General features: G+C 75.1%; 102 protein-coding genes, 5 tRNA genes and 3 pseudogenes (1 of these 110 running past the window's edge). 55 read left to right on the plus strand and 55 right to left on the minus strand.

The annotated features are described in order from the left end of the window. Positions 1-167: 167 nt before the first annotated feature. The 4 genes from OO57_RS09090 to OO57_RS09105 all read right to left on the minus strand — a co-directional run bounded on the left by OO57_RS09090 (position 168) and on the right by OO57_RS09105 (position 3,413). Positions 168-842, minus strand: a complete 675-nt coding sequence (locus OO57_RS09090; protein ID WP_158715064.1) for a hypothetical protein — start codon at positions 840-842, stop codon at positions 168-170. 131 nt (positions 843-973) lie between these two features. Further along, positions 974-1,384, minus strand: a complete 411-nt coding sequence (locus tag OO57_RS09095) for a RidA family protein (protein WP_033251832.1) — start codon at positions 1,382-1,384, stop codon at positions 974-976. A gap of 32 nt (positions 1,385-1,416) precedes the next feature. Beyond that, a complete protein-coding gene (locus OO57_RS09100) occupies positions 1,417-2,175 on the minus strand; it encodes an IclR family transcriptional regulator (RefSeq protein ID WP_033251833.1) in 759 nt (252 codons plus the stop codon). Between the two features lie 167 nt (positions 2,176-2,342). Continuing rightward, positions 2,343-3,413, minus strand: a complete 1,071-nt coding sequence (locus OO57_RS09105; protein ID WP_033251834.1) for a sugar kinase — start codon at positions 3,411-3,413, stop codon at positions 2,343-2,345. Positions 3,414-3,661: 248 nt separating this feature from the next. Here OO57_RS09105 and OO57_RS09110 point away from each other — a divergent pair, with 248 nt between their 5' ends. The 3 genes from OO57_RS09110 (at position 3,662) to OO57_RS09120 (ending at position 7,574) form a co-directional block, all read left to right on the plus strand. Beyond that, on the plus strand, positions 3,662-5,140 hold the full coding sequence (locus tag OO57_RS09110; protein ID WP_234337274.1) for an alanine racemase: 1,479 nt from the start codon (positions 3,662-3,664) through the stop codon (positions 5,138-5,140). Further along, positions 5,140-6,861: an N-acyl-D-amino-acid deacylase family protein gene (locus tag OO57_RS09115; RefSeq protein ID WP_033251835.1), complete on the plus strand. Its 1,722-nt coding sequence runs from the start codon at positions 5,140-5,142 to the stop codon at positions 6,859-6,861. The genes OO57_RS09110 and OO57_RS09115 overlap by 1 nt, the downstream gene beginning before the upstream one ends. 83 nt (positions 6,862-6,944) lie before the next feature. Further along, a complete protein-coding gene (locus OO57_RS09120; protein ID WP_051776988.1) occupies positions 6,945-7,574 on the plus strand; it encodes a bifunctional 4-hydroxy-2-oxoglutarate aldolase/2-dehydro-3-deoxy-phosphogluconate aldolase in 630 nt (209 codons plus the stop codon). Between the two features lie 268 nt (positions 7,575-7,842). Here OO57_RS09120 and OO57_RS09125 read toward each other — a convergent pair whose 3' ends face one another. Then, positions 7,843-8,445: a peroxiredoxin-like family protein gene (locus tag OO57_RS09125; RefSeq protein WP_033251836.1), complete on the minus strand. Its 603-nt coding sequence runs from the start codon at positions 8,443-8,445 to the stop codon at positions 7,843-7,845. Positions 8,446-8,521: 76 nt separating this feature from the next. On the opposite strand from OO57_RS09125, the gene OO57_RS09130 reads away from it, so the two are divergent. Continuing rightward, positions 8,522-9,220: a TetR/AcrR family transcriptional regulator gene (locus OO57_RS09130; RefSeq protein ID WP_033251837.1), complete on the plus strand. Its 699-nt coding sequence runs from the start codon at positions 8,522-8,524 to the stop codon at positions 9,218-9,220. 39 nt (positions 9,221-9,259) lie between these two features. Here OO57_RS09130 and OO57_RS09135 read toward each other — a convergent pair whose 3' ends face one another. Beyond that, on the minus strand, positions 9,260-9,913 hold the full coding sequence (locus OO57_RS09135) for a TetR/AcrR family transcriptional regulator (RefSeq protein WP_033251838.1): 654 nt from the start codon (positions 9,911-9,913) through the stop codon (positions 9,260-9,262). Positions 9,914-10,080: 167 nt separating this feature from the next. Here OO57_RS09135 and OO57_RS09140 point away from each other — a divergent pair, with 167 nt between their 5' ends. Further along, positions 10,081-11,247 (plus strand): FAD-dependent oxidoreductase, encoded by a 1,167-nt coding sequence (locus OO57_RS09140; protein ID WP_051776992.1) that lies wholly within the window; start codon positions 10,081-10,083, stop codon positions 11,245-11,247. Between the two features lie 321 nt (positions 11,248-11,568). On the opposite strand, the gene OO57_RS09150 is transcribed toward OO57_RS09140, so the two are convergent. The 4 genes from OO57_RS09150 to OO57_RS09165 form a co-directional block, all read right to left on the minus strand. Beyond that, positions 11,569-12,018 carry a DUF5959 family protein gene (locus OO57_RS09150; protein WP_033251840.1) on the minus strand — a complete coding sequence of 150 codons (450 nt, stop codon included), beginning with the start codon at positions 12,016-12,018 and terminating at the stop codon, positions 11,569-11,571. Between the two features lie 117 nt (positions 12,019-12,135). Then, entirely contained in the window at positions 12,136-12,876 is a 741-nt protein-coding gene (cobM, locus tag OO57_RS09155; protein WP_033251841.1) for a precorrin-4 C(11)-methyltransferase, read from the minus strand. Next, positions 12,873-14,246: a precorrin-6y C5,15-methyltransferase (decarboxylating) subunit CbiE gene (gene cbiE, locus OO57_RS09160; protein ID WP_081973556.1), complete on the minus strand. Its 1,374-nt coding sequence runs from the start codon at positions 14,244-14,246 to the stop codon at positions 12,873-12,875. Before cbiE ends, cobM begins: the two co-directional genes overlap by 4 nt. A 165-nt stretch (positions 14,247-14,411) precedes the next feature. Next, entirely contained in the window at positions 14,412-14,858 is a 447-nt protein-coding gene (locus tag OO57_RS09165) for a MarR family winged helix-turn-helix transcriptional regulator (RefSeq protein WP_234337275.1), read from the minus strand. 532 nt (positions 14,859-15,390) lie between these two features. Here OO57_RS09165 and OO57_RS38395 point away from each other — a divergent pair. From OO57_RS38395 to OO57_RS09180, 3 genes are all read left to right on the plus strand, one after another. After that, positions 15,391-16,224, plus strand: a complete 834-nt coding sequence (locus tag OO57_RS38395) for an alpha/beta hydrolase family protein (RefSeq protein WP_234337276.1) — start codon at positions 15,391-15,393, stop codon at positions 16,222-16,224. Between the two features lie 331 nt (positions 16,225-16,555). Continuing rightward, positions 16,556-16,813, plus strand: a complete 258-nt coding sequence (locus OO57_RS09175; protein ID WP_033251842.1) for a hypothetical protein — start codon at positions 16,556-16,558, stop codon at positions 16,811-16,813. A gap of 32 nt (positions 16,814-16,845) precedes the next feature. Further along, positions 16,846-17,391, plus strand: a complete 546-nt coding sequence (locus tag OO57_RS09180) for a hypothetical protein (protein WP_051776994.1) — start codon at positions 16,846-16,848, stop codon at positions 17,389-17,391. Positions 17,392-17,580: 189 nt separating this feature from the next. On the opposite strand, the gene OO57_RS45285 is transcribed toward OO57_RS09180, so the two are convergent. Together OO57_RS45285 and OO57_RS09190 are read right to left on the minus strand one after the other, a co-directional pair. Beyond that, positions 17,581-18,540: an ATP-binding protein gene (locus OO57_RS45285; protein WP_051776996.1), complete on the minus strand. Its 960-nt coding sequence runs from the start codon at positions 18,538-18,540 to the stop codon at positions 17,581-17,583. Between the two features lie 42 nt (positions 18,541-18,582). Beyond that, a complete protein-coding gene (locus tag OO57_RS09190) occupies positions 18,583-19,170 on the minus strand; it encodes a TetR/AcrR family transcriptional regulator (protein ID WP_051776998.1) in 588 nt (195 codons plus the stop codon). A 190-nt stretch (positions 19,171-19,360) separates the two neighbouring features. Here OO57_RS09190 and OO57_RS09195 point away from each other — a divergent pair, with 190 nt between their 5' ends. After that, positions 19,361-20,347 (plus strand): aldo/keto reductase, encoded by a 987-nt coding sequence (locus tag OO57_RS09195; protein WP_033251843.1) that lies wholly within the window; start codon positions 19,361-19,363, stop codon positions 20,345-20,347. Between the two features lie 128 nt (positions 20,348-20,475). Here the strand turns inward: OO57_RS09195 and OO57_RS09200 are convergent, their stop codons facing one another. Together OO57_RS09200 and OO57_RS09205 are read right to left on the minus strand one after the other, a co-directional pair. Continuing rightward, complete coding sequence (locus OO57_RS09200; protein WP_033251844.1) at positions 20,476-20,754, minus strand: hypothetical protein; 279 nt, start codon at positions 20,752-20,754, stop codon at positions 20,476-20,478. Then, positions 20,751-22,271, minus strand: coding sequence for a carboxyl transferase domain-containing protein (locus OO57_RS09205; protein WP_033251845.1), 1,521 nt, complete (start codon positions 22,269-22,271; stop codon positions 20,751-20,753). The genes OO57_RS09200 and OO57_RS09205 overlap by 4 nt, the downstream gene beginning before the upstream one ends. A gap of 306 nt (positions 22,272-22,577) precedes the next feature. Here OO57_RS09205 and OO57_RS09210 point away from each other — a divergent pair. Together OO57_RS09210 and OO57_RS09215 are read left to right on the plus strand one after the other, a co-directional pair. Then, positions 22,578-23,024 (plus strand): annotated as a pseudogene (locus tag OO57_RS09210) (RrF2 family transcriptional regulator); the annotation flags it as partial. 265 nt (positions 23,025-23,289) lie between these two features. Beyond that, positions 23,290-24,471 (plus strand): globin domain-containing protein, encoded by a 1,182-nt coding sequence (locus tag OO57_RS09215; RefSeq protein ID WP_033251846.1) that lies wholly within the window; start codon positions 23,290-23,292, stop codon positions 24,469-24,471. Positions 24,472-24,585: 114 nt separating this feature from the next. Here the strand turns inward: OO57_RS09215 and OO57_RS09220 are convergent, their stop codons facing one another. The 12 genes from OO57_RS09220 to OO57_RS09275 all read right to left on the minus strand — a co-directional run bounded on the left by OO57_RS09220 (position 24,586) and on the right by OO57_RS09275 (position 36,556). Next, the gene (locus OO57_RS09220; protein ID WP_033251847.1) at positions 24,586-25,368 is read right to left on the minus strand and encodes a DUF3050 domain-containing protein; all 783 of its coding nucleotides are present in this window, start codon (positions 25,366-25,368) and stop codon (positions 24,586-24,588) included. A gap of 103 nt (positions 25,369-25,471) precedes the next feature. Then, positions 25,472-26,434: an alpha-ketoacid dehydrogenase subunit beta gene (locus OO57_RS09225; protein ID WP_081973559.1), complete on the minus strand. Its 963-nt coding sequence runs from the start codon at positions 26,432-26,434 to the stop codon at positions 25,472-25,474. After that, positions 26,431-27,399 (minus strand): thiamine pyrophosphate-dependent dehydrogenase E1 component subunit alpha, encoded by a 969-nt coding sequence (locus OO57_RS09230; protein ID WP_199811231.1) that lies wholly within the window; start codon positions 27,397-27,399, stop codon positions 26,431-26,433. The genes OO57_RS09225 and OO57_RS09230 overlap by 4 nt, the downstream gene beginning before the upstream one ends. Further along, positions 27,396-28,397: a phytanoyl-CoA dioxygenase family protein gene (locus tag OO57_RS09235; protein WP_234337277.1), complete on the minus strand. Its 1,002-nt coding sequence runs from the start codon at positions 28,395-28,397 to the stop codon at positions 27,396-27,398. Before OO57_RS09235 ends, OO57_RS09230 begins: the two co-directional genes overlap by 4 nt. A gap of 16 nt (positions 28,398-28,413) precedes the next feature. Beyond that, positions 28,414-29,415 carry a VOC family protein gene (locus OO57_RS09240; RefSeq protein WP_033251848.1) on the minus strand — a complete coding sequence of 334 codons (1,002 nt, stop codon included), beginning with the start codon at positions 29,413-29,415 and terminating at the stop codon, positions 28,414-28,416. Then, the gene (locus OO57_RS09245; protein WP_033251849.1) at positions 29,412-30,689 is read right to left on the minus strand and encodes a beta-ketoacyl-[acyl-carrier-protein] synthase family protein; all 1,278 of its coding nucleotides are present in this window, start codon (positions 30,687-30,689) and stop codon (positions 29,412-29,414) included. Before OO57_RS09245 ends, OO57_RS09240 begins: the two co-directional genes overlap by 4 nt. After that, on the minus strand, positions 30,686-32,332 hold the full coding sequence (locus tag OO57_RS09250; RefSeq protein ID WP_033251850.1) for a class I adenylate-forming enzyme family protein: 1,647 nt from the start codon (positions 32,330-32,332) through the stop codon (positions 30,686-30,688). Before OO57_RS09250 ends, OO57_RS09245 begins: the two co-directional genes overlap by 4 nt. A gap of 114 nt (positions 32,333-32,446) precedes the next feature. Then, positions 32,447-33,079 (minus strand): hypothetical protein, encoded by a 633-nt coding sequence (locus OO57_RS09255; protein ID WP_199811232.1) that lies wholly within the window; start codon positions 33,077-33,079, stop codon positions 32,447-32,449. Between the two features lie 183 nt (positions 33,080-33,262). Beyond that, positions 33,263-34,375, minus strand: a complete 1,113-nt coding sequence (locus tag OO57_RS09260; RefSeq protein ID WP_081973560.1) for a beta-ketoacyl-[acyl-carrier-protein] synthase family protein — start codon at positions 34,373-34,375, stop codon at positions 33,263-33,265. Then, on the minus strand, positions 34,372-34,752 hold the full coding sequence (locus OO57_RS45290) for a hypothetical protein (RefSeq protein ID WP_234337278.1): 381 nt from the start codon (positions 34,750-34,752) through the stop codon (positions 34,372-34,374). Before OO57_RS45290 ends, OO57_RS09260 begins: the two co-directional genes overlap by 4 nt. Continuing rightward, positions 34,752-35,018: an acyl carrier protein gene (locus OO57_RS09270; protein WP_033251851.1), complete on the minus strand. Its 267-nt coding sequence runs from the start codon at positions 35,016-35,018 to the stop codon at positions 34,752-34,754. The genes OO57_RS45290 and OO57_RS09270 overlap by 1 nt, the downstream gene beginning before the upstream one ends. 131 nt (positions 35,019-35,149) lie before the next feature. Next, positions 35,150-36,556, minus strand: a complete 1,407-nt coding sequence (locus OO57_RS09275) for a class I adenylate-forming enzyme family protein (RefSeq protein ID WP_051777002.1) — start codon at positions 36,554-36,556, stop codon at positions 35,150-35,152. 188 nt (positions 36,557-36,744) lie between these two features. Between OO57_RS09275 and OO57_RS09280 the strand changes: the two genes are divergently transcribed. From OO57_RS09280 to OO57_RS09295, 4 genes are read left to right on the plus strand one after another with little or no spacing between them, the layout of a single operon-like run. Further along, positions 36,745-37,839, plus strand: a complete 1,095-nt coding sequence (locus OO57_RS09280) for an alpha-hydroxy acid oxidase (RefSeq protein WP_033251853.1) — start codon at positions 36,745-36,747, stop codon at positions 37,837-37,839. Positions 37,840-37,891: 52 nt separating this feature from the next. After that, positions 37,892-38,827: a methyltransferase domain-containing protein gene (locus tag OO57_RS09285; protein WP_234337279.1), complete on the plus strand. Its 936-nt coding sequence runs from the start codon at positions 37,892-37,894 to the stop codon at positions 38,825-38,827. Next, positions 38,827-39,807, plus strand: a complete 981-nt coding sequence (locus tag OO57_RS09290) for an alpha/beta hydrolase (protein ID WP_051777004.1) — start codon at positions 38,827-38,829, stop codon at positions 39,805-39,807. Before OO57_RS09285 ends, OO57_RS09290 begins: the two co-directional genes overlap by 1 nt. Then, positions 39,804-41,108, plus strand: coding sequence for a PLP-dependent aminotransferase family protein (locus OO57_RS09295; protein WP_033251854.1), 1,305 nt, complete (start codon positions 39,804-39,806; stop codon positions 41,106-41,108). The genes OO57_RS09290 and OO57_RS09295 overlap by 4 nt, the downstream gene beginning before the upstream one ends. A 72-nt stretch (positions 41,109-41,180) precedes the next feature. On the opposite strand, the gene OO57_RS09300 is transcribed toward OO57_RS09295, so the two are convergent. The 3 genes from OO57_RS09300 to OO57_RS09310 all read right to left on the minus strand — a co-directional run bounded on the left by OO57_RS09300 (position 41,181) and on the right by OO57_RS09310 (position 44,504). Then, entirely contained in the window at positions 41,181-41,945 is a 765-nt protein-coding gene (locus OO57_RS09300) for an ABC transporter permease (protein ID WP_033251855.1), read from the minus strand. A 42-nt stretch (positions 41,946-41,987) separates the two neighbouring features. Beyond that, on the minus strand, positions 41,988-42,944 hold the full coding sequence (locus OO57_RS09305) for an ATP-binding cassette domain-containing protein (RefSeq protein WP_106973941.1): 957 nt from the start codon (positions 42,942-42,944) through the stop codon (positions 41,988-41,990). 288 nt (positions 42,945-43,232) lie between these two features. Continuing rightward, a complete protein-coding gene (locus OO57_RS09310; protein WP_051777007.1) occupies positions 43,233-44,504 on the minus strand; it encodes a glycosyltransferase in 1,272 nt (423 codons plus the stop codon). Positions 44,505-44,715: 211 nt separating this feature from the next. Between OO57_RS09310 and OO57_RS09315 the strand changes: the two genes are divergently transcribed. From OO57_RS09315 to OO57_RS09345, 7 genes are all read left to right on the plus strand, one after another. Then, positions 44,716-45,648 carry a 3-oxoacyl-[acyl-carrier-protein] synthase III C-terminal domain-containing protein gene (locus OO57_RS09315; protein WP_033251857.1) on the plus strand — a complete coding sequence of 311 codons (933 nt, stop codon included), beginning with the start codon at positions 44,716-44,718 and terminating at the stop codon, positions 45,646-45,648. A 238-nt stretch (positions 45,649-45,886) separates the two neighbouring features. After that, a complete protein-coding gene (locus tag OO57_RS09320) occupies positions 45,887-46,264 on the plus strand; it encodes an acyl carrier protein (RefSeq protein WP_051777009.1) in 378 nt (125 codons plus the stop codon). Between the two features lie 5 nt (positions 46,265-46,269). Then, a complete protein-coding gene (locus OO57_RS44625) occupies positions 46,270-47,145 on the plus strand; it encodes a hypothetical protein (protein ID WP_051777011.1) in 876 nt (291 codons plus the stop codon). 86 nt (positions 47,146-47,231) lie between these two features. Continuing rightward, positions 47,232-48,110, plus strand: a complete 879-nt coding sequence (locus OO57_RS09330) for an aminoacyl-tRNA synthetase (protein ID WP_033251858.1) — start codon at positions 47,232-47,234, stop codon at positions 48,108-48,110. Between the two features lie 4 nt (positions 48,111-48,114). Further along, positions 48,115-49,779: a condensation domain-containing protein gene (locus tag OO57_RS09335; RefSeq protein WP_234337280.1), complete on the plus strand. Its 1,665-nt coding sequence runs from the start codon at positions 48,115-48,117 to the stop codon at positions 49,777-49,779. Positions 49,780-49,826: 47 nt separating this feature from the next. Further along, the gene (locus OO57_RS39250) at positions 49,827-50,600 is read left to right on the plus strand and encodes a DUF6193 family natural product biosynthesis protein (protein WP_051777013.1); all 774 of its coding nucleotides are present in this window, start codon (positions 49,827-49,829) and stop codon (positions 50,598-50,600) included. Positions 50,601-50,729: 129 nt separating this feature from the next. Further along, the gene (locus OO57_RS09345; protein ID WP_033251860.1) at positions 50,730-51,680 is read left to right on the plus strand and encodes a DUF5996 family protein; all 951 of its coding nucleotides are present in this window, start codon (positions 50,730-50,732) and stop codon (positions 51,678-51,680) included. An 83-nt stretch (positions 51,681-51,763) separates the two neighbouring features. On the opposite strand, the gene OO57_RS09350 is transcribed toward OO57_RS09345, so the two are convergent. Beyond that, entirely contained in the window at positions 51,764-52,192 is a 429-nt protein-coding gene (locus OO57_RS09350; RefSeq protein ID WP_033251861.1) for a winged helix-turn-helix transcriptional regulator, read from the minus strand. A 100-nt stretch (positions 52,193-52,292) separates the two neighbouring features. On the opposite strand from OO57_RS09350, the gene OO57_RS09355 reads away from it, so the two are divergent. Continuing rightward, positions 52,293-53,192: an alpha/beta fold hydrolase gene (locus tag OO57_RS09355; protein WP_063737524.1), complete on the plus strand. Its 900-nt coding sequence runs from the start codon at positions 52,293-52,295 to the stop codon at positions 53,190-53,192. A gap of 321 nt (positions 53,193-53,513) precedes the next feature. Here the strand turns inward: OO57_RS09355 and OO57_RS09360 are convergent, their stop codons facing one another. The 3 genes from OO57_RS09360 to OO57_RS44630 all read right to left on the minus strand — a co-directional run bounded on the left by OO57_RS09360 (position 53,514) and on the right by OO57_RS44630 (position 55,445). After that, entirely contained in the window at positions 53,514-54,491 is a 978-nt protein-coding gene (locus OO57_RS09360) for an aldo/keto reductase (protein ID WP_033251862.1), read from the minus strand. A gap of 157 nt (positions 54,492-54,648) precedes the next feature. After that, entirely contained in the window at positions 54,649-54,915 is a 267-nt protein-coding gene (locus tag OO57_RS09365) for a DUF4235 domain-containing protein (RefSeq protein ID WP_033251863.1), read from the minus strand. Continuing rightward, a complete protein-coding gene (locus OO57_RS44630; RefSeq protein ID WP_033251864.1) occupies positions 54,912-55,445 on the minus strand; it encodes a hypothetical protein in 534 nt (177 codons plus the stop codon). Before OO57_RS44630 ends, OO57_RS09365 begins: the two co-directional genes overlap by 4 nt. 261 nt (positions 55,446-55,706) lie before the next feature. On the opposite strand from OO57_RS44630, the gene OO57_RS09375 reads away from it, so the two are divergent. Both OO57_RS09375 and murQ read left to right on the plus strand, forming a co-directional pair. Further along, positions 55,707-56,456, plus strand: coding sequence for a hypothetical protein (locus OO57_RS09375; RefSeq protein ID WP_033251865.1), 750 nt, complete (start codon positions 55,707-55,709; stop codon positions 56,454-56,456). Positions 56,457-56,549: 93 nt separating this feature from the next. Beyond that, on the plus strand, positions 56,550-57,464 hold the full coding sequence (gene murQ / locus OO57_RS09380; RefSeq protein ID WP_033251922.1) for an N-acetylmuramic acid 6-phosphate etherase: 915 nt from the start codon (positions 56,550-56,552) through the stop codon (positions 57,462-57,464). Between the two features lie 76 nt (positions 57,465-57,540). On the opposite strand, the gene OO57_RS09385 is transcribed toward murQ, so the two are convergent. The 4 genes from OO57_RS09385 to OO57_RS39255 form a co-directional block, all read right to left on the minus strand. Beyond that, positions 57,541-59,643, minus strand: a complete 2,103-nt coding sequence (locus tag OO57_RS09385) for a SpoIIE family protein phosphatase (RefSeq protein ID WP_033251866.1) — start codon at positions 59,641-59,643, stop codon at positions 57,541-57,543. A gap of 117 nt (positions 59,644-59,760) precedes the next feature. Further along, on the minus strand, positions 59,761-60,444 hold the full coding sequence (locus tag OO57_RS09390) for a response regulator transcription factor (protein ID WP_033251867.1): 684 nt from the start codon (positions 60,442-60,444) through the stop codon (positions 59,761-59,763). Beyond that, positions 60,441-61,706: a sensor histidine kinase gene (locus tag OO57_RS09395; protein WP_051777017.1), complete on the minus strand. Its 1,266-nt coding sequence runs from the start codon at positions 61,704-61,706 to the stop codon at positions 60,441-60,443. The genes OO57_RS09390 and OO57_RS09395 overlap by 4 nt, the downstream gene beginning before the upstream one ends. Positions 61,707-61,713: 7 nt before the next feature. Continuing rightward, the gene (locus OO57_RS39255; RefSeq protein WP_051777019.1) at positions 61,714-62,388 is read right to left on the minus strand and encodes a DUF998 domain-containing protein; all 675 of its coding nucleotides are present in this window, start codon (positions 62,386-62,388) and stop codon (positions 61,714-61,716) included. 698 nt (positions 62,389-63,086) lie between these two features. On the opposite strand from OO57_RS39255, the gene OO57_RS09405 reads away from it, so the two are divergent. The 7 genes from OO57_RS09405 to OO57_RS09435 all read left to right on the plus strand — a co-directional run bounded on the left by OO57_RS09405 (position 63,087) and on the right by OO57_RS09435 (position 68,131). Then, positions 63,087-64,823, plus strand: a complete 1,737-nt coding sequence (locus OO57_RS09405; protein ID WP_051777020.1) for an AMP-binding protein — start codon at positions 63,087-63,089, stop codon at positions 64,821-64,823. Positions 64,824-64,917: 94 nt separating this feature from the next. Then, positions 64,918-64,992 (plus strand) — tRNA-Ala (locus OO57_RS09410). Positions 64,993-65,004: 12 nt separating this feature from the next. Continuing rightward, positions 65,005-65,078, plus strand: a tRNA-Ser gene (locus tag OO57_RS09415). A gap of 56 nt (positions 65,079-65,134) precedes the next feature. Beyond that, positions 65,135-66,574 carry an SDR family NAD(P)-dependent oxidoreductase gene (locus tag OO57_RS09420; RefSeq protein ID WP_234337281.1) on the plus strand — a complete coding sequence of 480 codons (1,440 nt, stop codon included), beginning with the start codon at positions 65,135-65,137 and terminating at the stop codon, positions 66,572-66,574. A gap of 25 nt (positions 66,575-66,599) precedes the next feature. Further along, positions 66,600-66,672: transfer RNA gene (locus tag OO57_RS09425), tRNA-Trp, on the plus strand. Positions 66,673-66,684: 12 nt separating this feature from the next. After that, a tRNA-Gly gene (locus OO57_RS09430) sits at positions 66,685-66,757 on the plus strand. 159 nt (positions 66,758-66,916) lie between these two features. Continuing rightward, positions 66,917-68,131 (plus strand): ribonuclease inhibitor, encoded by a 1,215-nt coding sequence (locus OO57_RS09435; protein WP_051777023.1) that lies wholly within the window; start codon positions 66,917-66,919, stop codon positions 68,129-68,131. A gap of 1 nt (position 68,132) precedes the next feature. Here OO57_RS09435 and OO57_RS09440 read toward each other — a convergent pair whose 3' ends face one another. Both OO57_RS09440 and OO57_RS09445 read right to left on the minus strand, forming a co-directional pair. After that, entirely contained in the window at positions 68,133-68,894 is a 762-nt protein-coding gene (locus tag OO57_RS09440) for an SDR family NAD(P)-dependent oxidoreductase (RefSeq protein ID WP_033251868.1), read from the minus strand. A gap of 34 nt (positions 68,895-68,928) precedes the next feature. Then, entirely contained in the window at positions 68,929-70,071 is a 1,143-nt protein-coding gene (locus OO57_RS09445) for an acyl-CoA dehydrogenase family protein (protein WP_033251869.1), read from the minus strand. A 259-nt stretch (positions 70,072-70,330) separates the two neighbouring features. Between OO57_RS09445 and OO57_RS09450 the strand changes: the two genes are divergently transcribed. Beyond that, positions 70,331-70,927 (plus strand): TetR/AcrR family transcriptional regulator, encoded by a 597-nt coding sequence (locus OO57_RS09450; protein ID WP_033251870.1) that lies wholly within the window; start codon positions 70,331-70,333, stop codon positions 70,925-70,927. 13 nt (positions 70,928-70,940) lie between these two features. Here OO57_RS09450 and OO57_RS43690 read toward each other — a convergent pair whose 3' ends face one another. After that, positions 70,941-71,078: a hypothetical protein gene (locus OO57_RS43690; protein ID WP_158715065.1), complete on the minus strand. Its 138-nt coding sequence runs from the start codon at positions 71,076-71,078 to the stop codon at positions 70,941-70,943. 216 nt (positions 71,079-71,294) lie between these two features. Between OO57_RS43690 and OO57_RS09455 the strand changes: the two genes are divergently transcribed. Both OO57_RS09455 and OO57_RS40845 read left to right on the plus strand, forming a co-directional pair. Next, positions 71,295-71,828: a hypothetical protein gene (locus OO57_RS09455; protein ID WP_158715066.1), complete on the plus strand. Its 534-nt coding sequence runs from the start codon at positions 71,295-71,297 to the stop codon at positions 71,826-71,828. 174 nt (positions 71,829-72,002) lie between these two features. Next, positions 72,003-73,421 (plus strand): hypothetical protein, encoded by a 1,419-nt coding sequence (locus OO57_RS40845; RefSeq protein WP_081973571.1) that lies wholly within the window; start codon positions 72,003-72,005, stop codon positions 73,419-73,421. Positions 73,422-73,700: 279 nt separating this feature from the next. On the opposite strand, the gene OO57_RS43695 is transcribed toward OO57_RS40845, so the two are convergent. Further along, on the minus strand, positions 73,701-73,871 hold the full coding sequence (locus OO57_RS43695) for a hypothetical protein (protein ID WP_158715067.1): 171 nt from the start codon (positions 73,869-73,871) through the stop codon (positions 73,701-73,703). Positions 73,872-73,910: 39 nt separating this feature from the next. Between OO57_RS43695 and OO57_RS43700 the strand changes: the two genes are divergently transcribed. From OO57_RS43700 to OO57_RS09485, 5 genes are all read left to right on the plus strand, one after another. After that, the gene (locus OO57_RS43700) at positions 73,911-74,258 is read left to right on the plus strand and encodes a hypothetical protein (protein WP_158715068.1); all 348 of its coding nucleotides are present in this window, start codon (positions 73,911-73,913) and stop codon (positions 74,256-74,258) included. Positions 74,259-74,379: 121 nt separating this feature from the next. Continuing rightward, on the plus strand, positions 74,380-75,042 hold the full coding sequence (locus OO57_RS09470) for a hypothetical protein (protein ID WP_051777025.1): 663 nt from the start codon (positions 74,380-74,382) through the stop codon (positions 75,040-75,042). Between the two features lie 156 nt (positions 75,043-75,198). Further along, positions 75,199-75,717 (plus strand): SigE family RNA polymerase sigma factor, encoded by a 519-nt coding sequence (locus OO57_RS09475; RefSeq protein ID WP_033251873.1) that lies wholly within the window; start codon positions 75,199-75,201, stop codon positions 75,715-75,717. Positions 75,718-75,827: 110 nt separating this feature from the next. Beyond that, on the plus strand, positions 75,828-76,841 hold the full coding sequence (locus OO57_RS09480) for a hypothetical protein (RefSeq protein WP_033251874.1): 1,014 nt from the start codon (positions 75,828-75,830) through the stop codon (positions 76,839-76,841). Positions 76,842-76,896: 55 nt separating this feature from the next. Next, positions 76,897-79,047, plus strand: coding sequence for a tetratricopeptide repeat protein (locus OO57_RS09485; protein ID WP_051777026.1), 2,151 nt, complete (start codon positions 76,897-76,899; stop codon positions 79,045-79,047). A gap of 78 nt (positions 79,048-79,125) precedes the next feature. On the opposite strand, the gene OO57_RS09490 is transcribed toward OO57_RS09485, so the two are convergent. After that, positions 79,126-80,799, minus strand: coding sequence for a hypothetical protein (locus tag OO57_RS09490; protein ID WP_033251875.1), 1,674 nt, complete (start codon positions 80,797-80,799; stop codon positions 79,126-79,128). A gap of 395 nt (positions 80,800-81,194) precedes the next feature. After that, a complete protein-coding gene (locus tag OO57_RS09495) occupies positions 81,195-83,066 on the minus strand; it encodes a flavin monoamine oxidase family protein (protein ID WP_158715069.1) in 1,872 nt (623 codons plus the stop codon). 316 nt (positions 83,067-83,382) lie between these two features. Here OO57_RS09495 and OO57_RS09500 point away from each other — a divergent pair, with 316 nt between their 5' ends. Together OO57_RS09500 and OO57_RS09505 are read left to right on the plus strand one after the other, a co-directional pair. After that, positions 83,383-84,777 (plus strand): MFS transporter, encoded by a 1,395-nt coding sequence (locus OO57_RS09500; RefSeq protein WP_081973561.1) that lies wholly within the window; start codon positions 83,383-83,385, stop codon positions 84,775-84,777. Next, complete coding sequence (locus tag OO57_RS09505; protein ID WP_033251877.1) at positions 84,774-85,073, plus strand: sulfurtransferase TusA family protein; 300 nt, start codon at positions 84,774-84,776, stop codon at positions 85,071-85,073. Before OO57_RS09500 ends, OO57_RS09505 begins: the two co-directional genes overlap by 4 nt. A gap of 7 nt (positions 85,074-85,080) precedes the next feature. On the opposite strand, the gene OO57_RS45295 is transcribed toward OO57_RS09505, so the two are convergent. After that, positions 85,081-86,676 (minus strand): hypothetical protein, encoded by a 1,596-nt coding sequence (locus OO57_RS45295; protein ID WP_033251878.1) that lies wholly within the window; start codon positions 86,674-86,676, stop codon positions 85,081-85,083. Between the two features lie 85 nt (positions 86,677-86,761). Further along, a complete protein-coding gene (locus OO57_RS45300) occupies positions 86,762-87,583 on the minus strand; it encodes a DUF4132 domain-containing protein (RefSeq protein WP_234337282.1) in 822 nt (273 codons plus the stop codon). 74 nt (positions 87,584-87,657) lie between these two features. Between OO57_RS45300 and OO57_RS45305 the strand changes: the two genes are divergently transcribed. After that, a complete protein-coding gene (locus tag OO57_RS45305) occupies positions 87,658-88,158 on the plus strand; it encodes a hypothetical protein (protein WP_234337283.1) in 501 nt (166 codons plus the stop codon). 1,982 nt (positions 88,159-90,140) lie between these two features. Here the strand turns inward: OO57_RS45305 and OO57_RS47180 are convergent. The 3 genes and pseudogenes from OO57_RS47180 to OO57_RS09525 form a co-directional block, all read right to left on the minus strand. Next, a pseudogene (locus OO57_RS47180) lies at positions 90,141-90,287 on the minus strand (WGR domain-containing protein); the annotation flags it as partial. Between the two features lie 360 nt (positions 90,288-90,647). After that, positions 90,648-91,121, minus strand: a complete 474-nt coding sequence (locus tag OO57_RS09520; protein ID WP_033251879.1) for a DIP1984 family protein — start codon at positions 91,119-91,121, stop codon at positions 90,648-90,650. A gap of 63 nt (positions 91,122-91,184) precedes the next feature. Continuing rightward, positions 91,185-91,272, minus strand: a tRNA-Leu gene (locus OO57_RS09525). Between the two features lie 273 nt (positions 91,273-91,545). Between OO57_RS09525 and OO57_RS09530 the strand changes: the two genes are divergently transcribed. From OO57_RS09530 to OO57_RS09540, 3 genes are all read left to right on the plus strand, one after another. Beyond that, entirely contained in the window at positions 91,546-92,862 is a 1,317-nt protein-coding gene (locus OO57_RS09530; RefSeq protein ID WP_380322485.1) for a M20/M25/M40 family metallo-hydrolase, read from the plus strand. A 251-nt stretch (positions 92,863-93,113) separates the two neighbouring features. After that, complete coding sequence (locus OO57_RS09535) at positions 93,114-93,356, plus strand: chaplin (RefSeq protein WP_033251881.1); 243 nt, start codon at positions 93,114-93,116, stop codon at positions 93,354-93,356. Between the two features lie 392 nt (positions 93,357-93,748). Beyond that, a complete protein-coding gene (locus tag OO57_RS09540; protein ID WP_324606770.1) occupies positions 93,749-94,531 on the plus strand; it encodes a chaplin in 783 nt (260 codons plus the stop codon). Positions 94,532-94,642: 111 nt separating this feature from the next. On the opposite strand, the gene OO57_RS09545 is transcribed toward OO57_RS09540, so the two are convergent. Next, entirely contained in the window at positions 94,643-94,852 is a 210-nt protein-coding gene (locus tag OO57_RS09545) for a DUF5703 family protein (RefSeq protein WP_033251932.1), read from the minus strand. 374 nt (positions 94,853-95,226) lie between these two features. Here OO57_RS09545 and OO57_RS09550 point away from each other — a divergent pair, with 374 nt between their 5' ends. Continuing rightward, the gene (locus OO57_RS09550) at positions 95,227-95,832 is read left to right on the plus strand and encodes a hypothetical protein (RefSeq protein ID WP_033251883.1); all 606 of its coding nucleotides are present in this window, start codon (positions 95,227-95,229) and stop codon (positions 95,830-95,832) included. 921 nt (positions 95,833-96,753) lie between these two features. Here OO57_RS09550 and OO57_RS09555 read toward each other — a convergent pair. Together OO57_RS09555 and OO57_RS09560 are read right to left on the minus strand one after the other, a co-directional pair. Further along, the gene (locus OO57_RS09555) at positions 96,754-98,973 is read right to left on the minus strand and encodes a helix-hairpin-helix domain-containing protein (protein ID WP_033251884.1); all 2,220 of its coding nucleotides are present in this window, start codon (positions 98,971-98,973) and stop codon (positions 96,754-96,756) included. 30 nt (positions 98,974-99,003) lie between these two features. Continuing rightward, entirely contained in the window at positions 99,004-99,981 is a 978-nt protein-coding gene (locus OO57_RS09560; protein WP_033251885.1) for an aldo/keto reductase, read from the minus strand. A 228-nt stretch (positions 99,982-100,209) separates the two neighbouring features. Here OO57_RS09560 and OO57_RS09565 point away from each other — a divergent pair, with 228 nt between their 5' ends. Further along, entirely contained in the window at positions 100,210-101,256 is a 1,047-nt protein-coding gene (locus OO57_RS09565; protein WP_033251886.1) for an LLM class F420-dependent oxidoreductase, read from the plus strand. A 204-nt stretch (positions 101,257-101,460) separates the two neighbouring features. Here the strand turns inward: OO57_RS09565 and OO57_RS42355 are convergent. Both OO57_RS42355 and OO57_RS09575 read right to left on the minus strand, forming a co-directional pair. Then, positions 101,461-101,712, minus strand: a pseudogene (locus OO57_RS42355) (transposase); the annotation flags it as partial. 111 nt (positions 101,713-101,823) lie between these two features. Continuing rightward, complete coding sequence (locus OO57_RS09575) at positions 101,824-102,258, minus strand: GNAT family N-acetyltransferase (RefSeq protein WP_033251888.1); 435 nt, start codon at positions 102,256-102,258, stop codon at positions 101,824-101,826. A gap of 259 nt (positions 102,259-102,517) precedes the next feature. Between OO57_RS09575 and OO57_RS09580 the strand changes: the two genes are divergently transcribed. Together OO57_RS09580 and OO57_RS46710 are read left to right on the plus strand one after the other, a co-directional pair. After that, entirely contained in the window at positions 102,518-102,859 is a 342-nt protein-coding gene (locus OO57_RS09580; protein ID WP_033251889.1) for a CU044_2847 family protein, read from the plus strand. Between the two features lie 4 nt (positions 102,860-102,863). Further along, complete coding sequence (locus OO57_RS46710) at positions 102,864-107,114, plus strand: hypothetical protein (RefSeq protein WP_267884955.1); 4,251 nt, start codon at positions 102,864-102,866, stop codon at positions 107,112-107,114. Between the two features lie 159 nt (positions 107,115-107,273). Here OO57_RS46710 and corA read toward each other — a convergent pair whose 3' ends face one another. After that, the gene (gene corA, locus OO57_RS09590) at positions 107,274-108,263 is read right to left on the minus strand and encodes a magnesium/cobalt transporter CorA (protein WP_033251934.1); all 990 of its coding nucleotides are present in this window, start codon (positions 108,261-108,263) and stop codon (positions 107,274-107,276) included. 62 nt (positions 108,264-108,325) lie between these two features. On the opposite strand from corA, the gene OO57_RS09595 reads away from it, so the two are divergent. The 4 genes from OO57_RS09595 to mshC all read left to right on the plus strand — a co-directional run bounded on the left by OO57_RS09595 (position 108,326) and on the right by mshC (position 111,927). After that, positions 108,326-109,027 (plus strand): histidine phosphatase family protein, encoded by a 702-nt coding sequence (locus tag OO57_RS09595; protein ID WP_033251890.1) that lies wholly within the window; start codon positions 108,326-108,328, stop codon positions 109,025-109,027. Positions 109,028-109,190: 163 nt separating this feature from the next. Then, entirely contained in the window at positions 109,191-109,754 is a 564-nt protein-coding gene (locus tag OO57_RS09600) for a DUF3090 domain-containing protein (protein WP_033251891.1), read from the plus strand. Further along, positions 109,724-110,608, plus strand: coding sequence for an SCO1664 family protein (locus OO57_RS09605; protein WP_081973564.1), 885 nt, complete (start codon positions 109,724-109,726; stop codon positions 110,606-110,608). The genes OO57_RS09600 and OO57_RS09605 overlap by 31 nt, the downstream gene beginning before the upstream one ends. A gap of 89 nt (positions 110,609-110,697) precedes the next feature. After that, positions 110,698-111,927: a cysteine--1-D-myo-inosityl 2-amino-2-deoxy-alpha-D-glucopyranoside ligase gene (gene mshC, locus OO57_RS09610; protein WP_033251892.1), complete on the plus strand. Its 1,230-nt coding sequence runs from the start codon at positions 110,698-110,700 to the stop codon at positions 111,925-111,927. Between the two features lie 143 nt (positions 111,928-112,070). Here the strand turns inward: mshC and OO57_RS09615 are convergent, their stop codons facing one another. Continuing rightward, a complete protein-coding gene (locus OO57_RS09615; RefSeq protein WP_033251893.1) occupies positions 112,071-112,982 on the minus strand; it encodes a PAC2 family protein in 912 nt (303 codons plus the stop codon). A gap of 298 nt (positions 112,983-113,280) precedes the next feature. On the opposite strand from OO57_RS09615, the gene adhP reads away from it, so the two are divergent. Continuing rightward, positions 113,281-113,939, plus strand: the 5' portion of a protein-coding gene (gene adhP / locus OO57_RS09620; protein ID WP_033251894.1) for an alcohol dehydrogenase AdhP. Its footprint extends 355 nt past the window's final position; 659 of the gene's 1,014 nt are visible here — the first part of the coding sequence; it begins with the start codon at positions 113,281-113,283; its stop codon lies off the right edge, out of view.

The raw sequence follows: 113,939 nt of genomic DNA on the forward strand, positions 1-113,939 counted from the left end.
GGCAAATGCACGGCCGAGCCAGGTTCCCTCTGCTCCGCCACCGCATCCTCCTCCAGTGACCACCACAGAGCGCTACCACCGATTACGGGACAGAGCCGAATGCTGGACACCCTCCCTGCATGCCCGGAGCAGAACCAGCAAAGCCAGCAGACTTCGGAACTACTCGTCTAGGCCCCCGGGCCTTCCTGGTACTCCAGCCTGGGCCGGTCGCCGGGCCGGGGGCCGCCGTCGGGCGGGTAGATCGTGCCCGTGGCGACGTCGATCGCCGCCGACGTGATGTTGTACCAGTCGACCGAGTCGCCGGGGTGGAGCACGACGACGTTGCTCGTGTTCCCCTGCGCGTCGATGCCCGCCAGCAGGACCGAGACGTTGCCGGTGTTGGTCGCGTGGCGCACGCTGACGGTGTTGAGGCGCATCCACCCGGTCACGGGGGGCGTGACGGCCCTGACCGGCGCGGCGGGCGCCGCGCCCGCCTCGGCGGGGGCGCCGCCCGGAGCCGGATCGACCACCCGCACGGTCCGCCGCTGCGTGATCGGGCCCGTGCTCGGGCCGCCGGGCACCACCCGTCCCGGGCCGCCGGGCACCACCCGTTCCGGGCCGGAGGACGTCCGCACCACCGTCATGGTGTCCGACGGCCCGATCACGACCCCGGCCCGGGGGTCGTAGGCGTACCCGTCGGGGATGGCCGCACCGAGGCGAGGTTCGTAGTGGTAGCCCGATTTGACCCGGACCGTTCCCCCGGTGAGGGCCCGGCAACTGTCGTGCCAGGCGAACCGCCGCTGCAGCAGCCGGCCGTTCGACTCCTCGGCCTTCTGCATGACCATCTGTCGCTGTTCGCACATGGCACCGCTCCCGCCGTTCGTCCCCCAGTCCGAGTGTGGGACGCCGGACGGGAGCCCGCCACCAAGCACGTCCGGCAGCCGCCCCCGGGCCGGTGGGCACGGGGGCGACCGCCGGACGCGGTCCGGGCCGGTCAGCCGGTGACGACGGCCTGCGCGTCGATCTCCACCAGCATCGGCTCCTGCGGCAGTTCGACGAAGATCGTGGTGCGGCAGGGCTTCACGCTGCCCGGGGCGATGTTCTCCTCGATGAACTGGGCGTACACCTCGTTCATCAGCGGGAAGTCGGCCCGCTTGGTCAGGTAGACGCGGAACATCACCACGTCCTCGATGCTCGCACCGCCCGCCTCCACGATCGCCTTGACGTTCTCCAGCGTCCGCCGGGTCTGCGCCTTCACGTCACCGTGGTACAGGTACTCGCCGGTCGCCGGGTCCTGCGGCCCCTGGCCGGACACCTGCAGGATCGGGCCCTTGCGCACCCCCTGCGAGAACATCCACGCCGGGGCGGGCGCGCCGTCGGTACGGACCTCGATCTTGTCGCTCATCTGTCTTGCTCCATAAGGTGGTTGACGGTACGTCAGTGAACGGTGCCGCGCGCCGGAAGGCCCGCGTCGGCGGAGATCGCCCTGGTGCAGGCGAGCAGTTGGGGGAGAAGTTCGAGCACCTGCTCGTACGGGAGGACCACGTCCGGCACCGATATCGACGCCGCGGCCACCACCCGGCCCGAGACGTCCCGGATCGGCGCGGCGACGCAGTTGATGAACGCCTCGTGCTCGGCGTGGTCCTGCGCCCAGCCCTGCACCGCGACCTGGTCGAGCTCGGCCAGCAGCGCCTGCGGACTGGTGATCGTGTTCGGGGTGTGCACGGTGAACTCGACGCCGTCCACCACCCGGCGTCGCTCCACCGGCGACAGGTCGGCCAGCAGCACCTTGGCCACCGCCGTGTTGTGCAGCGCCGCCCGCAACCCGATCCGCGAGTACATCCGCACCGGGTGCCGCGAGTCGTACTTGTCGATGTAGACCACCTCGCCGCCCTCGTACGCGGCCAGGTGCACGGTCTGGCCGGTCGCCGCGTTCAGCTCGGCGAGGTGCGGGGCGGCGGTGCGGCGGATGCCGCGCTGCTCCAGCGCGAGGCTGGACAGCGCGAACAGGCCCGCACCGAGGTGGTAGCGGTACTGGGCGTCGCGGTGGACGAAGCGCTCCTCCTCCAGGCTCTGCAGCAGCCGCAGCACGGTGGTCTTGTGCACGCCGATCAGCTCGGCCAACTGGTCGAGGGAGCGCTCGCCCTCGCCGAGTTCGGCGAGCAGGCGCAGGGCGCGGGTGACGGTCTGGCTCATGGGTGTCCCGAGGGTCTTCGAGGGTGCCGGGAGTTCTTCGGTGGGGTTCTTCGGTGGGTGCTGCGGTGGGTGCTTCGCTGGGGTTCTTCGGCGGGTGCCGTGGTGGGTGCTGTGGTGGGTTCTTCGGTGCGGTGGTGGTCGGTGGGTGGGGAGCCGGTGGGCGGGGCTCAGTGGACGGGGGCGGGCAGCGCGGGGGAGTCGATGCCGGACGCGGTGACCCGGGTCGCCGCCCAGCCCCGCTCGTCGGCGGCCAGCAGTGCGGCCACCGTCGCCGCGTCCGGCAGCGCGCCGTGGTCGGTCGGGGCGGTCAGCGCGCCCGCCGCCGCCAGGTGGCCCAGGCGCAGCCGGGAGCGCTGGTCGAGACCGCGCAGGGTGCCCGCCAGGTAGCCCGCCGCGAACGCGTCGCCCGCGCCGGTCGGCTCCACCACCTCGACGTGCAGCGCCCGTTCGGTGACCGAGCCGCCGTCCCGGCCGAGCGCGGTGACCAGGTGCCCGGAGTCCTTGACCACCAGCGTGGCCGGGGACGGGAAGCGCGCGCGCAGCGCCCGCGGGTCGCCGGTGCCGAACGCCTCCTCGGCCTCGTCCGCGCCCAGCAGCAGCACGTCCGCGGCGTCCAGCAGCTCCGGCAGCACCGCCGGGTCGCGCAGCCGCCACAGCGCCGGGCGCCAGTTCAGGTCGAAGGAGACCAGCCGGCCCGGGCGGCGGCGGGCCAGCAGGGCGCGCACCAGGGCCAGGCAGTCGTCCGACAGCGCGGGCGTGATGCCCGTCAGGTGCAGCAGTGGCGCGGCGTCCAGCAGGGCCGCGGCCGCCGGGTCGTCCAGCAGTGCGGGGGAGAGCGCGGAGGCGGCCGAACCGGTGCGGTAGTAGTGCAGGCGGGAGCGGCCCGGACCCAGGTCGTGCGGCAGGCCGGAACCGCCGGTCTCCTTCAGGTACACGCCGGTCGGGCGGTGCGGGTCGACCGCGACGGCCGACACGTCCACCCCCGCCGCGGCCAGGTCGCCCGTCAGGCGGCGGCCGAAGCCGTCCGCGCCGACCCGGCTGATCCACGCCGTCGGCACGCCCAGCGCGGCCAGCGCCGCCGCCACGTTCGACTCGGCGCCCCCCACCGAGGGCCGGAACGCGCCGACGGCCTCGAACGGCCCCGGCCGGTCGGGCAGCAGCACCGCCATCGACTCGCCCAGGCACACCGCCCGGCCGGCCGCCGCACCGTCCCGGCCCGCACCGCCTTGATCCGCCATCAAACCCGCTCCCTCACCCTCGGGCCCGCACCCCGCCCCCACCGCCGACGGCCCGCGCGGCCCGGCGCTCGGCGGTGAGCCCCGGTGCTGCGTGCCTGGTGGGAGGGGTGGACGGGCCGCGTCGCGGTCCGTTGACCGCCGTCCGGCGTGAATGCTAGAACCGTATCACCAACATGCGCAATACAGGTTGCGCATGTTGCAACTTCCCAGCTCGCGAGTGGGCCGGGGTTTGATACGGAGGCAGGGCGATGGGCGAGAACAGCGAGAACAGCGAGAACAGCGGGAGCAACGAGACCGGCGGGGCCAGCGGGACGGCGGAAGCGGAAGAGCGGGCAGGGACTGCGGGGCAGGCAGGGGCTTCGGGGGCTGCGGGACCGGCGGGGGGCGCGGGAGAGACGGGGAGCGCGGGAGAGGCGGGGACGGGCCCGCGGTACTTCGCCGACCCCGTCCACGGCCCCGGCATCGACACCGCCGCCGTCGCCGCGCTCGCCGACGAGACGCTCGACTTCCGCTTCAAGGCCGTCCCCGCCGACGCCTGGGGCCGCACCGTCCGCGACTGGCTCGCCACCCGCCCCACCCTCGACGGCCTCGGCACCCCCCTGCTCACCCTCGACGCCGCCGCCCTCCGCCACAACCTGCACACCATGGCCGCCTGGTGTCGCGCCGCCGGAGTCCGCCTCGCCCCGCACGGCAAGACCACCATGGCCCCCGCCCTCTGGCAGGCCCAACTCGCCGCCGGGGCCCACGCCATCACCCTCGCCAACCTCCCCCAGCTCCGCGTCGCCCGCGCCTTCGGCGTCCAACGCCTGCTCCTCGCCAACACCCTGCTCGACCCCGCCGGACTCGCCTGGGTCGCCGCCGAACTCGACCGCGACCCCGGCTTCGCCTTCGCCTCCTGGGTCGACTCCACCGACAGCGTCCACCGGATGGACGCCGCCCTGCGCGCCGCCGGTGCCCGGCGCCCCGTCGAAGTCATGGTCGAACTCGGCGGCCCCGGCGGCCGCACCGGCGCCCGCGGAGTCCCCGCCGCCCTCGACGTCGCCGCCGCCGTCCTCGCCGCCCCCACCCTGCGACTCGCCGGTGTCGGCGGCTACGAAGGCGCCCTCGCCCACGACGCCTCCGCCCCCGCCCTCGCCGCCGTCCGCGGCTACCTCGCCGACCTCGCCGACCTGCACCGCCGCCTCGCCACCGACTACCCCACCCCCACCCCCGTCGTCACCGCGGGCGGCAGCGCCTACTTCGACACCGTCGCCCAGGAGTTGACCCCCCTCACCCGGCAGGTCCCCGGCACCACCGTCATCGTCCGGGCCGGCGCCTACCTCGCCCACGACGACGGCTTCTACCGCGGCATCTCCCCGCTCTCCCGCCGCCCCGACACCACCCCGCTGCGCTCCGCCATGCACGGCTGGGCCCGCGTCGTCTCCCACCCCGAACCCCAACTCGCCCTCCTCGACGCCGGAAAGCGCGACCTCCCGTTCGACGAAGGCCTTCCCGGACCCCAACTCGTCCGCGGCCACGGCCCGTTGGAGGGGGCGACCGTCACCGCCCTCAACGACCAGCACACCTTCCTGCGCGACGCCGGGCCCGCCGCGCCCGTCGGCGCCGTCCTGCGCCTCGGCCTCTCCCACCCCTGCACCGCCTTCGACAAGTGGAGCCTCATCCCCGTCCTCGACCACGCCGACACCGCACACCCCCGCATCGTCGACCTGGTCCGGACGTACTTCTGATGGCCGACCTCCTCCTGCGCGACGCCACCGTCATCGACGGCACCGGCACCGACCGCTACCGCGCCGACGTCACCGTCACCGACGGACGCATCGACGAGATCAGCCGCCTCGACCGGACCGGCAGTGCCGGTGGCACCGGCGGCTCGGGCGGCACCGGCGGCTCGGGCGGTAACGGCGCCGCGGATGGTGACGGCGCCGCGGGTGGTAACGGCGGACGCCTGAGCGGGCGCCGGACCATCGACGCCGACGGACTCGTCCTCGCCCCCGGCTTCATCGACATGCACGCCCACTCCGACCTGCGGCTGCTCCTCGAACCCGACCACCCCTCCCGGATCACCCAGGGCGTCACCCTCGAAGTCCTCGGCCAGGACGGCCTCTCCTACGCCCCCGCCGACGACACCACCCTCGCCGCGCTGCGCCGCCAACTCGCGGGCTGGAACGGCGACCCCGCCGACGAGGAGTTCGACTGGAACTGGCGCACCGTCGCCCAGTACCTCGACCGCCTCGACACCGGCACCGCCGTCAACACCTGCTACCTCGTTCCGCACGGCTCCGTCCGGATGCTCGCCATGGGCTGGGCCAACCGGCCCCCCACCGCGCCCGAACTCGACCGGATGAAGCACCTGTTGGACCAGTCGCTGACCGACGGCGCGGTCGGCATGTCCACCGGCCTCACCTACACCCCCGGCATGTACGCCGACACCGCCGAACTCGTCGAACTGTGCACCGTCGTCGCCGCCCGCGGCGGCTTCCACGCCCCGCACCAACGCTCCTACGGCGCAGGCGCGTTGGAGGGCTACGCCGAGATGGTCGAGATCTCCCGGCGCTCCGGCTGCCCGCTCCACCTCACCCACGCCACCATGAACTTCGGCGTCAACGAAGGCCGCGCCGGACAGTTCCTCGCCCTGGTCGACGCCGCCCTCGCCGACGGCATCGACATCACCCTCGACAGCTACCCCTACCTGCCCGGATCCACCACCCTGGCCGCCCTGCTGCCCAGTTGGTCCACCGAAGGCGGCCCCGAAGCCACCCTCGCCCGGCTCGCCGACCCCGCCGCCCGCGAGCGCATCCGCGCCGACGTCGAGGAACACGGCAGCGACGGCTGCCACGGCGTCGTCACCGACTGGGACACCATCCAGGTCTCCGGCGTCCGGCACGGCTCCCTCTCCGCCGTCGTCGGCAGGAAGATCTCCGAACTCGCCGCCGAACAGGGCCGCACCGGCACCGACGTGTTCTTCGCCCTGCTGCGCGCCGACCAACTGGGAACCACCATCCTCCAGCACGTCGGCCACGAGGAGAACGTCCGCGCCATCATGCGGCACCCCGTGCACACCGTCGGCAGCGACGGCCTCCTGGTCGGCGCCCGCCCGCACCCCCGCGCCTGGGGCACCTTCCCCCGCTACCTCGCCCACTACAGCCGCGAGTTGGGCGTCCTCACGCTCGAACAGACCGTCGCCCGGATGACCGGCCGCCCCGCCCGCCGCCTCGGCCTCGACCGGCGCGGACTCGTCCGCCCCGGCCACCACGCCGACCTGGTCCTGTTCGACCCGGGGACCGTCCGCGACACCGCGACCTTCGACCAGCCCCGACAGGCCGCCGAAGGCATCCAGCACGTCCTGGTCAACGGCGTCGCCGCCCTCACCGACGGCAAACCCACCGGCGACCTGGCGGGCCGCGCGCTGCGCCGGGGCGCCGACCGCAAGGTCCGGCCACTCGACTGAGCAGACGTCAATTCCGCTGCGGGGCCCGCTGGTTCCGCAGCCATCGATTCGAACCGTTCATGCGTGAAGAGGAGTTGCCCAGGATGGGAACCGAAACGACCGACCTGCGCGCGGCACTGGCCCGGCAGCCGGTGATCGCCGTGGTGCGGGCCCCCGTGATCCCCGACGCCGTCGCGCTCTGCGAAGCGCTCGCCGAAGGCGGCATCACCTGGACCGAACTCACCTTCACCACCCCCGACGTGACCCGCCACGTCGCCCGCGCCGCCGAAGCGGGCTGCCGGATCGGCGTCGGCACCGTCCTCACCGCCGACCAGGCCCGCGAGGGCATCGCCGCCGGAGCCGGCTTCCTGGTCACCCCCGGCCTGCGCCCCGCCGTCGCCGACGTCGCCCGCGAGGCCGGAACCCCGGTCGTGATGGGCGCGTTGACGCCCAGCGAGGTCGCCGACGCCGTCGACCTCGGCGCCGCCGCGGTCAAGATCTTCCCCGCCAAGGCGTTCGGCCCCGGCTACTTCAAGGACCTCCACGGCCCCTACCCCGACATCCCCCTGGTCGCCTCCGGCGGCGTCAACGCCGGAAACGCCAAGGCCTTCCTCGACCACGGCGCCCTCGCCGTCTGCGCCGGCACCGACGTCGTCCCCCCGCAAGCCGTCGCGGACGGCGACTGGGCCGACATCACCCGCCGCGCGAAGGAGTTCATCGCCTCGCTCGCCTGAACACCACCCCGCCCCACCCCGCCGGGCGGGCAAGGACCTGCCCGGCCCGACGGTTTCCGGTTCGGGTGGGCGGGGATTTGCCCGGCTTGGCCGTTTCCTGTTCGGGTGGGCAGGGGTTTGCCCATTCCGGCGGTTTCCGGGTTCTCCGGGCTGGATCTTGCCCAGTGCGGCGACTTCCGGTTTCCCCGGGCGGGATCTTGCTCGGTCCGGCGGTTTCCCGCTCGGCTGAACTGAACCTTGCCGGGGGCTGGGCCCCCGGGGGCGGCGTTCAGTCGTGCTGGGGCACCGGTGCGGTGCGGTGTGCGGCGGCGAGGGAGAGGACCTGGTCGACGGACCAGTGGTCGGCCGCGTGGGTGCCGTAGTGGGCGGCGGCGACCCGGCCGTCGGCGGTGAGCAGGAAGTCGGCGGGCAGACCCAGGCGTCCCCCGAGGGGGCGGGACGCGGGCAGACGTTCGCGGCCGCGCAGGACCAGCGGGATGCTGCGGGCCACCCCGCGGACGATCGACGGCCAGACCCGGGGGTCGAGCAGCGCGCGGGCCCCGTGCTCGACCCCGTACGCGCGGTACAGCCGCTGCTCGGGGTCGGCGACCAGCGAGAAGGGCAACCCGTCGGCGTACGACCGCAGTTCCTCGGCGGGCGAGTGGAAGACGGCGACCTCGCGCACCCCCGCCTCCCGCAGTTCCGGGTGGCGGACGGCGAAGCTGCGCAGGTGCAGGTTGCAGATCGGGCAGCCCGCGAAGCGGCGGAACTGCAGGTGCGTCAGGCCGTCCGCGGGCACCGGAGGCAGGGGCGCGCCGGTGACGGTGACCGCCTCGGTCGTGGTGGTGGTGGAGAGGGGCGGGGCGGTGGTGCCGGTCCGGAGTCGGGACACGTGGGCTCCTCGGAAGCTCCTCGTAGGTGTATGCCGTACGCCAAAACTGTAGGCGTATGGCGTACGCTGTCAACCCGTGCCCCGCCCACGCTCACTGACGCCAGCTCAGATCGCCGCCGCCGCGCTCGCCGTGATCGACCGCGACGGCCTGCCCGCGCTGTCCATGCGCACCGTCGCCGCCGAACTCGACCGCCGCACCATGGCGTTGTACCGCTACGTCGAGGACCGCGAGGAACTCGAGTGCCTGGTCGTCGACCTCGCCCTCGGTGGCGTCCTCGACCGGGCTGTGGATTCGGCCGCGGATCCGGCCGTGGATCCGGCCGTGGATTCGGCTGTGGATCCGGTGAGGTCCGCTGTCCCGTCCGCCGGGCCGCGCGTCCGGCTGCTCGCCCTGCTGGAGCTCATGCGCGAGGCCGTCGGAGCGCACCCCGGGGTGCTGCCACTGGCCGTCCGGCACCACGGTGGCTGTCCGCCCGCACTGCGCTGGCGGGAACGGTTGCTGGAGGCCCTGGCCGATGCCGGACTCGACGCGCCGCGCCGGGCGGCCGCGCTGCACGCACTGGTGTCGTACGTGATCGGGGCGCTCGAACTCGAACATCAGGCCGCCGTTGCTGCGGCCCCCGGCGGGGCGTCCGTCCCCGAAACCTTTCCCCTGCTCGCCGCCGCCCTGGCCGCCCGCGCCACCGCCGACCCGGCGCAGGCCTTCGCCGACGGCGCGCGGACCGTCCTGGACGGCCTGGGTCTGGGCCCCGGCCCCGGCCCAGGCCTCGGCTGACCGCGGCCGTGTCCGTGGCCGCACCGTCCGGGAAGGGGGCTAGGGGGCAGGTGCGGTGAGGGAGTTCCAGCCGTGTTCGAGGAGGTCGAAGGCGCGGACCATGGCTGCGCGGACGTCGTCGTGGGCCTGGGCGGCCCGGGGCGCCTCCAGGGCGAAGTGGGCCAGTGCGGTGCAGAGGGGGTCGTCGGCGGGGCGGCCGCTCTGTTCGGCGATCACTGCGGCGAGGGCGGCGGTGTGGCGCAGCCACATGGCCTGGTGGTAGTCGCGCAGGGCGGGGGTGGAGTTCACCAGGTCGAGGAAGGCCGCGAAGCGGGGGTCGCGGTCGGTGGCGGCCCGGCGGTGGAGCAGGGCGTGGTCGCACAGGGCGGCCGGGACGGACCGGCCGCGGGGCCGTTCGCGGACGGCGGCCAGCAGTTGGGCCTCCTGGTCCGTCTCCTGGTCGAAGACCAGGGCCTCCTTGGACGGGAAGTGCTTGAACAGCGTGGTGGTCGAGACGTCCGCGGCGTCCGCGATCTCGCGGATGCCGACGTCGTCGTAGCCGCGTTCCAGGAACAGGCGCAGCGCGGCGTCGGCGATGGCCTGGCGGGTGGCGGCCTTCTTGCGTTCGCGGCGCCCGGGCGGCGGCGGAGGTGTCGGCGGGGCCGGGGGTGTCGGGGGCGGGGGCGGTGCCGGGGGCGGAGGGGTGTTGGGCATGGGGGCAGTCTACCGTCCCGGTTGATCGGGTTCAAAAGTTGAGTCGTTGCACTTTTGTAGTCGTTGTGGTCTTCTGGGAGCACGGCGCCGACGCACTCCCGCGCCGCCCCACCCCACCTTCCCGGCCGCCCGGCACCCCCGCGCGCCCGTCCGAACGGAGCACCACCATGACCACGACGACGTCCACGACCACGACCACGACCGCCCCCGCCCTCCGCATCGCCGTCATCGGCGCCGGGCCCGGCGGCCTGACCTGCGCCCGCATCCTGCAGCGCCACGGCATCGCCGTCACCGTCCACGACCGCGACCGCGGCCCTAATGCCCGCGACCAGGGCGGCACCCTCGACCTGCACGAGGACAACGGCCAGATCGCCCTGCGCGAGGCCGGACTGCTCGACGACTTCTTCCGCCTCGCCCGCCCCGAAGGACAGGAGATGCGCCAACTCGACGCCACCACCGGGGAGATCGGCTTCCACCACGTCCCCGAGGACGGCGAACGGTTCAAGCCCGAGATCGACCGCGGCCACCTGCGCGACCTCCTCCTCGGCTCGCTCGAACCGGGCACCGTGCACTGGGGCCGCACCCTGCGCTCCGTCGAAGGACCCGTCGGCGGCCCCCGCCACCTGCACTTCGCCGACGGCACCGTCACCGAGGCCGACCTCGTCATCGGCGCCGACGGCGCCCGCTCCACGGTCCGCCGCGCCCTCTCCCCGGCCACCCCCCGCTACACCGGCGTCAGCTTCCTCGAAGCCTGGTTCCACGACGCCGACCGCCGCCACCCCGACCTCGCCGCACTCGTCGGCCCCGGCAGCGCCACCGCGGCCGACGGCGAGCGCGCCGTCTTCGCCCAGCGCAGCAGCGGCGGCCACCTCCGCGCCTACGTCATCCAGCGCGTCCCCGCCGACTGGATCGCCGCGGCCGGCCACACCGTCCAGGACACCGACGCCGTCCGCGCCCTCCTGCTGGACCGCTACCGCGACTGGTCGCCGTCCCTGCGCCGACTCCTCAGCGACAACGACGGCCCCTACGTCGACCGCCCCATCCACGCCCTGCCCGTCCCGCACACCTGGCAGCACGACCCCGCCGTCACCCTCCTCGGCGACGCCGCCCACCTGATGCCCCCGCTCGGCGTCGGCGTCAACCTCGCCATGCTCGACGCCAGCGAACTCGCCCTCGCCCTCGCCCGCCACGACACCGTCGCCGCCGCCGTCCGCGCCTACGAGGCGGTCATGCTGCCCCGCTCCACCGACATGCAGCGCCTCCTGGACGGTGCCGCCGAAGGCCTGCTGTCCGCCGAGCCCCACCAGGAGCACGCCCCGTCCGGCGCCCGGTGAGCGAACTACCGCTCGAAGAAAGGCACTCGGGCCTGGCTCAGAGCACGTCCAGGCACGCGACCGGGTCCGCCCCCTCGGCCCCTCTCACCCGCCGCCTCGAATGCCGCGTCCGCCGCCCGTACCGCCACGCCGTACGCCTCGGCGTCCCGCACCGGGTGCAGCGTCCACGGGAGGCAGTGGATCTCCCCGGACCGGTCGTACCGGCCCGGCAGCAACGGGACGCTCCTGCCGGCTCGTTGCGCGACAGGCGTGGCGTGCGGAGCGGACGGTGGGCCCGGCAGTGGGTCCGGCAGTGGGTCCGGTAGTGGGCCCGGCAGTCGGTCAGTGCCGCCACTCGTAGACGCCCGGCGAGGTCTGGCGGACTTCGCTCGGCCAGGTCCGCCGGACCTGTTCGAGCAATCTGCGCTGCTCGTCGATCCACCCCGGCTCCAGGGAGAGCGGGAGGAGAACGGAGACGCACGACCTCCCCAGGTCCTCGACGAGGACGGTCGGCGTGCCGTGCTCCTCGTCGAGCGGTCGGATCCTGACCTCCGGGCTGCCGTCCTCCAGCCAGACGATCTCCCGGCCGGACGCGAGCACGTCCAAGGACCGGCCCCACCCGTCCAGGTCGGAGGGGAGCAGCCGGACGGAGAGGCTTCCGGTGACGAAGCTGCTCGTGACGACGACCTCGGCATCGAGCAGGTCGTGGAGGTGGAGCACGCCCGGCATCCGGCGCCCCAGTACCCGTACCCGGAAGCTGCTGTCCTCGTCCCGGAGGCTGATCAGGTCCATGTCCGCTCCCCGTGCCGTCCGTCGTTCGCATGCTGCCAAAGGTGGGCGGCGGGGGGCCGGGACTGCGGGCCCCGGCCCCGGCCCCCCGCCCGGGCGTGGCCCGTTGCGGCGACGCGTTCAGCGGGCCCGGGTGGTCGAGTACAGGTGGCTGTCGCGGAACTCCGTCGCGGCGAGGGTGCGGCCGACGATGATGACGGCGGTGCGCAGCACGCCCGCGGCCTTCACCTGGACGGCGATGTCGCCGAGGGTGCCGCGCAGGACCAGCTCGTCCGGGCGGCTGGCCATCGCGACCACCGCGGCCGGGCAGTCCGGCCCGTAGTGCGGGAGCAGTTCCTCGACCACGCTGTCCACGTAGCGGGCCGCCAGGTGCAGCACCAGCAGCGCACCGCTCTTGCCGAGCACGGACAGCTCCTCGCCGGGCGGCATCGGCGTCGCCTGCCGGGCCACCCGGGTCAGGATCACCGTCTGCCCGACCGTCGGCACCGTCAACTCCCGCTTCAGCGCCGCCGCGGCCGCCGCGAACGCGGGCACGCCCGGCACCACCTCGTACGGGATGTCCGCCGCGTCCAGTCGACGCATCTGCTCGGCCATCGCCGAGAACACCGACGGGTCGCCGGAGTGCAACCGGGCCACGTCCAGGCCCTCGCCGTGCGCGCGGACGATCTCGGCCAGGATCTGGTTCAGGTCCAGGTTCGCGGTGTCGACCAGCCGGGCGTCCGGCGGGCAGTCCGCCAGCAGCTCCGGCGGCACCAGGCTGCCCGCGTACAGGCACACCCCGCAGCGGGCCAGGGTGCGTTGGCCGCGCACCGTGATCAGATCGGCTGCGCCCGGACCGGCACCGATGAAATAGACCGTCACTTCGCTCCTCCAACAGCTCCGACAGTTCCGGCAGTTCCGATAGTTCCGATAACTCGGGCGGTTCCGACAACCTCGGCTGCACCGGATTCCCCGGGGTCACCGTTCTCGTTCTGGTTCTCGTTCTGGTTCTCGCGCGTGTCCTTGACGACGCTCCACTGGGTCACCGGCATCGCCTGCCGCCACCCGGTGAACCCGCCCACCGGTACCGCGTGCGCGACCGCGAGCTTCACCAACTCGCCGCCGTGGCGCCGGTACCACTGCGTCAGCAGCGCCTCCGACTCCAGCGTCACCGTGTTCGCCACCAGTCGCCCGCCCGGCCCGAGCGCCGCCCAGCACGCCTCCAGCACCCCCGGCACCGTCAGCCCGCCGCCGACGAACACCGCGTCCGGACGGCCCAGTTCGGCCGTCAGTTCGTCCAGCGCCACCGGTGCCGCACCCCGGACCACCCGCAGCCGGGGCACGCCGAGCGCGGCCGCGTTGCGGACGATCCGCTCCGCCCGCCCCGGGTCGCGCTCCACACTGACCGCCCGGCAACTGCGGTGCGACCGCAGCCACTCGATGCCGATCGACCCCGAACCGCCGCCCACGTCCCACAGCAGCTCGCCCGGCGCCGGACCGAGCGCCGCCAGCGTCGCCGCCCGAATGTGACGCTTCGTCAACTGACCGTCCGAATCGAAGAGTTCGTCCCGCAGTCCGGGAACCAGTTGCTGCCGCGGGGCATCCGGCGCAACGGCCGGATCGAGGACGCAGTCGACCGCCAGCAGGTTCAACGGATCCCCCGGCGGCAACGACCAACCCTCCGCCACACCCTCGCGCACCGCCTCCGCCGGGCCGCCCAACTGCTCCAACACCCGTACCCGGCTCGGCCCGTAGCCGCGGTTCGCCAGCAGTTCCGCCACCCGTACGGGCGTCGCCGCGTCCGCGCTGAGCACCAGCAGCCGACGGCCCGGGTACAGCGCGGCGTGCAGCGACTCGACCGGACGGCCGACCAGCGTCACCACCTCGGTCTCCTCCACCGGCCAGCCCAGCCGGGCGCACGCCAGCGACACCGAGGACGGATGCGGCAGCACCCGCAGCGACTCCACCGGGACGCCGCACTCCAGCAGCGTCCGGCCGATCCCGTGGAACATCGGGTCGCCACTGGCGAGCACCGCCAGTCGCCGCCCCGCGAACCGCTCCAGCAGCCCCGGCACCGACGGCCGCAACGGGGACGGCCACGGCACCCGATCCGCCGTCACCTCCTCCGGCAGCAACGCCAACTGCCGCGCCCCGCCGAGCACCGCGTCCGCCGCGCCCAGCGCCTCCCGCGCCGCGGCCGAGAGCCCCGGCCAGCCGTCCGCACCCACCCCGACGACGGTGATCGCAGACACGCGCAACTCCTCACGGATCGGGGACGGGGCAGCCGCAGCCTACCCGCAGCCGACCGCCGTACCCCCCACGAGCTGCGGAGATCCACCGTGCGACATTGGCCACACCGGCGCGGGTAGCCCGCCGGGGTACGGCGGGTGGCGGGCGGTGCGCGTCGGCCGAGGTCGTCAGCCGAGGTCGTCGGCGGCGTGCCGCAGGGCCCGTTCGGCACGGTTCAGGAAGGCGCGGAACTGCTCCTGCTCGGCCTCGGTGAACTCGTCGGCGAGACACTGCTCGACCTCGGTGGCCCGCTCGTCGGCCAACTCCAGGGCCGCCCGGCCGCGATCGGTCAGCCGGGTCTCCAACACGTTGCGGTGCCAGCGGTGCGGCGCCCGTTCCACCAGCCCGCGCTCGGTCAGGTGCTTCAGCAGGACGCCCATCGCCTGCGGGGTGACCTGGCAGGAACGGGCCAGCGCGGCCCCGCTGATGCCCGGGCTGTCGGCGAGCACGTACAGCGCCGCGTACTGCGGAACGGTCAGCCCCGCGGGATCCACCGCGAGGCGTTTCGCGGCCATCAACTCCAGGTCGGCGCGGTGCAGATCGATGCCGAGGCGGTCAGCGGGGGGCATTCCCATGCGGCGATGGTACAGGGCGAGGGGCATCAATCAGTTTCGTTGACAGTCATCAATGCATTGATGATGATGGGCGTTGTTGATGTCGGCAGCCGTCGGCCCTCGGCTGCCGAGCGTGAGGAATCGACCACTGCGCGTCGACATCCGATGGTCGTTTTGTCGACCTGTCGTCCCGTCAGAAACGCCACGCTCCGGAGGACCGCACCCCCATGACCGAACTCTCCTTCCTCACCGCCACCGGCACGGCGGCCGGTTTCGTCGCCGAGACCCGCCCGCGCGCCCACGGCGCCGGCATCGACCCGTACGAGTACGACCGCGTCACCGCGCCGATCGGTTCGCTGCTCGACTGGCCCGACGCCTGCCGGGCGGCCTGCTCGCCCACCGGGCCCGGGCCGAGCAGGCCGCCGGGCGGGGCCGGGCCCGGACCGCCGGGCACCACCACCGGTCGGCGGCCCGCTGGTTCCACCTCGCCGCGCTGCTGCCGGACCCGGACTGGGAGCGCGCCGCCGCCGTCGCCGCGGAGGCGGACCGGTCGATGGGGGACGCCCTCGCCCTGCTCGAACCCTCGGCCCGGCGGATCTCCGGCGAGGGCTACGCGGGCTGGCTGCGCCTGCCGCGAACGGGGGAAGGCGCAGGGGCGGAGGGCTCCCCGTTGGTGGTGCTGGTTCCCGGCATGGACTCCGCGAAGGAGGAGTTCCACCGGCCGGTCGACGCGCTGCTCGCGCGCGGGGTGGCCGTCCTGGCCGTCGACGGCCCCGGGCAGGGGGTCCTGGCCGCCGGTCCCGCGCTCGGCCCGGACCACCGGCACGCGCTCCGCCGGGCCTTGGACCACGTCCTGGGGAAGGAGCCGGGGCAGGGACGGGGGCAGGGGCAGGGGCAAGAGCCGGGGCAGGAGCAGGGATCGGACCGAGGTGGGAGCGGGGCGGGGATCGATCCGGGGCGGGTCGGGGTCATCGGGCTCAGCCTCGGCGGCTACCTCGCCGCGGACTTCGCCGCGCACGACCCGCGCGTCCGGGCGGCGGCGCTGGTCAGCGGGCCGTACCGGCTGGACCAGGACGCGCTGGTCCCGTTCGTCACCGCGACCCTCGCCCAGCGCTGCGGCGGGGACGCGGCGGCCCGCGAATTCGTCGCGCGGATCGACCTGGCCGCGCTGGCGCCCCGGCTGCGCCGCCTCCCGCTGCTGCTGGTCGAGGGCGGCCGGGACCGGATCCCGGGCGTCACCAACGCCGAGGCCCTCACCGCCGACCTCCCGCACGCCGAACTGCTCCACGTCCCGCACGGGAACCACCTGCTCGGCAACGCCCTGCCGGACTGGCTCCCCGACACCGCCGACTGGCTCGCGGACGTCCTGGCAGCTCCCGGGGCCTGAACGCCGCCGCTGCCCGGATGAGGCCGGGGGTGAACGGGTCCCTCCGCGCGGGTGACCCGGCGTCCTTCCTCCGGCGGACGCGCGGGGCCGGTGCCGGTTGCGATCTTTGGGGTGTTCCCGCGTGCGGCTCGAAAGCACGGAGGGGACGAACAACTAGACTGGGGGAGGGTTAAGTTGAGCACGCACAAGCTGATGTCGGGTGTCGCGGTCGCGATGGCCGTGTCGATGCTCGCGGTGCCGGCCGCCTCGGCCGCGCCCGTCACGTCCACGCCGCCCGTCCGACCTGACCACGGCCGAGGCCGCGACCGCGCCCGGGACGGTCACCGGGACCGTGCGCACACTGACCTACGAGGTACCGCCGGGCACGCCCGAACCGCAACGGCCGTCCGGCAGTTGGCACCCGGAGACCGCGTTCGGCTTCTCGCTCGACCGCCCCGGCGCGTCCGGTTCCGGAATCGTCCGGGAACGGGTCGGCTGGTCGGGCGTCCCGGACTTCAACGATCCTGCCGCGCCGCCGGTGGCCGCGAAGTGCGTGGCGCCCGCCGCCGACCTCTACGTGATCGCGGAGGGTTACCGATTCAGGCGGTGAGGGTGGAGGCGGCGGGCGGGGAGAATGCGGGGATGGAACCGCTGGAGCCACCGCTGCCGCCACCGCCGTTGCCGCTGCTGTACCTGGACGTCGACGGCCCGCTGATCCCGTTCGGCGGGCCGGCCGGGCGGCAGCCGGAGCACCTGACGGAGCGCCGGATCCGCGAGGTGCTGGGCGCGGAGGCCGCCGGACATCCGCTGCTGGCCAGGATCGACCCCCGGCACGGGGCCCGGATCGCGGCACTGCCCTGCCGCCCGGTGTGGGCCACCACCTGGGAGCACGAGGCCAACATCTGCGTCGCGCCGCTGCTCGGGCTGCCGCCGCTGCCGGTGCTGGAGGAGGGCGACGGCGCGGACGCGGACACCCCGTACGGGGTGCACTGGAAGACGCCGCTGCTGGTGGGGCACGCGGACGGGACGGCGTTCGCCTGGGTGGACGACGAGATCGGGACGGCCGACCGGCAGTGGGTGGCGGACCACCACCCAGGGCCCGCGCTGCTGCTCCGTGTCGACCCCCAAGCGGGCCTGAAGGAGCAGGACTTCGCGGTGCTGGAGGAGTGGTTGCGCGGACCGGGGTGAACGGGGGAACGCCTCAGTCGGTGCCGGTGCCGGTCGCGGCGAGGACGGCGAGTCGGCGCCGGTCGGCGGAGAGGGACAGGACACCGAGGTCCAACTCCCGTACCGGGCAGGGCCGTAGCTGCCCGGTCCCGGTCCCGGTCCCGGTCCTGGCCGCGGCTGTGGTCAGGTCGGACGGGCGGCGGAAGGCGTTCAGGTGGGCGGTGGCGGGGGCGGGGCGGCGTGGAAGCGTCGGGTGAAGGAGAAGCGCGCGGCGGCCCCGGCGGGCGTGACCGCTCGGCGACGTCCGGGAACGTCGTGGACGGCGGTCGCGCCCTCGGCGCGGAGCCGGTCGGCACCGGCGTCCCGGGCCATGACGGCGGCGTAGGCGCGGACGTCCGCGGCGGTGAGGTCGGTACGGTTCCGTTCGGCGTGCTGCTGGAGCAGGTCGGTGAGGCCGGGGTCGAACCGCAGCACGGTCACCGGGGCGTGGAAGCGCCCGGCGAGGGCGATGAGTCGAGCGCGTGCCTCCGAGGTGACGTTCGTCGACTCGGCGAGCGTGCTATGGCCGGTGGCGAGCCGGGCGGCGATCCTGCGGTCGCGTTCCGCGAAGACCAGTCCGTCTGCCGCATCGGATTCCGCCGCATCGGATTCCGCAGTGCCGGATTCCGCCGCGTCGGGTGGGGCGCCGAAGAGTTCCGCGCGGATCTCGTCGCTCGACACCACGGCCTCCGCGTCGATCCGCCCGCTCCCGATCAGCGCCCGGACGAAGCTGGTCTTGCCCGAGGCCGGTGGGCCGACGAGGACGACGAGGCCGGCCGGCACCCGGATGACCGGCGGCAGGGTGTCGAGGGCGGCGAGGGCGCCTGCGCAGTCGAGGGCTTCCTCCGGGGTACCGACCGGGAGTCCGTCGGGCAGGAGGGCGTTCCGGTAGCGGTCGGCGTCGTTGTCGCTGCGGTCGGGGAGGGCGAAGCCCCAGGTGTGCTGCGCGCCGGTGAAGCGCAGGCGGCACAGCGGCAGGGTCGTCCCGTCGGTCAACTCGACGGACACGTAGGCGAATCCCGCGCGGAAGCGGACCTTGACGGTGTCCACGTGCGGCCAGCGTTCCCGGGCGTGGTGGTTCAGGCGGCGGCGCAGATGGTGCTGCACCGATTCGGGCGGGTTCTTCGGCACGGGTCCATCCTGCGGGGTCCGGTGGCGGGGGCGGTGCGCTGGTCAGCGGGGGCGGAAGCCGTCGAAGAGTACGGCGAGGGCCCGGTCGCGCGGGGCGGGGTCCCACTGGTGGCGTTCGGCGGCCAGGCACATGGCGGCGAGCAGGGCGAGCGCTTCGGGGAGGTGGAGGTCGGGGCGGAGGCGGCCGTGGTGCTGGGCCCGTTCCAGCAGGGTGCCGAGCGCGGTGCGCAGGGCGGTGGCGGCTTCGGAGACCTCGGAGACCTCGGAGGTGCCGGCCTTGACGTCGATGCCCGCATCGGCGAGGGCTTCGGCGACGGCGCGCATCCGGCCCGCGTTGTCCACGACGGCGGTGAAGAACTCGAAGAAGGCGTTCCCCGCGTCCGCGGCCTCGGTCAGTTCCCTTGAACGTTCGGCGAGTTGGCGCATCCGGGCGGCCATGATGTCGGTGAACAGGGCTTCCCTGGTGGGGAAGTGGCGGTAGATGGTGCCCAGCCCGACCCCGGCGGCCTCGGCGACGGCGCGCATCGAGGCGCCGGACCCCTCGCGGGCCAGGACGGCTTCGGCGGCGGCGAGGACGCGTTCGCGGTTGCGGCGGGCGTCGGTGCGCAGCGGACGGGTCTTCTCGGACATGCCTTCCCCCGGGGTGATCTGACGGCTTGTCAAGCGGAACAACTGTTCCGTAGGCTCCGAACCGGAACGCCCGATCCGGATCGGGATCATACCGGGCCCGCCGCCTCCGTCCGAGTGCACCGTCGGTGATCACCGGCGATCACCGGCGATCACCGGAGTCGGGTACGGAGCTGGAGGGGGACGTGCGGAGATGGAACAAGTACGGCTGGGAGCATCGGGGTTGAAGGTCTCCCGGGCCTGCCTGGGCACCATGAACTTCGGCCCGGCGGGCGGAGCGGGCGTCGGCAGTTGCGAGGAGGCCGAGGCGGGGCGGATCGTGCACGCCTTCCTGGACGCCGGGCACGGCCTGATCGACACCGCCGACGCCTACACCGGCGGTGAGTCCGAACGCATCCTCGGCCGGGTGCTGCGCGGCCGCCGCGACGAGGTGGTGCTCGCCACCAAGGCCGCACTCCCGCAGGGCCCGGGCCCCAATGACCGGGGCCTGTCGCGGATGCACCTGACCCGGGCGCTGGAGAGCAGCCTGCGACGGCTCGGCACCGACCACGTCGACCTGTACCAGTGCCACCAGTGGGACCCTGACACCCCGGTCGAGGAGACGATGGCCGTGCTGGACGGCTTCGTCCGCGCGGGCAAGGTCCGCTACCTGGGCTGCTCCAACTTCAGTGCCGCCCAGGTGGTCGAAGCGCAGTGGGCCGCGGAGCGGGTCGGGGGCACCCGGTTCGTCGGTCTCCAGGTGCAGTACTCGCTGCTGGCCCGGGAACCGGAGGGCGAGTTGGGCGAGGTCGCGGCCCGGCACGGGCTCGGCGTGCTGGCCTGGTCGCCGCTCGGCGGAGGCGTGCTCACCGGCCGCTACCGGCCGGGTGCCGCGCCCGAGTCGGAGTCCCGGGCCGGACGCCTGCTCAACTCGCCGTCCGCACTGGCCCGTTCGTTCGGCGGCAGGATGCTCACGGACCGCAACCTGGAGATCGCCGGGCAGGTGGTGGAACTCGCGGCCGAACTCGGCACCACCCCGGCGGCGGTCGCGCTCGCCTGGGTCCGGGACCGGCCGGGCGTCGCCTCGGTGCTGATCGGCCCCCGTACGGTCGGCCAACTCGCCGAGAACCTGGCCGGGTTCGCCCTGGAGCTGCCGCCCGAGGCGGTTGCCAGGCTGGACGGGGTCTCCCGGCCGCGGTGAGCCCGGACTCCGGGCGGGTGCACCAGCCGACGCCGCGGGCAGCCGACGCCGCGGGCAGCTGACGCCGCGGGCGGGCAGGGCTCGTGAGTGGGAGGACTCGGGAGGGGAGGGCTCGGGCGGACGGGGCCTCAGGCGAGCGGTTCCTCGACCAGGCCGCAGTGGTACGGGAACTCGGCGAGCGCGGTGCGGCGCCCCGGGTCCGGTTCGGCGGCGGCCAGGTCGGCGAACACGGCGGTCAGGCGCTCGCGTTGGGCCTCGGGCAGGCGGTTCAACTCCCAGGCCGCGTTCTCCGTGAGCTTGACGGCGGTGTCGTCGGCGACCTCGTCGTCCCCGCACTCGTCGAGGAAGCGCAGCAGGTCGGCGAGGACGCCCGCCAGGGCGGGGACCAGCGGGTCGGTGGTGCTCATGACGGGTTGGCTCCTGAAGTGGGGCCGCCGAGGCGGCGGTTGCGGGCGGCCCGGGCGGCGAGGCGTTCGGCGTACGGGAGTTCGGCGAGTTCGGCGAGGGCGGTGGTGACGGCGGCGGCCAGGCGGTCGCGGAGGTCGGCCGGGTCGGCGCTCTCGGGGACGACCAGGTCGACCAGCCCCGCGGTGGTCAGGTCGGTGGCGGTGATGCCCTGGGCGCGGGCGAGTTGGGGCGCGTGCTCGCCGTCGCGGTGGACGATCGCGGACGCCCCCTCCGGCGGCAGCGGGGCCAGCCAGGCGTGCTGGGCGGCGATCACCCGGTCGGCGGGCAGCAGGGCGAGCGCGCCGCCGCCGCTGCCCTGGCCGAGCAGGACGGCCAGCACCGGGGTGCGCAGCCCGACCAGGGTGGTCAGGCAGTGCGCGATCTCCAGTGCCACACCGTCGAGTTCGGCCGCGACGGAGAGTTCCGCGCCGGTGGTGTCGACCACGGTGAGCAGGGGCAGCCCCAGCTCCTCGGCGATCTGCGCCTGCCGTCGGACGGCCCGCAGATCGGCTGCGGTGAACGGGAGTTGGGGCAGGCCGGGCCCCTGGCGCTGCTGGGCGACGACCATGACCGGCCGCCCGCCGATCAGGGCCAGGCCCCGGACGAGTGCGCTGTCGCCGTCCAGCGGGAGGAACGACTCGGCGGTGTGGTGCAGGAGTTCGAGCGCGGAGAGCCGGTCGGGTCGGCGGCTGAGCAGCACCGATTCCCAGGCATCCGTGACCGGGACGTCCGTGACCGGGGTGTCCGAGACCGGGACGTCCGTGACCGGGGTGTCCGAGACGCGGAGGGACGACGGGGGAGTGCCGGGGGCGGGGCGGGCGGTGAGGATCGCAAGGGCGCGGGCCAGGAAGGTGCGCAGCCGCTCCGGCGGGACGATCGCGTCCAGCCGCCCGTGGGCGGCCAGCGTCTCGGCCCGCTGGACGGTCGGCGGCAGTGGTTCGCCGCGCAGCTCCTCGTACACCCGGGGGCCGAGGAAGCCGAGCCGGGCGCCGGGTTCGGCCAGGACCAGGTGGCCGAGGGTGCCCCAGGAGGCGAACACCCCGCCCATGGTGGGGTTGCGCAGGTAGGTCAGGTAAGGCAGGCCCGCGCCGCGGTGCGCGTGGACGGCGGCGGTGACCCGGACCATGCACAGGAACGCGGCCGACCCCTCCTGCATCCGGGTGCCGCCGGAGACCGGCAGGGCGAGCAGCGGCAGCCGTTCGGCGGTGGCGCGCTCCACGGCCCGGGTGATCCGTTCCGCGGTGGCCACGCCGATCGAGCCGCCCAGGAAGCCGAACTCGCAGGCGACCAGGGCCACCGGCCGACCGTCCAGCAGGGCGCGTCCGGTCAGCACCGCCTCGTCCAGGCCGGTGCGTTCGCGGGCCCGGGCGAGGGCGTCCCGGTAGTCGGGGTCGGGGTGGTCGGCGGCGACCGGCTCGTCCCAGCTGTGGAAGGTGCCGGGGTCGACCAGCAGGTCGAGGAGTTGACGCGCCGTCACCGTGGCCTCCGTCGGGGAGCGGGAGAGTCGAGCAGGGGCACGCCCTGGCCGGGGAGGAGAGGGCGGCCGGGCGTCACCCGAGGCTAGCGGGGCGGCGCGGCCGTCGGCCGGTGCGCCGCACGGGGGTGAGCAGGATCACCGGCGCGCGGCGCAGCAGGGTGCGGCGGCGGGATGCGGCAGTGGGGTTGCGGCAGTGGGCGCGGGAGGAGGCGTGGCAGCGGTGCGGCGGAACGCGATGCGGAACGTGACGCAGCAGACACCGGTGTAATTGGTATCCAAGATGCGTAATTGGCTAGAGTCAGCGCCGTGAGGCTGACCAAGAGCACCGACATCGCACTGCGCATCGCGATGCGCCTGGCGGTGCTGGACGAGGACCAGACCCCGACCACCCGCGAGGTGGCCGAGGCGGTCGGCGTCCCCTACAACCACGCGGCGAAGGTGGTCAGTCGCCTCCAGCACCTGGGCATCGTCGAGGCCCGGCGCGGCCGCGGCGGAGGGCTCGCCCTGACCGCCGCCGGGCGCACCGGGTCGCTCGGCCGGATCGTCCGCGAGCTGGAGGGCGTCGGGGACGTGGTCGGCTGCGAGGACGAGCCGCCCTGCCCGCTGCGCCACTCCTGCCGGCTGCGCGGCGCGCTGCGGCGGGCGCAGGAGGCGTTCTACGCCTCGCTCGACCCGCTGACGGTGGACGACCTGGTCAGCGGGGAGGGGGACGGGGGCGGCGACGCCGGCCCGGTCCTGCTCGGCCTGCCGGTCGTGCCGGTCGCGTCGGCCGTGTCGGACACTTCACCCGCTTCGGCTGCTTCACCCGCGTCGGCCCTGCCGGACACCGGCGCTGTGCCGTCCGGCCCGCCGGGGCCGGGGCCGTTCGGCCCTTCCGCGTAGCCGCCCGTCGGACGAGCATCGAGTCGAGGCGAGCGGCAGACCAGTTCGGCGCCGGCCGACAGCAGCAAGTCCAGTACCAGTAGCAGGTTTTCCACACCGTTAAATGCGCATCTCAGATGCGAGTTTGGAGTTTCGGATGCTGTCCGAGAAGTCCGCGGAGACCGTACGCGCCACCCTGCCCGCGGTGGGCGCGGCCATCGGGGAGATCACCGGCTCGTTCTACGACCGGCTCTTCGCGGCCCACCCCGAACTGCTGCGCGACCTGTTCAACCGGGGCAACCAGGCGGACGGCAGCCAGCGCCAGGCCCTGGCCGGCTCGATAGCCGCCTTCGCGACCGCCCTGGTCGAGCACCCGGACCAGCGGCCGGACGCCATGCTCGCCCGCATCGCCCACAAGCACGCCTCGCTCGGCATCGCCCCCGAGCAGTACCAGGTGGTCCACACCCACCTGTTCGCCGCGATCGTCCAGGTGCTCGGCGACGCCGTCACCCCCGAGGTCGCCGCGGCCTGGGACGAGGTGTACTGGCTGATGGCGAACGCGCTGATCGCCATCGAGGCCCGCCTGTACGAGGAGAGCGGCACCCGCGGCGAGCGCCGCCCGTACACGGTGGTCGCCCGCACCGCCGAGACCGCCGACGTCGCCACCTTCCTGCTGCGCCCCGCCGACGGCGGGCCCGTTCCGGCGCACAGGCCCGGCCAGTACGTCTCGGTGCAGGTCGAACTCGCCGACGGCGCCCGGCAGATCCGCCAGTACAGCCTGTCCGGCCGGCCCGACGGCGGTCTGCAGATCACCGTCAAGAAGGTCGACGGCGACCCGGCGGGCGAGGTCTCCAACCACCTGCACCAGCACGTCGACGAGGGTGCCGTGCTGCAGGTCAGCGCCCCGTTCGGTGACGTGCAACTGGCCGACGGCGAGCGGCCGTTGGTGCTCGCCTCGGCGGGCATCGGCTGCACCCCGATCGTCGGCATGCTCGCCCACCTCGCCGAGACCGGCGCCACCCGCAGGGTGGTCGCCGTGCACGGTGACCGGCAGGAGTCCGCGCACGCCTTCCGGGACGAGTTCGCCCAGCTGGTCGACAAGCTCCCCGGCGGCGAGGCCCACGTCTGGTACGAGCGCCCCGAGGGCGAGTGGCCCGCCGAGCGCACCGGCCTGGTCGACCTGACCGGCCTGGACGTGCCCGCCGACGCCGTCGCCTACCTGTGCGGCCCGCTCCCGTTCATGCGCGCCGTCCGCACCCAGCTGCTCGCCGCGGGCGTGCCCGCCGCCGACATCCACTACGAGGTCTTCGGCCCCGACATGTGGCTCGGCCAGAGCTGACCGCAGGGCCCGACCTGCCGCCAACCGACTTGCCCAAAGCAGTGGTTGACTGGCAGCGGGTCGGCCCCGGAGGGGTGGGAACCGCTCCGGGGCCGACCCGGCCGCCTCACGGTGTCACAGCGCGGCCGTGATCGCGTCCCACAGCGCGACCCGGGCCCGCAGTGCGGTGCGGACCGTCGCCGCGCACTCCTCCCAGCGCTCGGTGTCGTCGCCGCACAGGTCGATCAGCATCTGCATCGCCATCGGGGTGTGCTGCTCGCCGTCCACCTCGATGTGCCGGGCCAGGTAGTCCTTGAAGACGGTCAACTTGCCGTCGGCGTCGTCGATCCGGACCACCTGCTCGAACATCTCCGGGATCAGGTCCTCCCGGCCGAACGCGAACGCCGCAGCCTGGCAGTGCACCGGCGCGTCCTCGATGATCGAGAACGTGACGGCCGTGAACGCGGCCGCCGCCTCCGGGATCTCCGCCACCTTCGCAGCCTCTGCGACCGGCAGACCGGACCGCACCGCCGCCAGGAACGCCTCGACCGGAGCGGTGTCCGCACCCGCCCTGGCCATGCCGTCCAGGTACAGCTCGAAGTGGCTGATGTAGCCGTCGCCGAGCTCGTCGCTCTCCTCCACCAGCACGATCTCGTTGATCAGCCGACGGCTCGCGGTCGGGCCGTCCGGCAGCCACGGCAGGTTCACGCACGTCAACTGCCGCTGCAGGCACTTGAGCAGAGACATGAAGTCCCAGACGGCGAACACGTGGGTCTGCTGGAAGGTCCGCACCTTCTCCAGGTTGTCCAGCGACAGGTACATCGGGTGGGAGACCACCTCGCGGCGGACCTCCTCGATCGACTCGCGCAGGGCGGTCAGGCCGGGGTGGCTGCGGTCCCAGTGGTAGCGGTCGCTCATGACTGCTCTCCTTGTGTGACGTGGCGGGGGATGAGGCACATGGACACTACGTGGGTGGACGCAGCGGTAGTACGGCTTGGAAAACGACTGCCCGAAGGGGCAGTCACTTCAGGACGGCCCGGATCGCGTCCCGCAGCTGCTCGGCGTCCGGCTGCAGGGCCCGGTCCAGCGCCAGGGCGAAGGGCAGGACCGCCCCGTCCGGGCGGGTGACCCGGCGGGGCGGGGCCAGCAGGCGGCACTCCTCGGCGGCGACGGCCAGCACCTCGGCGGCGAAACCGGCGAAGCGGTTGGAGTCGTCGACCACCACCAGGCGGCCGGTGCGCCCCAGCGACTCCACCAGGGCCGCCCGGTCCAGCGGGTACAGGGTGCGCGGATCGAGCACCTCCACCGAGGCCTCGCCCGCCAACTCCTCGGCCACCGCCAGCGCCTGGTGCACCAGGTGGCCGACCGCGACCACCGTCACGTCGCTGCCCGCACGGTGGACCCGGGCCGCACCGATCGGCACCGGCACCAGCGGCGCCGTCACGTCCTCGCGCACCCCCAGCGCGCCCGCCGGGGCGAACAGCACCACCGGGTCGTCGTCCCGGATCGCCGAACTCAGCAGCCCGTACGCGTCGGTGGGCGTCGCGGGCGCCAGCGTCTTGATGCCGACGTGCGCGAACAGGCCGTACGGGTGGTCCGAGTGCTGGCCCGCCCAGCCGCTGCGGGAACCCGAACCCGGCACCACCACGGTCAGCGGCACCCGCGCCTGCCCGCCCGTCATCAGCGAGAACTTGTGCGCCTGGTTGGCGAGTTGCTCGAACACCAGGAACAGCAGCGACGGGATCTGCAACTCGATCACCGGACGCATCCCGTTCAGCGCCGCCCCGATGCCCGCCGAGGTGAACGCCTGCTCCGACAGCGGCACGTCCACCACCCGCCCGGCGCCGAAGCGCTGCTGCAGGCCCGGCGTCAGCCCGGCCAGGCCCGCGCCGACGTCCTCGCCGAACACGCACACCGCCGGATCGGCCTCCAGCGCGTCCGCCAGCGCCCGGTTCATCGCCTTGGCGTACGACAACAGCGTCACAGGGCCGCTCCCGACCGGGGCCGCAGCCCGCTCGCGTACAGGTGGTCAGTGGCCGTCGCCGGATCCGGCTCCGCCGAGGCGAGCGCGAACCCGGCCGCGGCGGCGAGGAGTTCGGCCACCTCCAGGTCGATCGCCGCTGCCTCCGGCAGATCGGTCGCCAGCGGGTCGCGCTCCCGCCAGGACGCCACCTCCTCGGCGGCGCGGTACGACAGCCGGAAGCGCCGCTCCATCGTGTGGTGCGCCTCGAAGCGGTACGTCAGGCACTCCAGGAACGACGGCCCGCCGCCCGAGCGCGCGCGCTCCACCGCCCGCCCGGCCGCCGCCCGGACCGCCTCCACGTCCATCCCGTCCACCGTCTCGGCCGGGATGCCGAACGCCGCCGCCCGGCCGCACGCCGAACCGCCCACCGCCGAGGCGGCCGGCAGCGTCGTCGCGTAGCCGTTGTTCTCGCAGACGAACACCACCGGCGCCCGCCAGATGGACGCCAGGTTCAACGACTCCAGCAGCACGCCCTGGTTGAGCGCGCCGTCGCCGAAGAACGAGGCCACCACGGTCGGTTCACCGCGCCGCTGCGCCGCCCAGGCCGCGCCGACCGCGATCGGCGCGCCCGCGCCGACGATGCCGTTCGCGCCCAGGATGCCCAGCGAGAAGTCCGCGGCGTGCATCGAACCGCCGCGGCCGCCGTTCAATCCGCCGACGCGGCCCAGCAGTTCGGCCAGCAGCCGGCCGGGGTCGGCGCCCTTGGCCAGCACGTGCCCGTGCCCGCGGTGGGTGGAGGTCAGCTGGTCGGCCGGATCCAGCGCGGCGCACACCCCGACCGCCACCGCCTCCTGCCCGCTGTACGGGTGGGTGCCGCCGACGACCAGGCCCGAACGCACCCACTCCAGGGCCAGTTCCTCGAAGGAGCGGATCAGCCGCATCGTCCGGTACCGACCCGCCGGATCCGCCAGGTGCGGCAGGCTCACCGGCCCGACCGCCCCGACAGCCCCGACCCCGGCAGCCTCAGCTCCGGCAGCCCCAGCTCCGATGGCCCCGACCCCGGCAGCCCCAGCTCCGACCGCCACAGCACCGGGCAGAACTCCGGGTCCGCGTAGTCCGGTCGCCCGTCCGCGTCGCGCCGCACCACCGCGTCGTGGTTGTACACCACCGGCGAACCGTCCGGCCGCAGGAACGAGCGGTACCGGTTCGACCCGTCCTGCAGGTGCAGCGACACCGCCCGGCGCGGCTGCGCGGACCGGTTCGGGCCCGAGCCGTGGTAGGTGCGGCAGTGGTGGAAGGACACGTGCCCGCGCGGGATCTCCACCGGCACGGTACGGACCTCGGTGCCGTTGAACTCGGCGTTCTCGTGCAGCAGTTGATCCAGCTCCGAACGGTCCCGGGCCGCGAAGTGCCGGGTCGAGTCGTCGCCGCCCGGCCGCTCCTCCCAGCGGTGGCTGCCGTCCACCATGGTGATGGTGCCCATCTCCTCCGTGCAGTCGTGGAACGGCAGGAACGCCGTCAGCATCCGCTGCGAGGTGGAGGTCTGCCAGTAGTGCTTGTCGAAGTGCCACGGCACCACGTTGCTCGGCTCGCCCGGCACCGGCGGCTTGTAGATCAGCGTCGCCTGGAACAGCCGGATCTCCTCCGCCTGTGCCAGCCGGGCCGCGACCGCGCCCAGCAGCGGCTTGCGCAGGATCCGGCCGATCTCCGCGTGCTCGTAGTGCACGTAGTCGTTGTGCCGCTGCACCGGCCCGTCCGAGGGCTTCCACGATGCCAGGTGCGGCGGTACGGCCGGGAGTTCGCGGTCCCGCTCGCCCGCGTAGTAGCGCTCGGTGGCGGCCTGCAGCGCGTCCAGCTCGGCGTCCGAGAACAGCCGCCGGGACAGGTACCAGCCGCGCTCCGCGTACTGCAGCACCTCCTCGACGGTCGGCAGCAGCGCCGACTCCTCCTCGGTCAACTCGAACTGCTCGATGGCGGTCGACACGTCCGTTCTCCTCTGCTCAGCTGTCCGCGGTGGCGCGCTCGCGCTCCACCGCCTCGTACAGGGCCTTGATGTTCGCGGTGCCGAAGCTGCCCGCGCCGCGCCGCTCCACCAGCTCCAGGAAGAAGGTCCGGCGCGGATGGGTGGAGCGGGCGAAGATCTGGAACAGCTCGCCGCCGTGGTCCCGGTCCACCAGCACGTGGGTGTCGCGCAGTTCCGCCACCGGGATGGCCGTCGGGCCCAACCGCGACTCCAGCGCCTCGTAGTACGCGCCCGGCGTGCTCAGGAACGCCACCCCGCGACCCGCCAACTCCCGCACCGCGGCGGTGATCGAGCCCGTCGCGTACGCCAGGTGCTGGACGCCCGCGCCGCCGTGCGCCTCCAGGAAGCCGTCGATCTGGCCGGCGGCCCGCGAGGTGTCCGGCTCCAGCAGGGTGAAGGTGACCGTCCCGCACGGGCTCTGCACCACCCGGGAGTCCATCGCCTGGTCGCCGACCTCCACGTACTCCCGGAACACCTCCCGGAAGCCCAGCCCGCGCACCGCCCAGTCCACCGAGGCGGCCAACTGCCCGCCCGGCACCACCACCGCCACGTGGTCCAGCGACAACAGCGCGCCCTCGCCCGGCAGTTCGCCCTCCGGCAGCAGGTCCTCCGGCCCGGCGAAGCGCACCGCCAGGTCACCGAAACCGGAGACCGTGCCCGCCCCGTCCAGGCAGCCGCCGCCCGCGTTCAGCGCCCGCTCGGCCGCCGCGGCCGCCGCGACCCGGTCGGTGTGCCGCAGCGCGACCACCGCCACCCCGTCGCCGTGCCGCCGCACCCAGGCCGCGACCTGGTGCTCGGCCTCCACCACCGAGGTCACCAGCACCCGGATCGAGCCCTGGTGCGCCACCACCTGCGCGGTACCCGGCGCGGCCGCGGCCGGCTCGCTCAACGTGAAGCCCCAGTCGTCGCGCAACTGCGCGGCGTACTTGTGGGCGTCCTCCACGTACAGTTCGGTGTACGCGATGCCCGGCACGGTCATGAGTCCCCTCCGAGGTGCTTGGCCGTGATGCTCGGCGGCCCGAACAGCAGGCTCAGGTTGTGGCCGCCGAACGCGATCGAGTTGGACAGGGCGTGGCGCACGACGCTGTGCTCGGCCGCGCCGCGGACGTGCCGCAACGCGCAGGCCTCGTCCGGCTGTTCGAGGTTCAGGGTGGGCGGGAGCAGGCCCTCGGCGACGGCCAGTGCCGACACCGCGGCCTCCACCGCTCCCGAGGCGCCCAGCAGGTGGCCGGTCGCGCCCTTGGTGGAGCTGACCCACGGCTCGTGCGCGCCGAACACCTCGCGCAGCGCCGAGGCCTCCGCCCGGTCGCCCAACTTGGTTCCCGTGCCGTGGGCGTTGACGTAGTCCACGGCCGACGGCGGCAGGCCCGCCGAGCGCAGCGCGGCCCGCATCGCGGAGACCGCGCCCGCACCGTCCGGGCGCGGCATGGTCGGGTGGTGGGCGTCGGTGGCCGCGCCCCAGCCGACCAGGGCGGCGTACCCGGAGGCGCCGCGGGCGGCCGCGTGCCCGGCGCTCTCCAGCACCAGGACGGCGCTGCCCTCGCCCAGCACGAAGCCGTTGCGGCGGGCGTCGAACGGACGCGAGGCCTGCGCCGGGTCTTCCCAACCAGCAGCGAGCGCCCGGGAGTTGTCGAAGGCCGCGGCGATCGTCGGATGCAGCGGGGCCTCCGCGCCGCCGCACACCACCACGTCCGTCTCGCCGCCCCTGATCAGCCGCAGCCCCTCGGCGATCGCCTGCGCACCCGCCGCGCAGGCGGTGATCACGGCCGAACTGTAGCCGCGGATGCCGTACTTGATGGCGATCCGGGCGGCCGCCATGTTCGACAGCATGCCCGGCAGCAGGTACGGGCTGACCGCGGCCCGGCCGCGCTCGCGCCGCCCGGCGGCCTGCTGCTCGTAGCTCTCCAGCCCGCCGCCGCCCGTACCCAGCACCACCGCGACCCGCTCCGGGTCGGTGTCCTGACGGATCGTCAGTTTCGCGTCGGCGAGGGCGTCCTCGGCGGCGGCCAGCGCCAGCAGCAGGAAGCGGTCGGCGACCCGGGTCTCGGTCGGCGGCAGCACCTCGGTCGCCGGGACGTGCGGGGAGACGCCCGCGACCCGCAGCCAGCCCGCCGCCGGGTGGCCCTCCGGCGGCGCGGACAGGCCGGAGCGGCCCGCCGCCAGCGCGCGGAACGCCTCCGGGACGGCGCGGCCCAGCGGCGTCACCCAGCCGATGCCGGTGACCTGCGCGGCGACGGGGCTCGCCGGGCTCACGGTGCCCCCGCCCCGGCCGCGGCGTTCTCGGCGAGGTGGCGCCGGCGCAGCAGGACCTTGCGGACCTTGCCGGTCGGGCCGAGCGGGATCTGCCCGTCCGGGACGGCCAGCACGGTGCGCACCACGGCGGCGACGTGCGGCTCCAGGGCGGCGAGCACCTCCGCGGTGCGGTCGGCGTCCCGGCCTGCGTCCCGGTCGGCGGCCGGGTCGAGCTGCAGCAGCACGTCGGCGACGGTCCGGTCACCGTCGCGGAAGGCGACCACGGTGCAGTCGTGCACGTCCGGGCAGGCCGCCAGGACGCGCTCCTCGCTGGCGGCGGTGTGCAGGCGGCGGCCGTCACCGAGGTCGACGGTGTCCACGGCCCGGTCGACGTGGTAGTAGTAGCCGTCCTCGTCGCGGTACATCAGGTCGCCGGTGAGGAAGTAGTCGCGCACCCGGGCGCGGTGGGTGGTGACCGAGTCGTTCCAGTAGCCGGGCGACAGGGTGGGGGAGCGGGTGCCCAGCTCGCCGACCTCGCCCGGGCCGAGCTCGTTGCCGTCCGGGTCGAGGACCGCGCAGTCGACGAAGGCGTGCGGACGGCCCACGCAGCGGCCGTACCGGTCGGAGTCGACGGTGTGGGTGATGTGGAAGTGCGAGTGGCCCATCTCGGAGGAGCCCAGGCCGTCGATGAACACCGACCCGGCGGTGCGGACCCGCCCCTGCCGGGTCGCGGTCACCCGCGAACCCTGGGCGACCAGGCGGCGGATGTGCGCCTCGTGGGCGCAGTCGCCGGTGTTCCACCACAGGCCGACCGAGGACAGGTCGCGGGCCGTGAGGTCCTGCCGGGCCAGGTCGGCCCAGGTGGTGGCGAAGCCGTAGACGCCCTGCGGCTGCCAGCGCTCGATTGCCTCCAGCACGGCCGGGCCGGTCTGCTGCGAGATCAGGTGCAGCTCGGCGTCGAAGCTGAGCGCCAGGTTGACGGCGATCAGCGTCGCGGCGTGCGCGGCGGGCAGCGCGCTGAGCACCCGGTCGATGCCCTGCGGGCGCGGCAGCAGCAGGCGGTGGCGGATCGCCGCGTACAGGCTGGCGTGCGAGTGCAGCACCGCCTTCGGCAGGCCGGTGGTGCCCGAGGAGTGGGTGATCGCGACCGGGTCGGTGGACCAGTGCCGGTACGGGTCGGGCGCCGACTCCGGTTCGCCGTCGGCGAGTTCGGCGGTGTCGGCGAGCAGCGGCACGCCGTGGTCGAGGTCGGCGAGGACCTTGGCGTGCGCGGTGTCGGCGAGCAGCCCGGTCGCGTTCAACCGGCGCAGGTAGCGGGCCGAAGTGTCCGCGTCCAGCGCCGGGTTGAGCAGGGCCGGGATCGCGCCGAGCCGGCTCAGGGCGAGGAAGGACAGCACCTGGTCGGCCGCGGCGGACGCCTGCACGGCGACCGGGTCGCGGCGGCGCACCCCGCGGGCGTGCAGGGCGGCGGCCCGGGCCCGTACCGCCAAGTCGAGTTGACGGAGCGTCAGGGTGCTGTGCGCCGGGTGCCCGTCGACCGGGGTGTCGAAGGTCAGGGTCGGCGAGTCCAGGCCGAGGCCCTGCTCGACGCGGGTGGTCAGGACGTTTCCGGCGCCGACGGAGCTGTCGGCGGACAGCGTGGCGCGCAGGCTGGGGAGGCTCATCGTTCCCGTTCTTCTCGTGGTGCGGGAGAGGGGGTCCCTCGGCGGGCCGCGGGGCGCGAGGGGGCTCAGGGGGCTGGGCGGTTGAGGGCTGGGAGCTCGGGGGGTCCAGGCAGTTCAGGGGGCGAGCAGGACGGCGGTGGCGTGGTCGGGCGGTCCCTGGACGGCGGTTACCACGAGGACCTGCTCGGCGTCGCCGTCCTCGATCAACAGGGCTGCCCGCTCGTGGAGTTCGCGTTCGTCGTCGAAGCCGGGGCCGAGTGCGACGACCGGGCCGTCCAGCTGCCAGCGGGCGGCGAGGTGGCCGAGGACGGCGTTCGGGTTGGACTGGAAGAACAGCAGCGGGGCGACCCGCTGCCCGTTCGCGGTGGCCCGGGCGAGCGCGTCCGCGGTGCCGGTGTCGCCGCTCGGGCTGGCCAGCAGCAGTGCGGTGCGCGGCGCCCCGGTCGCCGGGGGCGGGCCGTGGTGGGCGCGCAGGCAGCGCTCGGCGGTCTCGGCCACCAGCGGGCTGAACGCGGACTCCACGAAGCCCGCGATGGCGGGCAGTTCGTCCGCGGGCCGCTCCGGCCACCGGGCACGGGCCAGCACCCGCAGCGGCCCGGCCGACAGCCGGGGCACCGCGACGGGCCCCACGTCGGGGACCGGGGGCGCGGAGGGCGCCGGGTCGGCGACGGGAGCGGAGGCGGGAGCGGCGACGGGAGCGGGGACGGGAGCGGGGACGGGAGCGGGGACGGAGGTCGGGGCGGTCATGCGGGAGCCACCAGGAGGACGGGCCGGGGACGGCCGGACGGGAGCGGGCAAGGGCGGGCAAGGACTGGCATGCACGGGCGGGCATGGGCAGGGGGGGCAGGGACGGGCAGGGGCGGGCAGGTGCAGGTGCAGGTGCGAGGAAGGTCCAACGCGCTTGTGGTGAAGGCGGGTTGGCGATGAGGCTCAGGCGGGGGCGACCAGCAGCGCGGTGTTGGCGCCGCCGAAAGCGGCGTTGATGCTGAGGGCCAGGCCGGGGGCGGCCGGGCGGGGGCGGTCGAGGACCAGGTCGAGCGGGCAGTTCGGGTCCGGGGTCTGCCAGCCCGCGTTGACGGGCAGCGATCCGGCGCGCAACGCGCCCACCGTGGCGGCGAGTTCGAGCAGCGCGGAGGCTTCCAGGGCGTGGCCGTGCACGGACTTGGTGGAGCTGACCGGCGGGGTGCCGGCGGGGAAGACGGTGTGCAGGGCGGCAGCCTCGGCGAGGTCGCCGAGCTTGGAGCCCGCGCCGTTGGCGTTGACGTAGCCGATCGCCTCCGGCGCGGCGCCCGCCCGGGCCAGCGCGCCGTGCACCGCCCGGGCCAGGCCGGTCCCGGCGGGGTGCGGGCGGCAGACGTGGAAGGCGTCCCCGGTCCTGGCCCACCCGGCGATCCGGGCCAGCGCCCGGCCGCCGCGCCGGTGCAGGGCGGCGGCGGACTCCAGGACCACGGCGACCGCCGCGTCGCCGAGCAGCATGCCCTGCCGTCCCAGGCTGAACGGGCGCACGGCGCCGTCCTGGGCCAGCGCCCGTCCGGCGTCGAACACCGCGAAGGTGTCCGGCTCGACCAGGTACCCGGCCGCGACCAGCACGCGTTCGCGGCGGCCGGTGGCGATCAGCGCGGCCGCGTCGGCGACCGCGGTGGACGCCGCGACGCACGCACCGGTGTACACCCGGGGGTGCAGGCCGGTGCGGTCCGCGACCTCCGCGGCGACCGGTCCGGCCCGCCGGTCGCCGTGCAGGGCGAGCATCAACTCTTCTCTTCTGTCAGGGAGTTGCTGTTCGGTCGGGTCGGAGAGTGCGCCCGCCTCGGCGAGCACCGCGACCAGCTGGTCGGCCAGCCGGGGCGAGCCCGGCCCGGTGGCGGCCCGGTCGGCGCGGTACCCGGCGGTGCCGAAGCGCTCCACGGGGGTGAACGCGGGCCGCCCGGCGAGCACGCCGTCGGTGAGCGCCGCGAGCCCCGCGCCGAACGCCGAGCGCACGCCGATGCCGCCGACCAGGACGGCGCGCCGCGGCGGACCGTTCCGGAGCGCGGTCGGTGTCATGGCGCGGCGGCCCCCGCGTCCGCGGCCCCCGCGACGACCGGGGCACCGGCCGGGGCACCGACCGAGGCACCGGCCGCAACAACCGGGGCACCGACCGGGGCACCGGCCGCAGCGACCGGCGCACCGGCCGGGCCACCGGCCGCGGCGATCTGGGCGCCGAGTGCGTCGACCGCGTCGTCCACCGTGCGGATGGCGTCCAGCCGTTCGTCGTCCAGGTCGAGCTGCACGCCGTAGGCCTGCTCGGCCGCGGCGATCAGCCAGGTCAGCTCCAGCGAGCCCAGGTGCTCGTCGACCTGCTCGGGCGAGCGGTCGCCGTAGCGGGCGAGCATGGCCAGTGCCTCGGCCCGGCCGAAACGGGTTCCGGCATCGGTGCTCATCAGGCGGTGCCCACCGAGGTCTTGGCGATCCGGGCGGCGACCTCGGCGCTGAACTCGTCGATGGTCATCAGTGCGGTGGACTCCATGTCGTCCAGCTCGAAGCGGATGCCGAACTCCTCCTCGACCTGCACCGCGAGGTCGGCCAGCGCCAGCGACTCCAGGTCGAGGCCGGCCGGGCCGAGGTCGGTCTCCGAAGTGACCTGCGAGACGTCGTAGTTCATCCCGGACAGGGTGGTGAGGACGAACGAGCGGATCTGTTCCTGCATGGACGGATCTCCAGCGCAATCGGGAGGGGAAAGGGGGGGTGTTTCCGGGCAGGGGGCACCCACGGACGGGCGGACGGTGTCTGGAGCCGTCCACCGGGCCGGGCGCACCGCGCCGGAGGGGTGGGAGGTGGTCAGCGGGCGGCGTCGGCCTGTCGGCGCAGGGCGGCGGCGTCCCGCAGCAGCTTCCCGGTGGCGGTCCGGGGCAGCTGCGGCATCAGGTGCAGTCGGCGGGGGAGCTTGTAGCCCGCCAGTTCCTTGCCGAGCAGTTCGCGCAACTGCTCGGCGGGGCCGCCCCGTTCGGACGGCGAGGAGGTGACGCCCTCGGCGGTCGCGGCGTACGCCTCGATCGCGCCGTCGGCGAACAGCACCACGGCCTCGACCACACCGGGGAGCCCGGTGAGGGCCTGTTCGACCTCGTTGAGGTCGACCTTGAGGCCGCCGATGGAGATCTGGGAGTCGCGCCGCCCGAGGACGGTGACCAGGCCGGTGGCGGCCTCGACCAGGGCGGCGTCGCGGGTGTGCAGCAGGCCGTCCGACCAGCGGGTCGGGTCGGTTCGGCCCAGGTACGGGGACTCCGGCCGGGCGATGTGCAACTCGCCGCCGTCCAACGACAGTTCCATGCCGTGGACGGGTTCGACCGCCGGGTGGTTGCGCCCGGACAGGTCGGTGGCGATCACGCCGGTCTCGGTCATCCCGTACATGGTGCCCAGCGGCACCCCGAAGCGTTCGCGGAACGCCGCGGGCAGCTGCGGGCGGACGAGTTCACCGGCCACGATCATCCGCCGCAGCTGCGGCAGCCGGGGCGGCGCCGCGGCCGCGGCCAGCAACTCGGCGTGGAAGGGCACCCCGATCACGGTGGTCGGGGCGGCGCCCTCGGCGACGGTGGCCAGGATGCCCGCGGGGGTCATCCGCTGCGGCACCACCAGCTCCACGCCCGCGTGCAGGGCGTGCAGCAGTCCGCCGACCAGGCCGAGCACGTGCACCGTCGAGGACAGCAGGACGGTGCGCTCGCCGCGGGCCGGGAACTCCGGCAGCCGTGCGTAGCAGTCGAGTTCGCGCAACAGGTCGGCGGCCGTCCGGGCGATCACCTTGGACGGGCCGGTCGACCCCGAACTGAGCTGCACCAGGGCGTGCCCGGTGGCGGCCGCGGTGCCTCCCGGCAGCGACCGGAACCGCGGCCGCCCGTCGGCGAGTTCGACCAGCACCCGGGGGTGCAGCCGTTCCACCGCGCGGTCCACCTCGACGCTGGTCAGCCGGTGGTCCAGCAGGACCGCCTGCGCGCCGGAGCGCCACGCGGCCAGCAGGACCGCGACGAACTCCGGCGACGGCGGCATCCGCAGCGCCACCGTCCCGTGCTCGCCGAGCCCGGCGGCGGCCAACTGCCGCTGCCGTTCGGCCACCAGGGCCCGCAAGGTGCCCCTGGCCACCGGAGCGCCGAAGCGCAGGCACGGTTCGCCGTCCGGTCCGGCGAGTAACTGCTCGTCCACCCAGTCCGCGGCAACCGTGCCGCCGCGCACCGGGGTTGGGGTAAGCGTCAACGCAACTCCACGCGCTCGTGTGGGAAGCAAAGGTCGGAAGTTGTGATGCTTCAGTGTGGATCCCCCGTCGGTGCCGACCTTTGCACGGGAGCGCATCAAGGGTCAAGGTCTATACCAGTGGGCGGTCGCCCCCTACGCTGTCCCTCGTTTTCGCACGAGTTGACGGATCATCAGGAGGTTCGGACGCGATGGTTCCGCTCACCCTGGCGGAGCACGGCGCGCTGGCCCAGGCCCGACTGCCCGCCGTGATCTGGGACTTCTTCGAGGGCGCGGCCGGAAGCGAGTGGACCGCCCGCGCCAATGCCGACGCCTGGCGCCGCCACCTGCTGCGCCCGCGCGTCCTGGTCGACGTCTCGGCCCCCGACTGCAGCACCGAGCTGTTCGGCGCCCGGCTGGCCGCCCCGTACGGCGTCGCCCCGATGGCCTACCACGGGCTGGCCCACCCCGACGCCGAGTGCGCCACCGCCCGGGCCGCCGCCGCGGCCGGGGCGCTGCTGGTGGTCAGCATCTTCGCGGGCCGCACCCTGGAGGAGATCGCCGCGGCCGCGCCCGGCGGGACGCGCTGGCTCCAGCTCTACTGGCTGCGCGACCGGGAGGCGCTGGCCGCCCTGGTCGCCCGCGCCGAGGCGGCCGACTACCGGGCGCTGGTGCTCACCGTCGACGCGCCCAAGGTCGGCCGCCGCCTGCGCGACCTGCGCAACGCCTTCGCGCTGCCGCCCGGCACGACCGCCGCCAACCTGGCCGCCCGGCTCACCAGCGGCGCCGCGCGCGCCGAACCGGGCCGCTCCGGCATCGAGGAGCACTCCCGGCAGCAGTTCGACCCCACGGTCACCTGGGCCGACCTGGCCTGGCTGCGCCGCCGCACCACGCTGCCGCTGCTGCTCAAGGGCGTGCTCACCGCCGAGGACGCGAAACTCGCCGTCGACCACGGCGCGGACGGCCTGGTGGTCTCCAACCACGGCGGCCGCCAGCTCGACGGCACCCCGCCCGCACCGGACGCGCTCGCCGAGGTGGTGGACGCCGTCCCGGCCGACCACCCCGTGCTGGTCGACGGCGGCCTGCGACACGGCGCCGACCTCGCCAGGGCCGTCGCCCTCGGCGCCCGCGCCGCGCTGGTCGGTCGGCCCGTGCTGTGGGGGCTGGCGCACGGCGGCGCGGACGGCGCCCGGGCCGTGCTCGACCTGCTGCGCGAGGAACTGCTCGACACCCTGGTGCTGGCCGGCCGACCCGCCCTCGCGGACCTCGACCGCGGCGCGCTCGCGTCCCGCTCTCCTTATATATAGGGGACGTGACGGAGTACCGACAAAGACAGTGGAAGAGAACGGAAGAAACCCCGTGACGCACACCGCACCCGACGCCGCCCCGGACGTGAAACTTTCGCCGGTTCTCGAGCCGGTTCCCGAGCCGCTCCCCGCCCTTGCCCAGCCGTTCGCGGAGCCGCCCGCGGAGCCGCCCGCGGAGCCGCCCGCGGAGCCGTTCGCGGACTGGGACTGGGAGGACCCCGAGGGCCTGGAAGCCCGCACCGACGCGTTCACCGACGACCTCGCCCGGTGCACCACGATCGAACTCGTCCGCCCCGAAGTACCGCGTACGCACCAGGAGTTCCAGGAACTCGGCGTCACCGGCATCGAGTTCGCCGCGTTCCGCACCCGCCACCCGCAGGGCCTCGGCACCGACCTGGTCGGCCTGCACACCGCCACCGAGGCCACCCGCCCCGGGCCGGTCTACCGGATCGACGGCAGCAGCCTCTACACCAGCCTGGACATCACCGAACCGCTCCCGTTCGCCGACCACAGCGTCGACTGGGTGTACGCCGAGCACCTGATCGAGCACGTCCCGCTCGCCACCGCCGTGCACTGGCTCGCCGAAGTGCGCCGGGTGCTGCGCCCCGGCGGGCTGCTCCGCCTCACCACCCCCGACCTGGCCGTGTACGTCACGGGCTACCTCGACGACCGCGAGCAGTTCTTCCGCCGCCACCGCCGCCGCCTGCGCACCATGCGGGTCGGCCCGCCGATGCCCGAGCGCCGGGCCTTCATGCTGAACCAGATCTTCTACCACTTCGGCCACCGGTGGATCTACGACGAGGCCGAGCTGCGGCACGTCCTGGACCGCGCCGGGTACGGTGGATTCGCCGTCACCCGACGGGAGTTCCAGACCGGCGCCCGACCGGACGTCGCCGCCCTCGACACCGCCTTCCGCAAGGACGAGTCGATCTACCTGGAGGCCGTCGCCCCCGACGCGGGGCCCACCGCCCCCGGAGGACCGCACTGATGCCACTGCACCCCCAAGCCGAGGCGATGCGCGCCCGCCGCGCCGCCGCCGGCACCCCGCCGCTGTACACCCGCACCCTCGCCGAGGCCCGCGCCGCCGACCTCGCCGACCTGCGGGCCGCCACCGGCAGCGGCGAAGAAGTCCACCACGTCGGGGAGTTCACCTTCGACGGCCCCGGTGGCCCGCTCACCCTGCGCCACTACCGGCCGAAACCCCGCCCCGCGGACGCCCCGCCCGGCCCCGCCCTGCTCTACCTGTACGGCGGCGGCTGGGCACTCGGCTCGCTGGAGACCGGCGACCCGGTCTGCCGCGCCCTGGCCAACGCCACCGGCGCCGACGTCCTCGCCGTCGGCTACCGGCACGCCCCCGAGCACCGCTTCCCCGCCGCCGTCCACGACTGCTGGGCCGCCCTCGACCGGATCGCCCGCCACGCCGCCGAGTTGGGCATCGACCCCGACCGGATCGCGGTCGGCGGCGACAGCGCCGGCGGCAACCTGGCCGCCGCCCTCACCCTCCTCGCCCGCGAACGCGGCGGCCCCGCGATCCTGCACCAGCTGCTGGTCTACCCCAACACCGACCACCGCCTCCCCCCGCCCGGGACGGACGACGACCCGGCGCTGTTCAACCGGCACTCGGTGGCCTGGTACTGGGACCACTACCTCGCCGACCCCGCCGACGCCGCGAACCCGCTCGCCTCCCCGCTGCGCGCCCCCACGCTGGCCGGACTGCCGCCCGCCACCGTCATCACCGCCGAGTACGACCCGCTGCGCGACGAGGGCGAGGAGTACGCCGAGGCCCTGCGCGCCGCGGGCGTCCCCGTCGAACTGCGCCGCTACGACGGCATGCCGCACGGCTTCTTCGCGATGCCCGGCGTCCTGGACGACGGCCGAGCCGCCCAACTCTTCGCCGCCCAACGCCTGGTGGCCGCCTACCAGACCGCCTGCCAGGCCGCCTGCCAGGCCGCGGAGGCAGCCCGGTGAGCCGCGTCCTGCACCTCGCCGACCTGCACGGCTCGCTGTCCGACCCGCTGCTGGACGCGATGACCTTCCTCAACGAGGTCACCGGCCGCTACCCCGACGCGATCTCCTTCGCCCCCGGCCGCCCGTACGAGGAGTTCTTCGACCCCGCCGACATCCCCGGCCACCTGGAGACCTACCTGCGCCACCTGCGCGAGGAACGGAACCTGACGGACAGTCAAGTCCGCCAGGAGGTGTTCCAGTACGGACGCACCAAGGGCCTGATCGCCCCGCTGATCGCCCGCGCGCTGGCCGCCGACGAAGGCATCGACGCCGACCCCGAGGCGCTGGTGGTCACCGTCGGCGCCCAGGAGGGCATGCTGCTGGTACTGCGCGCCCTGTGCGCCGGGCCGGACGACGTGCTGCTGGTCTCCGCGCCCTGCTACGTCGGCGTCACCGGCGCCGCCCGGCTGCTCGACCTGACCGTCCACCCCGTACCGGAGGCCGGGCGCGACGGCGGCCTCGACCCCGAGGCGCTCGCCGCCGCCGTCCGCGCCCTGCGCGCCGCCGGGAAGCGCCCCCGCGCCTGCTACGTCGTCCCCGACTTCGCCAACCCCAGCGGCGCCAGCATGGACGAACCGGCCCGCCGCCGCCTGCTGGAGGTCGCCGAGGAGAGCGGCGTCCTGCTGATCGAGGACAACCCGTACGGCTTCTTCGGCCGCACCCCCGACGCCCGCCCCACCCTCAGGGCCCTGGACGGGGACCGCGGCAACGTGGTCTACCTCGGCTCCTTCGCCAAGACCTGCTTCCCCGGCGCCCGGGTCGGCTACGTCCTCGCCGACCAGCGGGTGGCCGCACCCGACGGCCGGGAAGGCCTGCTCGCCGACGAACTCGCCAAGCTCAAGAGCATGACCACCGTCAACACCTCGGCGCTCAGCCAGGCCGTCATCGGCGGCATGCTGCTCGACGGCGGCCTGCGCCTGCGGGACGCCAACGAGCCCGCCCGGCGCTTCTACGCCCGCAACATGGACACCCTGCTGGCACAGCTCCGGACCGCCTTCCAGGGCGTCCCCGGCGTCTCCTGGAACCACCCCGACGGCGGCTTCTTCGCCGTCGTCACCGTGCCGTTCCGGGCCGACGCGCACGCCCTCGACACCTGCGCCCGCAAGCACGGCGTGCTGTGGACGCCGATGGACGGCTTCCACCCCGGAGGCGGCGGCGAACACCAACTCCGGCTCTCCTGCTCCTACCTGACACCCGAGCAAATCACCGAAGGCGTGAGCAGGCTGGCCGCGTTCGTCACCGAGCAGCTCCCGGCGGGCTGACCCGGACAGCACCGAGCGGGGCCCGGCACTCCAGCCGCCGGGCCCCGCTCCGCCGCGCCCGCCGTCAGCGGGTCAGCGGATCCGCTGGGCGAACAGCCGGGCCGACCAGGCCACCGCGACGGCCGCCAGCAGGGCGGTCAGCAGCAGGCCCCGCCACACCTCGGGCGCGTCCACGTGCCCGGAGAACAGGGCGCGCATGCCCTCCACCGCCCAGTAGCACGGGTTCCAGGACGCGGCGGTACGCAGCCAGACCGGGGCCAGCGCGATCGGCAGCAGGGTGCCGGAGAGCAGCGCCAGCGGCTGCGCGATGGTGTTGACCACCGGGCCCAGCGCCGCGTCGGTCGGCACCAGCAGGGCCAGGCCGTAGGAGACCGAGGACGCCATCAGGGCCATCAGCGCCAGCAGCGCCATCGCCAGCAGCAGGTCGGCCAGGCCCACGGTCAGGCCGAACGGGATCGCCAGCACGGCGATCAGCACCGACTGGATCAGCAGCGCCGTGGTCTCCCGCAGCGCCCGGCCCAACAGCAGGGCCACCCGGCTGACCGGAGTCACCCGGGAACGCTCGATCACGCCCGCGTGCAGCTCGCCGAGCAGGGTGAAACCGGTGAACAGGCCGCCCATCAGGGCCAGCGCGGACAGCAGCCCGGGCACGTAGATCCGGTAGGCGTCGGCGGTGCTGTGCGCGCCGGACGCAGCCAGCGCGGAGGTCAGCAGCGGGGCGAACAGCAGCAGGTAGCACAGGGGTTGGAGCAGCCCGACGGCGATCCACACGGGGGAGCGGGCCATCAGGAGCAGTTGGCGCTGGTAGACCAGCCAGGTGTCGCGGGCGAGCTTCACGGGGACCTCGGGGGCGTCGGTACCGGAAAAGAGGAAGGGGGGTCAGCTGCTGTGGACCAGCGCGCGGCCGGTCAGTGCCAGGAACACGTCGTCCAGGCTGGGGCGCTGCAACTGGACGTGCTCCGGCTCGATGCCGGACGCGGCCAGGGTGCGCAGCAGCTGCGGGATCGCGGTGGCCGCGGAGTCCACGTGCAGGCGCAGCCCGTCCTCGCCGGGCAGCGCCTCCAGGCGTTGGACGCACGGCAGTTCGGCGAGGGCGCGCTCGGCGCCCGTGGTGGCCCCGGCGTCGGACAGGCCGATGGTGACGGAGTCGCCGGAGATCTTCTGCTTGAGCTCCTCGGGGGTGCCCTCGGTGACGATGCCGCCGTTGTCGACGATGCCGATCCGGTCGCACAGGGCGTCGGCCTCGTCCAGGTAGTGGGTGGTCAGCAGCACCGTCATGCCCTGCTCGCGCAGGCGGCGCACCTCGCCCCACACCTGGGAGCGGCTGCGCGGGTCGAGGCCGACGGTCGGCTCGTCCAGGAACAGCACGCTGGGCCGGTGCACGACGCCGAGCGCCAGGTCGAGGCGGCGGCGCTGGCCGCCCGAGTACGTCTTGCAGACCCGGTCGCCGAACTCGGTCAGGTCGAAGGCCGCCAGGCCCTGCTCGGCGCGCTGGACGGCCTCGGCCTTGCGGACGCCGTACATCCGGGCCTGTAGGACGAGCTCCTCGCGGGCGGTGGCCTGGTCGGTGGTGCCGCCGCCCTGGGCGACGTAGCCGATCCGGCGGCGGACCTCGCCGGGCGCGGCGCGCAGGTCGGCGCCCGCCACGGTCGCGGCGCCGCCGTCGGGGGCGAGCAGGGTGGCGAGCATGCGCAGCGTGGTGGTCTTGCCTGCGCCGTTCGGGCCGAGGAGGCCGTAGATCTCGCCCTCCGCGACGTTCAGGTCGATGCCGCGCACCGCGTCGACGGCGGCGGCGCCGCGGCGGGGCTGGAAGGACTTGCGCAGCCCCTTGGTCACGATCAACCCGGACTCCTGTGGTCGGTGGGTGCGAATGGGTGCGAATGAATGCGGATCGGTGCGGATGGCTGCTCGGACGAGCAGCCGGGTGCTGGGATGAGCAGCAGGGTGCTCGGATGGGCAACTGGGTGCTCGGACGGGCAACTGGGGGTTCGGATGAGCAGCAGGGTGCTGGGACGAGCAGCGGAGTGCCGGGACGAGCAGCAAAGTGCTCGGGTGGGCAACCGGATGCTCGGACGGGCAGCGGGGGCGGGCGGGGGCGGGTGGGGACGGACGCCGGAGCAGACCCTAGGGCCCGACCCGGCCCCTCGACAATGGTCTGGACCAGGCGGCGGGGCGGGTGCGGCGCGGTGCGCGCGCGAACCGTTCCAGCCGCTCGGCGGCCGCCACCGCACCCCCACCGTCCCGCAGTTGACGCCCCACCAGTTCGGCGGAGCGGCGGTACCCGGGATCGTCGAGGACGGTCCGCAGCGCCGAGCGCAGTTGCTCCGGCGTCGCGGTGGCGAAGTCGACCCGGACGGCCGCGCCCAGCGCGGCCAGCCGGCCGGCGGTCACCGGTTGGTCGTGGCGGATCGGGGCGACCACCAGGGGCCGCCCGTGGACGAGGGATTCACCGACGGTGTTCATCCCGCCGTGGCACAGTACGGCGTCCACGGCCCCGCGCTCAAGCAGTTCCAGTACCGGAACGCGCCCGCAGCCGATCGCACCCGGTGGCAGCGCCACCTCTCCCGGGGCCGCCACCACGGCCTGCACGTCCGGGAGTTCGGCCAGCGCGGCGGCCGTCCGGCCGAGGAAACCGCCCGCCACCTCGGCGGACAGCGTGCCCATGGTGACCAGCACCCGGTGCGGCCGCCCCGCCAACCGCTCCCAGGGGAACGGTTCGGGCCGTGCGTCCAGCAGCGGGCCCACCAGCGCGTACGAGTCCGGGACGCGCCGCGGGTCCAGGCCCAGCAGTGCGGCGCAGCTCGGGGCCAGCACCAGGTCGGGGGAGAACCGCGGGTCGGCGTACTCGGCGGCGGGCAGCCCGGCCCGCTCCCACAGGCCGCGCAGCACGCCCTCCCGCCAGGCCGTCAACTCGCCGTCGCCGCCCAGCGGATCGCCGATCTCCAGCGAGGACGGCGCGAAGCTCGCCCACGGCACGCCCGCGCCGTGCGCGGCCAGCGCGCCCGCCGGGCTGTGCTGGTCGGCCAGCACCACGTCAGGCCGCCACTGCTCGACGGCCCGCCGCACCGCGCCCAGGGTGAACCGGGTGTGCGGCACGACGAAGCCCTCCCACAGCGAACGCACCGCCGCCGCCCCGCCCGCCGCCTGCTCGCGGAACAGCCGGGCGCCGGTCGGGTGCACCACCGCCTCCGGCCCGAGCAGCGGCCGCAGCGCCGCCTCCGGCCCCACCCAGGCCACCCGGTGCCCGCGCGCGGACCAGGCCCGGGCCAGCGCCCGGGCCGGCAACAGGTGTCCGGCCAGCGGCGGGACCACGATCAGCAGGCGCAGCGGGGACGGTGGGGGAGTGGCGGCGGCGGGGGCGGTCGCGAGCAGGGTCGCGGGCGGGGTCGCGGGCACGGGTGTCCTCCTCGGGAGGCGGCAGGGGAGTCGGGACGGTGGGGAAGTCGGAACGCGCGGCGTTCGGGCGGCACCGGCCGCGGACCCGTGCGTACGGCGTACGGGTCGTGGGCAAACGAGGGAGGAGTGGTACAGACGACAAGGGGATATCGCGAAGGAAGCGTCGGCGATCTCTTGTGCGGGCCGGTGAGGCGACGGAATACTAGCCCGCGTGACCGCTCTGGAGGCAGTCGCCGTCCACCTGCCACCCCTCGCCGAACCGATCGAACCGGTCGGGGAACGCCTGGGGTTGACGGACCGTCAGATCAAACTGTTCCGCCGCTTCCACGGTCTGGACCGGATCAGGACGGACCCCGACGGAGACCTGACCGATCTGCTCACCGCCGCAGCGCAGGCCCTGGCCCCGCTGCGCGGCAACGAACACCGCGTGAAGTACGTGCTGCACGCGCGCAGCCTGCCGATCGCGGCGCCCTACCCGCACAACCCGCTGCACGACGCGCTCGGCCGTCTGGGGCTGACGCGCGCCCGTGCCTTCACCGTCACCCACCACGCCTGCGCCGGCTCCCTGCTGGCCCTGGACGTGGCCGGTCGGCTGCTGGCGGCAGACCCCGACCCCGAGGCGACGGCGCTGATCCTGGCGGGCGAGAAGACCTTCACCCGGGACGCCCGCATCGTCCCGGAGACCGCCCTGTTCGGCGAGGGGGCGGCCGCCTGCCTGGTGCGGGCCGGAGGCGAACACGACCGCGTGCTGTCCTACGCGGTCGACCAGCGCGGCGAGTTCGACGGGCGACTCGCCGACGATCCGGAGCTGATGCAGCGCTACCAGCGCAGCTACCCGGAGCTGATGGTGGCCGTGATGGAAGCCGCACTGGAGGAGGCCGGCGAGAGCTGGGACTCGATCCGGCTGCTGCTCCCGCACAACGTCAACCAGATCTCCTGGCAACGGATCTGCCGCCAGATCGGGTACCCGCCCGACCGCGTGGTGCTGGACAACGTCCCGGCGGTGGGGCACAGCTTCGCCGCCGACATCCTGCTCAACCACCACACCGCCACCACCCGCGGCCTGCTCCGCCGCGGCGACCGCTACCTGGCCGCCGCGTCCGGGATCGGCGCGACCTTCGCCGCGATGGTGCTCCAGCACTGACCCGCCCGCCCCGCACCCAGGGGCGGCCGGCCGGACGCCGGGACACCGCGCCGCGTTCCCGCACGCACGCACACACGCGTACGCACGCATGCCCATGCATGCATGCGCACGCACGCACGCGTCCGTACGCGCCCGCATGCCCGCATGCCCGCATGCCCGCAAGGCGCGCCCGCGCCGTCCAGTCCACCCGCCCGCACCCGGCCCGCCGCCGGGCCGCGGGCCAGATCAGGGGATCGCCATGACCGACTCCGCCCTGCCCGAAAGCGCTGCCGACTCCGCTGTCGGCACCGACACCATCGTCACGACCGCCACCACCACCGCCACCGCCACCACCGCCGCCACCGCCGTGGTCGACCCCGAGCTGCGCGGCCGCGCCCTCGACGGGATCCTGCTGCTGCTGCCCCAGGTGCTCAAGCGCGACCTCCCCGAGATCGGCGAGAACGCCTGCCTGTTCGACGAGGTCGGCCTGACCTCCGCCGCCACCCTGGAACTCATCCTCGAACTCGAGGACCACCTCGACGTGCAGATCGACGTCGAGGGCATCGACCCGGAGGACCTGCGCTCGGTCGGCACCCTCGCGGGCTTCGTCGCCGGACACGTCGTCGCCGAGGACTGACGTCCGTGCTCGTCCGCGGGCCGCTCCCCGCCACCACCCTGCCGCGCACCGCCTCCCCGCTGCGCCTGACCGCCGCCCACGCCCACGACCTGCCCGGCCACTCCCCGCTCGCCGCCGACCCCGACCTGCGCGCCTTCACCGCCGACCTGGCCCGCCCGTACGGGGTCGAACTCGACGAGGAGGCGCTCGCCGGGGCCCGCGGGCACTCCTACGACACGCTGGCCGAACGCGCCATCCGCGCCCTGACCGACCCGGCCCGCCCCGTCGACCTGCTGGTCCTGGTGTACGCCACGCCCGACGTCCGCCCCGGACAGGCCGTCGCGCTGCGCCTCGCCGAGTCCTGCCCGGGCGAACCGCTGTCCTTCGCGATCTGCGACGAGGGCGCGGGCGCCGCGTTCAGCGCCCTGCTGATCGCCGACGCGTACGCCCGGACCGCGGGAGCCCGGCGCGCCCTGCTGATCGCCGTCGAACAGGCCGACCTGCACCACCGCCCGCACCGCCCCGCCCGCCTCCCCGACCGGCACTCCGCGGCCGCCCTGCTCTGGGAGGCCGACGGCGGCGGCCGGGCGCTGCGCGGAACCGCCAGTCGTAGCGATGTCTCCGACAGCCAAGTCGACTACGTGCTAAGGGAGTTGTGCACCGAGCTGCCCGAGGACGCGCTGCTGCTGCTCGGCCCCGGCCTGACCGGCGCCCGGCCGCCCGGCGGACGGGAGACCCGGACAGCCCGCCCCGGCAACCCGTACACCGGCAGCTGGGCCGCGCTCGCCGCCGCCCTCGCCGACCCGGGGTGCGCCGACCGGCCGCTCGCCCTCGCCGACCGCGAACCGGAGACCGGCCGGATCGACCTCGCCCACTGGGCGGCGGCGGAGCCGACACCGTGACCGCCACCTCCGCCGCCCCCACCGCCACCGCCACCGCCACCTCCACCGCCACACCCCGCCGCCCCCGACCCTGAGGCAGACCGACCATGACCCGCCACCCCGACGACGCCACCCCGCTGCCCACCGCCGCACCCGGCGTCCAACTCCAGCCCGCCGCCTACGAGAAGCTGCTCGGCGCGCTGCGCGACTCGATCGCCCGGCTGGCCGCCGACGAGCCCTTCGAGCGGCTCACCGTCCCGCCCGTGATCTCCCGCGCCACCATCGAGCGCGCCGGATTCGCCGCCTCCTTCCCGCAGTTGCTCGGCACCGTGCACAGCTACACCGGCAGCGCCGCCGACTGGCGCAAGCTCTCCCCGCTGATCGCGGAGTCCGGCCCCTGGCACGCCCGGCAGGAGATCTCCGACCTGGTGCTGCTGCCCGCCGCCTGCTACCCCGTGTACGCCACCCTGGTCGGCCGGGACCTCCAACAGCCCGTCCGCTACAGCGTGGAGGCGCAGTGCTTCCGGCAGGAGGCCACCGCCGAACCCGGGCGGCTGCGCAGCTTCAAGATGGCCGAACTCGTCACCGCGGGCACCGCCGGGCACTGCCAGGACTGGCGCGAGCACTGGCTGCAGCGGGTCGCCGACTGGCTGGACGGCCTCGGCCTGAAGCCGTCGGTCGAACTCGCCGACGACCCGTTCTTCGGCGGCGGCCGCAAGCTCTACCAAGCCGCCCAGCGCGCCCAGGAGTTGAAGTTCGAGCTGCGCGTACCGGTGGCCGACGGACTGCCGCAGGCCATCGCCTCCGCCAACATCCACAAGGACCACTTCGGCGAGGCCTTCGACTTCACCGCCGACGGCGCCACCGGCCACACCGCCTGCACCGCCTTCGGCCTCGACCGGATCGCCCTCGCCCTGCTGCACGCCCACGGCACCCGCCCCGCCGACTGGCCCGAGCACATCAGCGCCTCCCTGAAGGGAAACTGACGAAGTGTCAGACACGCGATCCACCGTGCTGCGGTACCGGTCCCAGGCACCCGGAGCCGAAGGGCCGCTCACCCTCGGCCAGGACAACGTGCTGCGCTGCCTGCGCAACGAGCAGCCCTCCCGCGAACGTAACGAACCCTCCTCGCTGAACAAGCAGGCGATCTGGACCCCCCTCGGGGACGCCGACCCGGCCCGCTGCCTCGACGCCCTGCGCACCCTCGCCGAACGGCACGCCGCCCTGCGCACCGTCTTCCCCGACGGCGGCGGCGACCAGCTCCCCACCTTCCAACGACAGCTCCAGGAAGGCGAGTTCACCGTCGAGCTGATCGCCCTCGGCCCGGACGAGGACGCCGCCGCCCGGGCCGACGCGTTCTGCTGGGACCAGCGCTGCCACCCCTTCGACCTCACCGCCGACTTCCCGCTCCGCCTCGCCCTGCTCACCCGCGACGACCGCCCCGTGCTGCTCGCCGTGGTCGTCAGCCACGCCCAACTCGACGGCATGGCAACGGGACTGCTGGCCCAGGAGTGGACGGTCCTGGTCTCCGGCGGCGAACTGCCGACGGCCACCGGGCCCACCCCGATCGCGGTCGCCGAACAGGAGCGATCCGCCAGTGGCCGCCGCCGCGGCACCGCCGCCCTCCGCCACTGGGAACGCATCCTGGCGGAGGAGCCCTCCGCCGTCTTCACCGACGACCGGGTCCGCTCCACCGACACCCTGCTGCACACCCTCAGCATCCGCACCCCGGCCGGTGCCGCCGCCCTGGAGCGGGCCGTCAAGCGCACCAGCAGCTCCAAGTCCGCCGTCCTGACCGCCTGTTACGCCGCCCTGGCGGCCCACCGCGCGGCCCGCTCCACCGTGGTGATGGCCGCCCTCTCCGCCAACCGCCACCGCGCCGTCCTCGCCGAGCACATCGGCACCCTCGCCCAGGACGCCCTGCTCGTCCTGGACACCGACTGCCCCGACCTCGACACCCTGATCGGCCGCACCCAGGCCCAGGCCCTCTCCGGCTACTGGCACGCCACCTTCGACACCGAGCAGCTCTGGAAGATCCTCGACGACTCCTCCCTGCGGCGCGGCGCCCGGTTCGTCCGCGACGTCGTGCTCAACGACGTCAGCGGCACCGTCCCCGAGGAGCTCGCCGCCCTGCGCCCCGACCCCGCCGTCGACCCCGACCTCACCTGGTACCCGACCGAGCCGCTCCCCACCCGGCTGATGATGAACGTCTGGCGCACCGGCGGCTGCCTGGAGATCAGCCTGCACGCCCACCCCGATGTCCTCGACCGCGAGGAGACCGAGCACTTCGCCCGCGCCCTGCTGCGCCTGATCGACCTCGCCGGACAGCGCAACGTCCCCCTCGGCCCAGCCGGGGAACTCGCCGCCCTCAGCCGACTGCCCGTCGGCCGCCGCGAGAAGGGCCGCTGGCAGCAGGTCGGCAGCAACTGGGTCGACCTGGACGCCCTCGCCGACCGGCTGCGCACCGTCCTGGCCGTCAAGGACGTCGAAGTAACCTGGGAGGAAGACGAGTTGACCGCCCGGGTACGCGAAGGATGCACACTGACACCGACCGAGGCGCACACCGCCGTGGTCGACTCGCTCTCCTGGCGCGACACCCTGATGGCCCCGCAGCGCTACGTCCTGCCGAACGGCACCGGCACCGGACGCGACTGACCGCAAGCCCCGCCACACCCGGGCGCGCCCGAACTACACTCCGCGCCATGCCTTCCCCCACGTACGAGACCCAGGCCGAACGGGACGCCGCCGCAGTCGAGTTCGCCGCCGAGCTGGCGCGGATCGCCGCCGCGGCGGACGTCCCGCTGCCCGCACCCGGCCGGCAGTACTGGTTCGGCACCGACTTCGAAGGACAGTCGGTCCGACCGGCCGCGCGCGGCGGCTCGGGCGGGCCGACGCCCGACCAGGCCCGCATCCGGTGGAAGCAGGACGACTCCGCACCGTTCCTGGCCCTGAGCCGCGGCGCGGTGCCGCTGGCCCTGGGCAGCACGCCGGACCTCGCCGAAGCCGTCCGGGCGGCCTCGGCCTGGCTCGCGGGGGCGGACCTGGCCGGGGTCCGGCACACCGCACCGTTCCTGGACGTCCAGGACTGGGCGCTCGCCCACGAGCGCACCCCGCTGGACCCGGTGGAACTCGAGTGGCGGATCCGCCTGCAGAACTTCGACCACGCGTGGCACCCCGAGCCCGCCCGCGTCCGGCAGTTGTGGCGGGCCGCGTTCGCCGAACCCCGGCTGCGCCCGCTGCGACCGGTCAGCAGCCACTACACGCTGTGGTTCTCCCGCACGCTCCACTTCCCGTACGAGAGCGCGGGCGTCGCCGTCGAACCGCGCACCGACGGGACCTACCAGGTCCGCGGCCACCGGAGGCACCGGGCCGTCGCCGAAGCCCTCCCCGAACCGGTCACCGTCGCCACCGCAGCCGAAGCCGCCGCCCTCGCCGCCGCCCTCGCCGCCGCCGTCCTGCCCCCCGAACTGCACTGACGCACGACCCCGCACCGCCCGGACGGAGCAGCCGCCCCCCGTCCGGGCGCGTCGCACCCCCGGGCCCGGACCGGGGGCGGTGAGGATGGGCAGCGGCCCCCGACCCCTCCCTCACGCCGGAGTTGCACCATGGAGCTGTTCCCGCCCCTGCCCCTGGAGTCCTGGCGGGACACCAAGGAGACACTGCACCGCTTCGCCCAGGTCATCGGCAAGATCCGGCTCGCGGGCAGCGCCCGCCGCAACCACTGGTGGAACGTCCCCTTCCACCTCACCGGCCGCGGCATCACCACCCGCCCCACCGGCCCCGTCCGCGGCGGCGACGCCTTCACCATCGACTTCGACTTCACCGACCACCGCCTGTACGTCCGCACCCTCGGCGGCGCTGAGGACTCCTTCCCGCTCGCCGGGCGCTCCGTCGCCGACTTCCACCGCGACACCCTGCGCGCCCTCGCCCACCTCGACATCGACGTCCGCCCCGACCGCCCCCACCCCTACGACCTGCCCGACGCCCACCGCCCCTTCGCCGACGACCACGAGCACCGCAGCTACGACCCCGCCGCCGTCACCACCTACTGGCACGTCCTGAGCCAAGTCGCCCTGCTGCTGGAGGAGTACGCCGCCGGGTACTCCGGCAAGACCAGCCCCGTCCACCACTTCTGGCACACCTTCGACCTCGCCGTCACCCGCTTCTCCGACCGCGAGACCGACCAGCCCGCCGCCGACAGCGTCACCCGCGAGGCCTACTCCCGCGAAGTCATCAGCGCGGGCTTCTGGTTCGGCGACGACAACGTCCCCGCCCCCGCGTTCTACTCCTACACCGCCCCCGAACCCACCGGACTCGACACCCGCCCGCTGCGCCCCGACACCGCCCGCTGGACGCCCAACCGCGGCAGCCACCTCGCCCTGCTCACCTACGACGAGGTCCGCGCCACCGCCGACCCCTGGCACACCGCCCTGGAGTTCCTGGAATCCGCCTACCGCGCCGGAGCCGACCTGGCCGGCTGGGGCCGCGAACGCGAGTGCCCCGGCGGCATCACCGACAGCGAACTGCGCACCCTCCCGGGAACCGCCGACCGGTGACGCCGACCGGTGCCCCCGCCCGGTGGCGCCGACCGGTGCTCCCGACCGGTGCTCCCGCCCGGTGACGCCGCCGGGGCGCGCTCTCACCGGGGCGCGCGCTCACCGGGGGCCGACCCGTCGGCGAGCCGGTTGTTGCGGTCGATCTCCGGCATGTGCGTCTCCGCCCAGTCCCGCAGGACGGAGAGCGGCCCTTCGAGGGACAGGCCGAGCCCGGTGAGCCGGTAGTGGACGGCGGGCGGCACGGTGGGCTCCACCCGGCGCGCGACCAGGCCGTCGCGGACCAGGCCCTGCAGGGTGACGGACAGCATCTTCTGCGAGATGCCCGGGACGCGGCGCCGCAGCTCCGCGAACCGGACCTCGCCCGGAGCCTCCTCGGCCAGCACCTTGACCGCCATCGACGTCCACTTGGTGCCGATCCGGTCGAGCAACCGGCGGGTCGGGCAGAGCGGGTCCAGCAGGTCACCGCGCTCACCGGGCCGTCGACCGGGCCCGCCTGCGCTCGATGTGGTCACTCGCAGCTCACCACCTGAGGGGAAAGTGCCGTCTTGGGGGAACCAGGCCGGTTCCCTAGCGTGATGTGGTCACCTTTCCTCACCGTACCTGGAGCCTCCCGTGCCCGAACTGCGCCGCGTCCCCGCCAACGGCGTCGAACTGAACGTCGCCCTCGCCGGATCGGGCCCGGCCGTCCTGCTGCTGCACGGCTTCCCGCACACCTGGGAACTGTGGACGGACGTCATCGCCGACCTGTCCGCCCACCACCGCGTCATCGCACCGGACCTGCGTGGGTTCGGCGCGAGCAGCCCGGCCGCCGACGGGTACGACGCGGGCACCCTGGCCGAGGACGCCGCGGCGCTCCTCGCCGCGCTCGACGTCCCCTCGGCCGCCGTGGTGGGCATCGACGCGGGCACCTCACCGGCCTTCCTCCTCGCCCTGCGCCGCCCCGACCTCGTCCGGCGCCTGGTCGTCATGGAGTCCCTGCTGGGCCGACTGCCCGGCGCCGAGGACTTCCTCGCCGACGGGCCGCCGTGGTGGTTCGGCTTCCACACCGCCGCGCCCGGCCTCGCCGAGACCGTGCTGGAGGGCCGCGAAGCCGCCTACGTCGACTGGTTCCTGGACGCCGGCACGCTCGGCGACGGCGCCCGCCCCGCCCTCCGGGACGCGTTCGTCCGCGCCTACACCGGCCGCCGGGCGCTCAGTTGCGCGTTCTCGTACTACCGGGCACTGCCCGAGAGCGCCGCGCAGATCGAGCGGGCGGTCGCCACCGCCCGCCTGACCGTGCCGACCATGGCCCTGGGCGCCCGCCCCGTCGGCCCCGCACTGGAACGCCAACTCCGCCCGATCACCGACGACCTCACCGGACACGTCATCGAGGACTGCGGCCACATCATCCCCCTGCACCGCCCGGACGCCCTGCTCGCGCTGCTGCGCCCGTTCCTGGCCGCCGACGCCGACGCCGACGCCGACGCAGACGGGGATGCGGACGCGCCCGGTGCCCGACGCGCGCCTCAGTAGAAGTGCCGCAGTCGGGGCCACCGTTGGGACCACGGCGCGACCGTCCCCGCGCACAGCAGCCCCGCGCCTGCCCGCAGCCCTGCCGGGCCGTCACCGAACACCGCCGTTGACAGCCGCGCCAACAGCGGTGCCAGTGGTGGCTGGCCGACGTACCCCACGCCAAGTGCCGCCCGCAGCCATGAAGTACAACTCGCCCCGGTGGAACCCGTACCGCCCCACCAGCCCCACCGGCAGCGCCGTGACCGCGGCCGCGACCCCGAGCGCCAGGGGCGGTCGGGCCGTCGGGTCGTCGAGTTGTCGGGCGGGCGGGCGGGCCAGGGTTCAGGACCAGACCGGCAGGCTGCCCTCCTGGTAGCGGGCGCCGAAGCCGCCGGCGGGGAGGATCGCCTCGACGGCGGCCAGGTCGTCGGCGTCCAGGGTGACCCAGGCGGCCCGGGCGTTCTCCGCCATCCGGGCGGCGCTGCGGGTGCCGGGGATCGGGACGACGTGCGGGCCGCGGGCGAGCAGCCAGGCCAGGGCGAGCTGCGGGACGGTGGCGCCCCGTTCGGCGGCGAGCTCGCCCAGGCGGGCCACGGCGGCGAGGTTGCGCTCGTAGTTGCCGGGCTGCCAACGCGGGTCGCCGTTGCGCATGTCGCTCGGGTCGTACTGCCCGGCGGGCCTGGTGGCGCCGGTCAGGAAGCCGCGGCCGAGCGGTGAGTACGCGACGAAGCCGATGCCCAGCTCGTCCAGGGTCGGGAAGAGCTGCTCGGCGTCCCGCTCGAACAGCGAGTACTCGGTCTGCAGCACCGACACCGGCTGCACGGCGTGCGCGCGCCGGACCGTCTCCGGGCCCGCCTCGCTCAGGCCGAAGTACGCGACCTTGCCCGCGTCGATCAGCTCCTTGACCGCCCCCGCCACCTCCTCGATCGGGACGGCCGGGTCCACCCGGTGCTGGTAGAGCACGTCCAGCCGGTCGGTGCCCAGCGCGCGCAGGCTGTTCTCGGCGACCTTGCGGATGTTCTCCGGACGGCTGTCGAAGCCGAACCCCTGCTCGGTGCGGGCGAAGCCGAACTTGGTGGCCAGCACCACCTGGTCGCGGAAGCTGCTCACTGCTCGGCCGAGCAACTCCTCGTTCGAGCCGGTGCCCCAGTTGTACAGCTCCGCGGTGTCGAAGAAGGTCACACCCAGCTCGTACGCCCGCCGCACCGCCGCGACGCCCGCCCGCTCGTCACCCGGCCCGTACGCCATGGTCAGGCCCATCGCGCCGTAGCCGATCGCGGAGACGGTCAGACCCTGGGAGCCGAGTGTCCGTTGCTGCATGGGGGAGCCTCCTGTGCGCAGAGTTCAGAACCAAACGGTTCGGTTTGAAGCCTACGTCGGATGCCCGCCCCGACCAAACCGAACGGTTCGGCCTGCGCGCGGGCCTGTGCGCGGACCTGCACACGGGCCTGCGCGCAGGCCTGCGCGGCGGCCCGGATCAGTCGGGCCAGGTGCCCGTGAGGCGCCGCGTGGCGGTGGCCCCGCCGCGGCCGATGGCGGCCCTGACGAGGCCGAAGATCGCGCCCTGGAGGGTGGCGGCGAGCAGCACTTCCCGCCAGGTGCGGTCCTCGTCCGTGGCGTCCGGGGCGTCGTCCTCGTGCCCGATCGCCTTCCACGCCTGCCGGAAAACGACGCCCGCGAGCATGCCGCCGACCAGGCCGAGCGCCAGTCCGACGGGCTTGTAGACGACCGCGACCGCCTTCACTTGTGCCCCCGGCCGCGCAGCAGGAACAGGGTGACCACCAGCACTGCGGCCCCCGCCAGCAGCGGGGCACGGTTGGCCCGGGCCGCCGAGGCGGCGGTCGTGGCGGCGGCCGCGGCCTGCTCGCGGAGCCGCTCCGGGGTCTTCTCTGCCGCCAGCTGCCCCGCCTGGGCCGCGGTGTCGCGGACCTGGGCGGCGGCCCGGCCCGCCTTGTCGAGCACCGGGTCCGGGGTCCGGTCCCGGGCCAGCTCGGCGGCCCGTCCGGCCTTCTCCCGGAGCCGGTCGGCCAAGTGCGCGGCCGTCCCGACGGCCTGCTCCTTCCACGCGGCCGCCTTCTCCCCGACCTTCTCCCCGACCTTCTCCTCGCTCTGCTCCCCGGCCTGCTCCCCGACCTTCTCTCCGGCCTGCTCCTCGGCGTCGGTCCCGGCCGTCTGTTCCCCGGCCGGGCGGCCGAGGTCATCGTGGGTGGGTTCGACCTGCTCGGGGAGCCGGTCGGTCCGTGCGGATTCGTCGTCCTGGAACGGCTGGCTCATCGGTGTGCCCTCTCCTCGGTCTCGGTCGGCTGGGCCCTCACGCCGTCGACGTTCTGCGCGGGCGCGGGCCCCTGCTCGCACGCGCCTACCCCTGATCCCGCCGGTCACCCGTACGCGGCGGGCGGGCGGGCGGGCGAGCTGGCTGGCCGCTCCGCGGAGAAGCCGTCGTCCGGAACGGCCTGCGGCCTTCCGCCCCCGGCGCCCGCCGGGTACGGTGCGTCCGCTGGCACAGTCCGCACGTCGCGTCGAAAAAAGAAGAACGTGCACATCCTGGAAGATCCCTCGGGACTGTCCCCGCGGGCCCTCGCCTTCCTCGGCCGCGCCGGACGCAGGCAGGAGCGGACGGAGCCGCGCGTCCCCACCGAACTGCTGCGGGTCCGTGACCGGAAGGGCCGACTCGTCCCCGCCCCGCTGGAGCTGGTGATCCGGCGGGAGGGCTTCGCCCAGAGGTACGGCGGGTTGCGGTACACGGTGCGGGAGAGCGTCACGAGCGCCGGGGACGAGCGCCGGGTGCACAGCTCGGAGTGGCGTCACGAGCTGGGGTCGTACGTGTGGGCCGACCCCGTACGGGGCTGGTTCTTCGACTGGAGGGGGCCGCACGCCGCCCACCCGATCCGCTACCTCGTCCACACCGACGGACGGGTGGGCGCCGAGAACACCGCCGGGGACGGCGTCTTCCAGGAGCTGGAGGCGTCCATGCTCCACCGGATCGAGGCCCACGCCCTCATGGATGAGGTCTCGGCCTGGAACCCGTGGCCGAGCGGGGGCCTCGGCGTCGCCCGGTTCCTGGGTGGCCTGGACGGCCTGGACGGCCTGGACGAGGTGGCCGAGGCGTCGGGGCCCGCACGGAGCTGGCGGATGTCCGCGACCGTCGCCGTCGAGGAGTCCGCTTTCCTGAGCCGGGGAGGCCCCCGCGAACGCCGGGCGCAGATCTGGTACCGGGACGAGGAGGGGCGCCGGCAGGTCGCCGCCGCGGCCGCGCTCGCCGCCGCCCTGCCGCGGACGGCCTAGGGTGGCCCCGTGGCAGACACCCCGCACATCCCGCACGCCCCGCACGCCCCGCACGCCTCCCACCACCAGGACGATCAGGGCGGCCCGGACGACCTGCGCTCGCTCCCCGGGCTGGCGACCGAGGGGCGGCGCAGCGGCGGTGCGGGGATCGACCTGCTGTCGACGGTGGAGCTGGCCCGGGCGATGAACGCCGAGGACCGGACGGTGCCGGAGGCAGTGGGGGCGGTGGTGCCGGAGGTGGCGGTGGCGGTGGAGGCGATCGTCGAACGGATGCGCCGGGGCGGGCGGTTGGTGTACGCGGGGGCGGGGACGGCGGGGCGGCTCGGGGTGCTGGACGCCAGCGAGTGCCCGCCGACGTTCGGGACGGAGCCGGGGCTGGTGGTCGGGCTGCTCGCGGGCGGTCCGGCCGCGTTGACGGCCGCCGTCGAGGACGCCGAGGACGACCGGGCGGCCGCCGTCGCGGACCTGGACGCACTGGGGCTGACCGCCGCGGACACGGTGGTCGGCGTCTCCGCCTCCGGCCGGACCCCGTACGCGCTGGCCGCGGTCGAGCACGCCCGGCGGCTCGGGGCGCTCACCGTCGCGTTGGCGGGCAACCGCGGGTCCGCGCTCGGGGACGCCGCCGAGCACCGGATCGAGGTGGTGACCGGTCCCGAACTGCTGGCCGGTTCCACCCGGTTGAAGGCGGGGACGGCGCAGAAGCTGGTGCTCAACATGGTCTCGACGCTGGTGATGGTCCGGCTCGGCCGGACCTACGGGGACCTGATGGTCGACCTCCGGGCGACCAACGAGAAGCTGCGCGTCCGGGCCCGCCGGATCGTCGCCCTCGCCGCCGAGGCCGAACCCGCCGACGCGGACGCCGCGTTGACGGCCACCGGCGGTCGGGTCAAGGACGCGGTCCTGCTGCTGCTCACGGGCGTGGACGCACCCGCCGCAGCGGCTCTGCTGGCCCGCAACGGCGGCCGACTGCGCGACGCCCTGCACGACGCCCTGCGCGATGCCCTGTAGGAGGACCTGCACGAGGCCGTGCACGAGGCCCCGGACGAAGCCCTGCGCGAGACCGCGACCATGAACTGACGGCTCGTCAGAGTTCCTGCTCGGCCCAGATGGTCTTGCCGCGCGGGGTGTGCCGGGTGCCCCAGTTGCGGCACAGCTGGGCCACCAGCAGCAGGCCGCGGCCGCCCTCGTCCTCGGTGCGGGCACGGCGCAGGTGCGGGGCGGTGCTGCTGCCGTCGGAGACCTCGCAGATCAGCACGCCGCCGTCCCGGATCAGCCGGAAGCCGATCGGCGTGCGGCCGTAGCGGACGGCGTTGGTGATCAGTTCGCTGACCACCAACTCGGTGACGAAGGACGCCTCTTCGATGCCCCAGTCGGCGAGCTTCGCGGTCGCCAGCTTGCGGGCCCGGGCCACCTCGGACGGGTCGTGGCGCAGCGACCAGTCGGCGACGTCCCGGGCGGGCAGGGCCCGGGTACGGGCCAGCAGCAGGGCGACGTCGTCGGTCGGGGCGTCCGGCCCGAGGGTCGCGGACAGGACCTGGTCGCAGAGGTCCTCCAGCGAACCGGCGGTGGCGGCGAGCGCGGATCCGAGCCGGTCGAGGCCGAGTTCGGGGTCGCCGCGCAGTTCCGAGGCGCGTAGCAGGCCGTCGGTGTACAGGGCCAGCACGCTGCCCTCGGGGACGTTCAACTCGGCTGCCTCGAAAGGGAGTCCGCCGAGCCCGAGTGGCGGACCGGCGGGCAGCTCGGGGAAGGTCACGGCGTTGTCCGGGCCGACCAGGGCCGGCCCCGGGTGCCCGGCCCGGGCCAGCGCGCAGGAGCGGGTGACCGGGTCGTACACCGCGTACAGGCAGGTCGCGCCGACGCTGCTGCCGGCCCAGGCGGTGCCGCCCTCGGGGAGTTCGTCCAGGTCGACCCGGAGTACCAAGTCGTCCAGGTGGGTGAGGAGTTCGTCCGGCGGCATGTCGATGTCGGCGAGGGTGCGGACCGCCGTCCGCAGTCGCCCCATCGCGGCGGAGGCGGGCACGCCGTGGCCGACCACGTCGCCCACCACCAGGGCCACCCGGGCGCCGGACAGCGGGATCACGTCGAACCAGTCACCGCCGACGCCCTCCCGGCCGCCCGCCGGGAGGTAGCGGAAGGCGACCTCGACCGCGGCCTGCCGGGGCGTCCGGCTGGGCAGCAGGGAACGCTGCAACGCCAGTGCGGTGTCGCGCTGTTGGGTGTACTGGCGGGCGTTGTCGACGGAGAGCGCGGCGCGCGCCGTCAGTTCCGTCGCCAGCAGCAGGTCGTCCTCGTCGAAGGGCTCCGGCGAACGGTGCCGCAGGAAGATCGCCACGCCGAGCGTCACCCCGCGGGCGGTCAGCGGCGCCAGGAGGGCGGAGTGGATGCCGAACTCCTCGGCCAGGCGCTCCCGTTCGGGCTCCTGGGCGAGCCAGGAACGGATCTCCGGGTCCCGGTAGTCGGTGCGCAGCGGGCGTCCCGAGGCCAGCACCCGGGCCATCGGCGAGTCCGGCACGATCACGTCCCCGATGCCGGCCGCGACCGCGGACTCCGGGCTGCCCGGCAGCACCGAGCGCTGCGCGACCCGGTAGAACACCAGGCCCGCGCTCGACGGCGGACCGCCGCCGAACACCGAGTCGAGCAGGTCGACACCCACGAAGTCCGCGAAGCCCTCGATCGCGACGTCCGCCAACTCCTGTGCGGTGCGCTCCACTTCGAGGGTCGAACCGATCCGCAGCCCGGCCTCGCCGAGCAGCGCCAGCCGCTTCCGGGCCCGCACCTCCGAGGAACCCGCCACCGCCCCGCCCGGTGCCGCCGACCGCGCGGCGGCCTCGGCCGCCCCGGCGGTCGCGACGGCCAGTGGCTGCGACAGCGGCTGCAACGGCAGCGCGGACAGCACCCAGGTCGGTTCGCCGCGCGCCGTCCGTACCGGGACGGCACCCAACTCGACCGACGCCGGCTCCTCCTCGGAACGGCGCAGCCGGACCATCCCGCTGAACGGCTCGTGCCGAACCGCCGCGCGCAGCAAGGCGATCGGCACCTGCCCGGCCAGCAACTCGACCGCCGGACGCCCGAGCACCAGCCCCGCCCCGAACCCCGTCAACCGCTCCGCCGCCACCGACCAGCCGGTGACCGTCCCGCCGCCGTCGACCGTCGCGGTCGCCGCCCGGCCCGGAACCCGAGTCGCCATGTCCGTCCATCCCCTCTCGGAGGCAGCACCCGCCAGGCCGTCACTCCCCAGCATCGCCCCCGGACGTGAGCGCCTCAAACCGCCACGCCGTGGAACCGCGGGGCAGTCAGCAGGCGCTCACCGCTCCGGGGGCGGTCCGCCACCGGCGAGGACCAGGCCCGTCTCGTAGGCGAGGATGACCAGTTGGGCGCGGTCGCGGACGCCGAGCTTGGCGATCGCGCGGGTGACGTGGGTCTTGGCGGTGAGCGGGCTGATGCAGAGCCGCGCGGCGATCTGGTCGTTGGACAGGCCGGTCGCGATCAGGCGGGTCACCTCGAGTTCCCGCGCGGTGAGGACGGCGAGCCGTTCGGCGGTGTCGGTGGGGGCGGCCGGGCGGTGCGCGAACTGCTCGATCACCCTCCGGGTCGCGCCCGGCGAGAGCAGCGCGTCGCCGGCCGCCACCGCCCGGACGGCCTGGCGGAGGTCGTCCGGCTCGGTCTCCTTGGTGAGGAAGCCGCTCGCGCCCGCGCGCAGGGCCGCGAAGACGTACTCGTCGGTCTCGAAGGTCGTGAGGACGATGACGCGGCACTCCGCCAGCCCGGGGTCCGCGACGATCGTCCGGGTGGCGGTGAGGCCGTCCGTGCCGGGCATCCGGATGTCCATGAGGACGACGTCGGGGCGGACGGCGCGGGCCGTGCGGACCGCCTCGTCGCCCGTGCCCGCCTCGCCGACCACCCGGATGTCCTCGGCGCGGGCGAGGAGGCTGCTGAATCCGGCCCGTACCAGGGCCTGGTCGTCGGCGAGGAGCACCTTGATCGTCATGGGTGGAAGCCTGGCACAGGGATGACGGCCCGCACGAGCCACCCGTCGCCCTCCCCGTGCGGCCCGGCGGAGAAGTCCCCACCGAGCGCCCGGACCCGTTCGTCCATCCCGCGCACCCCGTGCCCGGCCGCTCCCGGGGGCTGCGCCGGTGCCCGGCCGTCGTCGGTGACGCGCACCTCCACCCGCCCGCCGCCGCACCGGACGTCGACCCCGGCCCGGGACGCCCGTGCGTGGCGGACCGTGTTGGTGAGGGCCTCCTGGACGATCCGGTGGACGGCCAGGGAGACCGGCGCGGGGACGGCGGCGAGGTCGCCCGCCGTCTCCAGCCGGACGTCCAGCTCCGCCGAGCGCATGCGGTCGACGAGCGCCGCGATCTCGGGGACCCCGGCCGCGGGGTCCTGCGGGGCCCCGCCTGGGGCCCTGTCCGGGGCGCTGTCCGGGGCGCGCAGCACGTGGACGAGCGAACGGAGGTCCCGGAGGGCCTCGGTGCGGACCTGCTGCGCGGTGGCGAGGGCGCTGCGCGCCTCTTCGGGGGAGTCGTCCAGGGCCTCGGCCGCGACCCGGAGTTGGAGCCCGACGACGGTGAGGGTGTGCCCGACGACGTCGTGCAGTTCCCGGGCGATGTCCAGACGGGCCTCCGCGATCCGCCGACCGGCCTCCAAGTCCCGTTCCCGGGCGGCGTGCAGGAGGCGCTCGTCGAGTTCGGCGCGCCAGCGGAGCCGGTTGCGGTAGGCGGTGGCGGCGGCGAGGAGCACCGCGAGCCAGAGGGCCTCGGCGCCCAGGGAGCCGAGCACCTCGCGCGGTGCGGCGCCGCCGGGGCCCGTCTCCCAGGCCCCGGCGAAGGCCAGTTCGGCCAGGCCCACCCCGGCCGCCCACGGCAGCCCGGGACGGCCGGGCCGGTCGTCCGCGGCCAGGGTGGCGTACGCGGCGGAGACCGGCCACACCCAGCCCACGTCGGTGAGTCCGGCGGTGCGGAACACGACGACGGCCTGCACCCCGAGCAGCAGCACGGTCAGCGGCCACCGGCGGCGGGCCAGCAGCAGCGCGCCCAGCCACACGGCGAGCGGCAGGGTCCCCGCGGCGTCCAGCCGGCCGTCGAGCCGGACGGTGACGGTCAGGACGGCGGCGACGGTGCCGACCGCGAGGAGGCCGTCGACGATCCGGGCGGTGCGGGGGGCCTCGGCGCGCCTGGCCGTACGGGAGTCGTCGGCGCGCCGGGCCGCCCGGGGGGCGGCAGCAGCGCGGACGGCGGGCTGTTCCATGCGCCGATCATGCACGACGGCCCCGCTCCCGCCCGGGGCGGGTGCCCGCCACCGCCAGGGCGAGCGCGACCCACCCGAAGTCCGCGGCCAGCACCAGGCGTTCGACCAGGCCGACGAGCGTGGGGGCGCCGCCCAGCCCGAGCGACGGGCCGCCGTCCATCACGTCGACCAGGAAGACCGCGAGCGCCGCCGTGGCCGCGGCCGAGACGACGGTCAGGGCGGTCAGGGCGGTCCGCAGGCCGGGCCGCCGGGCCGCGAGCGTCCCGCGGAGCAGCACGGCGGCGGTCGGCAGGGCCGCGAAGGCGAGGAAGGCGGCGTTGCCGTGGACGAGTTCGGACAGCGAGGGGCGGCTCCAGCGGCCGGGCGGGTCCGCCGGGAAGAGCGCCGCGACCAGGATGCCCGCCGTCCACACCGCGAGCGCGGCCCGCCCCGCCCGCCGGGCCCGGGACCCGGCCCCTGCCCCCAGCCGCACCACCAGCACGGCGGAGGCGGCGCCGACGGCCAGCAGCGCCGCCGGGAGCAGCCAGCCCGCGGTGCCGTGCACGTACCGGCTGAGGGTCTCGCTCACCAGGTCGTACTCCGGGTTGAGCGCCTCCACCGCGGCCATCGCCAGGGCCCCGGTGCCGATCAGGGTGAGCGGGGCCCGTACCCCCGCGGCCGGAGCCGGGTTCGTCCTCGTCATGCCGTCCTCCTCGGTGTCGTTCTCGTGCTCCAGAACCTACGGAGGCGGCGGGGACGGCCGCGTCGTCCCGATGCGGACACCCCGCCGTACACCGGCCGGTGTCGTCGCCCGCCCCGACTGCACCGTTCGGTGTACGCGCGAGGGGCGGCCGGGGCGGCCGGGCAGTCAGGGTGGCCGGGGCGGTCTACGGGTGGCGTTCCCCGAGCAGCCGGTCGGCCAGGGCCCGGACGGCCGGTCCGACCTCGGGGACGTGCCGGGCGGTGCCGGTGTCGACGAAGAACGGCGCAGGCGGACGATCCGCACCTCGGGCACCGCCGTCCGGACGCCCGCGAACACCTCGTCACCTTGTCGACCGCCCCGCCGGTCAGTTGCCCCGGCTCCCACGGGGCGGTCCTCACGCGTTCGCCCAGCGGTCCGGACCGGGGGCGGGCTGCCGTCCGGCGGCCGCTCGAACACTCCGACGGGGCCGCGGAGTTCCCGCCGCCCCGGCCCTCCGGCCCCGCCGCCCCGGCCCTCCTGCTCCGGCGCCCCCGGCCCCGGGCGCGGCGGGCGGTCGCCGGGGGTGCCGGGCCGTACGGTACGGGCGGGAGCCCTTCGTTACCCGGGTGGAAACTTCTCCCCCCGCGGGGGTACCGCAGGCCCGTGGCCTGGGGAAACATGGGGGCTGACGGTACCGAGACACATGAGGAGCCAGAGCCATGGGCCCTGCCGAGAACGTCCGATCCCGCGCGCTGCCCGGCGCGGCCGAGTCGGCGGCGAACTTCCGTGCCGCCCGCGAGGTGCTGTGGCGGCACGCCGAGGACTACGAGGCGGCGTACCGGGAGTTCGCGTGGCCGGAACTCGGGGAGTTCAACTGGGCGCTGGACCACTTCGACCCGATGGCGCGCGGCAACGACCGGCCCGCGCTGTGGGTGGTCGAGCCGGACGGCGCCGAGCGGGTGCACAGCTTCGACGAGCTGGCCCGCCGCTCCGACCGGGTCGCCAACCACCTGCGCGGGCTCGGCCTGGGCCGCGGCGACCGGGTGCTGGTGATGCTGGGCAACGTCAGCGAGCTGTGGGAGGTGATGCTCGGGGCGATCAAGCTGGGCGTGGTGCTGATCCCCGCGACCCTGCTGCTGTCCGCCGAGGACCTCGCCGACCGGCTGGAGCGCGGCGAGGTGCGGGCCGTGGTCGCCGCCGCCGAGGTCGCCGACCGCTTCGCCGGGCTGCCCGGCGCGCCGCTGCGGATCGCGGTGGGCCCGGGCGCCCCCGAGGGCTGGCACGACTACGCGCAGGTGGACGCCGCCGCCGAGGAGTTCACCCCCGACGGCGTGACGCTCGCCGCGGACCCGCTGCTGCTGTACTTCACCTCCGGCACCACCTCCAAGCCCAAGCTGGTCGAGCACACCCACGCCTCGTACCCGGTCGGCCACCTGTCCACCATGTACTGGATCGGCCTGCGCCCCGGCGACGTGCACCTCAACATCTCCTCGCCGGGCTGGGCCAAGCACGCCTGGAGCAACCTGTTCGCACCGTGGAACGCCGGGGCGACCGTCCTGGTGTTCAACTACGGCCGGTTCGACGCCCAGCAGTTGCTCGACGTGATCACCCGCTGCAAGGTCACCACGCTGTGCGCGCCGCCCACCGTGTGGCGGATGCTGATCCAGGCCGACCTGGCCGCGCACCGCACCGAGCTGCGCGAACTCGTCGGCGCGGGCGAGCCGTTGAACCCCGAGGTGATCGAACAGGTCCGCGCCGCCTGGGGGTTGACCATCCGGGACGGCTTCGGCCAGACCGAGACCACCTGCCAGATCGGCAACAGCCCCGGCCAGCCCGTCAAGCCCGGCTCGATGGGCCGCCCGCTGCCCGGCTACCACGTCACCCTGCTCGACCCGGACGGCAAGCCCGCCGAGGAGGGCGAACTGACCCTCGACCTGGACCGCCGCCCGCTCGGCCTGATGCGCGGCTACCGCGGCGACGCCGAACGCACCGCCGACGCCATGCGCGACGGCCACTACCGCACCGGCGACGTCGCCGCCCGGGACGCCGACGGCTACATCACCTACGTCGGGCGCAGCGACGACGTCTTCAAGGCCAGCGACTACCGGATCTCCCCGTTCGAGCTGGAGAGCGTCCTGATCGAGCACCCCGCCGTCGCCGAGGCCGCCGTCGTCCCCTCGCCCGACCCGCTGCGCCTGGCCGTCCCCAAGGCGTACGTGCTGCTGGTCGACGGGCGCGAGCCGAGTCCCGAACTCGCCTGCGACATCCTCAAGTTCACCCGCGAGAAGCTCAGCGCCTACAAGCGGATCCGCCGCCTGGAGTTCGGCGACCTCCCGAAGACCATCTCCGGCAAGATCCGCCGGGTCGAACTGCGCACCCACGAGGCGCAGCGCGGCGAGGACCGCAACCCGGACGAGTACTGGGACACCGACTTCCCCGAACTGCGCCAGGGCTGAGGCCGGGCGGGCCGGGACGGTCCCGGGCGGGCGGATCCCGGGAGGGAAAAGGGTTTCCGTCCGCCCGGGCGCTGCCGTTACGATCACTGCACCTCCCGGGCGTGGGCGCAGAGGCAGACGCGCCGCTATGGCATGGCGGATCACGCCGGTTCGAATCCGGCCCCCGGGAGGCCCTGACGACGGGCCCCGTAGCGCAGAGGCAGACGCGCCGCACTGCTCATGCGGAGCATGCCGGTTCGAATCCGGCCGGGCCCACCCCCGTCGCCCCCGCACCGCCAGCCCCGCCCCGCCCCGCCCCGGAGGACCGTTCGATGAGCACGCCCCCGTCGAGCCTCCCGGAGGAGTCGACCGAGCCGAAGCAGCCGGGCGGGCCGGACGGGCAGGGCGGGCCGAACGAGGCCGAACTCGCCGCCTTCGAGCGGACGTTGGGCCGCCTGTGGCTGCTGCCCGCCGACCACCCGCTGCGGCTGCGCGCCGAGCGCGGCGCGGAGTCCTTCGTCCGCGACGGGCGGCACACCCGCCGCCGCGGCCGCCGCACCGAGACCGCCCGGGCCGACGCCGCCCTGGTCGGCGCCACCGCCACCGGCGGCACCGGCCGCCGCGAGGACGCCCCGCTGCCCACCGCCGCCGGGCCCGCCCCGATCGGCGAGCTCAGCCGCCCGCAGCGCTGCTACGTCTGCAAGCAGCACTACCGGCAGGTCGACGGCTTCTACCACCGGCTGTGCCCGGACTGCGCGGAGGACCACACCGCCCGCCGCGCGCTCAGCACCGACCTGGCCGGGCGCCGGGTGCTGCTCACCGGCGGACGCGTCAAGATCGGCTTCCAGCTGGCCCTGATGATGCTCCGCGACGGCGCCGAACTGGTCGTCACCAGCCGCTTCCCGCACGACACCCTGCGCCGCTTCCGCGCCGCCGAGGGCAGCGAGGGCTGGCTGCACCGGCTGCGGATCGTCGGCATCGACCTGCGCGACCCGCGCCAGGTCCTCGGCCTGTGCGAGCAACTGCGCGCCGAGGGACGGCCGTTGGACATCCTGGTGAACAACGCCGCACAGACCCTGCGTCGCCCGCCCGAGTCGTACGCCCTGCTGGCCGCCGGGGAGCACGGCAGCGTCCCCGCGCAGGTCGGGCACGCGCCCGGGTTCCGCCCGATGCCCGCGCTCACCGCCGCCTGGCCCGCCGCCGAACTCGCCGCCGAACCGGGCGCGTTGGCACCCGCCGGGGTCGACGCCGCGGCGGTGGACGAGGCCGGGCTGCTGCCCGACACCGCACCCCGCAACTCCTGGTCGGCGACGCTCGGCGGCCTCGACCCGGCCGAGGTGCTGGAGACCCAGCTGGTCAACGCGCTCGCCCCCGCGCTGCTCTGCGACCGGCTGCTGCCGCTGCTGGAGGCCTCCCCGCACCCGCGCCGCTACATCGTCAACGTCACGGCGGTGGAAGGCCGTTTCGCCGTCCGCAACAAGATGCCCGGCCACCCGCACACCAACATGGCCAAGGCCGCGCTCAACATGCTCACCCGCACCAGCGCCGCCGAACTCGCCACCCGCGGCGTCTACATGTGCGCCGTCGACACCGGCTGGATCACCGACGAGAACCCGGCCCCCAAGAAGTCCCGGCTGGCCGACCACGGCTTCCGCACCCCGCTGGACGTCGTGGACGGTGCCGCCCGGGTCTACGACCCGGTGGTCCGCGGCGAGGCCGGGGAGCCGTTCGCGGGCGTCTTCCTCAAGGACTACCGGGTGGCGGAGTGGTGAGCGCGGCGTCTAGCATCACCGCGACGGGCCCGTAGCGCAGAGGCAGGCGCACCGGTCTCCAAAATCGGAGGACATCGGTTCGAATCCGATCGGGCCCGTCACCCCTGGGTGGGGCCGTAGCACAGGGGCAGATGCGTCGGCCTGCCCAGCCGGAGGACGCCGGTTCGAATCCGGCCGGTCCCGCCCCGGGGGCAGCCCGACGAAGAGCCGCAGGAAACCACGTAGAGCCGCAGGAAACCACGTAGAGCGGCAGGAAACCACGTAGAGCGGCAGGAAACCACGTAGAGCGGCAGGAAACCGCGCAGAGCGGCAAGGAACCGCGAGGAGCCGCAAGGAGCGGAAATGGTCCAGGAGTTCGCCGGAGTCCCGTCGGTCGTGCCCCGCCCGGTCGCCGAACTCGCCCCGTTGCTCGCCTGGTTGCGCACCGGCACCGGTACCGACCGGCGGATCGACTTCCCGGCCGGCACCGCCCTCCCGGACGGCCGGCTCGACCTGTGCAAGCAGCAACTCGGCCCGCAGGGGGCCCAGTTGGTTGCCGACGCGCTCGCCGAATCCGCCCAGGCCGCGGAGGGCGGCGAGGCCCCGGTGCGCCACCTGCTGCTCGGCACCGACGGCCTCGGCGACGACGGCGCGGACGCGGTCGCCGCCCGCACCGCCGACACCCCCGTCCGTACCCTCTACCTGGGCTGCAACGGCATCACCGCGGCCGGTGCCTGCCGGATCGCCGACCGGCTGCGCGCCTCGCCGCAGACCGTCCGCGCGCTCTGGCTCAAGCGCAACCCGCTCGGCATCCGGGCCGGACAGGCCGCCGCCGAACTCGTAGCCGCCGCCGAGCAGTTGCGCACCCTCGACCTGGTGCAGACCGGCCTCGACCCGGTCGGCCTGACCGAACTCGTCGACGCCCTGCTCACCGGCGGCCGCCACTTCGAGCGCCTCTACCTCGGCGGCAACCCGCTCGGCCCGGCCGGAGCCGAACCGCTCGCCCGCCTGATCGCCGCCGGGGCCACCGACGAGCTGTACGCCTCCGCCGCCGGACTCGGCGACGCGGGCGCCCGCACCCTCGCCGCCGCGCTGCGCAGCGCCCCGTACGGCGCGCTGCGCCGCCTCTCGCCGGCCAGCTCCGGCCTCGGGCCGGACGCCGCGGCCGAGTTGACGGCCGCGGCGGCCGCCGCCGGGGTGGAGCTGCTCGACCTCGGCCGCGTCCCGGCCGCCCACGTGCTGGGCGCCGCCGACAACCGGATCGACCTGGCCGCCGCCGACCGGATCGGCGCCGCGCTGGCCGCCGCCCCGCACCGCCTCCAGCACCTGGTACTCAGTCACACCGGCGTCCGCAGCCGCGAGGCGCACCGCCTGCTCGACCACGCCGCGTCCGCCGCCACCCCCACCCGCTACCTGTTCGGCAAGGGCGTCGCCGCCACCGTCCGGCACCGCCTGAACGCCCTCAGCGCCGCCGTCCCGCCGCCCGTCCCGGCGCCGGACGTGGCGGCGGTGCTCAGCGTGCACCGCACCGCCGCCACGTCCGGCGCCGCTGTCGACACCGCCGCCGCGGAGCGGTGAGTCAGCGGGCGGCCATCCGCAGCGCGCCGTCCATCCGGATGGTCTCGCCGTTGAGGTAGTCGTGCTCGGCGACCATCGCGACCAGCCGGGCGTACTCCTCGGGCCGGGCCAGGCGCTGCGGGAAGGTGACGGTCGCGGCCAGGCCGGAGCGGACCTCCTCGGAGAAGCCCGCCATCATCGGGGTGTCGACGATGCCGGGGGCGATGGTGACCACCCGGACGCCGTACTGGGCCAGGTCGCGGGCCGCCGTGATGGTCATGCCCGCCACGCCCGCCTTGGACGCCGCGTACGCGATCTGCCCGACCTGGCCCTCGAAGGCCGCGATGGACGCGGTGTTGACCACCAGCCCGCGCTGCCCGGCCGCGTCCGGCTCCTGCGCGGACATCGCCTCCGCGGCCAGCCGCATCACGTTGAAGGTGCCGACCAGGTTGACGTTCAGCACGCTGCGGAACAGGTCCAGGTCGTGCGGGCCGCGCCGCCCGACCACCCGCGCGGACGGGGCGATGCCCGCGCAGCTGACCGCCAGCCGCAGCGGGCGGCCGTCGGCGGCGATCCGCTCCAGCGCCGCGCGGACCGGCTGCTCCTCGGTGACGTCCGCGCCGAGCAGGGTGACGCCGTCGGGCTGCGCGGGCGCGGACTCCACGGCCTTGGGCAGGTCGAGGCCGTACACGGCGGCGCCGAGCGAGGCCAGGTGGGCGGCGGTGGCCGCGCCCAGGCCCGAGGCGGCGCCGGTGACCAGGGCGGCGGTGCCGGAGAGCTGCATGGTGGAACGTCCTTTCAGGGAAGGCTGGTTGGCGTCAGCGGGCGGCGAACTGGCGGCTGATCACCAGGCGCTGGATCTGGTTGGTGCCCTCGAAGATCTGCATGATCTTGGCCTCGCGCATGTACCGCTCGACCGGGAAGTCCCGGGTGTAGCCGTAGCCGCCGAGCACCTGCACCGCGTCGGTGGTGACCTTCATCGCGGCGTCGGTGGCGACCAGCTTCGCCACGCTGGCCTGCCGACTGAACGGGCGGCCCAGGTCGCGGCGGCGGGCCGCGTCCAGGTAGGTGGCGCGGGCCGAGTCGACGGCGGCGGCCATGTCGGCGAGCAGGAACCCCAGGCCCTGGTGGTCGACGATCCGGCGGCCGAAGGTGGTGCGCTCGTTGGCGTACGCGACGGCCTGGTCCAGCGCGGCCTGGGCCAGGCCGGTGGCGCAGGCCGCGATGCCGAGCCGGCCCGAGTCGAGGGCGGAGAACGCGATCGGCAGGCCCTGGCCCTCGGCGCCGATCAGGCGGTCGCGCTCCAACAGCGCCCCGTCCCAGTAGGCGGCGGTGGTGGGCACCGCGTTCAGGCCCATCTTCTCCTCCGGCGGCCCGAAGGTCAGGCCGTCCGACCGCCCGGGCGCGAGGAAGCAGGACACGCCGTGCGGGCCGGGCGCGGTGCGGGCGAACAGCGCGTAGAAGTCGGCCTTCCCGCCGTGGGTGATCCACGCCTTGGTGCCGGTGATCCGGTACCCCTCGTCCACCGGCTCGGCCCGGCAGGTCAGCGCCGCCGCGTCCGAGCCCGCGTTCGGCTCGGAGAGGCTGTAGCCGCCCACCAGCTCGCCCGCCAGCATCCGGGGCAGCCAGCGCTCCTGCTGCTCGGGCGTGCCGTACGCGGTCAGCGGGTGGCAGGCCAGCGTGTGCACGCTGGTGGCCACCGCGACGGCCGCCCAGCGGGCCGCCAGCTCCTCCAGCACCTGCAGGTACACCTCGTACGGCTGGCCGCCGCCGCCGAACTCCTCCGGGTAGGGCAGCCCCAGCAGCCCGGCCTGCCCGAGCAGCGCGAACAGCCCTTCCGGGTAGCGCTCCTCCTTCTCGTGGGAGGCGACCTTCGTCGCGAGTTCCCGGTCGGCGAGATCGCGGGTCAACGCGATCAGGTCCGCGGCTTCCTCGGTGGGCAGCAGGCGATCCACGGCCATGTTCCGGCTCCAAGCGGTACGCAAAGCGGTACGTCAGTACCGGTCAGCGTAGCGCAGGGTTCCTGGCGCGGGCAGTCCCCGGAACCACCGGGCAGCGACGGGAAACGGCGGGGAGCGGCGGGGGGGCGAGGCGGCCGCCCCCGCGTGGCGGGCGGCGGCGGGCGGCGACAGAAGGCGGCGGGCGGCGGCGGGCGGCGACAGGAGGCGACAGGAGGCGACGGGCAGCGGGCCGGACGGGGCCGACTGTCATACTGGCCGGGTGATCGACCACGCAGCCGCCCCCCAACCCACCGGACGGGGCGCCGCCCGTCGCAGCGCACTCTTCGAGGAGCTGGTGGCGCTGTTCGTGGCCGAGGGGTTCGCCCGGTTCACCCTGGACGACCTGGCGGCCCGGCTGCACTGCTCCAAACGGACGCTGTACGGCCTGGCCGGCTCCAAGGAGCAGCTGGTGCGCGCGGCCGTGGTGCACTTCTTCCGCGAGGCCACCGCCCGGGTCGGCGCCGCCCTCGCGGCCGAGACCGACCCGGCCGCCCGGCTGGCCGCCTACCTGCGCGCCGTCTCCGCCGAGCTCGCCCCCGGCTCGGCCCGGTTCTTCGACGACCTGGCCGCCTTCGAACCCGCCGCCGAGGTCTACGGCCGCAACACCCGGGCCGCCGCCCGCCAGATCCAGCAGCTGATCGACGACGGCGTCGCGGCGGGCGCCTTCCGCGAGACCCACGTGGCCTTCGCCGCGGACGTGATCAGCTCCGTGATGGTGCGCATCCAGCAGCGCCAGGTCGCCGAGGCCACCGGCCTGGCCGACGCCGAGGCGTACGGGCACCTGGCGGAACTGCTCCTGCACGGCCTGCTGCGCTGAACCGCGGCAGCGGTCAGTTCTCCTCCTGCACGCCCTCCGGGCCGGGCTCGCACAGCGGGCAGCGGCCGTTCTCGCGGACCTTGCCGCACTCCTCGCAGACCAGGTTCAGGAAGCAGGCGGGCTCGCCGCCCTCGGGTTCGGTGGGTTCCATGCCCTCCAGTGTGCCGCGCGGCCCGGCCGACCGGGCCGATCAGGCCGTCCGGGCCGGGCACCGCCCGAGAGCCATCCGGGAATCGTCCTTTCGGATAGTCCGACCTATGTCCGCCGCACGGGTTCTTGCTCCCGCGCGGCGGTGCGTCGCCGCGCCGTCACCCGTGAGAACGGCTGATCCTTCCGGGAGTTGACGACGACGGGAGGTGGCTTGACGGTGAGCATCGGTCGGCGCGGTTGGTGGCGCATCGGCATCGCGGCAGCGTTGTGCGTGGCCGGGACCGGAACGGCGGCGGTGGCGTCCGGGGCGGTGCCGCTCGGTGGACGCGCGGCGGTGAGCGCGGACGAGCAGCGGGCCCCGAACAGCGAGGACGGCCTGCAGGTGGTGAACGTGTCCGTGGACCGCACCAAGGTGCGCGGCCTCACGGTGGTGCGGGCCCTGGTGGCCAACCTCGGCCCGAACGAGGTCAGCCAGCACTTCCAGACCACGATCAAGCTGCCCAAGCGGGTCACGGTGGAGGGCAAGGTCTTCCCGGAGAGCTGCCGGTACGACGACGCACGGCGGGAGTTGACCTGCGACTTCCGCAAGGGCCTGTCGCTGCGCCGGACCGCGACGGTGCTGCTCCCGCTGCGGATCGCGGACGACGTCCGGGCCGGGGAGCGGCTCTCCGGCGGCGCGGTCTCGGTGCAGGACCCGGACCGCCCCACCCGGGTCGTTCCCAGCCGGGCGTTCACCATCGACGTCCAGTAGCCCGCCGGTGAACGGCAACGCCCGCCCACGGAACGGCAGTTGCACCAGCAGGCCGACGCCGCTGACGCCCCCGTCACCCCCGTCGCCCCCGACGCTTCCGACCCCGCAGGCGTCCCCCTCCTTCCCGCCCCCGTCCTCCCCGTCCTCCCCGTTTCGACGGCCGATCGGAGCTCCGTGTCCCTGCCCCGCCGCGTAGCGCTGCTGTCGCTGCTGCTCGTCGTCCCGCTGCTGCCCGCCGCCCCGGCCTCCGCCGCGCCGCGGATCCAGCAGCGCAGCCTCACCCCGACCAGCGCCCTGCCGGACACCCCGGTCGCGGCGAAGCTCTCGGTCGGCTCGCTCACCACCTGCATCACCGTCGACGAACTCGGCGTCGCCGTCCGGGACGCCAACCAGCAGAACCTGGACTTCCCCGGCTCGGCCGGGCGGACCAGGATCTGCCCCGGCGGCTACACCCTGACCACCGCGACCCGCAGCTTCCCCGCCGGGACGTACACCGAGTTCGGCTTCTACCGGATCGGCTCGACGTACTACAACCTGCCCAGCCAGACCCTGACCGTCGCCGCGCCCACCGTCAGCCAGCTCGCCCTGGTGCCGACCAAGGCCGTCGCCGACACCCAGGTCACCGGCACGCTCGCGGTCAACTCCACCGCCTGCCTGAACGTCGACGAGGTCGGCATCGGCGTCCGGGACGCGAACCAGCAGGTGCTGGACTTCCCCGGCACCGCCTCCAACGTGCAGATCTGCCCGCAGGGTTACGTCCTGACCACCGGCGCCCGCAGCTTCTCCGAGGGCACCTACACCGAGTTCGGCTGGTACCGGATCGGCACCGAGTACCACAACCTGCCGAGCAAGACCCTGACCGTCAGCAAGTCCGTCACCCCGCCGGTCCCGCCGGTCCCCGCCGGGCGGCTGGTCTTCAACGAGAGCTTCACCAACCCGCCGCTGCTCGGCACCACCTGGAACGCCACCACCACCAGCGCGTACCGGTACGGCAACCACAACCCGGACGACGACAAGCTCGACTGGCTGCAGACCGGCGCGCTGAGCACCGGCAGCGGCGCCAACACCTTCACCGCCACCCCCGGCGCCAACCGGCTGGAGAACGGCAAGCAGTCCTGGGACACCGGCCTGCTCACCACCGAGAACACCCAGCAGGGCTTCCAGGTCCGGCCCGGTGACTACGCGGAGGTCCGGCTGCAACTGCCCAGCGGGACGGGCGCCTGGCCCGCGCTGTGGACCTGGAAGGACGGCGGCAACGAGATCGACTCCTTCGAGTACCACCCGGACAACCCGAACCTGCTGGAGCTCTCCAACCGGATCAACAGCGCCGGCACCTACTACACCGATGCCGACGAGATCTACCCCGGCGCCTGGGTCAGCATCGGCGTCCACTACGGCGCCTACAACAACGACTGGTACATCAACCACAAGCTGGTGTTCTCCGACCACACCGGCACCGGCCCGAACTGGAGCGCCTACCTGATCCTCAACCTGTCGATCTGCGCGGGCTACTGGCACCCCTCGCCGACCAGCGACAACGCGATCACCACGGCCGCGGACTACCTGCGGGTGTGGCGGCCCCAGGCCTCCTGACGGCCGACGGCCGACAGCCGCCAGCCGACCGTTCGAGTGGGCGGTGCCGGAGAACTCCTCCGGTGCCGCCCACTCGGGCGTTCCGCGACAACCCAGGTCGTCGCCTGGGCGGGGTCGGTCCCCTCGCGGGGCCAGCGCTTGCGGGCGGCCTGGCGGGTGATGCCCAGGAGTCGGCCCGCCTCGGCGAAGGAGGCGCGACCGCTCCGGCGCGTACGCGGCCCTCCGGCTGCTGTGCGCCGCGAGGGGCAGCACGTACTTCCTGCTGTCGCCGTACGTCCATTACGGGCTGGGCCTGTCGCCGCTGGCCGCCGGACCGGCCTTCCGGCCGCTGGCGGCCGCCCGGTGCACCGCCGCCCGCAGCGCGCCGAAGCCGATCCCCCGGTACGGGGCGAGGCCGCTGGTCGTCACCGGCGCCGCACGGCTGCTCGCCAGCAGCCGGTGGCTGGCCACGACCGGCCCCGGCCCCGGCAGCGGCTACCGGGGCGGCCTGTGCGCGGGCCGCTGCTGCTGCTCGGCGCGGGCCTCGGCCTCGGCTTCGTCCCGCTCAACGCCACCGTCCTGTCCGGTCTCGCGGCCCGCCGAGACCGGCGCCGCCTCCGGCCCGCTGCGGGCCGTCCAGCAGGTCGGGCTCTCGCCGGGCGTCGCCGTCCTGGTCACCGTCTACGGCCGCGCCGTGCACGGCAGCGCGCACCCGTCCGGGCCGAACTCGCCCACGGCCCGGCCGCCGCCGTGACGGCCGCCGCCGCGTTCAGCGCACTGGCCGTGCTGATCGGGCCGATCGGGCTGTCCGTCATCACCCGCCCCGCCACCCCGTCCGAGCCGAACGAGGGCGCCTGACAGCCGACTTGGTCGGCCCCCGGTATCGTCGGACCGGCCGCACACCGGCACCACCAGCACCGCCGCCGCCGTCCGGGCCCGGGCGGCGGCACCCACGGGGAACGGACACGGAGACCGCACCATGAGCACCACCGACGCCACGAACACCACCGGCGCCACCACCGGCGCGCTCGACCGCCTGCTCGACCTCGCCCGCGGCCCGATGGGCCCGGCCGTCGACCTCGACTTCGGCGTCGAGCAGGGCCCGTTCGCCGAACTCGCCGCGCTGCTCGCCCGGACGAACGGCTTCTTCGCCTTCAACGGCGGCGTCCAGGTCTACCGGGTCGGCGACGAGGGCCTGGGCCCCGAACTGCTGGAGTGGAACGGCGAGGACGCCTGGAAGTCCAGCTACCAGGGCCTCGCCGACCAGGTGTTCTGCTTCGGCCAGGACCTCTTCGGCGTCCAGTTCGGCATCGTCGACGGCACCCGGGTGGTCCGCTTCGACCCCGAGACCGCCGCCGTCACCGACCTCGGTGACAGCCTGGAGGACTGGGCCGCCTGGCTGCTCGCCGACCCCGACGTCAACGGCGCGCACTCCTTCGCCCACGCCTACATGCAGGCCAACGGCCCGCTCCCGGTCGACCAGCGGCTGCTCCCGCGCCAGTTCTTCGTCCTCGGCGGCGCGTACGCCCACGACAACCTCGTCCCCGAGGACGCCGCCGCCGCGATGCGGGTGCGCGGCCCGTTCGCCCACGCCACCCGCGACCTACCCGACGGCAGCCGGTTGAAGACCACCGTCGAGTGACCCGCCCCCGTCCCCCGGCGGCAACGGACCTGGCCACCAGTCGACCTGACGGCCGATCATCGTTATCGATCCTTTACCTCCGGGGCGCGACGGACCGGTCCGCCCGCGGCGTGTCTCCAGGACGTCGACGAAACACCTTTCCACCCGGGGGACCACATGACCGAGGAACTCGACTTCGACGAGTTCGCGGCCAGCAGGGCACGCCGCCTGTTCCACCTGGCGTACCTGATGTGCGGGGACTGGCACCAGGCCCAGGACCTGGTGCAGACGGCGCTGTCCAAGCTCTACCCGGTCTGGGGGCGGCTGCGGCGCGGCGACGGCGAGGCGGGCATCGACGCGTACGCCCGCAAGGTGCTGCTGCGCTGCTACCTCTCGCACCGGCGACTGCGCCGCTCCAGCGAACTCGCGGTCGACGAGTTCCCGGAGGAGCCGGCGATCGGCGCGCACGAGGGCAGCTCCGCCGCCCTGCGGCTCACCCTGATCGCCGCGCTGCGCCAACTCCCGCCCCGCAACCGGGCCGCCGTGGTGCTCCGCTACCTGGAGGACTACAGCCTGGAGGAGACCGCGGAGGCGATGGGCATCACCGTCAGCGCGGTCAAGAGCCTCAACACCCGCTCGATGGCCCGCCTGCGCACCATCCTCGGCCCCGACCGGGCCCTGCTGCTCCAGGACTGACCGCACCCCGCCCGTCCCCGCGACACCCGCCCCGTGACACCCCGCCCGCGACACCCCGCCCCGCCCCGTCCCCGCGACACCCACCTGCCAGTACGGAAGGCATCGGAACCTTGGACCCGGACCCGGACCTGGACCTCTCCGCCATGATGGAGACGAGCGTCAAGGACCTGTGCGTGCCCGTCGCGGTGATCGTCGCGGAGAGCGGCCGCCGCGGCCGCCGCCGCCGACTGGCCCGGCAACTGCGGATCGCCGGGACGACCCTGGCCGTCGCCGCGATCGCCTTCGTGGGCGCGAACGCCGGACTGCCGCTGCTCGCCGCCCACCCGCGCCCCGGCACCGGGGTCGGCCCGGCCGCCCCGGCCACCGCTACCGGGCAGCTCGCCCCGCTCCCGACGCCCACCCCCTCCGTTGACCCGGACCCGGACCCGGACCCGGACCCGGGCCCGAGCCGCAGCGCCACCGCCACCGGGGCGGACGGCCGCCGCCAGGGCAAGCAGTTCCCGCTCGCCCCCGCCCCGGTGCTCGGCACCCCGCGCCCGGACATCACCGCCCAGGGCGCCCCCGCCGTGGAGTTCACCGAGCCGTCGGCGAGGACCGATCTGGAGGCGGTGCTGTCGATGCAGCAGGGGAAGATCAGCCAGGCCTACCCCGTCAAGGCCGAACGCGGGGACGGAGCTTCCGAGGTGTACCTGGCGTACAGCGACAAGGACGGCGGCGGTCCGGTCACCGTGGAACTGCGGCTCGGCCGCACCGAACTGCCCTTCCCCGCCGACGGCGGCGACCCCGGCCCCGGAGGGGCCCCGTTCCGCTGCGGCGAGGACAGCGGCACCGCGGGCGACCACGCTCCGGCCTGCCTCTCGGGCTACCTCCCCAACGGCAGCTGGGAACTGCTCGAAATGGACGACGCCCGGTCCACCGGCCTCTACAGCTACCGCGTCGCGGTCTGGTACCCGGACGGCACCGTCGTCGACTTCACCGAGTACGCCGGCTTCGTCAACAACAACGGCGAACCGCCCTCGTACGTCCGGGCGAAGCCCCCGCTCGACCCGATGCTCTGGCGCTCCGTCGCCGAGAGCCCGCTGTGGACGCACTACGCCCCGGTCGAGGGTCGCGCCACCGGCTGAGCCGGACCGCCCCGACGGCCGGTCAACGGCCGCCCGAACGCGTAGGGTTGGCCGGGTGAGCGAGCAGACGCACAACGTGGTCGGCGACCGGGCCCGGGTGGACAACCTGGTGCAGGCCGGTCACATCGGCACCGTCAACGTCCACCAGGCGAGAGTCCTGGTCCACCACCCCTCCTTCGGACTGCCGCCGGAGAAGGCGCACTTCGTCGACCGGGAGGAGGAACGGCGCCGGATCACCGCCACCGCGACCGCCGCCCCGGACGGCGACGGCACCCGACCCCGGATCCTCACCGTCAGCGGCATGGGCGGCATCGGCAAGACCGCCCTGTGCGTCCAGGTCGGACACCAGCTGCTCGGGCACTACCCGGACGGCGCCCACTACCTCGACCTCGACGACGAGCGCCGCGACGGCGTCCCCGACCTCGCGGCCGTGCTGACCGACCTGCTCCGCTCGCTGGGCGTCGAACAGGAGTGGCTGCACGGCGACTTCCGCAGCCTGGTCCGCCAGTTCTGGGACCGGACCCGGGGCAAGCGGCTGCTCCTGGTGGTCGAGAACGCCCGCAGCGCCGCCGAGGTCGAACCGCTGCTGCCCGCCTCCGCCCGCAGCCTGGTCCTGGTCACCAGCCACGGCCCGCTGTACGACCTCGGCGCCACCGCCGACGAACTCGCCCTCGCCCCGCTCGGCACCGCGCACACCGCCGAACTGCTGCGCCTGTTCTTCGGCGAACAGCGGTGGGCAGCCGCCGACCCCGAGGCCGTCCGGTCCCTCACCGCCCTCTGCGGAGGGCTGCCGAAGGCCGTCGAAGTGGCGGGCCAGCTCGCGCGCAAGCACCCGCACCGCAGCCCGGCCGGGCTCGTCGAACGGCTCACCGCCGACCTGCACGAACGGGGCAGCGCACCCGTGGAAGCCGTCTGGGACACCGCCTACGCCGAACTCGGCGCCGAAGCCGCCCGGCTGTACCGCCTCCTGCCCGAGTGCCCGGGCCCGTTCGCCGTCCTGCCCACCGCCGCCGCCCTGCTCGGACGCGACCTGCTCGACACCGAGGACGCCCTCGCCGAACTCCTCGCCGCCGGACTGCTGGACCACCGCTCCGGCGGCTACCGCCAGCACGCCCTGGTCCGCGGCCACGCCCGCCGCACCGCCCGCGCCGCCGACCCCGACGGCGCCGAACGCGCCGCCGCCCACGCCCGCCTGCTGCACTGGCTGCGCCGCCAGACCGCCCGCGCCGACCTGCTGACCGCCGGCACCCGCGCCACCGTCCACGGCGAACTCCCGCCGCTGCCCGGCATCCCGGACGCCGACCTCGGCACGACCAAGGCCGGTGCGCTGCACTGGATGGAGGCCAACCGGCACGCCCTGTACGGCGCGGTCGGCCTCGCCCACGACGACGACCGCGACGAGGACGCCGTCGCGATCGCCGAATCCCTCTGGACGCACTTCCTCGACCACCCCCGGTACGCCGACGCCACCGGCGCCTTCCGCACCGCCGTCGTCGCCGCCGACCGGGGCGGGAACCTCCTCGCCCGGGTCCGCACCCGCAGCATGCTGGCCCGCCCGCTGTGGGGGCAGGGCTGCTTCGCGGAGGCCGCCGCCGCCACCGAACAGGCCTGCGCGCTGGCGGAGTTGCTCGACGACTCGTACGAACACCGCCGGATGGCCGGTTCCGCGATCGACTTCCGTGGCCAACTCGCCCTGGCCCGCGGCGAATCGGCCCTCGCCCACGGCGACCGGACGGCAGCGCTCGCCGACTTCGCCGCCGCCCGCGCCGACTTCACCACCGCCCGCGGCATCCAGCTCGGCATCGGCAACGCGTACGGTGCCGCCCTGCAGACCTACCAGCTCGCCAAGACCGCGGCCGCCGCCGCCGACCACCCGGCCGCCGCCGAACTCTTCGCCGCGGCCCGCGCCGAGTTCACGGCCCTGCCCGGCCGGGCCCGGATGGCGGCCCGCACCGCCTTCGGCCTGGCCCGGGCGCTGCGGCAACTCGGCCGCCACCAGGAGGCCGAACCGCTGCTCGCCGAAGCCCTGGCCGCCGCCGCGGCCCGCGGGTCCAGCCACGACGAGGCCCGGATCAGCACCGAGTACGCCGAACTCGCCGACCGCACCGGCCGCCCCGAGGACGCCGCCCGCCACCGGGCCCGCGCCGCGGAACTCCGAGCCGCCCACGGCGGAGCGGCCCCGGACGGCGACCGACCCGGTCCGTAACAGGGCTGGCACACCGCGCAGTCGGCGGCCCACTGCTCGCAACCCCAGCCCTGCGTGGCCCAGTTCGCGACCGTCCGCTCAGAACTCGGCTTCCAGCTGTGCCGCCCCGGCCGCCGCCAGCTCCAGGCGGACCGTCACCGGGCCGACCGTGCAGTCGAGTTCCACCGGAACACCCGCCGACGGCCCCACCGACAGCTCCTCCGCCGCGCGCGGGTGCGCGACCAGCCAGGCGTACGCGGCGGAGGCCGCGGCGGCCGGGTCGATCCGGCGGACCAGGCCGTCCGCGCGGTGCGGCAGCACCCGCAGGGCGAACGGGCCGTGCCGCCGGTGGACCAGCAGGCAGAGCTCGGCGGAGAGCAGCGCGGCGGCGACCCGGCAGCCCGGCAGCTCGTCCAGCACGTGGGCGGCCCAGCCGGCCGCCGACCAGCGGCCGGTGCCGGGACGCCGCCACACCAGTTCGGCGCTGCGCTGCTCGGTGAGGCCCGCGGCGCCGTGGTGGGCCGAACGGTGGTGCACCGGCAGCCCGGTGGCGACCGGGAAGCGCTCGACCCGCACCCGGCGGCCGTCCACCTCGGCGCGCACGGCCAGCGCCGCGGCCGGGGGACGGGACACCACCGGGTCGGGGAGCAGCTCGGGCGTCAGCGGGGTCCGCGGGGGCGCCAGGCCGAGCAGCCGGTACAGCTCGGCGCGCAGCAGCGGCAGCGCCTCGCCGGGGCGGGCGAAGGCGTCGGCGGCGAACCGGGCCGGGTCCGGGACGGCGGCCGCGCGCAGCAGCCCCGGCAGGTCGGCAGCGCCGGTGAAGCGCGGCGAAGCGGCCAGCAGCCGGGCCATCGGCGTGCCGGGCAGCAGTTCGCTGCCGCCGTCGTAGCCGTCCAGGACGACGGTGCGGCCGAGCGCGGCCGCGTACAGCGCGGTCGAGCCGTGGTCGGTGAGGACGGCGTCCGCGGCGACCAGGACGGACGCCCACTCCTGGTGCGGGGAGGGCAGCAGCAGCCCGGCCCGCAGCGCCGGGCCGAGCTGTTCGGCGAGGTCGAAGGGGGTGCGGGTGCTGACCTCGTTGGGGTGCACCACCAGGGCGACCAGGTAGCCGTCCACCGGCAGGTGCAGGACCAGGTCCAGCGGCAGGCCGTGGCGGCGGGCCAGCAGGCCCTCCGGACCCCAGGTGGTCAGCACCGCCAGCAGCGTCCGGCCGCCGACGCCCAGCCCGCGGCGGTAGGTGTCCCGGCGGCCGGTCGACTCCCGCATCCGGTCCAGGGTGGGGTCGCCGACCACGACCGCGCGGGCGGCGGCCGGCGGGCAGAACTCGGTGAGCCGGGCGAGCTGCTCGTGGTGCCCGAGACCGTGCAGGTCGGCCCACGGCTCGCCCGCGGAGAGCAGGAACGCCGGGTCGAGGCCGGACGGCAGGGCGGGCGAACCCTCGTCCGCCAGCGCCTTGTTGAAGCCCGCGCCGTGCGGCAGCAGCGCCCGGGCCCGGCCGGACAGGCTGGTCAGCGCGCCCTTCGGGCTGGTGGAGAGGATCAGGTCGAAGTGCCTGCTGCGGGCCTCGTCGAAGTCCACCACCCGGGCGCCCGCCCGGTCCAGCACGGCCAGCGCGTCCGTCCCGAACCGGGAGCCGGGCACCAGGGTGAACCAGCGGTCGATCCGCGGGTCGCCCTCGAACACCGGCAGCACGTCCAGCAGCCGGTTCAGCGCCACCGCGGAGCGGAACGCCAGCAGCACCGAGGGCCGCTGGTTCCGGGCGGCGTCAGACATGTGCCGATGCTATCGGCGCCACCGCGCGCCCGCCCGCCGGGCCGGGGCTGAGCAGCCGTCAGGCCCGCCCGGCGAACGCCACCCGGACGGGCCTGAACACACGTCAGCCGAACACCACCGGCCGGTGCCGGGCCGGGCGCCAGCAGCCGGAGCCGGAGCCGACGCCGGAGCCGACGCCGGGCCCCACCCTGTGGGCCGGACGCCAGCCGAACACCACCGGCCGGAGCCAGGCCGGGGCGTCAGCAGCCGGAGCCGGGCCCCACCCTGTGGGCCGGACGTCAGCCGAACACCACCGGCCGGTGCCGGGCCGGAGGCCAGTCGGACGTCGGTCGGGTGCCAGGTGCCGGGTGCCGGGGTGCCGGGGTGCCGGAGTGCCGGACGCCGTGGGCCGGACGTCAGCCGGAGGTGAGCTGGACGGCCGCCTCCACGCCGGAGGCGATCGCCCCGGAGATCCACGCGTGGTAGCGCGGCTGGCAGTGGTCGCCCGCGAAGAACAGCCGGTCCGCGACCGGGGCGGCGACCTGCGGGCCGAGGCTGAGCAGTTGGCCGGGGGTCTCGATCACGGCCTCGCCGAGCGCCCAGCGGTTGCGCAGCCAGGACTGCGAGACGTGCCGGTCGGTGGCGTAGCGGCGGATCCGCTCGCCGAACAGGTCCGCCAGGTGGTCGAGCGCCTCGGTGTGCCGGTCGGCGGGGGTGAGGGCGTCGAAGCGCAGCGCGTCCTCGGCCCAGTTGTAGGCGGCCAGCACGATGCCGCCGGGCGCGCCGTCGTCGCTCGGGTGGGAGGGGAAGTAGACGAACCGGCTGGCCTCGTCCGAGACGCAGCCGCCGCCGACCGCCGCGACCGCGTCCCCGTGCGGGGCGGGCCGGTAGTCGGCGCCGAGCTTCGCCCGCCAGGTGTCCTCGTCCCACTCCCACCAGCGCTCGGTGAACTCGACCAGCACCTTGTGCGCGGTGTCGTGCTTGAGCTCGGCGATCGCCCGCCGCTTGCCGTACGGCAGGATCGGCTCGAAGTCGACGTGCCGCAGCGCCGCGTACGGCACCGCCAGCACCACCGCGTCCGCCCGGTACTCGGACCGCTCGCCGCCGATCGCGCCCTCGCACGCCTCGTCCTCGGGGCCGCTCTCCGGCTCGGCGACCACCGTCACCCCGCCGTCGCCGAGGCGCACCTGCGTGACCACCCGGCCGCGCTCGATCGGCAGGTCCTTCGCGAGCGCCTCGGTCAGCGCGTCGGTGCCCGCGCTGAACTCGAAGTAGGTGACCGCCGGGTTGATGTCGGACGCGTCGAACACCGAGTGCAGGAAGCCGTACGACAGGCGGCTGGTCAGGTTCTCCAGCGTGCCCACGGCCTGCACCTGGGCGTCGCTCCAGCCCTCGCTCTCCTGGAGGTAGCGCAGCAGCGAGTAGCCGTCCAGGTCGTACAGCAGCTGCGCCATGCCGGTGACCCGCTGCTCGATCGGCTTGTCGCTCCAGGAGCCGTCGCCGTTCTTCACCATGGTGTACGCCCGGGCGGTGTCCAGGGCCCGGTCGAAGGCGGCGCCCGCGGTCAGGGTGCTGTCCCAGCCGAAGCTCTTGTTCACCGGGCCCGGGTCGGCCGCGTACGCCGCCTTGCTGACGGTCTGCCCGTTCACGTGCACCAGCCGCCCGCCCAGGCCCTTCGGCGCGGTGTACGCGGGGGCGGTGCCGGTGGCGAACTCCTCGCCCGTCCACGACCGGTAGACCACCCGGGCGTCGCCGGAGGCCAGGTCCGGCTGCGGCGGGACGTCCACCAGGTGGAAGGGGCGGCGCGGCACCTTCAGGTGGTCCGCCAGCGCGAGGGTCAGCACGTGGCTGGACGGGATCCGCATCGCGCCCGCCTCGGCGTGCAGCCGCGGGTCCTGCCACAGGTCGCCGCGGAAGGTCTTCACCCGGCCGCCGACCCGGCTCCGGTTCGCCTCCAGCACCCGCACCTTGTGCCCGGCCGCCAGCAGCAGCCGCGCGCACACCATGCCCGCCACGCCCGCACCCACCACCAGCACCTCGCGCGGCGCGGCCGGACGCAGCCGCTGACGGCCGGTCAGCAGCTTCAGGTAGTCGAGCGTCAGGTCGCGGTGGTCCGCGTCGGTCAGCAGGATCCGGCGCGCCATGGTCAGCGCCGCCTCCCGCCGCGCGGGGTCGGGCGGCGGGGCGGCCGCACCGGCGGCACGGGAGGGAGCGGCCCCGGGGCCGGCCAGGGCAGCGGCGGTCATCGCACCGCCGGAGGCAAGGAACAGTCCGCGTCGAGAGATCACCCGCCACACCCTGGCAGCGCCCCCGTCCCCGACACGCGGCCTCCGCCCACGAACGACCCGCGGTCACCCGCACGGGGGCGCTCGAAGCACCCGGCGCACACGCTCCGCCCGGTCACTCCCCCGCGGGGCCTCGTCCACGCAGCGGCGTCCACGCAGCGGCGTCCACGCGGGGTCGTCCATGCGGCGTCGTCCGCGGGCGGCGGCGGGGCGACCGGCCACGTCGACCCGCTGCACCTGCGTGCCTCCCCGTTCGCGGTTCGTGTGCTCCCCGGTGGCTCCGTTCCCGCAGGGCAGCGGTATCGTATTCCATTGATCCATGGAGAACCGAGGAGAGCCTGTGGCCCGGACGCCCGCCCCACCCGCCGTCCCACCCGCTGTCCCACCCGCGGTCCCGCCCGCCGAACAGGCCGCCGACCCCGCCGTGCAGCGGCACGTGCTGCGGGTCCTGGTGATCTCGCAGATCCTCAGCGGAGCGGGCCTCGCCGCGGGCATCACCGTCGGCGCCCTGCTCGCCCAGGACATGCTCGGCAGCACCGGACTGGCCGGACTGCCCAGCGCCCTGTTCACCGCGGGCAGCGCCTGCGCGGCGATCGCCGTCAGCCGGATATCCGCCGCCCGCGGCCGCCGACCCGGCCTCGCCGCCGGGTACGCCACCGGCGCGGTCGGCAGCGCGGGCGTCATCACCGCCGCCGCCCTGGACAGCCCCGCCCTGCTCTTCGCGGCCCTCTTCGTCTACGGCGCGGGCACCGCCACCAACCTCCAGGCCCGCTACGCCGGGGCCGACCTCGCCGCCCCCGGCCACCGGGCCCGCGCGGTCTCCACCGTGCTGGTCGCCACCACCCTCGGCGGCGTCCTCGGCCCCAACCTGGCGGCGCCCACCGGCGACCTCGCCCACCTCCTCGGCCTGCCCCGCCTGGCCGGCCCCTTCCTCCTCGCCGGCCTCGCCTACGCTGCCGCGGCCCTCGTCCTCGCCACCCGCCTCCACCCCGACCCCCTCCTCCTCGCCCGCGCCGCCGCAGCCGCCGTCCCGGCTACCCCGGCCGCCCCGTCCCCGGCCGCCCCGTCCCCGGCCACCCCGTCCGCGGCCGCCCCGGCGCCGGCCACCCCCGCGCCCGTTCTCGACGTCCCCGCCGACCCCGCGGCCGCGGCCCGGATCCGCAACCGCGTCCTGCTCGGGGCCCAGGTCATGGTGGTCACCCAGCTGGTGATGGTCGCCGTGATGACGATGACGCCCGTCCACATGCACGACCACGGCCACGGCACCGCCGCGTCCGGCCTGGTGATCGCCCTGCACGTGGCCGCGATGTACCTGCCCTCGCCGCTCACCGGACGGCTGGTCGACCGGCACGGCCCGCTCGCCGTCGGGGCCGCCGCCGGTCTCACCCTGCTCGCCGCCGGACTCGTCGCCGCCCTCGCCCCCGCCGACTCCGTCGCGCTGCTCGCGCTCGCCCTGGTGCTGCTCGGGCTCGGCTGGAACTTCGGCCTGGTCTCCGGCACCGCCGTCATCACCGAGGCCGCCCCCCTCGCCACCCGCGCCAGGACCCAGGGGGCCGTCGACGTCGCGATCGCCGTCTCCGGCACCACCGGCGGCCTCGCCTCGGGCGCCGTGGTCGACCTGGCGGGCTACTCCGCGCTCGCGCTCGGCGGCGGCCTGCTCGCCCTCGTCATCCTCCCGGCCCTCGCCCCCCCCGCCCCCCGCTCCCGCCGATGACCGGCCCCGCCCCCGCCCCCACCCCCAGCCCCGACCTCACCGTGGACGGCCGCGGGCTGCTCTGCGTCACCCTGCTGCTGCGCCTGCGCGCCGCCACGGCCGGGGCCCCGCCCGGGGCCCTCGTGCACGTCCTGGCGACCGACCCGGCAGCCCCGCTGGACCTGCCCGCCTGGTGCCACCTCACCGGCCACCACTACCTCGGCGAACCGGCCCCCGGGACGTACGCCCTGCGCCTGACCGCCACGCCCGTCCCGACCCGCGCCGACGCGCCCTGGCACCGGCAGGGGCCGAGCTGAACCGACCTCACCCCCCAGGCACGGACGGCGGCTGCCACGGCGGGTACGCGGAGCGCGGGACGCGCGGCAGGCCGCCGATCAGGGCGGTGGCCACGCTGCCGAGCACGGCGTGGCCGAGGGCCCACCAGCAGGCCGTCGACCAGGCGATCGGCGGGCCGGGAGCGACGAACACGTTGACGAAGGCCGCGACGCAGACCAGGGCCCCCACTGCCAGCAGCGCCACCGTGTTGCCGATGCCCGGGCGGGGGAACGGCGGGCGCCGCCACGGCACGGCCGTCGCCGGGAGCGCCAGTGCCACCACCAGCCAGGGCATCCACGCCAGCCCGCGCCCGTGCAGGAACAGCGCGACCGTGGCCAACCAGGCGAACGGCAGGACGGTGCGCAGCACCAGCAACCGCAGCAGGCGCGGCGGAACGGGCGAAGCACCGGACGCACCGGACGCACCGGACGCACCGGGAGCACCGGAAGCGCGGGAAGGACGGGAAGCACCGGGAGCACCGTGAGGACCGGAGCCGCCGAAGGCGCGTAGCCGACGCGCGCCCAGGCCGGTGAGGACCGCCGCCGTGCCCGCGACGAAGGACACCAGCGCGCCCGCCATCAGGCGCAGGAAGGCGTCGTCCCCCTCCGCCTGGTACTCCGCGGGCCGCGGCGGCGCGAGGACGGCGGTCCAGCGGCCGTCCGGGGTCCGCACCTGCAGGTCCTCGTGCGGGTAGCGGACGATCACCGTGTGCCCGCCGCCGGGGAGGGCCGCCAGGACCAGCTGGCACGGCCTCGGCACCGGCGGCGGCGCGGTGCCCGCGGGCGGCACCGGCGTGCTCCCCTCGCGCAGCGGCGTGACCCCGGGCGGGAGGTACTCCGGCTGCCAGCTGGCCCGCCCGTCCCGGCTGACCTCCACCGGCAGCCCGTACCCCCGGGCCCGGAAGCAGAGTTGCGGTTCCTCGGGCAGGCACAGCCCGTCCGCCGCGGCCGCCGCGGACGGGGCGCCGGCGGGCGGCGCAGTGGCCCTCCCGCTGCCGGGGTCGCGCCGCCAGGTCAGGCCGCCGTCCTCGGTGGTCCACCGGTGGGCGTGGTAGAGCACCGGTCTCCCGTCCTCGCTCCACAGGGCGGGCTCGGGCAGCACCGCCGCCGAGGTCGCGGCCGTCGCCAGGACCGCCAGCGGCACCGCGACCAGCGCCAGCGCCCGCCGCAGCGGCCGCGGCCGGGCGCTGCGCCGCCACAGCCACCAGGCCACCGCCAGGACGGGCAGGGCCAGCAGGTCGGTCCGGTCGGCGACGGTGCGGCTCGGCACGCCCGTCAGCGCCGACCAGCCGCGGGACGCCCAACCGGCCCCCGCCGCGGAGGACTTGGCCACCGCGAAGGTCACCGCCGTGACGGCCAGCCCGAACTGCGCCGCCCGCTCCCCGCGCAGCCGCCCCCACACCGCCGCGGGCAGCGCCAGCAGCGGCGGGACGACCAGCATCCACGCCACGTCACTGACCTTGCCGGTCACCGCCCCCGGCCACGCCCGCTTGCCCACCTGGTCGTTGAACGCCAGGACGGCGATGGCCAGCAGCGTCCCCGGGTGCCCCGCCCAGCGCAGCACCCGCCCCCCGTCGTTGCGCATGGGCACGAGTCTCCCGACGCCGCGTCACATCCCGGCCACGGCGGCGTCTCGCTCCCGCAGCCGCAGCGACCCGGCGGAGGGGCTGTCACCCGGCGGCGGTGAGCTCCTCCAGGTCGGCGAGCAGCTCGGAGGCGGTGACGGCGTCCAGGTCGCCGTAGCGCAGCGGGTAGTCGTGGCGGGGCAGGTGGTCGCCGGGGGAGGAGTCCAGCCAGACCGTCTCGAAGGTCTGGTCGGGGAACTCGTCCACCATGCCGACCGCGATGCCCTCCTCCAACTGGACGACCAGGTGGCAGCCCTCGCCGAGCCGCTTGGAGAACCAGCGCTCCACCCCGGCGTCCTGCGGTGCGCCGCGCTCCCAGCCGCGCTTGGTCAGGCCCAGCAGCCGGCCGACCGGCACGGTGCAGCCCTCGAAGCGGTGCAGCCGGTTGGCGGCCGCCTCCTCGGGGGTGAACCGCCGTACGGGGCGGCCGAGTTGCGGGAACGGCTGGAGGACCTCGTAGTCGGCGAACAGCTCCGACCACGTGGCCACCCGCTCCTCGCCCAGGTGCAGCGGGTGGGCGATCCGGACCGTCGCGTCCCCGGGGAGGGCGAAGGACTCGTCGTCCGCGTCGGCGAAGGTGCGGTCCTCGGCGACCCGGAACGCGGTGTCGTCGGCGACCCAGACCAGTCGGCGCGCCAGGTGCCACACCAGCGGGTGCTCGACGAACAGCGAGGTGAACTCCTCGGCGCTCCACGACCGTTGGGCGACCATCGCGGCCTCCAGGCGGCGGAGCTGGTCGCCCGCGACGGTGCGCACGTCCTTCTTCAGCGCCGTGAAGCGCTTGCGCTCGGCGGGCGCCAGCTCCTGGTCGTCCCGCGCGCCGGGCGCGGGCAGGTCCTTGCGCCGCTTGCCGTCGGCGTCCAGCACGTACGGGCGCAGCTGCTCGTCGAAGCCGACGGTGAACGTCCGCGCGCCGTAGTCGATCCAGCAGCGCCAGGTCGGTGCCGATCGCGGCCAGCACGTCCAGGCCCTCGACGGCCCGCCGGTGCGCGCCCTGCCCCGGCCACTCGCGCACCACCGCCGTCAACCGGCGCACCGTCGCGTCGTCGCCCAGCACCCCCAGCGCGGGCAGCACCCAGCTCTCCTTCGACGGCATCCCGGCCTGCTGCCACTGCTCGAACAGCGCCCACCCGAACTCGGCCAGCCCGTCGGCCCGGCAGGCCTCCGCCACCACCGCCAGCCCGGGGTACGGCGCCTCGGGCCTGGACAGCGCCAGCATCGTCAGCACGTGCCGCACCGCCTCCGCGGGCAGCGCCGCCGCGGGCCCGTCCCCGTCCGCAGACCCGTCCGCAGACTCCTCCGCGGGCCCGCGCAGCAGCAGCTGCGGCAGGACGGCGGGCTGCGCCCAGGACGGCAGCACCGGCATCCGGGCCGGCAGCGCGATCTCCAGCGGGTCCGCGGCCAGCACCTCGGCGACCGACTCCGCGGCCGCGGCGCCGTAGCGGGCGTCCACCGCGGCGAGCAGCGCCTCCGCACCGGTGTCCGCCGCGACCAGCCGCAGCGCCTGCTCGGCGGCCTCCCGCTCCCGCCCGGCCGGGCCGACCGCGTCCGGGACGAGCAGCAGGGCGCCCGCCACCCCGTGCCAGGCGAACCACGAACGGGCCACCGCGTGCACCGACTTGAGCCGCACCATGTCGGCGACGAGCAGCCGGGCCGCCCGCACGTCGAGGAAGGGCAGCAGCAGCGAGGACAGGACGCCGGGCTTGGCCCGGGCGGCGTGCAGGACGACCGGCAGCGCCGCGAGACCGTACTTGGCGACCACCGGCGGCAGGTAGTCCGCCCCGAACCGCAGGTTCTCCGGACGCCACTCGGCGAGGAACGGGGCCAGCGCCTCCTCCGGGCCGCTGACCAGCATCCAGACCGGGTGCCAGAGACCGCCGGAACCGCCCAGCACGCGCCTCGCCTCGTCGGCCCAGTCGGCGACCCCCGCGTACGGCCACCCGCCGAAGTCGCTCCGGGCCCAGCGCTCCTGCTCGCCGGCCCGCCAGGCCAGCCGCGGCTCCTCGTCCGGCCGCAGGCCCTCGACCACCCGCAGCTCGCGGCGGGTGCGCGGCCGCGTCCACGGCGGCGAGACCAGCAGCGGCGGCAGCGCCTCCGGCCCGGCCTCGGGCGCCTGCGGGCGGGCGTCCCCCAGCTCCGCGACCAGCGCGGCCGCCGCGGCGCCGAGCTGCGGCAGGGCCTGCGTCAGCAGCTCCCGGTGCGTCGACACGTGGGTGTCGAGCAGCTGCCGGGCCGCCGCCCCGTCCCGGCCGCCCTCCGCCGCGGCCTCGGCCAGCAGCCGCATGGCCCGCACCGGGTACCGCCGCGCGGCCTCCAGCAGCGCCGGGCGGACGTGCTTGTCGTCCAGCCCGGCCACCAGCCGCCGGAAGGCGTCGTCGGTCGGGAAGTGCACCAGCGCGGCGGCCAGCTCCTTCTTCCCGCCCGCCCCGTGCGCCATCGTGAGCCACGTGCCCACCAGCGGGGCGGCCGCGGTGCCGATGCCGTCGGCGACGGTCGCGATCAGCTGCACCGGCGCGCTGCGCCAGATCCCCAGGAACTCGTCGCGGAACGGCTCCGCCTGGGCCGGGTCGTCCAGGGAGTGCAGCAGCTGCAGCAGCAGGTGCGTCCGGTCGTCGTCGTAGTGGGGCAGGTCCGCGAGGCACTCGTCCAGCCAGCCGGGCACGCCCGGGGCCAGGTAGGAGGCCAGCGCCCGGTGCCGGGGCGTGACCCGGCGCTCGGCGACGGCTTCGAGGGCGGCCCGGTACTCCGGCTCCGGCGCGGCGGCGAGCAGGGTGCGCAGCCGCTCCTCGGCGGGGAGCGCCAACTTCCCGTAGTGGCGCCGGTGGACGGTCCGCGGGCGCAGTGCGACGTCCGAGACGTTGCGCCCGGACTGCAGGTAGTGGACCTCCACCGCGTGCTTCTCCAGCATCGCGCGCACCGCGAAGGACAGCCCGTGCCGGGCCGTCCAGGCGTCGGCGAACAGCTCCTGCTCCGCGGCCTCGGCCTGCCACGCGGCGGGCAGCATGCCCGCCACCGCGGCCGCGCCCACCGCGTTCGGCACCCCGGCCAGGTAGTCGCGCGCGGCCCGCACCAGCTCCGGGTCGGAACCCGGGGCGGCCAGCACCTGCGCCACCCAGTCCCGGCGGTCGGCGATCCGCCGCTCCTCCCGCTCCAGCGCCTCCGGCCCGGGCCAGGACACCGCCGGCACCCGGCCCCCGCGCCGCGGCAGCGCTGCCCGCCGCCAGGCCGCGGGCAGCACGAACGCCTCCTCGTCCGGCAGACCGTCCACCCCGGCGACCTCCGCCCCCGGCGCCTCCCGGCTCTCCGGGCCCGGAACCTCCGCGACCTCCGCGCCCGGCACCTCCGCACCCGGCACCTCCCGGGTCTCCCCGACCTCCGCGTACCCCTTGCGCTCCTTCTCCGCGACCTGCTTGGCGAAGTGCGCCAGCGCGGCATCGGCCGACGCCAGCTCCTTCACCTGCTCCCGCCCCTCGGTGCCGATCCGCCCGTAGCGCGCCCGCACCGCCGCGCCCTCGACGGCCGCCTCCCAGAACTTCGCAGAACCGCCCCCGACGAGCTCCCAGCGCCGCACAGCCCACTCCTCCGCGTCCAGACCGTCCGATGATCGACACCCGGAACCCTAGCCACGCCCCCCGACACTCCTCCGGCAGGTCCCGTCGGAGAAACGGACGCGGGGCCGTGCTGGCTCGCACGGCCCCGCGTCCGGGGTGTGGGGCACCCCGTTCCCGCCCTCGTCGTCGTCGGATCTGCACACGGTAGTGAGCCGTACGGTCTGCTCCGTCACTTGTGCACGGTGCTGAGCTGCATCGTTGACGGGGAATTGAACCCCTGCGTTGCTCTTCACGCGCCAGGGTCGGATGAACCGCCGACCACGGTCTGTGCACGCCTCCGCCGCGACTACCTGCTCCCCACACCCGGTCCGAGGGGGAGGTCAGTCCTCGATCAGGTCGATCTCCCAGTTGGTGCGCTGGATCAGTGTGTCCACCTCCCGGATCTCCTTCGCCAGCACGTCCGCCCGGGCCCGCAACTCGGCCACCGGCAGCGCCGACAGGATCCGCAGCTCCGACCGCAACTGCCGCACCGCCCCGCGCTGGTCGCGTCCGGACGCGGCGTCCGCCGCCGAGGTGATCACCGAGTGCCGCAGCCGCAGCACGTCCCGCCGGGCCAGGGCGTCGGTGAGCGTGCCTCCGTCCTCCAGCACCGCGGCCGAGTTCGTCCGGTTGATCTGCCGGATCAACCGCTCCAACTCGTCCAGCACCTCCCCGGCCTGCGCCAGCACCTCGCCCGCGTCCTCGGCCGGCTCCTCGCCCTCCTGGTACCGCGCACTGCCGACGACCCGCGCCCGCAACTGCTCCACCTGCCGCACCGCCGCCGCCCGCTGCGCGAGCGCCTCCGCCAGTTTCACCGCACCCCCACCCGGTCGACCCCGGAAAAGCAGGAGACCCCCGCCGGAGCGAGGGTCCTGCACTGGTGTCCGAGGGGGGACTTGAACCCCCACGCCCGATAAAGGGCACTAGCACCTCAAGCTAGCGCGTCTGCCATTCCGCCACCCGGACCGGGTGTCGTCCTCGCGGGGCGTTCCCCGCGCTGACATCGACAACAGTAGCAAAGATCGACTGCCAGACCCAAAAACCGGGGCGCGGAGGGGACCGGGGCTTCGAAAGCGGGCGGTGGCGGGGGTGCAAGGGGTGTCGGAGGGATATGCCCTTGGGGCCGGACGGGTGCTGGGGGAGGATGGCGGGACGGCGCCCGCGGCCCCCGGCTGGGGTCGGGGCGGCGCGGGCCGCAGCCGCGCCGGGGCGGGCAGACACGAGGTGGGAGTGGTGAGCGTGGGCAGCGAGCGTGCGGTGACGGCCGAGTCGGAGGTCGCGGAGATCTGCCGCGACCTGATCCGGATCGACACCAGCAACTACGGCGACGGTTCCGGGCCGGGGGAGCGGAAGGCCGCCGAGTACGTGGCCGAGCAGCTCGCCGAGTTCGGGCTGGAGCCGCAGATCTTCGAGTCGGCCAAGGGCCGGGCGTCCACGGTGGTGCGGATCGAGGGCGAGGACCGCTCCCGGCCGGGGCTGCTGATCCACGGGCACACCGACGTGGTGCCGGCCAACGCCGACGACTGGACGGTGCACCCGTTCTCGGGCGAGATCACCGAGGGCTGCGTGTGGGGCCGCGGCGCCGTCGACATGAAGGACATGGACGCGATGACCCTCGCGGTGGTCCGCGACCGGCTGCGCACCGGCCGCAAGCCCCCGCGCGACCTGGTGCTCGCGTTCCTGGCCGACGAGGAGGCGGGCGGCACGTACGGCGCCCGGTTCCTGGTGGACCGGCACCCCGAGCTGTTCGAGGGCGTCACCGAGGCGATCGGCGAGGTCGGCGGCTTCTCCTTCACCGTCAACGACCAGGCCCGGCTGTACCTGGTGGAGACGGCGGAGAAGGGCATGCACTGGATGCGCCTGACCGTCGAGGGCCGGGCCGGGCACGGCTCGATGGAGAACGACGACAACGCGATCACCGAGCTGTGCGAGGCGGTGGCCCGGCTCGGCCGGCACCAGTTCCCGCTGCGGATCACCAAGACCGTCCGGGCCTTCCTGGACGAGCTCTCGGACGCGCTGGGCGTGCGGCTCGACCCGGAGGACATGGACGAGACGCTGCGGGTGCTCGGCGGCATCGCCAAGATGATCGGCACCACGCTGCGCAACACCGCCCAGCCGACGATGCTCGGCGCGGGCTACAAGGTGAACGTGATCCCCGGCCAGGCCACCGCGCACGTGGACGGCCGCTTCCTGCCCGGCTACGAGGAGGAGTTCCTGGCCGAGCTGGACAGCGTCCTCGGGCCGCGCGTGAAGCGCGAGAGCCTGCACCACGACAAGGCGATCGAGACCAGCTTCGACGGCGCCCTGGTCGAGGCCATGCAGACCGCGCTGCGCGCCGAGGACCCGATCGCCCGGGCCGTCCCGTACTGCCTGTCCGGCGGCACCGACGCCAAGTCCTTCCAGGACCTGGGCATCCGCTGCTTCGGCTTCGCGCCGCTGCAGCTCCCGCCGGACCTGGACTTCGCCGGGATGTTCCACGGCGTGGACGAGCGGGTGCCGGTGGACGGCCTGAAGTTCGGCGTGCGGGTGCTGGACCGGTTCATCGACCTGGCCTGAGCAGGGAACGGGAAGCAGGGAACGGGAAGCAGGGGACGGGGCCGGAGGACGGGGTCGGAGAGCGGGGCCGGAAGTCGGACTAGTCCGCCCAGCATCAGAGCTGTCGAGCATCCGAAATGGCGATCATCTGTTCGCTTGATCACTTCAACGGGTGAATGCGGTTCCGGCCCCGTGTCCCGGTCGCGGCGGCTTCGTTCTTCCGTGTGCAGCCCGGGGGAACGGGCTGGAAACGACCAGGAGGAACAGTTCAGATGAAGGCCAAGAAGATCGCTGCCGTTGTCGCCGCCACCGGTGGCCTGGTGCTCGCGGGCGCCGGCGTCGCCTCGGCGCACGGCGGCGCGCACGCGGACGGCTCCGCGGTCGCCTCCCCGGGTGTGCTCTCCGGCAACCTGATCCAGATCCCGGTGCACGTCCCGGTGAACGTCTGCGGCAACACCATCAGCGTGATCGGTCTGCTCAACCCGGCGTTCGGCAACGCCTGCCAGAACGTCTGAGCGGGTCCCGTCGCCGAGCGACGGGCCGCCTGACCCCGAGTTACCGCCCCCGCGCGACCCCGTGTCGCGCGGGGGCGGACGCGTGTCCGGGGGAGGCCCGGCGCCCCCGGGGGGCCCCGGAGGCCTCGGGCGGGTGAACGGTGCGGTTCCCGGGAAAGGGCCGGTCTCACCCGATCGGATGAACTGACTGCAGATGGCTCAACCTTCACCATTAAGGGTCGTTGGAGTAGTGCTGCCGCCGTTTCGGCAGGCAATTCCGACTATCTGATCTCTGGCCGGTTCCGGGCCCGGGAAATGCGGGAATTCGACCCGGTCGGGCCGGTCCGGACCATCGAACGAGAAACCTAGGGGAGTCAATGCGACAGGTCGCCAGGAAAGGCCTCCTCACGGCCATGGCCACCGGCAGCGTGCTGGCCTCGACCGCGGGCTACGCCCACGCGGCCGCCGATGCGCACGGGGTGGCGGCCAACTCGCCGGGCGTGGGTTCCGGGAACTCGGTGCAGGTGCCCGTGGAACTGCCCGTGAACGCCTGCGGCAACACGATCAACCTGATCGGCCTGCTGAACCCGGCGTACGGCAACGACTGCTCCAACGTCAGTGCCGGGAGCCACCAGGGCGGCAGCACCGCCGGGTCGGGCTCCGCCGCGAGCGGGACGACGAGCAACTCGCCCGGCGTCGCCTCGGGCAACACCGTCCAGCTGCCGGTCACCGCGCCGGTCAACGCCTGCGGCAACTCGGCCGACGTGGTGGGCATCGGCAACCCGGCGTTCGGCAACGGCTGCGCGAACAGCACCACCCCGCACCACCACCCGACCACCCCGCCGCCGCACACCCAGCCGCCCGGCGACGACTGCCCGCCGGAGCAGACCGGCGGCGACCACGGCACGCCGACCACCCCGACCACCCCGGGCAGCGACCGCACCGGCGGCCCCAACGGCGACGAGCCCACCACCCCGTCGACGCCCGGCACCCCCACGACCCCCACCACCACGGTCACCACCCCGTCGACGCCCGGCACCGTGACCCAGGCCCGGGCCGCCGCCCCCGCCGCGGAGCAGGCGCAGCTGGCCTCGACCGGCGCGTCCGGCCTGGAGGTCATCGCCCCCGCCGGTGTCGCGCTGCTGCTCGGCGGCGGCGTGCTCTACCGCCGCTCGCGGGCCCTCGCCCGCCGCTGACCGCCCCGGACGGCAGCAGCCGACCGGCGAACGCGCCCACGCCCGGGTACCCCACCGCACGCAGCGGCGGCGGGGTGCCCGGGCGCGGGCGCGCGACGTGCCGGGTGACCGCTACCAGGTGGAACGGACCTGCCGGATGATCTTCCGCTTCAGCCGGACCGTGCGGCTGCCGTCGGGGAACAGCCGGAGCCGGTCGAGCTCCCAGTTCCCGTACTCGGCGTGCTCGGTGAGCAACTGGCGCGCGGCGTTCCGGGTGGTGCCGCGCGGCAGGCGGAGCGATTGGTACTCGTACTCCGGGAGCCGGACCGTTTTGGTAGGGATCAAGACGTCTCCTCCGCTGCTGGGCTGCCTGCAAGCCTACGGCGCGTCGCCGACGGACGGCCGGTTCGGGTGCGGCCCGTCCGGGCGGACGCTCCGAGCCTCGCCCCGGTCCGAGCTGATCGTCAATCAGTTTTCCGGTACCGGAAGGGATACCCGCGCCGGACCGCGCCGATGCGTGGCCGGAGGCGGACGGGAGCGAGGGCGGGAACGCGGCCGGGGACGGGCGCGGCGGGGGAGCGGCGGGGGAGCAGGGCGGGAAACGGCGGGCGCAGAAGCACCCGGAACGGACATCCGGGGTGAACTTGCCCGGTTTTAGCGGCTGTAGGTGACAACCGCTGTGCGTGTCGTCGCCAGGTGGGGATAGCGTCTGCACCATGTCTGATGCCGCGCAGCTGACCATCACCGAGGTACGGGCCGCCGCAGAGGCGGTCAAGACCGCCATCGACCGCCACCTGCAGGCCGTCTCCAGTTCCACCGAACCCGGCGATCCGGTCGTCGTCCACGCGTACGAGGAGCTCGCGGCGGCGGCCATCGCCTACGACCAGATCCTGTACGAGGTCTACGACGAGGTCACCCCCTTCGAGATCCCCGGCGACGACGCCGGGGCCGGCTACCAGGGGCCCGACCACCCCGAGGCGATCAGCGTGCTGATCCGCCGCGACTACCTGATCGCCGACCCGAAGCGGCTGCGCGCCCAGGCCGAACGGGTCGACGAGTCGCTCGCGCCCGGCGAGGGCGCCGAGGGCGAGGTGACGGCCGCGATCGGCGTCCTGTTCGGCGAGTACGAGCCGGACGAGATCGCCGCCCGCGCCGAGGAGTTCGGCCTGGAGGAGGGCGACTCCACCCTGTGGGTCTCGGCCACCGAACCGGCCGACCCCGGCGAGTGGCTGCCCGAGCCCTTCGACGGCGCCGACCCGGAGCTGCTGATCTGCCGCTTCGACGTCAGCGAGGTCTACGACGACGAGCTCGACGAGCTCTGAACCGGAGGGCCGCGGACCCGCGGGGCCGGAGGAGGCAGGGGGACAGGCGGTCGGACGGAGCCCGTCCGCCCGGTGATCGGTGACGCGCTCCGGCGCCGGGGCACCGGCCGCACCCGTGCGGTCGGCGCCCCGGCGCCCGTGCGTCCGGGGGAGGCCGGGGGACGGCCGCGGAGATCGGGCGGGCGGGCTGCGCTTCCGCCTCCTCGGCGCACCGGAGGCCACCCGGGACGGCAGTCCTTCGACGTGCCCCGCCCGCGGCCGGAGCCCGGGAGAATTTGGGAGGAGGCGATCCGGGTCCTCACCGGCATCGGCAGCGTGGAAGCGGAAACGATGCGCCGACGGATGGCCGAACACTTCTCCTGACGAACGCTGCTCCCGACGGGCACTGCTCCCGACCGCAGCCCGTTCCCGGGAAGCCCCCCCCCTGGAGCCCGACGGAATTCCCGCGAATTCCCGCCCGGTCCGTCCCGCCCCGTCCCGCCCGGTCCGTCCCCGGTCGACTTCCCCCCGACCCTACGAGGGCCCACCACTCGTTTCCGCTCCGCCCGCTACCCGGCCCGCGAAAGGCGAGTGAGCTGGGTCACTTCGCACAATCCAGTCCCGGGCGGAACGGATTTCGGCTAACGTTCGGACCGCAACGGAGTCGCATTCCGGAGCTCCGACTCGGGGGAGCGGAGTACCGAAATGCGGCCGCCGGTGCGGTCGTACGTCGCACGGGGGACTGCTGCCGGTCCACGGCGGGGGGAGGAGAAGCGCCTCGACGCTGAGGCGCCCGGGGGATTGCGGCGGCTCTCCCCCGCCCGATCCCGTCGAACGGCTGGCCCGGCAGCAGCGTGTACGTGTTCCGCGGGTGCGGGGGTGGACGGCGTCCGCCCCCGCACCCGCGGTGTTTCCGGGCGCCCCGCGGCCGAGGGGGCCGGGCTACTGCGCGGTGAGGACGGAGCGCAGCCGGGTCGTGCGGTCCGGAGCGGGCCGCTCCGCGACCGCCTGGGCCAGTGCCGGGCCCGCCGCGTGCACCACCGACAGGTGCCGCTCCGCGCGGCCGAACGCCGAGTACACCCACTGCCTGGTCAGCTGCCCGGCCGCCTCCGGCGGCAGCACCACGACCACCGCGGGCCAGCGCCGCCCGACCGCCTGGTGGGCCGTCAGCGCCCAGCCGTGGCGCAGCTTCCCGGCCTGCGCCGGGGTCAGCGTGATCCGGCCGCCGTCGGCCAGCTCCACGTGCAGGCCGCTCGCGTCGCCGTCCAGCACCCGGCCGGGCAGGTTGACGCCCAGCGCGGGGGAGTGCACCACCCGGTCGCCCGGGTCGAAGCCGCCGAACCGGCCCGGGCCCGGGTTCAGCTGCTTCTTGGCCGCCTCGTTCAGCGCCCGCGTCCCGGCCGGGCCGCCGTGGCCCGGGGTCAGCAGCACCGTCTGCTCGGAGGGCACGGACAGCGCCCGCGGGATCGAGTCGGTGAGCAGCTGGACGGCCCGGTGCACGGCCTCCCCGCCGTCCTGCGCGGTGAGGATCACCACCTCCTTGTCCGGCGCGTCCACCGGCAGCAGCTCGCCGACGCCCACGCCGGAGACCAGCTCGCCGATCGGCCCGAAGTCCGGCGTCAGGGACGACACCACCGGGCACGGCTTGACGGCCAGCAGGTCCGCGAAGAACCGGCCCGGACCGGCCGACCACAGGCCGCCCGGGTCTCCGGACAGCACCAGCCGGGCGCCGTCCGGCACCGCCTCCAGCAGCGTCGCCGCGGTCTCCACGTCCAGCAGCGGGGCGTCCAGCACCACCAGCACGTCCAGTTCGAGGGTGCCGTCCACCGCGCGCGGCACGTCCGCGCCGTACAGCAGGTCGCCCAGGGTGCCGATCCGCCCGGCGGCGGGGGAGCCCTCCGGCAGCAGCGCGGCCAGCGCGTCCCGCCCCCGGCCCGTCCAGGTGGCTGCCCGGGCCCGCAGGCCCAGCCCGGCGGCGGCGTGCAGCAGCGCGGCCGGCTCGGCCCGGGCCGCCTCGCCGCCGGTGTGCAGCACCAGGCCGGAGCCGGCCGCGGCCCGCACCAGCGCCTGCGCCGAACGCGAGGGCGCCGCCGCCGCGGCCTCCTCCCAGGCCGCCGGGCCGGGCAGCGCGGGGGCACCGCCGTCCTCCCCGTCCTCCCCGGCCTCTCCGGCCTCTCCGGCCTCTCCGGCCTCCCCGTCCGTGCCGGGCTCGAAGGTGGACAGCAGCCGGACCAGGCCCTCGCCGAGGCTCTCCTCGGCCAGCGCCAGGCGCTCCAGGGCCAGCACGGTGCGGACGGGCGGCTCCTCGTCCTCGTCGTGGCTGCCGGGCGGCATCGGCAGCTCCTCCTGGAACGGCATCACCCGCCCGTCCTCCAGCACCGCCTGCAGCGCGCCCTCCGCGTCCGGCACCCGCTGGGTGCGCAGCGCCTCCGCGACCTCGCCGATCTCCTGCGCCGAGTGCCCGCGCAGCGCGGCCTGCTCCAGCAACCAGGCGACCAGCGCCTGGGCCCGGCGCGGGTCGCCCGGCTGGGCGGCGGGGCCGAGCAGGCCCTTGGCGAAGCCGTCCGCGTGCTCGGGGCGCACCCCGGGCAGCGACAGCACCGCCCACGGGTCCTCCCGCAGCAACTCGGCCGCGCCCTCGCCGAGTTCGGCCAGCGCGGTGGGCGCCAGCCCGGCGGGCGCCCCGCCGGCCGCCAGCACCTCGCCGACGGCCGCCAGCGCGGCCCGGCGCTGCGCGTCGTCGAGCGGGGCGGACGGGGTGGCCGGGGCGGCCGGGCGGCGCACGGGGCGGGCGGCGGACGGGACGCGGGCGGGGGCCTCGGACGGCTCGGCGGCGGGCGCGCCCTCGTCGCCGACGGCCTCGCCGGTGGCGTCCTCGCCCTCGTCCTCGCCCTCGTCCGCGTCGGCGGCGTCCTCGTCAGCGGCCGGGAGGTCGGCGTCACGCGGACGGGGCGGGGCGACGATGTCGTTCGCGTTGATCGCGCCGATCGCCTTGGCCAGCGCGGCCACCGCGGCGGCGCGCTCCGCAGCGCTGAGCGGCGCGCCGCCCGACCGCCCGGCCCCGTCCTCCTGGACGCCGGTCGGCTCCGCCTGGCTCTCCGCCTGGCTCTCGGCCGGGCTCTCGGCCCGGTTCTCGGCCTGGCTCTCCTCGGGGGTGGTCATCGCGGGAAGGCTCCTTCGACGGGCGGGCGGCTACAGCTCCGTCCAGCCCTGGTCCGGGTAGCGGTGCACCGGGGCCGACACGTCGTCCAGCGCAGCGCGGATCTCACCCGGAAGCGTAAGGGCCTCGACCGACAGCGAGGACTGCAGCTGGGCGGCGGTGCGGGCGCCCAGCAGGGTGGCCGACACGCCGGGGCGGTCGCGGACCCAGGCGAGGGCGACCTTGAGCGGGGTGGAGGCGAGCCCGTCGGCGGCGGTGGCCAGCGCGTCCACGATCCGCCGGGAGCCCTCGCCCAGGTACGGCTGCACCGGGCCGGTGGGGTGCGGGGAGGCACCGCGCGACTCCGGCGGCACGCCGTGCCGGTACTTGCCGGTCAGCACGCCCCGGCCGAGCGGCGAGCAGGCCAGCAGGCCGACCCCGGCGTCCAGCGCGGCGGGCAGCGCCTCGCGCTCGATGCCGCGCTGGAGCAGCGAGTACTCCAGCTGGACGGAGGCCAGCGGGGTGCTGCCGGGCGAAGCGTGCTGCCGGGCCGCGGACTTGGCGAGCTGCCAGCCGCTGTACTGGCAGACCCCGACGTACCGGGCCCGGCCGGAGGAGACCGCCAGGTCGAGCGCGTGCAGGGTCTCCTCGGTGGGGGTGGCGGCGTCGTGCGCGTGCACCTGCCACAGGTCGACGTGGTCGGTGTTCAGGCGGCGCAGCGAGGCGTCCAGGGCGTCCAGCAGGTGGCCGCGGGAGGCGTCGGGGCGGCGCGAGCCGGGCCGGACGCCCGCCTTGGTGGCGATCACCAGCTCGGAGCGCGGGACCAGGCCGTCGGTCAGCCGGGACAGCAGGTACTCGGCGCCGCCGTCCGCGTACACGTCGGCGGTGTCGACCAGGGTGCCGCCCGCGTCCACGAAGGCCTTCAACTGCTCGGCGGCCTCGTGCTCGTCGGTGTCCCGGCCCCAGGTGAGGGTGCCCAGGCCGAGCCGGGAGACCCGCAGGCCGGTCCGGCCGAGCTGTCGCTGTTCCATCGCGCCCTCCGTCACGCCCGCCGCGCCAGTCGTGTCGGCGCAGGTCGGGGGCGGTGCCCCCGCGTGCTGTGAGGGTAGCGGCGAAACCCCCCGGGGCCCGGGACCACCCGCGCGCCGCGCCGCCGCGCGCGCCCCGCTGTGACCCGCACCACCCCTACCGGTCAGTAGCCCGGCTTCCGCCGGGGCGGCTACGCTCATCCGCACCACCCGACTGGAAGGCTTGGGCACATGCGACTCGGGATCAACCTCGGCTACTGGGGACTCGGCCTGGACGCCGACAACATCGCGGTCGCCCAGGAGGCCGACCGGCTCGGCTACGCGGTCTGCTGGGCCGCCGAGGCGTACGGCTCGGACGCCGCGACCGTCCTGTCCTACGTGGCCGCGAGGACCGAGCGGATCGACGTCGGCTCGGCGATCTTCCAGATCCCGGCCCGCACCCCCGCGATGACCGCGATGACCGCCGCCACCCTGGACACCCTCTCCGGCGGCCGCTTCCGGCTCGGCCTCGGCGTCTCCGGCCCGCAGGTCTCCGAGGGCTGGTACGGCGTCAAGTTCGACAAGCCGCTGGCCCGCACCCGCGAGTACGTGGAGATCGTCCGCAAGGCGATGTCCCGCGAGCGCCTGGTCCACGACGGCGCCCACTGGACGCTCCCGCTGCCCGGCGGCCCCGGCAAGCCGCTCAAGCTCACCGTCCACCCCGTCCGCGAGCGCATCCCGCTGTACATCGCCTCCATGGGCCCCAAGAACCTCGAACTCACCGGCGAGATCGCCGACGGCTGGCTCGGCCTCTTCTTCGCCCCCGAGCACGCCGCCCTCTCCACCGACGCCCTCGCCGCGGGCCGCGCCAAGGCCGGACTCACCCTCGACGGCTTCGACCTCTGCCCCACCGTCAACATCGCCGTCGGCGAGGACGTCCGCGCCGCCGCCGACACCCTGCGCGACTACACCGCCCTCTACCTCGGCGGCATGGGCAGCAAGGAGAAGAACTTCTACAGCCAACTCGCCCGCCGGATGGGCTTCGAGCAGGCCGCCGACGAGGTCCAGACCCACTACCTGGCCCGCGACAAGGCCGCCGCCGCGGCCGCCGTCCCGCACGACTTCATCGACGCCACCGCCCTCCTCGGCGACACCGCCCGCATCGCCGACCGCATGCAGGCCTACGCCGCCGCGGGCGTCACCACCCTCACCCTCGCCCCGGCCGGCTGGACCCTGGAAGAACGGATCACCGCCCTGCGCACCGGCGTCGACGCCCTGGACCGCGCCGGACTCGCCTGACGGGGCTGGCCGCCACTGCGTCGGTCTCCTGCTGCCGCGCCGGGAGTTCGCTCCAGTCGGCGACGTATCCCGGCTTCGGGTTCTCGATGCGCTCGTGGATCTGGGCGATCCAGCACACGCCGCGAAGCGGCCCTGCTGTTCCCGGGCGAGTTTCGAAGCGTGCCCGTCACTCAGGGCTCGCTCAGGGCGTCCGCCAGTAGGCCATCGGATCCGTGGGCTTCGAGAGCGGGTGTTCCAACGGCAAAGGGGCCGGGCGCGTCGGATCAGGCAGCGGACCGTGATGACGGTGGCGGCCAGGGCGAGGAAGAACTCGACGGCCGCTCTCCGGCGTTCGGTGCAGCGCCGGAGCTTGCCGAAGTCGTTCATCCAGGCGTTCGTGCGCTCGACAACCCACCGGCCGCCGGTCCGGATCGGGGTCTTCGCGCCGCACGGGGCGATGCCGGCGTCGATCCTCCGGCAGCGGCCCGAGGGGGCAGGCACGTATCCCCGGTGATCATGAAGCGTGGAGAACTCCATGATCGGGTGAACCGTGCCCGCCCTGCTGCCGGCACCGATTGGCGGACGCCCTCAGAGGTCGATCTGGTACCGCAGGAAGCCCCGGGTGTCGGCCACCTTGTCGTAGAGCAGGCGGGCGGTGGCGTTGGTCTCGTGGGTCATCCAGTAGACCCGCATGCAGTCGCGCTCGCGGGCGAAGTCGGTCACCGCCTCGATCAGCGCGCGGGCCACGCCCCGGCCGCGTGCCTCGGGCGCGGTGAACAGGTCCTGCAGGTAGCAGACGTCCGGGCCCGAGGTGTTGGCGTGCATCAGGAAGTGGGTGATGCCGACCAGTTCGCCGTCCAGCCGGGCGCCGAGCGCGTGGATCCGGTCGTCGGCCAGGAAACGCTCCCAGGCCAGGTCGTAGGTCTGTTGCGGCTCGTCCCGCTGGTAGAAGGCGAGGTAGCCGCGGAACAGTTCCTCCCAGGCCGGGCGGTCAGCGGGGGTGAGCTTCTCGATGGTGATCATCCAGCGATCCAAGCAGAGCGCGGCGGTGCGTCCTACCCGTAGGAATGCGCGGACCTGACCGAGACCCCCCGCCGCGCACGGCGCCTTCACCACCGAGCACGCCGGCTTCCCGACCTGCACCGCCAACCTGCCGTGGGCCGTGGCCCGTTCGCGCGCCGCGGGGCGGTGGCACATCTTGAATTCCCCCGTCGCCCGCGGCCGTTGCACGAGTACGGTGGCGGTGCGGTCGCCGGGTGGTGGCCGGGAGGGGAGGGCTGTCGTGGGGCAGCAGTTGGCGCGGGTGCCGCTGGACGGCGGGGGGTCGGTGCTGGTCGAGGCCGCGGACGGGGCGGCCGGGCCGGTGAAGGCGGGGCGGGTCGGGGACGCGATCCGCGACCTGCCGGTGGGGCTGGGGGAGGCGCTGGGGCCGGTCACCGAGCTGGCGCGCACCGTGCTGCGGCGGTTGCGGGACGCGGGCCCGGCCGAGTTGGAGGTCGAGTTCGGGGTCGACCTGTCCACCGAGGCCGGAGTGGTGATCACCAAGACCGAGGCCAGCTGCCACCTGACGGTCAAGCTGGTGTGGCGCAAGGACGAGGCCGGGCCCGCCCCCGCGGCGGACTGACCCGGTGGACGGCGGGGCTCCCGCCGCGGGCGCGCCGACCGCTGCGGGCACGGGTGCGCTGACGGCCGCGGTCGCGCAGGTCCGCGACCGGGCGGGGAACGTGGTGGGCGCGGGCTTCCTGGTCGCCGAGGGCCTGCTGGTCAGCTGCGCGCACGTGCTGGAGGACGGCGGCCACGGCCCCGGGGACGAGGTGGAGCTGGTCTTCCCCCGGGTGCCCGGCGCCCCGGCGGTCCGCGGCCGGGTGCTGGCCGAGGGCTGGCGCGACGCGCAGGAGCAGGACGTCGCCCTGGTGCGCCTGGAGCACGTGCCGCCGGGGACGGCGGTGCTGCCGCTGGGGTCGTCGGCGGCCTGCGGCGGGCACCGGGTGCGGGCCTTCGGGTTCCCCACCCAGGCCCGGCCGGACGGGCACTTCGGTGCCGCGGTCGCCGTCGGGCTGCTGCCGCCCACCGGCGGGGTCGGGGAGCTGCTGCAGCTGACCGGCGCCAACGACCTGACCACCGGGTTCAGCGGCGGGCCGGTGCTGGACGAGGTGACCGGCCTGGTGGTCGGCATGCTCACCGAGATCACCGCCCCCGACGGCTACGACCGGGGCGCGGGCATCGCCCACGCCACCCCGACCTCGGTGCTGCGCGGGGCCTGGCCCGCCCTCGACATCGGTGACGTGTCACCGTACCGGGCGCTGGAGCCGTTCACCGCCGAGCACGCGCGCTGGTTCCGGGGCCGGGAGGAGGCGGTGCGCCAGGTGCTGGCGGGCCTGTCGGGCGGGCAGCGGGTGGTGCTGCTGCTGGGCCCGTCCGGATCGGGCAAGTCCTCGCTGGTGCAGGCCGGAGTGCTGCCCGCGCTGGCCGACGGACGGCTGCCGGGCAGCGACCGCTGGCAGCAGACGGTCGTCCGCCCCGGCCCGGACCTGGACCTGGCCCTCGACCGGGTCGACCGGACGGACGGGCGGGCGGACGGGCGGACCGTCCTGGTCGTCGACCAGTTCGAGGAGCTCCTCGCGCCCTCCGCCGGGCCCGCGGCCGCCGCCCGGCTCGCCGGGATCACCGGGGCGGTCCGCTCCGACGCGCCGCTGTGCACCGTCCTGGTGGTGCGCGACGACTTCTACCCCCGGCTGTCCGCGCTGGCCCCCGAACTGCTGCGCACCGCACTGGAGAGCGGGGGCGTGCTCAACGTGCCCGCCGTGCTGACCGCCGACGAGCTCGACGCCATCGTCACCGGCCCCGCCCGCGACCTCCAGACCCCCTTCGAGACGGGCCTGGCCCGGCAGATCGTCGCCGACGTCCTCGCCCTGAACCCGGTGAACCCAGTGAGCCCGGTGAGCCCCGTGGGCCCGGCGGGCCCGGCGGACCCCGTGAACCCCACGGCCCGCGCCGCCACCGGAGCGCCGGTCACCGCACTGCCCCTGCTGGAGGTCGCCCTCACCCGGCTGTGGGAGCGCCGCCTCGACCACGACGGCCGCCTCACCCACGACGCCTACCGCCGCACCGGCGGCGTCACCGGCGCGATGACCGACTGGTGCGAGGCCGCGCTCCGCGAACTCGGCGAACAGCGGCGCCCCGTCGCCCAACGGGTCCTCACCGCCCTGGTCCGCCCCGCCGACGAGGCCCTGCGCGTCCCGGCGGCCCGCCGACAGCGCCCGCTCGGCGAACTGCGCGACCTCGCCGCGGCCGACGACACCCCCGCTGCCGCGGACGCCGTCGACGAGGTCCTGGCCGTCCTCTCCCGCCACCGGATCCTCACCACCCACCGGGCGGGCGACACGCCGGTCGCCGAACTGATCCACGACGCGCTCATCCGCGACTGGCGCACCCTGCACGACTGGGTCGAACAGGACGCCCGCTTCAACGACTGGCTCGACCGCGCCGAGACCCGCCACCGGCACTGGCAGCGCCGGCAGCCCGGCGGACGCGACGCCCGCGACCTCCCCGCCGGGAGCTTCCTCGCCGAGGGCACCGACTGGTCCGCCCGGCGCCGCCTGCCCGCCCACGTCGCGGCCTTCCTCGCCGAGGGCCGCCACCACGAGCAGGCCGCCGCCCGCCGCAGCCGCCGCCTGAACACCGTCCTGGCCACCCTGCTCGCCCTCGCCGTGCTCGCCTCCGGCCTGGCCGCCTGGCAGTGGCGGACCGCCACCGCCGCCCGACGCACCGCCCAGTCACGGCAGTTGGCCGCCCAGTCCGCCCTGCTGGCCGGCACCGACTCCGACCTCGCCGCGCTGCTCGCCGTCGCCGCCTACCGCACCGGCCCGACCGAGGAGGCCGCGGCCGCACTCACCGCGGCGGCGGGCGTCCCGCTGCTGCACCGCTTCGTCGTCGGAGGGCCCGGCGGTGCCGCGTCCTCGGTGCTGTTCAGCCCGGACGGCCGGACCCTCGCCACCTACGAGGAGGAGACCAGGACCGTGAGCCTGCGGGACGCGGCCACCGGCCGGGCCACCGGCACCCGCCTCGACCACGGCGGCTACGTGTTCGCGATGGCCTTCAGGCCCGACGGCCGCACCCTCGCCCTGGGCGGTGAGGCGGACCTGCAGCTGTGGGACACCGCCACCGGCAGGAGCACCACCGTCCCCGCCGAGAGCGGCGGCGTCGTGAACGCGGCGGCGTTCACCCCGGACGGGCGCACCCTGGTGACCGGCAGCAGCGACGGGACCACGTGGCAGTGGGACGTCGGGGGAGCCCCCGGCGACAGCACCCTCACCCTCTCCGGCCGGGCCACCGCCCGCGCCGACACCAGCGGCGCGGCCTCGGCCGCCTCGGCCGCCTCGGCGGCCTTCAGCCGGGACGGGCGCACGCTCGTCAGGGGCGGCTACGACGGGACCGCCCGCACCCGGGACGTCGCCACCGGCGCGGCCGGGCCCGCCCTCACCGGCCACACCGGCGGCGTCTCCGCGGTGGCGTTCAGCCCCGACGGGCGCACCCTCGCCACGGGCGGCGACGACCGGACGGTGCGGCTGTGGGACGCCGCCACCGGCAAGGCCGAGGCCGTCCTCACCGGCCACACCGACGCCGTGACCTCGGCGGCGTTCAGCCCCGACGGGCGGCTCCTGGCCACGGGCGGCCGGGACGGGACGGTGCGGCTGTGGGACACCGCCACCGGCAAGGCCGTCACGGTGCTCACCAGCCGCCCCGCCACCGTGGCCTCGGTGGCGTTCAGCCCGGACGGGCGCACCCTCGCCACCGGTGGCAGCGGGGGCGTCGGAGGCCTGTGGGACGTCAGCACCCGGACGACCGACGCCGTCCTCACCGGCCACACCAGCACCGTGGCCTCGGTGGCGTTCAGCCCGGACGGGCGCACCCTCGCGACCGCGAGCAACGACGAGACCACCCGGCTGTGGGACGTCACCACCGGCCGGAGCACCGCCACCCTCGTCGGCACGACCGCCGTCACCCTCACCGGCAACCCCGTCCGCGCCGTGGCCTTCAGCCCCGACGGCCGGACCGTCGCCACCGGCAGCGGCGACGGCGTCGTCCGCCTGTGGGACGCCGCCACCGGGGCGGCGGGCGCCACCTTCACCGGCCACACCGGCAGCGTGTACGCGGTGGCGTTCGCCCCGGACGGCCGGACCCTGGCGTCGGGCGGCGGCGACGGCACGGTGCGCCTGTGGGACACCGCCACCGCCCGGGTCGAGACCGTCCTCGACGTCGACGCCCCGTACGCGGTGGCGTTCAGCCCGGACGGCCGGACCCTCGCGTCGGGCGGCCAGGACGGCACGGTGCGCCTGTGGGACACCGCCACCGGCCGGGTCGCGGCCGTCCTCACCGGCCACGTCGACGCCGTGACCTCGGTGGCGTTCAGCCCGGACGGCCGGACCCTCGCGTCGGGCGGCCAGGACGGCACGGTACGCCTCTGGAACAGCACCACGGGCCGGGGCGAGGCCGTCCTCACCGGCCACGGCGACGCCGTCTTCTCGGTGGCGTTCGCCCCGGACGGCCGGACCCTGGTGTCCGGCGGCGGCGACGGCAAGGTGCGCCTGTGGGACACCGCGACCCGCAAGGCCGCCGGCACGTTCGGCACCACCGCCGAGCGGGTGTTCTCGGTGGCGTTCAGCCCCGACGGCCACACCGTCGCCGCCGGGGACCGCGACGGCACCGTCCGGCTCTGGTTCCGCACCACCCCCGACGCCGCGATCCCCGCCCTCTGCAAGGCCGTCGCCCGCGACCTCACCCCCGCCGAGAGGGCGCAGTACCTGCCCGACCGGACCGGCCAGGCCGTCTGCCCGACGGCGGGGGAGCACGACGGGGTCGTCGCCGACGAGCGCTGACGCCGCGTGACCGTCTGCCGCGGCGCCGCTTCCCACGCGCACTGCCTTCCCAGGGGGAACTCCGAGCAGCCGTCGTTCGACCGACGCCGCCGAGCCCGCCCCGGCGGCCGCCCGGCGCACGCGTCGTGCCGCGTCCTGCCGTGCCGCGCCCCGCCGTGCCTACAGCCAGCCCGCCCGCTTGAACAGCCGGTGCAGGCCGACGCAGACGCCCGCCATCACCGCCAGCACCGCGGGATAGCCCCAGGCCTGGCGCAGCTCCGGCATGTGCTCGAAGTTCATCCCGTAGATGCCCGCGATCATGGTCGGTACGGCGGCCAGCGCGGCCCACGCGGAGATCTTCCGCATGTCGTCGTTCTGCTGCACGCTGACCTGCGCCAGGTTGGCGGACAGGATGTCGGACAGCAGCCGGTCCAGGCCCTCCACGACCTCGTTGACCTTGGCCAGGTGGTCGGCCACGTCCCGGAAGTACGGGCGCAGCTCGGCGGCGACGAACGGCACCTTCACCTCCTCGCCGCTCCGGGTCAGTCGCAGCGCGGGCTCCATCAGCGGGAAGGTGGCCTTGCGGAAGCCCACCACCTGCCGCTTGAAGCCGTAGATCCGCTCGGCCGCGCCGCGCGAGCGCCCGGGGGAGAAGATCTCCTCCTCCAGCTCGTCCAGGTCGGTCTGCAACTCGGTCGCCACGTCGAGGTACTGGTCGACGACCAGGTCGCAGACCGCGTACAGCACGGTGGCGGGCCCGTGCGCGAGCAGTTCGGGCTGGGTCTCCAGCCGGCTGCGCAGGTCCTTGAGCGGGCTCTCCGGGCCGTGCCGGACGGTCATCACGTACGAGTCGCCCAGGAAGATCATCAGCTCGCCGATCGAGACCGTCTCGTTCTCCTGGTGGTACGCGGCGGTCTTCAGGACGGTGAACACCGAGTCCCGGTAGATGTCGACCTTCGGGCGCTGGTGCGCGGTCACCGCGTCCTCCACCGCCAGCGGGTGCAGGCCGAACTCGTCGGCGACGTGGTCGAACTCCTCCGCGGTCGGGTCCGCCAGACCGATCCACAGGAAGCCGTCACCGGCCGCGCGGACCTCCGCCAGGGCGTCCGAGAAGTCCGCGGGGTTCTGGACGCGCTTCCCGCCCCGGTAGATGCCGCAATCCACGATCATGTCGGCCATTGTGACCCGAAGCGGCGGCCCGCGGGGAGGGGACGACCCCTTACCCTTCAGGTATGCCCACCCTGCTGCTCGTCCGCCACGGCCGGTCCACCGCCAACTCCGCCGGGATCCTCGCCGGGTGGACGCCCGGTGTCGACCTGGACGACACCGGGCGGGCCCAGGCCGCCGCCCTGCCCGGGCGGCTCGCCGGGCTCCCGGTCGCCCGCCTGGTCAGCAGCCCGCTGGAGCGCTGCCGGCAGACCCTGGAGCCGCTCGCCGCCGCCCGCCCCGAACTGGCCGCCCCCGAGCTCGACGAGCGGCTCGGCGAGTGCCACTACGGCGACTGGACCGGCCGCCCGCTGGCCGAGCTGGCGGGCGAACCGCTCTGGCGCACCGTCCAGGACCACGCCTCGGCCGCGGCCTTCCCCGGCGGCGAGTCGCTGCGCGCCCTCAGCCACCGCACCGTCGACGCGGTGCGCGAGTGGAACGACAAGGTCGCCGTCGACCACGGGCCGGACGCGCTCTGGGTCGCCGCCACCCACGGCGACGTGATCAAGGCGATCGTCGCCGACGCCCTCGGCCTGCACCTCGACCACTTCCAGCGGATCTCGGTCGAGCCCTGCTCGGTCACCGCGATCCGCTACACCCCGCACCGCCCCTACCTGCTGCGCCTCGGCGAGACCGGTTCGCTCGCCGCCCTGGCCCCCCGCCCGCACGGGCACTCGGCGGGCGACGACGCCGTGGTCGGCGGCGAGACCGGCACCGCCACCGCCTGAGCAGCCGCCACGGCCCGGACACCCGCCACCGCCTGAGCACCCGCCCCGCCCCGGGCCAACTGCCCGGCCGCACACGGGAACCGACCGCCCGTGTGCCGCACCGGGGCGGTTTGGCCGTAGGGTGAGATCGAGAAGACCGCAACCCCCCTCCGGAGCGAGCAGCGTGACCCGTCAGGTCCACTTCTTCGACCAGCCCGAGCGCTTCGTGGCCGGCACCGTCGGCCAGCCCGGCGCCCGCGCCTTCTACCTCCAGGCCTCCTCGCGCGGCCGGATCACCAGCGTCCTGCTGGAGAAGACCCAGGTCGCCGCGCTCGCCGAGCGCATCGAGGAGGTCCTCGACGAGGCGCTGCGGCGCAGCGGCGGCGAGGCCCCGATCCCGGCCGTCGCCCCCGCCGAGCTGCTCGACACCGCCCCGCTCGACCTGCCGCTGGAGCAGGAGTTCCGGGTCGGCACGATGGCCCTGGCCTGGGACGCCCGGGACGAGTGCCTGGTGGTCGAGGCACAGGCGTACGTCGAGGAGTCCGAGGAGGAGAACGAGGCCGAGGTCTTCGACGACGAGAACGGCCCCGACCTGCTCCGGGTCCGGCTCAGCGGCGCGATGGCCCGGGTGTTCGCCAAGCGCGCCCTGGACCTGGTCGCCGCCGGCCGCAAGCCCTGCCCGTTCTGCAACCTCCCGCTCGACCCGGAGGGCCACCTGTGCCCGCGCGCGAACGGCTACCGGCGCTGAACGAGGAGCACGCGGAGGTCGAGGCCCCCGCCACCGACCCGGCCACCAGCGCCGCGCTGGCCGCCGACCCCGCCACCGCGCTCGCCCTGCTGCGCGAGGGCGCCCTCGCCGTGCACGGCCGGGTCACCGACGCCTCCAACGCCGTCCTGTACTGCACCGCCACGCTGGACGGCCTCACCGCCCCGTGCGTCTACAAGCCCGTCGCGGGGGAGCGCCCGCTGTGGGACTTCCCCGACGGCACCCTGGCCGGCCGGGAGACCGCCGCCCACGAGCTCTCCGCCGCCACCGGCTGGCACCTCGTCCCGCCCACCGTGCTGCGCGACGGCCCGGCCGGGCCCGGCATGGTCCAGCTCTGGATCGAACCCGACCCGGACGCCCCCGACCTGCTCGACCTGCAGCCCCTGGACGGCGTCCGGGAGGGCTGGCTGCCCGTGGTCCGGGCCGAGGTCGACGGCGGCCGCCAGGCCTGGCTGGTGCACCGCGACGACGCCCAGCTGCGCCGCCTCGCCGTCCTGGACGCCGTCCTCAACAACGCCGACCGCAAGGGCGGCCACTGGCTGCCCGCCGCCGACGGCCGGATCTACGGCATCGACCACGGCGTCACCTTCCACCCCGACCCGAAACTGCGCACCCTGCTCTGGGGCTGGGCCGAACAGCCGCTCACCGCCGAGGCGCTCGACGTGCTGGCGAAGCTCGCCGCCGACCTCGACGGCCCGCTCGGCGAACGGCTGCGCCCGCACCTGACGGCCGGTGAGCTCGACGCGCTGAAGGCCCGGACGGCCGCGCTGCGCACCTCCGGACGGCACCCGCTGCCGTCACGGGAGTGGCCTTCTATTCCCTGGCCGCCGGTCTGATACCGATCCGAAACCGAGGACGAACGGATTCCGGCCGATCGCGTCCGTAGGTTGGTCTTTCAAATGATCGCAAGGTTAGAGTCGGTCCCATGCATGCCTGGCCCGCCTCCGAGGTTCCCGCCCTGCCCGGTCAGGGGCTTCCCCTGCGCATCCACGACACCGCCACGAGCAGTGTCCGAGAGGTCGTGCCCACCGGCCCGACCGCCCGGCTCTACGTCTGCGGCATCACCCCCTACGACGCGACCCACCTGGGCCACGCAGCCACCTACAACGCCTTCGACCTCGTCCAGCGGGTCTGGAAGGACGGCGGGTACGACGTCGTCTACGTCCAGAACGTCACCGACGTCGACGACCCGCTGCTGGAGCGCGCCGTCGCCACCGGCCAGGACTGGACCGCCCTCGCCGAGCGCGAGACCGCGCTGTTCCGCGAGGACATGACCGCGCTGCGGATGCTCCCGCCCGCGCACTACATCGGCGCCGTCGAGTCCATCCCGTGGATCGTCCCGCTGGTGCAGCGCCTGCTCGCCTCCGGCGCCGCCTACGAGCTCGACGGCGACGTCTACTTCTCCGTCGAGTCCGACCCGCGCTTCGGCGAGGTCTCCCGCCTCACCCGCGAACAGATGCTCCCGGTCTTCGCCGAACGCGGCGGCGACCCCGAGCGCCCCGGAAAGAAGAACCCGCTCGACGCCCTGCTCTGGCTCTCGGCCCGCCCCGGCGAACCCGCCTGGGAGACCGAACTCGGCCACGGCCGCCCCGGCTGGCACATCGAGTGCGTGGCGATCGCCCTGCAGTTCCTCGGCATGGACTTCGACATCCAGGGCGGCGGCAGCGACCTGTCCTTCCCGCACCACGAGATGGGCGCCTCCCACGCCCAGGTCGCCCTCGGCGAGCACCCCTACGCCCGCGCGTACGTGCACGCCGGCATGGTCGGCCTGGACGGGCACAAGATGTCCAAGTCCCGCGGCAACCTGGTCTTCGTCTCGGCCCTGCGCCGCGACGGCATCGACCCCGCCGCGATCCGGCTCGCCCTCCTCGCCCACCACTACCGCAGCGACTGGGAGTGGACGGCCGCCGACCTCGACACCGCCCTCACCCGCCTCGCCACCTGGCGCTCCGCGGTCTCCCGCCCCGACGGCCCGCCCGCCGAGGCCCTCCTCGCCGAGGTCCGCACCGCCCTCGCCGACGACCTCGACGCCCCGGCGGCCCTCGCCGCCGTCGACCGCTGGGCCGCCACGGCCCGCACCGAGGGCGGCCAGGACACCGGCGCCCCGGGCCTCGTCTCCCGCACCGTCGACGCCCTCCTGGGCGTGGCCCTCTAACCCCCCGCCCGGACCCTCGCGCCCCGCCAGGGGCGCGGGGGTCCGGGCGAGCAACCAGGCACCCACAGCACACAGCAAGACCGGCCCCGGGAGAGCACCATCCTCCCGGGGCCGGTCCACACTGCGGGCTCGCGCCGCTGCGCCTACTCCTCGTCCTCGTCCTTCGGCCGCTCCGTCGCGTGCCCGGTGATCGGCTTCTCGCCCTTCGGCCCCTGGTTCTCGCGCCGCCGCAGGTACCGCTCGAACTCCCGGGCGATCGCGTCCCCCGAGGCCTCCGGCAGTTCCGCGGTGTCCTGCGCCTCCTCCAACTGCTGGACGTACTCCGCGACTTCGGAGTCCTCCGCGGCGAGCTGGTCGACCCCGAGCTGCCAGGCCCTGGCGTCGTCGGCGAGCTCGCCCGGCGGGATGCGCAGGTCGAGCAGGTCCTCGACCTTGTTGATCAGGGCGAGGGTGGCCTTGGGGTTGGGCGGCTGGGAGACGTAGTGCGGGACGGCGGCCCAGAAGGTCACCGCGGGGACGCCGGCGTGCGCGCAGGCCTCCTGGAGGACGCCCACGATGCCCGTCGGGCCCTCGTACCGGCTCTCCTCCAGGTCGAGCGAGCGGGCCAGCGCCGGGTCGGAGGTGACGCCGGAGACCGGGACGGGCCGGGTGTGCGGGGCGTCGCCGAGCAGCGCGCCCAGGATCACCACCAGTTCGACGCCCAACTCGTGCGCGAAGCCCAGCAGTTCGTTGCAGTAGGAGCGCCAGCGCATGCTGGGCTCGATGCCGCGGACGAGCACCAGGTCGCGCGGCTTGGGCTCGGTGACCCGGACCACCGACAGCCGGGTGGTGGGCCAGGTGATCCGGCGGACTCCGCCGTCGAGCCAGATGGTGGGCCGGTTGACCTGGAAGTCGTAGTAGTCCTCGGCGTCGAGCGCGGCGAACACCTTGCCGCCCCAGGTCTCGTCGAGGTGCCCGAGTGCGGCGGAGGCCGCGTCGCCGGCGTCGTTCCAGCCCTCGAAGGCGCAGATCATCACCGGGTCGATCAACTCGGGAAGGTCTTCCAGCTCGATCACCCGGCATCTCCCTCCGTCAGTGGCGGGGGCAACTGCCGCCCCCGTGGTCCCTTACTGCCCAGCCTACGGGCATTGAATGCCCCCGTGGGCCGGGTGAGGTGCCCAAGCGTAGTGGCGTCGGCCGACGACCCGGCCCGGTCCGCCCCGACCCGCGCCCGACCCGCGCCCGCGGTGCGCCCGACCCGCTCCCGCGGCGCGTCCGTTCGCGATTCGAACCCGGAACCAGCAGGCTGTTCCGGGGGATTCGTCACCTTTACGAGCTTTGTCAGCATCGTTCGGTCTGCGAGGAGAGCAGGACATGAAGGCAGCCGTCGTCCGGGACTTCACCAAGCCGCTGGAGATCGAGGAGCGGGAGGTGCCGACCCCGGAGCCGCACCAGGTGCTGGTGCGGATCGAGTGTTCGGGCCTGTGCCACACCGACATCCACGCCGCGCACGGGGACTGGCCGGTCAAGCCGTCCCCGCCGTTCGTGCCCGGCCACGAGGGCGTCGGGATCGTGGAGGCGGCCGGGGCGGACGTCCGGCACGTGCAGGTCGGCGAGCGGGTGGCGATCCCGTGGCTGGCCGACGCCTGCGGCCGGTGCGACCACTGCGTGACCGGCTGGGAGACGCTGTGCCTGAGCCAGCACAACTCCGGCTACTCGGTGGACGGCGCGTACGCGCAGTACGCGCTGGCGCACGGCGACTACGTCGTCCCGGTGCCGGACGGGGTGGACCCGATGGACGCCGCCCCGCTGTCCTGCGCGGGCGTCACCACGTACAAGGCGGTGAAGCTCTCCGGCGCCCGGCCCGGCACCCGGGTGCTGATCTCCGGGATCGGCGGCCTCGGCCACCTGGCGCTCCAGTACGCGCGGATCTTCGGCGCCGAGACGGTCGCCGTCGACATCACCGACGACAAGCTGAAGCTGGCGAAGGAGCTCGGCGCCGACCACGTGATCGACGCCCGCACCCAGGACGT

The sequence above is a fragment of the Kitasatospora phosalacinea genome, from assembly GCF_000717185.1.
Taxonomy (GTDB): Bacteria; Actinomycetota; Actinomycetes; order Streptomycetales; family Streptomycetaceae; genus Kitasatospora; species Kitasatospora phosalacinea_A.

Bases quoted from the DNA above. Each gene is read 5' to 3' on its own strand.
- OO57_RS09090 (WP_158715064.1), bottom strand. From the start codon at position 842: ATGTGCGAACAGCGACAGATGGTCATGCAGAAGGCCGAGGAGTCGAAC.
- OO57_RS09095 (WP_033251832.1), bottom strand. From the start codon at position 1,384: ATGAGCGACAAGATCGAGGTCCGTACCGACGGCGCGCCCGCCCCGGCG.
- OO57_RS09100 (WP_033251833.1), bottom strand. From the start codon at position 2,175: ATGAGCCAGACCGTCACCCGCGCCCTGCGCCTGCTCGCCGAACTCGGC.
- OO57_RS09105 (WP_033251834.1), bottom strand. From the start codon at position 3,413: ATGGCGGATCAAGGCGGTGCGGGCCGGGACGGTGCGGCGGCCGGCCGG.
- OO57_RS09110 (WP_234337274.1), top strand. From the start codon at position 3,662: ATGGGCGAGAACAGCGAGAACAGCGAGAACAGCGGGAGCAACGAGACC.
- OO57_RS09115 (WP_033251835.1), top strand. From the start codon at position 5,140: ATGGCCGACCTCCTCCTGCGCGACGCCACCGTCATCGACGGCACCGGC.
- OO57_RS09120 (WP_051776988.1), top strand. From the start codon at position 6,945: ATGGGAACCGAAACGACCGACCTGCGCGCGGCACTGGCCCGGCAGCCG.
- OO57_RS09135 (WP_033251838.1), bottom strand. From the start codon at position 9,913: ATGCCCAACACCCCTCCGCCCCCGGCACCGCCCCCGCCCCCGACACCC.
- OO57_RS09140 (WP_051776992.1), top strand. From the start codon at position 10,081: ATGACCACGACGACGTCCACGACCACGACCACGACCGCCCCCGCCCTC.
- OO57_RS09150 (WP_033251840.1), bottom strand. From the start codon at position 12,018: ATGGACCTGATCAGCCTCCGGGACGAGGACAGCAGCTTCCGGGTACGG.
- OO57_RS09165 (WP_234337275.1), bottom strand. From the start codon at position 14,858: ATGGGAATGCCCCCCGCTGACCGCCTCGGCATCGATCTGCACCGCGCC.
- OO57_RS38395 (WP_234337276.1), top strand. From the start codon at position 15,391: ATGGGGGACGCCCTCGCCCTGCTCGAACCCTCGGCCCGGCGGATCTCC.
- OO57_RS09180 (WP_051776994.1), top strand. From the start codon at position 16,846: ATGGAACCGCTGGAGCCACCGCTGCCGCCACCGCCGTTGCCGCTGCTG.
- OO57_RS09190 (WP_051776998.1), bottom strand. From the start codon at position 19,170: ATGTCCGAGAAGACCCGTCCGCTGCGCACCGACGCCCGCCGCAACCGC.
- OO57_RS09195 (WP_033251843.1), top strand. From the start codon at position 19,361: ATGGAACAAGTACGGCTGGGAGCATCGGGGTTGAAGGTCTCCCGGGCC.
- OO57_RS09200 (WP_033251844.1), bottom strand. From the start codon at position 20,754: ATGAGCACCACCGACCCGCTGGTCCCCGCCCTGGCGGGCGTCCTCGCC.
- OO57_RS09215 (WP_033251846.1), top strand. From the start codon at position 23,290: ATGCTGTCCGAGAAGTCCGCGGAGACCGTACGCGCCACCCTGCCCGCG.
- OO57_RS09220 (WP_033251847.1), bottom strand. From the start codon at position 25,368: ATGAGCGACCGCTACCACTGGGACCGCAGCCACCCCGGCCTGACCGCC.
- OO57_RS09240 (WP_033251848.1), bottom strand. From the start codon at position 29,415: ATGACCGTGCCGGGCATCGCGTACACCGAACTGTACGTGGAGGACGCC.
- OO57_RS09250 (WP_033251850.1), bottom strand. From the start codon at position 32,332: ATGAGCCTCCCCAGCCTGCGCGCCACGCTGTCCGCCGACAGCTCCGTC.
- OO57_RS09255 (WP_199811232.1), bottom strand. From the start codon at position 33,079: ATGACCGCCCCGACCTCCGTCCCCGCTCCCGTCCCCGCTCCCGTCCCC.
- OO57_RS09260 (WP_081973560.1), bottom strand. From the start codon at position 34,375: ATGACACCGACCGCGCTCCGGAACGGTCCGCCGCGGCGCGCCGTCCTG.
- OO57_RS45290 (WP_234337278.1), bottom strand. From the start codon at position 34,752: ATGAGCACCGATGCCGGAACCCGTTTCGGCCGGGCCGAGGCACTGGCC.
- OO57_RS09270 (WP_033251851.1), bottom strand. From the start codon at position 35,018: ATGCAGGAACAGATCCGCTCGTTCGTCCTCACCACCCTGTCCGGGATG.
- OO57_RS09280 (WP_033251853.1), top strand. From the start codon at position 36,745: ATGGTTCCGCTCACCCTGGCGGAGCACGGCGCGCTGGCCCAGGCCCGA.
- OO57_RS09290 (WP_051777004.1), top strand. From the start codon at position 38,827: ATGCCACTGCACCCCCAAGCCGAGGCGATGCGCGCCCGCCGCGCCGCC.
- OO57_RS09320 (WP_051777009.1), top strand. From the start codon at position 45,887: ATGACCGACTCCGCCCTGCCCGAAAGCGCTGCCGACTCCGCTGTCGGC.
- OO57_RS09330 (WP_033251858.1), top strand. From the start codon at position 47,232: ATGACCCGCCACCCCGACGACGCCACCCCGCTGCCCACCGCCGCACCC.
- OO57_RS39250 (WP_051777013.1), top strand. From the start codon at position 49,827: ATGCCTTCCCCCACGTACGAGACCCAGGCCGAACGGGACGCCGCCGCA.
- OO57_RS09345 (WP_033251860.1), top strand. From the start codon at position 50,730: ATGGAGCTGTTCCCGCCCCTGCCCCTGGAGTCCTGGCGGGACACCAAG.
- OO57_RS09360 (WP_033251862.1), bottom strand. From the start codon at position 54,491: ATGCAGCAACGGACACTCGGCTCCCAGGGTCTGACCGTCTCCGCGATC.
- OO57_RS44630 (WP_033251864.1), bottom strand. From the start codon at position 55,445: ATGAGCCAGCCGTTCCAGGACGACGAATCCGCACGGACCGACCGGCTC.
- OO57_RS09385 (WP_033251866.1), bottom strand. From the start codon at position 59,643: ATGGCGACTCGGGTTCCGGGCCGGGCGGCGACCGCGACGGTCGACGGC.
- OO57_RS09390 (WP_033251867.1), bottom strand. From the start codon at position 60,444: ATGACGATCAAGGTGCTCCTCGCCGACGACCAGGCCCTGGTACGGGCC.
- OO57_RS09395 (WP_051777017.1), bottom strand. From the start codon at position 61,706: ATGGAACAGCCCGCCGTCCGCGCTGCTGCCGCCCCCCGGGCGGCCCGG.
- OO57_RS39255 (WP_051777019.1), bottom strand. From the start codon at position 62,388: ATGACGAGGACGAACCCGGCTCCGGCCGCGGGGGTACGGGCCCCGCTC.
- OO57_RS09405 (WP_051777020.1), top strand. From the start codon at position 63,087: ATGGGCCCTGCCGAGAACGTCCGATCCCGCGCGCTGCCCGGCGCGGCC.
- OO57_RS09420 (WP_234337281.1), top strand. From the start codon at position 65,135: ATGAGCACGCCCCCGTCGAGCCTCCCGGAGGAGTCGACCGAGCCGAAG.
- OO57_RS09435 (WP_051777023.1), top strand. From the start codon at position 66,917: ATGGTCCAGGAGTTCGCCGGAGTCCCGTCGGTCGTGCCCCGCCCGGTC.
- OO57_RS09440 (WP_033251868.1), bottom strand. From the start codon at position 68,894: ATGCAGCTCTCCGGCACCGCCGCCCTGGTCACCGGCGCCGCCTCGGGC.
- OO57_RS09445 (WP_033251869.1), bottom strand. From the start codon at position 70,071: ATGGCCGTGGATCGCCTGCTGCCCACCGAGGAAGCCGCGGACCTGATC.
- OO57_RS43690 (WP_158715065.1), bottom strand. From the start codon at position 71,078: ATGGAACCCACCGAACCCGAGGGCGGCGAGCCCGCCTGCTTCCTGAAC.
- OO57_RS09470 (WP_051777025.1), top strand. From the start codon at position 74,380: ATGAGCACCACCGACGCCACGAACACCACCGGCGCCACCACCGGCGCG.
- OO57_RS09475 (WP_033251873.1), top strand. From the start codon at position 75,199: ATGACCGAGGAACTCGACTTCGACGAGTTCGCGGCCAGCAGGGCACGC.
- OO57_RS09490 (WP_033251875.1), bottom strand. From the start codon at position 80,799: ATGTCTGACGCCGCCCGGAACCAGCGGCCCTCGGTGCTGCTGGCGTTC.
- OO57_RS09500 (WP_081973561.1), top strand. From the start codon at position 83,383: ATGGAGAACCGAGGAGAGCCTGTGGCCCGGACGCCCGCCCCACCCGCC.
- OO57_RS09505 (WP_033251877.1), top strand. From the start codon at position 84,774: ATGACCGGCCCCGCCCCCGCCCCCACCCCCAGCCCCGACCTCACCGTG.
- OO57_RS45295 (WP_033251878.1), bottom strand. From the start codon at position 86,676: ATGCGCAACGACGGGGGGCGGGTGCTGCGCTGGGCGGGGCACCCGGGG.
- OO57_RS09535 (WP_033251881.1), top strand. From the start codon at position 93,114: ATGAAGGCCAAGAAGATCGCTGCCGTTGTCGCCGCCACCGGTGGCCTG.
- OO57_RS09540 (WP_324606770.1), top strand. From the start codon at position 93,749: ATGGCCACCGGCAGCGTGCTGGCCTCGACCGCGGGCTACGCCCACGCG.
- OO57_RS09550 (WP_033251883.1), top strand. From the start codon at position 95,227: ATGTCTGATGCCGCGCAGCTGACCATCACCGAGGTACGGGCCGCCGCA.
- OO57_RS09555 (WP_033251884.1), bottom strand. From the start codon at position 98,973: ATGACCACCCCCGAGGAGAGCCAGGCCGAGAACCGGGCCGAGAGCCCG.
- OO57_RS09560 (WP_033251885.1), bottom strand. From the start codon at position 99,981: ATGGAACAGCGACAGCTCGGCCGGACCGGCCTGCGGGTCTCCCGGCTC.
- OO57_RS09565 (WP_033251886.1), top strand. From the start codon at position 100,210: ATGCGACTCGGGATCAACCTCGGCTACTGGGGACTCGGCCTGGACGCC.
- OO57_RS09575 (WP_033251888.1), bottom strand. From the start codon at position 102,258: ATGATCACCATCGAGAAGCTCACCCCCGCTGACCGCCCGGCCTGGGAG.
- corA (WP_033251934.1), bottom strand. From the start codon at position 108,263: ATGATCGTGGATTGCGGCATCTACCGGGGCGGGAAGCGCGTCCAGAAC.
- OO57_RS09595 (WP_033251890.1), top strand. From the start codon at position 108,326: ATGCCCACCCTGCTGCTCGTCCGCCACGGCCGGTCCACCGCCAACTCC.
- mshC (WP_033251892.1), top strand. From the start codon at position 110,698: ATGCATGCCTGGCCCGCCTCCGAGGTTCCCGCCCTGCCCGGTCAGGGG.